Origin of the sequence: Pseudomonas sp. 91RF (assembly GCF_003576265.1) — a bacterium.
In the GTDB taxonomy this organism is placed as follows: domain Bacteria; phylum Pseudomonadota; class Gammaproteobacteria; order Pseudomonadales; family Pseudomonadaceae; genus Aquipseudomonas; species Aquipseudomonas kribbensis.
Genome location: NZ_QWFC01000020.1, coordinates 57,672 through 164,001, shown reverse-complemented (window position 1 = coordinate 164,001; position 106,330 = coordinate 57,672). Strand labels below are relative to the sequence as shown.

The following is a 106,330-nucleotide window of genomic DNA, read 5'->3' as shown; positions in this document are numbered from 1 at the left end:
GGTTGAGCTGATCGACCATCTGCTCGATCTCGCGCAGGTTGACCAGTTCGCCGGCCTTGCCGGGAAACGCCATCGACAGCTCACGCTCGGACAGCTTGCTGTTCTCGGCGCCTTTCAGGCTTTCGAGCTTGCCTTCGACCACCAGCACTTTCAGGTGCCCGGCGGACAGATCCTGTTGTGGCAGGTAGGCACGGCTGGTCACCAGCCCCTTCTCGATGTAGTGGTCGGTGATGACTTTGAGCAGTTCGTTGAGCTGCGGCACGCCCAGGCACTGGCCGATGTAAGGCTTGAGCAGACGCGCCTTGTCGCTCTCCGACAGGCTGTCGGCACCTTTGAGTTCGATGTCCTTGATCGGGAAGCAACGGGTGTCGGTCGGTGCCGCCGGTTGAACTGGCTTGGCTTCCTTGCCCGGCAGGTCCTTGAGTTCTTCCAGCCGCCGTTGTTGCTCTTCAAGCAGGCGATTCTGACGGTCGCGGATCAGGTCGGTGTCACCGGGGGTGGGTGCAGCAAATACAGCATCAAGCGGAGAAAGGCACAGCAAAGCCAGGCACAACCTCGCCACGAGGGCGGGTGAGGACATGTTCGATCCCTCGAGACGGAAAGCGATATCAGAATAATGGCACTATGTTAAAGTGCCACTATTCTGGCGTCAATTTAAGGATTTACCGAAATAGTGTTGCCGATGAACGGCATCGGTGAAATCGTCCGACTCCGACAGAGATGCAGGATGTTTCGCAGATCAACCAGGGAAAACCGGCCACAGCATCTGAGAACGTTCCGAGAAGCGAAACATCCGACAGATCCGGCTCACTTCACTTCAATGCTCAACAGCCCGTTTCGTCGCCACATCCTCCGGCGCCAGTACCCGGCCATCGGCTGACAGCAATTCCAGCTTCCTGATCGGCTTCCCCTTCTGCGCATCGACCATCACCGATCCCGACTCACCCGGCTCGAACATGAACTCCCCGCCCCACTGCGACAGCGCGACGATCACGGTTTGCAGCGCCCGGCCCTTTTCCGTCAGCACGTATTCCTTGTAGGCACTGCCATCGGACGCCGGCACCAGGCGCAGGATGTCGCGCTCCACCAGGCCTTTGAGGCGAACGCTCAAGATGTTCTTGGCGATTTCCAGACTTCTCTCGAAATCGCCGAAACGGCGGATGCCTTCCAGCGCATCGCGGACGATCAGCAACGACCACCAGTCGCCGATCAGGTCCAGCGTCCGGGCGACCGGGCAGGCATTGCCGGCAAGACTTTTGCGCTTCATTTCGTATATCTCCGGCAAACGAAAGATGGGATGCGGTTGCATCTTACAACTCATGTCGCAGAAGCGATAACACCGGCCACTACGAACTTAGCACCTGCGTACAAGTGGCCGAACTGCTTTGCCGCGATAGTGATTGCTGCCACCACGGCAACCACATAGAGCCAATCTCCAAGGAGTTTCCATGAGCACGTTCACCACCCAAGACGGAACCGAGATCTATTTCAAGGACTGGGGCAGCGGCAAGCCCGTGCTGTTCAGCCACGGTTGGCCGCTGGACGCCGACATGTGGGAATACCAGATGCAATACCTGAGCAGCCGCGGCTACCGCACCATCGCCTTCGACCGTCGCGGTTTCGGCCGCTCCGGGCAGCCATGGACCGGATACGACTACGACACCTTTGCCGACGACATCGCGCAGTTGATCGAGCACCTCGACCTGCGTGACGTGACTCTGGTCGGCTTCTCCATGGGCGGCGGCGATGTCAGCCGCTACATCGCACGCCACGGCAGCGAGCGCGTTGCCGGGCTGGTGCTGCTGGGCGCGGTGACGCCGCTGTTCGGCAAGAAGCCGGACTTTGCCGAAGGCGTCGACAAGTCGGTGTTCGACGGAATCAAGGCCGGCCTGCTGAAAGACCGCGCACAGTTCATTGCCGATTTCGCCGCGCCGTTCTACGGCACCAACCAGGGCCAGAAAGTCTCCGACGGCGTGCTGACGCAAACCCTGAATATCGCGCTGCTCGCCTCGCTCAAAGGCACCGTGGATTGCGTCACTGCATTCTCGGAAACCGACTTCCGCCCGGACATGGCGAAAATCGATGTGCCGACCCTGGTGATTCATGGCGACGGCGATCAGATCGTACCGTTCGAAACCACCGGCAAACGCGCTGCGGCGCAGATCAAGGGTGCCGAGCTGAAAGTCTATGCAGGCGCGCCGCACGGCTTTGCGGTCACCCATGCGCAGCAATTGAATGAAGACCTGTTGGCGTTTCTTGATCGCTGAGTCCGTGTGATCTGATCACGCCTTGCAAAGGGCCGCCGACAACCCTGTCGGCGGCCCTTTTTTTCGTTGTCCCGGATTCCGGTGCCATGACGAGGCCCAGTATTTACGGGGCTTTGAAGCCTCTGCATCACGTTTTTATCTTCACATGCCAGCTTAATAATATTTTACCGATAACCACCCCCTCCCTAGTCTGATCCCAAGCACAGAGAACAGGTCGACAGCGGCCTGAATCCAACGGCCTCGTGAGAAGGGATCAGAGATGACCACTGAAATAATAAAAACAGACACGCTTGTTGTCGGCGCCGGTCAAGCGGGTGTGGCCATGAGTGAACACCTGAGCAAACTCGGTGTGCCGCACCTGGTGGTGGAGCGCAGCCGCATCGCCGAACGCTGGCGCACCGGGCGCTGGGATTCGCTGGTGGCTAACGGTCCGGCGTGGCACGACCGGTTTCCGGGGATGGAATTCGACGATGTCGATCCGGACGGCTTCGCCCACAAGGAGCGCGTTGCCGATTACTTCGAAGCCTATGCGAAGAAATTCAACGCGCCGATCCGCACCGGCGTCGACGTGAAAAGCGTAGCGCGCAATGTCGGTCGTCCGGGCTTCACCGTCGAGACATCCGAAGGCGTGATCGAAGCCGCCCGGGTCGTCGCTGCGACTGGCCCGTTCCAGCGCCCGGTGATCCCGACCATTGCGCCAAAAGATGAGCGTCTGCTGCAGATTCACTCGGCCGACTACCGCAACCCGCAACAGCTGCCGGCCGGTGCGGTGCTGGTGGTCGGTGCCGGTTCATCGGGCGTGCAGATCGCCGATGAACTGCAGCGTTCGGGCAAGCAGGTTTACCTCTCGGTCGGCGCTCACGATCGCCCGCCTCGCGCTTATCGCAACCGTGATTTCTGCTGGTGGCTCGGCGTGCTCGGCGAGTGGGATCAGGCCGCAATGAAACCCGGCCGCGAGCACGTGACCATCGCCGTCAGCGGCGCCCATGGTGGCCGCACCATCGACTTCCGTGGTCTGGCCCATCGCGGCATGACCCTGGTCGGCGTCACCGAATCGTTCAGCAACGGCGTGGTGACCTTCAAACAGGACCTGCGCGACAACCTCAAGCGCGGCGACGAGAACTACCTCGCGCTGCTGGATGCGGCCGATGCCTACATCGAACGCAACGGCCTCGATCTGCCGCTGGAACCGGAAGCCCGGGAAACCTACCCGGACCCTGAATGCGTGAAAAACCCGCTGGCCGATCTCGATCTGGCCGCCGCCGGCATTACCTCGATCATCTGGGCCACCGGGTTTGCCGTGGACTATTCCTGGCTGAAAGTCGCCGCGTTCGATGACAACGGCAAGCCGCAGCACCAGCGCGGAGTGTCCAGCGAAGCGGGTGTGTATTTCCTCGGTCTGCCGTGGCAGTCGCGGCGCGGTTCGTCGTTCATCTGGGGCGTGTGGCACGACGCCAAGCACGTGGCCGATCACATCGCCACCCAGCGCAAATACCTGGCCTATCGCGATGCCGAACAACGCGAAGCCGCTCTGCACAACAAAGCCGCCGACACCGTCGACGCTTGATTTCCCACTTCAATACCGGCGCCTGTCGCGCCGGCTTCGATTTCGTCAGGAGCCTCAAATGAGTCAGCCAACCCACACCCGCATCCGCATGTTCAACACCAAGGACACTTACCCGAACCAGACCCTGGACAACGACCTGTGCCAGGCCGTACGCGCCGGCAATACCGTGTATGTCCGTGGTCAGGTCGGCACCAATTTCGATGGTGAACTGGTCGGCCTCGGCGACCCGCGCGCGCAGGCCGAACAGGCGATGCGCAACGTAAAACAACTGCTCGAAGAGGCCGGCAGCGACCTGAGCCATATCGTCAAGACCACCACGTACCTGATCGATCCGCGCTACCGCGAGCCGGTGTATCAGGAAGTCGGCAAGTGGCTGAAAGGCGTGTTCCCGATCTCCACCGGGCTGGTGGTGTCGGCGCTGGGTCAGCCGCAGTGGCTGATGGAAATTGATGTGGTTGCGGTGATTCCCGAGTAATTCGACCTTAGCGAAAGGAGGCCACACATGACATTTTCCATCGCCGCCCGCTGCCCCGAAACCGGTCAGTTCGGCATCGCCATCAGTTCCTCCAGCATCGCCGTCGGCGCCCGCTGCCCGTGGCTGCTGCCCGGTGTCGGCGCGGTGTCGAGCCAGAACATCACCCTGCCGTCGCTCGGCCCGGAAGTGCTCGCTTTGATGGAGCAAGGCCTGGCGCCCGAGGCGGCGCTGGACAAGGTGCTGACCCGCAACGGCTACAGTCAGTATCGGCAGATCACGGCGATCAACCACCTCGGCCAGACCGCGCATTTCAGCGGCGCACAAACCCTCGGCGTGCACAACGCGGTGTCGGGCGAGCAATGCGTGGCGGCGGGCAACATGCTCGCCGGGCGCTCGGTGATCGAAGCCATGGTCGGCGCGTTCGAGGATGGCGAAGGCCAATTGGCCGACCGCCTGATCAAGGCCTTGCACGCCGCCCAGGCCTTGGGCGGTGAAGCGGGTCCGGTGCATTCGGCCGCCGTGGTCGTGGTCGGCGAACTGACCTGGCCCATCGTCAACCTGCGGGTGGACTGGGCCGATGAAGACCCGATCGGCCAGTTGCAGGATCTTTGGGACGCCTATCGTCCGCAACTGCAGGACTACATCGACCGCGCCCTCGATCCGGCCAAGGCGCCGGGCTACGGGGTTGCCGGAGACGACCGATGAGCGACAGCGTCGCGTTGCTCAAGACGCTGGTGGGATTCGACACCACCAGCCGCGAGTCCAACCTGCAACTGATCGAATTCGTGCGCGACTACCTCGAACGGTTCGATGTGCCGTGCGAGCTGATCTACAACGATGAGCGCAGCAAGGCCAATCTGTTCGCCACGTTTGGCCCGGCGGATTTGCCGGGCATCGTGTTGTCGGGGCACACCGACGTGGTGCCTGCCGATGGTCAGCCATGGACCGTGCCGCCGTTCGAACTCAGCGAGCGCGACGGCAAGTTGTACGGTCGTGGCACGGCGGACATGAAGGGCTACATCGCCTGCGTGTTGGCTTTGGTGCCGTCGTTGATCGACGCACCGTTGCGCCTGCCGGTGCACATCGCCCTGTCCTACGACGAAGAGGTCGGTTGCCTCGGCGTGCGTTCGTTGCTCAAGGTGCTGGAGCAGCGTCCGGTCAAACCGCTGCTGTGCATCATCGGCGAACCGACCGAGCTCACACCGGTGCTCGGGCACAAGGGCAAACTGGCGATGCGCTGCGATGTTCAGGGTCACGCCTGTCACTCGGCCTACGCGCCGCTTGGGGTTAATGCCATCGAATGCGCCGCCGAACTGATCGGCGAATTGGGACGCATCGGCCGGCAACTCAAGGATGAACATCGCGACCCGCGTTTCGACCCGCCGTATTCCACGGTGCAAACCGGTGTGATCAGCGGCGGAAAAGCCCTGAACATCGTCCCTGCCGATTGCCGTTTCGACTTCGAAATCCGCGCCCTGCCCTCGCAGGATCCGGCTATCGTCGCGCAGCAACTCAAGGCTTACGCCGAACAGCAAATGCTGCCGCGCATGCGGGCCGTCAGCGAGCAAAGCGATATCCGATTCAGCGAGTTGTCGGCGTATCCGGGGCTGGCGACGGATGCCCGGAGTCAGGCTGCGCAATTGATCGCCACGTTCTGTGGCTCGGACGATTTCGGCACGGTGGCATTCGGCACTGAAGGCGGATTGTTCGACGCAGTGGGGATTCCCACGGTGGTGTGCGGTCCCGGCAGCATGGATCAGGGCCACAAGCCGGACGAGTTCGTCAGCCGCGATCAGCTCAAGGCCTGCGATGCGATGCTGCAACGGATGCTGGCTTCGATTCGCCTTTGAAAAAACGGTCTGGCTGCTGGATAAAAGTCCGCAGCCAAGCCGCAACAACACCGACAGACAGCTGCTCCAATGGAGGTCAGCTGCGTTGTCGCTCATGGCGCTGAAAAACCCGAAACAGAGCGCTTTCAGCTGACCGGAGAGCCTCGTTTTTTTAACGCCTGAAGCAACAAAACTACTAATTTATCTCTCCCCTTTCCTTGCCCATGATCAACCCCAACAAGAAATGCGCCGTCCGTGCCGGCGCTCACTGAAGTACGTCCACGTACTCGTCCTTGCCTTGGAGTTCGTCATGGCCACCTCTGCAACAACGTCCGCACCGCTCATTGAGAAACACACGATCGGCTATGTGCCGCCCGAAGATCGCCACGGAAAGGTTCGGGATCTGTTCACCCTCTGGTTCGGCGGCAACATCGCGCCGCTGCCCATCGTCACCGGCGCCCTCGGCGTGCAGTTGTTTCACCTGAATCTGGTGTGGGGCATCGTCGCCATTCTGGTCGGCCATCTGGTCGGCGGTGTACTGATGGCGCTGCATTCGGCGCAAGGCCCGCAGATGGGCATCCCGCAGATGATCCAGAGCCGCGCACAGTTCGGCTCCCTCGGCGCGCTGCTGGTGGTGTTTATTGCCGGCGTGATGTACATCGGTTTCTTCGCCTCCAACATCGTGCTCGCCGGCAAGTCCCTGCATGGCGTGGTCGACAGCGTTCCGGTGCCAGTCGGCATCGTCATCGGCGCGCTGGGTTCGGGGATCATCGGCATCATCGGTTACCGCTTCATCCACGTACTCAACCGCATCGGCACCTGGGTGCTGGGAATCGGGATTGTGGTCGGCTTCGGCTACATCCTGACTCACGTGCAGACGGCTGACTTCCTCACCCGTGGCGGCTTCAACCTTTCGGGCTGGCTCGCCACCGTGTCGCTGGCGGCGTTGTGGCAGATTGCGTTTGCGCCGTATGTGTCGGATTACTCGCGCTATCTGCCGGCCAATGTGCCGGTGGCCGCGACGTTCTGGACCACTTACCTTGGCTCCGCACTGGGCTCCAGCCTGTCGTTCATCTTCGGTGCGGTCGCCGTGCTGGCAACGCCGGTGGGCATGGACACCATGGACGCGGTGAAACTCGCCACCGGCTCGATCGGCCCGTTGATGCTGGTGCTGTTCCTGCTCAGCGTGATCAGCCACAACGCCCTCAACCTCTATGGCGCGGTACTGTCGCTGATCACCCTGGTGCAGACGTTCGCCTACCGCTGGATTCCGACCGCCAAGAGCCGCGCGGTGATTTCGCTGATCGTGCTGCTGGCCTGCTGCTTCGCTGCGGTGGGTGCGTCGTCGGACTTCATCGGCCACTTCGTCGACATGGTGCTGGTGCTGCTGGTGGTGTTGGTGCCGTGGACGGCGATCAACCTGATCGACTTCTACGCCATCCATAAAGGTCAGTACGACATCGCCTCGATCTTTCAGGTCGATGGCGGCATCTACGGCCGCTACAACCCGCAGGCCTTGCTGGCGTATGCGATAGGCATCGTGGTGCAGATTCCGTTCATGAATACGCCGTTGTACGTCGGCCCGGTGTCGGCGCACATCAACGGTGCGGACCTTTCCTGGCTGGTGGGGTTGCTGGTGACGTCGCCGCTGTATTTCTGGCTGGCCAGTCGTGACAGTGCTTATCGCCGGCGGCTGATGACCGGGAAACTGGCGGGCAGTCTCTGAAGTTAACGAGCTGAACAAACAAGGCCCGCGATGTGCGGGCCTTCTGCATTGCGTTGTGCTATTTCTTGACGCTCGACCTCAACCGGAGATGGAATTCCAATGCTGCGAATTCTGGGCAAAGCCTCATCGATCAATGTGCGCAAAGTGCTGTGGACCTGTGCTGAATTGAACCTTTCCTACGAGCGCGAGGACTGGGGCTCAGGTTTTCAATCGACGCTGACGCCGGAGTTCCTCGCACTCAATCCCTGCGCAATGGTGCCGGTGATTCAGGACGATGACTTCACGCTGTGGGAATCGAACTCGATCATTCGCTATCTGGCGTCGCGCTATAGCGGCGAACAGCTTTACCCGAGCGAGTCGCGCGCCCGCGCACGGGTAGATCAATGGATCGACTGGCAGGCGTCGGAGCTGAACAAGTCCTGGTCTTACGCGTTCATGTCGCTGGTGCGCCAGTCACCCGCGCATCAGGACAGCCTTGCTCTTGCGGCCGGTTGCCGGGAGTGGGCAAGGCATATGGAGATCCTCGACCGACAGTTGCAAAAGACCGGTGCCTATGTCAGCGGCGAGCAGTTTTCCCTCGCAGACATTCCTCTCGGCCTGTCGGTGAATCGCTGGTTCGAGACACCGCTGGAACATCCATATCTACCGGCGGTGAGCGCTTATTACGAACGCCTGAGCCAGCGGCCCGGCTATCGGTTGCATGGGCGCAACGGCACGCCTTGATTGGCGGCCAATAAAAATGCCCGGTTCGGCAAACCACCGAACCGGGCATTTTTATCGAGTCACGCGTTTGATCAGGCCGGCACACCCAGAATGATGTGCGAAGCCTTGATCACCGCCGTGGCGCTGACGCCAGCCGCCAGGCCCAGTTCGTTCACCGCGTCGCGGGTCACGATCGAATAGACCTTCGAACCGCCGGCCAGCTCGATCACCACTTCGGCGTTGACGGCGCCATCGGTCACGCTCAACACCTTGCCTTCAAGGCAGTTGCGAGCGGACAGGCGAATGCCTTCGGACTCGGTCATCAGCATCACCCAAGGCGCCTTGACCAGGGCGACGGCTTCCTTGCCCACCGCGATGCCCAGGCTCTTGAGGCTGGCCAAGGTCACGACCGCAACCAGCTTCTCGCCGCCCGGCAGGGTCAGGACGACTTCCGCGTTGACCGAGCCTTCCTGAACCTGGCTGACTTGGCCTTTGAATACATTGCGGGCACTGACTTTCATGATGGACGTCCTTTTGTTGACTTTGTGGTTAGGAAACGGCCTGCATAATCTGAGCAAGCGCTATGTAGTTACAACTACAGCGCTGCACTTTCGGGGTCACGCTTGCACATAGACCCAAGCATCGACTCCTGACTTTAGCAGCACGCTGACGCGCTTGTAGTCCGCCACTTCGTATTCATCTGCCGCTGCCAGCTCCTGCGCCGTGATCTCGAACACCGTGCCGGCAATCTCGTCTGCCGGGTTGCCGCTCGCCTGCACGATGGGGTGATGAGTCTTGCCACTGGTGGCGAGCACCGCCGGATCGGTGATTTCGACCATTTCCTGTCGGTAACCCGGCAGGCTGTCGGCGCGGCCGTGCAGTTCGCGACCGAAGCTGGAGAGCTGAACCGCGCGGTCCTGCAACGTGCCGTAAGAGAACAGCAGCACCGTCGGCCCTGTTGACGTCGTCATGAGGTTTCCTTGAGCAAAAAGTGTCAGATCAACAGGTCTTCATAGAAGGCGCCGTAGGGAAGCTCAGGGTGTTCGATCTGGATTTCCAGAATCCACACACCGGCATTCGGCGCCTGATCGAAGTCACCTAGATTGCCACCCCGATATATTGCATGAGGAAAATCGCTGACCCGGTGGCCCTTGATGTCCAGGTTCAACTTCCAGCCCATGGCCTCGGCCTGATCGGTGGCGTAGCGATACAGTTCGACACCGGTTACGCCCTTGCGCCAGAAGGCTTCGACCTTGTCGAAGAGTTCCTTGGAGGCTGCCGCACAGGCAATCATCTGCGGATCGGAACCGGTGACAAACGTCGCCCCGGCATCGCCTTCATGGCCTTCCCAGACCACGCCCATGTCGATGAAGAAAATGTCTTCCTCACCCAGGACCGGGTCGCCTTCGGAGCGCTCCTTGAAGGTCTTCAGCGTGTTGGCGCCAAAGCGGATCAGCAGCGGATGCCAGATCCGGTCCATGCCCAATTCGACGAGAATTTCCTTGCCACGTGCATGGGCTTCGGATTCGCGCATGCCGGGTTTGATCACCTTGGCGATCTCGTCCACGGCCTTCCAGGTCAACTGCTGGGCGTGGCGCATGGTCTCCAGCACAAAACGCTCACCTACTGCTTCTTTACCGCTCAGGGCTGTGGTCATCGCTGATTCCTTCTGGCTAATCGCTTGCGCTGTATAGTTTTTTATATTGCGAAACTGGACGCCTAAGATACAACCATGACACAAAGTGTCAATTCTCTTCTGCACGCACCACGCCTCGCTCCTCAAGCAAGCGCACAAACATGCTCAGACTGCGCGACACCGTGCCCCGGCGCCACACCAGCCAGGTCGTCAGATAGCGGAAATCCGCCGCCAGCGGCCAGACACTCACCGTCGCGCAACCCGGCATGCTCTGCAGCATGCTGCGCGGCATCAACGCCAGACCGGCGCCCGCGCTGACGCAGGCGAGCATGCCATGATAGGACTCCATTTCGAAGATCTTGCCGGGCACCGCCGCGTCGGTGCTGAACCATTTTTCGAAATGATGGCGATAGGAGCAGTTCGAGCGGAACGCATAGATGTTCTCGCCATTCACATCCGCGGCGCGCTTGATCGGCCCGTGATGGAGCGGCGAGATGATGACCATTTCCTCTTCGAACGCCGGAATGCCTTCGAGCGCCGGGTGCAAGACCGGGCCGTCGACGAACGCGGCCGCCAGGCGCCCGGAGAGCACCCCGTCGATCATCGTCCCGGAGGGCCCGGTCGACAGGTCCAGATCGACCTTGGGATGTTGCTGGTTATAGGTCGCCAGCAAACCGGGAATCCTCACCGCAGCGGTACTTTCCAGCGAGCCCAGCGGGAATGCACCTTGCGGTTCCTCGCCGGCCACTGTGGCGCGCGCCTCTTGCACCAGGTCGAGAATCCGCCGCGCGTACTCCAGAAAACTCCAGCCGGCGGGTGACAGACGCAAGCGGCTTTTCTCGCGGATGAACAGGTCGACGCCCAGATCTTCCTCCAGCTGCTTGATGCGCGTCGTCAGATTCGACGGCACGCGATGGATCTGCGCCGCCGCGGCGCTGATGCTGCCGTGCTCGGCAACGGCCTTGAAGATTTCCAGTTGCACCAGATCCACAGTCATTCTCCAATCGTGAAAGAAACGCTCTTTATTATTCAGTTTCCAGAAATCAAACGCCACCCTACTCTGAGCGCATCCACTGACCTCGCAGGACGATGCCATGAGCCCGATTTCCAGCCAGACCCACGCCATCTCGATCAACCCCGCCACCGGCGAGCAGATCGGTCACTACGCCTTCGAATCCGCCGAGGCCATCGATGCCGCGCTGACCCGCGCCGCGTTCGGTTTCGGCAAATGGAAACGCAAGCCGCTGCAGGACCGCTCCCGCGCCCTGACCGCGCTGGCCGGCGCCCTGCGTGACAGCAGCGAAGCCATGGCGACCATGATCACCCGGGAAATGGGCAAGCCGATCGCCCAGGCCCGAGGCGAAATCGAGAAATGCGCCAAGCTCTGCGAGTGGTACGCCGAACACGGCCCGGCCATGCTCAACGCCGAAGCAACGTTGGTCGAAGGCGGCAAGGCGCGCATTGAATACCGTCCGCTGGGGCCGATCCTCGCCGTGATGCCGTGGAACTTCCCGATCTGGCAGGTGCTGCGCGGTGCAGTCCCGGCGCTGATCGCCGGCAACACCTACGTGCTCAAGCATGCGCCTAACGTGATGGGCAGCGCCTACCTGCTGCGTGACGCCTTCACTCGCGCCGGTTTTGCCGATGGCGTGTTTGAAGTGATCAACGTGACCCCGGAAGGTGTGTCCAGCGCCATCACTGACCCGCGCATTGCCGCCGTGACCCTGACCGGCAGCGTCCGCGCCGGCATGGCCATCGGCGCACAGGCCGGTGCTGCACTGAAGAAATGCGTGCTGGAGCTGGGCGGTTCCGATCCTTTCATCGTACTCAACGACGCCGATATCGACGAAGCCGTGCAAGCGGCAGTGATCGGTCGTTACCAGAACTCCGGCCAGGTCTGCGCCGCCGCCAAACGTCTGATCATCGAAGAAGGCGTGGTCGAAGAGTTCACCCGCAAATTCGTCGAAGCCACCCGCCAGTTGAAGATGGGCGATCCGTTGGCTGCCGAGAACTACATCGGCCCGATGGCTCGCTTCGATCTGCGTGACGAGCTGGATCAACAAGTGCGCGACACCCTCGAAGAAGGTGCCACCCTGCTGCTCGGCGGCGGCAAGGTTGAGGGCGCAGGCAACTACTATGAGCCGACCGTGCTGGCCGACGTCACCGACCGCATGACTTCGTTCAAGCAGGAACTGTTCGGCCCGGTGGCCTCGATCATCACCGCCCGCGATTGCGCCCACGCCGTGGCCCTGGCCAACGACAGTGAGTTCGGTCTGACCGCCACGATCTACACCGCCAATGTCGCCCTGGCCCAGCAACTGACCAGCGAACTGGAAACCGGGGGCGTGTTCATCAACGGCTACTCCGCCAGCGATCCGCGTGTGACCTTCGGCGGCGTGAAGAAAAGCGGTTTTGGTCGTGAGCTGTCGCACTTCGGTGTACGCGAGTTCTGCAATGCGCAGACCGTGTGGCTGGATCGCAAATAATCCGTTCACCTCACCCAGTGGGAGCCAGCCTGCTGGCGATAGGGATGGCACATTCAAAATATGTGTCGCCCCCATCGCCAGCAGGCTGGCTCCCACATTTACGCGGCCGCTCGTTGTGATTCCGGTAGCGTCCGATCTTTGCTTAACAATCCCAAAACCACGGCCGCCGACGCCAACGTGATGATCGTCAGGATGTGCAGCAGATACTGGAACGCCGAAGCGTAACCTTGCACCAGACGTTCATTGGCCAACCCTGGAATCGTGTTGATTGCGTGCGCCATGTCGCCTGTCGTCACCCGGTGCGCAGTCTCGGCAATCAGCGCTGCATCGGCACCAGCCACTACCGTTTGCAGATCGGTGTGCAGCAGCGAGGCAAGCATCGCCGCGACACTGGCAAGCGCAATCCCCTCACCCGCCACCCGCACCGTGTTGAAGATCCCGGCCGCCATGCCGGCGCGCTCTTTCGGCACCACGCTGACCGACAGCCCGTCCATCAAGCCCCACGGCAAACCTGCGCCGATCCCGATCAACACCATCGGCATCACCAACGCGAACTTCGGCTCGCCGACGTTGTACAGGCTCAGCCAGTGCAACCCTACAGCCGCAATCAGGAAGCCTACGCCGGACAGGATGCCGGCCGAGACAAACCGAGTCATGGACGCCGCAAGCATCGGCACCACCAGCATCGGCGCCGACAGCGCCAGCAACAGCAGGCCGGCGTCAATTTCACTCAAGCCTTCGACGCCGATAAACCGCAGCGGCAGCATGACCACCAGCACGATGTAGCAAAAGCAGGTGCCAATCGGCAGCATCTGTACCCCGATGAAGCGCGGAAAGCGGAACAGCGTCAGATCGAGCATCGGACGTTTGACGCGCATTTCGATGAAGACGAACAGCGCCAGCAACAACGCCGAAGCGCCCAACAAACCGATCACCAACGGACTTCCCCAACCGCTTTCAGGGGCCTGAATCACACCGAACGTGAACAGCGCCAGCATCAAACTGAAGGTCACGGTGCCTGGCCAGTCGAGACCGGTGGCGTCGGGGTCGCGGGTTTCACGCATGCGCGGCAGGCCGAACACCATTGCGATCACTCCGATCAGCGCCGTGAAAACAAAGATCGCACGCCAGTTGAACGCCTCGATCAACGCGCCTGCCACCAACGGCCCGAACGCCAGACCAATGCCAAACGTGGTGCCAAGCATGCTGTAGGCACGAGTACGCGCATGGCCTTCGAATTCCTGCGCCAGCGCTGCCGAACCACTGGCCAGCGCCGCCGCCCCGGCCACGCCCTGAATCGCCCGAAGCACATCCAGCCAGAACACTGAAGGCGCCAGACTCTGGGCAATCGACGCCCCGGTAAACAGCAGCATGCCGCCGGTAAACAAGCGTTTACGCCCATAAACGTCAGCCAACGCCCCCGCCGCCATCAGCAAACTGCCGAACGACAACATGAATGCGTTGGTGATCCAGGTCAGCGCCACAGGGCTGCCACCCAGGTCACGGCCGATGGCCGGCGTCGCCACCGCGCCATCGGTAAAACTTAACGGAAGGACCAGTGCCGACAGGCAAATGGCTGCGAGGATCAGCAGTTTGTCGCGGGCGCCATGGTATTGGGAGACGGTTTTCATGATTTCATCCAATGAAAAATCAGGCTGCGATCAACAGAGCGCAGCCTGTGATGGCTTCAACGGGGGTTGTGTCAGTCCTTGAAATCCGTGGACAACGCAAGCTCATTCCACTGCGCCAGTTCCTGCGCCACCAGGCGGTTCTTCGCCTCGATTCGCGCAATGGTGTCGCTGCCCAGCGCCAACCGTTGCGGCGGGTTCGGCGCATTGACCAGCGCCAGCATGGCTTCGGCAAACTTCACCGGATCGCCTGGCTGCGCATGGTTGGCGGCTTCGGCGAAGGTGCGCATCTTGCCCACGGTTTCGTCGTAGTCCGGCAATACCAGTGCAGTCTTGACCAGCGATTGTTCGTCGAGGAAATCCGTGCGGAAAAAGCCCGGTTCGACCACCGTGACCTGAATGCCCAGCGGCGCCAATTCCTGATGCAGCGCTTCGCTGATGCCTTCCACCGCGAACTTGGTCGAGCCGTAGACACCCCAACCCATGTAAGCCTGATAGCCACCGATGGACGAGATGTTGATCACCCGCCCGCTGCGCCGGGCGCGCATGTGCGGCAGCACGGCGCGCGTAACATTGAGCAGTCCGAAGACGTTGGTGGCGAACAGGCGCTCGGTTTCGCTGGCGCTGGTTTCTTCCACCGCCCCCAGCACGCCGAAGCCGGCATTGTTGATCAGCACATCGATGCGGCCGAAACGCTTGACCCCCTCTGCCACCGCTTGATGGGCCTCGTCTTCACGGGTGACGTCCAGACGCAGCGCCATCAGGTTCGGGTGCTCGCCGAGACGATCCGTGATGTCCTGCGGTTTGCGCGCGGTGGCAATCACCGCATCGCCGGCACGCAGGGCGTGTTCTGCGATGAGGGTGCCAAAACCACGGGAAGCTCCGGTAATCAGCCAGGTACGCATAGCATCTCCTCCTGTCGGTGACCCTGGCGTTATTGCCGGGCCTTCTCGATGAGTTGATGCGACTTTAAAGCCGTGTTACTGATGCGATAATCCCAACAAAATTACATGGCTTTGTGAAAGGTGCTCATCAATGAAAAATCCGTCCACCGCGGATCTGTCGATCTTTCTGAGCATCGCGCAGCACCTGAATTTCAGTCGTGCAGCAGTGGATCTGGGCCTGACACCTTCGGCACTGAGTCACTCTTTGCGGGCTCTGGAAAACCGCCTCGGCGTGCGCCTGTTCAATCGCACCACCCGCAGCGTGGCCCTGACCGAGGCCGGCGAACGGCTTTACGCGCGGCTGAAACCAGCGTTTCGCGATATCGAAGATGCGCTTGAAGACCTCAACCATTTCCGCGACAAACCCTCGGGCAATCTGCGCATCACCTCCGGGCGCCAGGCGTGCGAACTGGTGCTGCTGCCGATTGCCAGCGAGTTCCTGCAGGCCTACCCGGACATTCGTCTGGAAGTGGTCGAAAGCGATGCGCTGCTGGATATCGTCGCCGCCGGATTCGATGCCGGCGTACGCTTCGGCAATCGGCTGGAGGCCGACATGGTGTCGTTACCCATCGGGCCGAACCTGCGCTCAGTGGTGGTCGGTTCGCCAGCATTTTTCCAACGCCATCCCGCGCCTCAGAAACCTGAAGACCTGCATGCCCTGCCCTGCATCCGCCATCGGTTCCCGAGCGGTTCGATGTACCGCTGGGAATTCGAACGTGGTGGCATTGAACAGGAAATCGAAGTCAACGGCCCGCTGACGCTGGGCGATGTGAGCCTGATGGTCGGCCCGGCGTTGCAAGGCCTGGGACTGGCCTATGTGTTTGAAGACATGGTCAGCGAACACCTCGCGGCCGGGCGGCTTGTGCAGGTGTTGGCGGACTGGTGCCCGTACTATCCCGGGCTGCACCTGTATTACCCGAGCCGACGCCATGTACCGGCGCCGCTCAAGGCTTTCATCGACTTTGCCCGCAATGTTCGCGACGGCAAAACCGGGTAGTTACAGGTACTTCAACCAGGTGATATCGCGACGCCGGGCTTTTAGTGCGGAGAACCATCGCACGGCCGGGAACAACGCGACCGCCAGCACCATTGCCGCCAGCCACACCGCCGCCACAGACGAGAAGCCGAAATAACTGCCCTGATTGAGCCCGACCAACGCCACGCCGATCAGATACAGCACCTTCAGTGCATACAGATGCAGCAGATAGAAAAACATCGGCGCCGAACCGAACACCGTCAGCCAGCGAATCCAGCTTCGCCCCTGCGAGCGCTCGAACACCAGCAACAGCAGCAGACCGATGCTCACCATCAGCGTGATGAACAACAGCGACGGCGGGTATTTGGTGATGTTGAAAAAACTCATCAGGGTTTGCAGGCTGCTGTCATTGATCGACCACGGTTTTTCGCCGTAGCCGTTGACCAGCCGCAGCGCCACGAAACCCAGCAGCCCGGCGATGCCACCGATCAACAAGCGGCGCTGGCGCACACCTGAATCGGCCGCGCGAGCGAACCACGGCCCCAGCGAATAACCCAGACCGATCACACCGATCCACGGCAGCAACGGGTACGAGGTGCGCAGGCGCAAGGTCTCGCCCGCCTCGATCCAGCCCCGGTCATGCAGGATTGCCCAAGGCACGTGCAGCGCCGATTCCGTTCCGAAATGCACACCATCGAGCAGATTGTGCCCGGCGATGATCGCCAGGCTCAGCATCAACAACAGCCAGCGTGGCAGCCAGACCAGCAGCGACAGCGCGATCATGCTCAGGCCGATGGCCCAGATCACTTGCAGGTAGATCACGGTCGGCGGCCACTGGAACGTCCAGGCGAAATTCACCAAGGTGAATTCGAGCGCGACCAGGAACAAGCCACGCTTGAGCAGAAAGGCACTGACATCGGCCTTGCCGTCGTACTTCTCCCCGAACAGCCACGCCGACAAACCGGTCAGCAACACGAACACCGGTGCGCACAGATGCGCCAGGGTGCGGCTGAAAAACAGCGCCGGCTCGGTGCTGGCGATGTCCATCGGATCGGACACCTGACGGTGCAGCAGAAAGGTTTCGCGCACGTGATCCAGCAACATGAACAGAATGACCAGGCCACGCAGCGCATCAATGGACAACAGCCGGCCAGTCGCCGGCGGGACGTTTCGGGGAACGGCAAGGGTCATGAAGGGTTCGCAATCGAGTGAAGAGTTCGACCGGGCCGCATGAAAACGGCCCGAACATTTGCGTTACCTTATAACACGAAAAATCGTTTCAATTGCCAACGGTTCTCAAGCAGAACGCAGCCTTTCAAGCAGCACCTGCAACGGATGACGCACCGTCCGGTCGGCCTGGCGCTTGACCTGACTGCGGCACGAATAGCCGGTCGCCAACGCTTCGCCCCGCTCTGCCGGCGCCTCGATCTGCTTCGCCCAGGACTGCTCGTAAATCACCGCCGAGGTTTCGCGATTGCGCGCTTCGTGACCGTAGGTGCCGGACATCCCGCAGCAACCGGTGGCCTGGGTCGTCAGCTTCAAACCGACACGTTCGAACACCTGCTCCCATTGCCGGGTCGCGGCGGGCGCGTTGGTTTTTTCGGTGCAGTGCGCCAGCAGACGGAAGGTTTCCTCGCGACGCTGATCGAGTTGCTCCGGCATGACCTTGAGCAGCCACTCCTGCACCAGCGCCACCTCCGGGCATTTCTCCATCCCCGGCACTTTCAGATATTCCTGGCGATAAACCAGCGTCATCGCCGGATCGAGCCCCACCAGCGGCACACCGATCTCGGCCAGTGCGCGCAGTTGCCCGGCATTGCGCAACGCCGCGCGATTGAACGCCGACAGGAAGCCCTGCACATGCAGCGGCTTGCCGTTGGCGCTGAACGGTGCCAGATAAACCTGATAGCCCAGTCGCGAAATCAGCTCGATCAGATCCGCCAGCAATGGCGCCTCGAAATACCGGGTGAACGCATCCTGCACCAGCACCACGCTGCGCTCGCGTTGTGCTTGAGTCAGCGTCGAAAGCACCTCGACCGACGCCGGCTGAACCTGCCAACGGCGCATCGCGGCGTGGAAATCGAACCGGCTGAGCAACGGCACATCGACCATGCCGCCGAGACGCTCGATCAAGCGACGGCTGAACGAGGCGCCCATCAAACCGTTGTAGAGAAACGGAATCCGCGCCATGTACGGAATCGTGTACTCCAGCGAGGCAATCAGGTAATCCCGCGCCGGCCGCAGGTAACGGGTGTGGTACAGCTCGAGAAACCGCGAACGGAAGTCCGGCACGTTGACCTTCACCGGACACTGCCCCGCACAGGACTTGCACGCCAGGCAGCCGGCCATGGCGTCGTACACCTCATGGGAGAAATCCTTTTCCTGGGTGCGGCTGTTGCGCCAGCGCTGCAACAATGTGCTGAAAAACGGCGGGCGGCGACTGGCATCGGACAACACATCGACACCTGCTTCGCCCTGTAACCGCAGCCATTCGCGAATCAGCGAGGCGCGGCCTTTTGGTGATTGCGCACGCTGGCGAGTGGCTTTCCACGACGGGCACATCGCATCGTCGGGATCGAAGCTGTAGCAGGCGCCGTTGCCGTTGCAGTGCATGGCCGCGCCGTAGTCCTGCCAGACTTTCTCGTCGATCTGCCGATCGAGTTCGCCGCGCAGGGTCACTTCGTCGATCTTCAGTAGTGCAGCGCCAGGAATATTCGGTGTGGCGATCTTGCCCGGATTGAACTGGTTGAACGGATCGAACGCCGCCTTCAAGGCTTGCAGCGCCGGGTACAGCTCACCGAAGAAGGCCGGCGCGTATTCCGAGCGCAGGCCTTTGCCGTGCTCGCCCCACAGCAGGCCACCGTAACGCTGGGTCAGCGTGGCGACGCCGTCCGAAACAGGGCGCACCAGTGCGGCTTGTTGCGGGTCTTTCATGTCGAGAATCGGCCGCACGTGCAGCACGCCGGCATCGACGTGGCCGAACATGCCGTATTGCAGATTGTGGCTGTCGAGCAGGTCGCGCAGTTCGGCGATGTATTCGGCCAGGTGTTGCGGCGGCACGGCGGTGTCTTCGACAAAGGGCTGCGGCCGCGCTTCACCGGCGACGTTGCCGAGCAAGCCCACCGCGCGTTTGCGCATGCCATAAACGCGGTTCACCGCTGCATGACCGACGGCCAGCGTATGGCCCAGTCGCTCGACCGTGGCATCGGTGCCCAGGTGTCGGACGAAAGCCTCGACCCGGCCTTGCAGCCCCTCGGGATCGTCGCCACAGAACTCCACCAGGTTGATCCCCAGCGTCGGTCGTTCGGCGCTTTCCGGGAAGTATTCAGCGACGCCATGCCAGACGATGTCCTGCATCGCCAGCAACAACACTTTGGAGTCGACGGTTTCAATCGACAGCGGCTTGAGTGCCATCAACGCCCGGGCATCGCGCAACGCGTCCATGAAACCGGCGTAACGAATGTTCACCAGCATGGTGTGCTTGGGGATTGGCAACACGTTGAGCTTGGCCTCGACCACAAACCCCAGCGAACCTTCGGCGCCGCACAGCACGCTGTTGAGGTTGAAACGGTTGTCGGCCTCGCGCAGGTGCGCCAGGTCGTAGCCGGTCAGGCAGCGGTTGAGGTCAGGGAAGGTTTCCCGGATCAACTCGCCCTGCTCATCGATGATCTGCCGCGCGCAGCGATACACCTCGCCAGCCCGGCCCTCGCGGGCGCATTCCGCCGCCAGTTCGCTTTCTTCCAGTGGGCGGCCGTGCAAGCGCTCACCACCGCGCAGGACCATGCGCAGTTCCAGCACGTGGTCGCGGGTCTTGCCGTAGGTGCAACTGCCCTGGCCGCTGGCATCGGTGTTGATCATGCCGCCGACGGTGGCGCGGTTCGACGTCGACAGCTCCGGAGCGAAAAACAGCCCGGCGGATTTCAGAGCGGCGTTCAGTTGATCCTTCACCACACCGGCCTGCACCCGCACCCAACGCTGTTCAACGTTGATTTCGAGAATGCGGTTCATGTGCCGCGACAGGTCGACGACGATGCCGTCGGTCAACGACTGACCGTTGGTGCCGGTACCACCACCGCGAGGGGTGATTACCACGTTTTGATAAGCCGGTTCGGCGATCAGGCGCGCGAGCAGCGCCACGTCATCGGCATCGCGCGGGAACACCGCCGCTTGCGGCAAGCGCTGATAGATCGAGTTGTCAGTGGCCAGCACCACGCGGCTGGCGTAGTCGGCACTGATTTCGCCGCGAAAACCGCCGGTTTCAAGGGCTTTGAGAAACTGTTGGTAGTCGGTGTTCAGCGTGGTGGAAGGCGACAGCTGGGCAATCATCGGGCGTGCAATCTCGGTCAAAAACGGGCCGTGCGGCGGTGAACAGTTGTGCGCAAGGAATGATTGCGTCACGCTCCCGCCATCTCATAGGCCTTATATTCATTACAGAGCGATGTCGGGACAACCGTAAAATCGACCTGCAATCCATGACTAAAACGAATGAATCCGCGAACTCTTACTCCCTCGATGTCGTTGCTGCTGGCGTTTGAAGCCGCCGCACGCCATGAAAGCTATACCCGCGCCGCCCACGAACTGTCGCTGACCCAGAGCGCAGTCAGTCGTCAGGTGCAGATTCTGGAAAAGATGCTCGGCATGCGCCTGTTCAGCCGCGAGGGCCGGCGGGTGATCCTCACCGATGTCGGACGCATGTACCAACGTGAACTGTCCGAAGCCCTCAGCCAGATTCGCAGCGCAACGCTGCAAGCGATGGCGTTTGGCTCGGGAATTCACAGCCTGCGCCTGGCGACCTTGCCGACCTTCGGCTCGAAATGGCTGCTGCCACGCTTGAAGGATTTCTACACCGCGCACCCCGGCATGACCGTGCACCTGCATTCACGGATCGAAGCCATCGACTTCGACACCAGTGAAATCGACGCGGCAATTTGTGTTGGCGGCGGAGACTGGCCGGGGCTGACCGCCCACCGCCTACACACCGAAGAACTGGTGGTGATCGCCAGTGCGCAGCTGTCCGATGCCGAACGTCTGGCTGCCGATAAGGACATCGCCGGGCAACTGTTGCTCAACGTCAGCAGCAATGCCCAAGCCTGGTCCGAGTGGTTCAGCCATCACGCCCTGCCCCATCGCAGCATGCGCATCGGTCCGAGCTTCGAGATGACCTCGCACCTGATCCAGGCCGTGCGCGCCAATATCGGCATCGGGCTGGTACCGAGGATTCTGGTGGAGGATGAATTGCACAGCGGTGAGCTGGTGCAACTGGGGGAACCGATCAGCAGTCGGCGCAGTTATTACCTGGTGTACCCGGCGCGCAATGAATCGTTGGCGTCATTGAAGGCGTTTCGGGATTGGTTGGTGCAGACGCTCTGAGTTGATTTACCGATGCTCGGGTGGGCGGAGGCAACCCGGGGGCGAATAATCGCCCCCTGCATTGGCTAACGCTTCAGCGGTGGCGGTGCCTTTGGGCCCTTGATCAATGGTTGATCCAGCAACTTCCCGTCAGGTCCGACGAATAGGCGTTCCAAATGTTTCGGCATTGGTTGCGGTGCTCTGGCAGTCATGATGATTCCTCTGATGCTGGGCTGAACTCAACCCACTTAACCTTTGCGGAATCTATCAGCAAAAATTCGGCACCAATAGGATCCAATTTGCCATCGTCATTGAGCCAGCGTGGAAACTTCATCAAAAACTGACCAGTGTTCGACTCCGGTGGCCACTCGACTGGCCAGCCTAGAACGCGCCTTTCATCCTCCAGATGAAGGGTGACGAATCGGTCAAATTGAGCGAAAGCGCAGAACCATTCACTGGGATAGGAAGATTGTTTCGTTACGTTTCTGCTGCGCAACCACCTATGCAATTTGCCATTGGTGGCCAGACAACAAGCGATCAACCCAAGTAGCAACGAAGCAGAAAATGCCCAGCACGCTTCAGCCTTGGCATCCCACTTTCCTACGGAAAATCCCTTCTCTCCCACCCACACACAAACCGCCCCGATCCCCAACACCATCCCGTGAATCACAAACGTAAAAATCAACGCCTGCACAATCTGCCCGAACGTATCCGGCCGCTTGAACGCCGTCAGGGTGTAGAAAATCCAGGTCGAGACAAAACCCGGGATCAGATACTGCAACAGCGGAATCACCTCTTTCACCAGATCATCCATGATCGGTCGCTCCCTGCATCAAAAAATCAGTCCTCCAGAAACAGCAATGCCGGCCCGTAATGGGCCGGCATTCAAAGCCTAGTGCTCACGGGAAAAACGCCCGAGATCAACTGTCACCGGGCATTACGCGTCCAGCAGAATCAGGTCCGCGCCCTTCTCCGCCACCATCAGCACCGCCGCATGGGTGTTGCCCGACGTCACGTTGGGGAAGATCGACGCATCGACGATCCGCAAGCCCTCAAGGCCATGCACCTTGAGGCGCTTGTCGACCACCGAAGTCTGCTCATCCGCACCCATCGCGCAGGAACCGCACAGGTGATAGATCGAGCCGCAGTTGTCACGGAAGTACTGCAGCATCTGCTCGTCGCTTTCCACTGCCGGTCCCGGCAGGACCTCATCAACCGTAATGCCCCTCAATGAAGGAGCCCCCATGATCTTGCGCATCAGGCGACTGCCCTGGATGACCTCGTCGATGTCCTTCTGCGTGCTCAGGTAGTTCGGGTCGATCAACGCGGCATCGCGAGGATTCTTCGAAGCAATCTCGATGTGCCCGCGACTGGTCGGGCGGCACGGGTTGAAGCACAGCAGGAAGCCTGAATACGGCTCGGGCTTCAGGCTGGCCTTGTTGTTTTTCGGAATCTGGTACGACAGCGGGTTGAAATACAACTGCAGGTTCGGATGACTCTGCTCCGAATTGCCCCGGAAGAATCCGCCAGCCTGGTTGACGCTCATCGCCAGCGCACCCTTGCGCGTCAGCAGGTATTTCACGCCGAGTTTGAACTGGCCGAACAGCGAGCTGAGCTCGTCGTTCAGGGTCGGAATATTGGCCTTGTAGTAGTAACTGACGCACAGGTGATCCTGCAGGTTCTGCCCCACCGCCGGCAGGTGTTTCACCAGCGGAATCTGATGTTTCGCCAGCAAGGCACGATCCGCCACGCCGGACAGTTGCAGGATCTTCGGCGTATCAACGGCGCCTGCGCACAGAATCACTTCCTTGCGTGCCGTGAAGGTCCGCACCACGCCATGCTGGGTGATGGAAATGCCGGTGGCGCGCTGTTGGCTTTCATCGAACAGGACACGGTCGACCAGCGCGTAATGCTCGACCGTCAGGTTCGGCCGGCTCAGTGCCGGGTGCAGATGGGCGAAGCTGCTGGAGCTGCGCTGGCCATTGCGGGTGTTGACGTCGTAGATGCCCGCACCTTCGAATTTCGGCCCGTTGAAATCGTCGCTGCGCGGGTAACCGAGTTCATCGCAACCCTTGAGGAACACGTCGCAGATCGGGTGGGTCTGGCCGGCCATCGGGGTGATGCTGATCGGGCCGCTGCCGCCGTGGTATTCGCTGTCGCCCAGCGGGTGGTTTTCCAGTTTGCGGAAGTACGGCAGCACATCCTTGAAGCCCCAGCCCTCGTTGCCGTTGGCCGCCCAGTCGTTGAAATCATGGGCCTGACCACGCACGTAGATCATCGCGTTGATCGAGCCCGAACCGCCCTGGACCTTGCCGCGCGGGGCGTAGATTTCGCGATTGCCCAACTGCTTCTGCGGCTGGCTGTAGTACATCCAGTTGAAGGTCGGGTTGTAATACATTTTGGCGAAGCCGACCGGGATCTTGAACCACAGGGAACTGTCCTTGCCGCCCGCTTCCAGCAGCAGCACCGTGTGTTGGCCCGAGGCCGAGAGCCGATTGGCCAGGACGCAGCCAGCGGCGCCTGCGCCAGCGATGATGTAGTCGTATGTCATGCACGGTTACCGCGTAAGTCTTTTTATCGAACCCGCCCGTTGCCGGGCGGGGAAATCCCGTCAGCCCTTGGCCGGCGATGTGTCTTTGACGTCGGCCGGAGTCGGGGCCATTTGCAGGTGCAGGCGTTCGCCGGTGTACGGCGAATGCTTGCGCACCACGTCCATGTTCAGCTCCACGCCCAGGCCCGGCTCGGTGGACGGGATGATGTAGCCGTCCTCCCACTGCAACGGCTTTTTCAGGACCTCGGCATGGAAGCCGCCCCAGGTCTCGATGCTTTCCTGGATCAGGAAGTTCGGCGTGCAGGCCGCGAGCTGGAAACTCGCCGCCGCGCCAATCGGCCCGTTGTACAGATGCGGGGCGATTTGCGCGTAATAGGCTTCGGCCATGCTGGCGATCTTCTTGCCTTCGAGCAGGCCGCCGCAGCGCGCCACGTTCATCTGCAGAATCGACGCACCGCCGGCCTGCAACAGCTTGAAGAACTCGTACTTGGTGGTCAGGCGCTCGCCGGTGGCAATCGGAATGCTGGTCTTGGCCGCGACTTGCGCCATGGCCTCTTCCTGGCCCGGCGGTACCGGCTCTTCGAACCACAGCGGGTCGTATTTCTCCAGGCGCTTGGCCAGGCGAATCGCCGAGGACGGCACCATTTGCCCGTGAGTGCCGAACAGCAGGTCGCACTTGTTGCCCACCGCTTCGCGGATCTTGCGGCAGAAGGTTTCGCAGCGTTCCAGCACTTCCAGGGAGATCTGGTGCCCGGAGTACGCGGTGTACGGCCCGGCCGGGTCGAACTTCACGGCGGTGAAGCCCTTGTTCATGTTGTCGATGGCGCATTCGGCGGCCAGATCCGGGTCGTCGTAGTCGTACTCGCCACGGCTGTTGACCGGGTACAGGTAGGTGTAGGAACGCAGGCGTTCGTGAACCTTGCCGCCGAGCAATTCGTAGACCGGCTTGTTCGCGGCCTTGCCGATGATGTCCCAGCAGGCCATTTCCAGGCCGCTGACCACGCCCATCATGGTCAGGTCGGGACGCTGGGTGAAACCGCTCGAATAGGCCTGGCGGAAGAAGCGTTCGATGTGGTGCGGATCCTGATTCAGCAGGTAGCGTTCGAACACGTCTTCGATGATCGGCAGCATGGCTTTGGGGCCGAAGGTCGCGGCGTAGATCTCGCCGACGCCTTCGATACCGCAGTCGGTCTTGAGCTTGACGAACAGCCAGTACATGCCGCCGATGTGCGGTGGCGGTACGGCGACGATATGGGTTTCAAGGGCGACGATTTTCATCTCAGACACCTGCTTTATTCAAAGATTTACGATTGATCCGGGCACGCAGGGTCACGGCAGCCAGAGTGCCGATCAGACCGATAGTGGCGATGTAGCCGAAATAGAGCTTGTAGCCGAGGGCGCCGGGGAAATGTTCAGTGAGGTAGCCGTTGATCAACGGGATAAACGCATCCGGCATGTAACCGACTACCGAGACGATGCCGATGGCCAGTCCGGTGATGCGCAGCGGAATGTTGCAGCTGTCGAGGATCGCCCAGTACAGACCGCGAATCGCGTAGGTCATCAGGCCGATGAAAATCACTGTCGCAATCAGCAGTCCCATGCTGTTGAGCGCCGGGAAAACGATCAGGCCGACGATCGCCAGACTCGCCAGCAACAGCGCAACGATCAGCACAGAGATGTTCGAAAACTTGTCCCCCAACCAGCCGCCGCCGATGCCGCCGATCGGGCGCATCCACAGTTTGATGGTGGTGATGGTGCCGGCCATGACGGCGGTCAGGCCGCTGCCTTGCAGGTAGTCCGAGAAGCTGTAGGTAGCCCAGAAGATGTGATAACCGCAGAACACAATCGCAGTGACCAGCCACAGTTCAGGGATCTTCACCAGGGTCGCCAGATCAGTGAACAGGTTGAACTTGCCCTTCTCCACTGGCGGCGTGTCCTCCATCGACTTCGGGTCCTTGATCAGCACCAGCACACAGCCGATGGCAATACAGGTGAAGGCGTAGAGGTAAACCACATGCTTAAAACCTTCGGCGGTGGACTCGCCACGGGTTTCGGTAGCAAAGGCGAACAACGCCAGCGCAACTGTCGCCAGCAGCGCTTCGACCAGCCCCCGACCGCCATCGAGAATGCCGAAGAAACGGCCCTGCTCGGTGTGATGGGCAATCATCTTCACGCGCTTGAGCACCGAGGCCCAGAACGTCAGGCCGGTGGTCAGCCCCCAGCAACCGAAGATGATCATCAACCCGGTCATCGAAGGCGCGGTCGAATACCACAGGCCCAGCGCGCCGGTTGCCACCAGCGAAAAGAAGATCAGGAAACGCGGCGCGATACGGTCGGCCAGCCAGCCGCTCGGCAAGTAGCTGAGCAGGAAAATCGTCCCAAGCATCGAGTACAGATAACCCAGCTCGCTGTGGCTGATCTGGAACACCTCGAGCATGGTGGTCTGGTAGACCTGGCGCAGGTACAGAATCGGATAGATCGCACCGGCGGCGAGTACCAGCAACATCAGTTGGAAATAGCGACTTCCCTTGTCGCTGCGGCTTTTCAAAGCCGAATCGGAACCCTGAACAGCGGCAGCAGAGGATGCATGCTTGGACATTGAAGTGACCTCGGGCGACCCGTGCTCCGGGCGCCCCTGATAATTGTTTTTATAGGTGTAGCGTGAGGCGTGATGCGGTGGATCAGTACTTCATGACCACAAGACGGGTCTGGGTGAATTCGAGCATGCCGTGCTTGCCGTCATCGCCGCCCAGGCCCGAGCGTTTCCAGCCGGCGTGGTAGCCCTGGTACGGATCGGCCGGGGTGCGATTGACGTACAACTCGCCGGCTTCGATGGCATTGGCGACTTTCTGCGCGGTGCGGTAGTTCTCGGTGTACAGCACCGACGACAGGCCGAACTGGTGGTCGTTGGCCATAGCCAGCGCTTCGTCGATGTCGAGGTACTTGAGCACCGGCAGCACCGGGCCGAAGATTTCTTCCTGGACGATTTCCATGTCCTGACGGCAGCCGCTCAACAGCGTCGGCGGGTAGAAATGCCCCGGGCCTTCCGGCAGCACACCGCCGCTTTCGAGGACGGCACCGTCAGCAATTGCGCGCTCAACCATTGCGTGAATGTTCTTCTGCGAACTGGCGTTGACCAGCGGGCCCATCAGCCTCGCGTCCGTGGCGCGGTCGCCGAACTTCACGGCGGCGATTTTCGCTTTGAGCAGCGCGAGGAAACGGTCGTAAACGCTTTCCTGCACGTAGACCCGTTCCACCGCCGTGCACAACTGGCCGCAGTGGGTGGTCTTGGAGGCGATGATTGCGCTCGCGGCCGCTTCAAGATCGGCGTCGGCCTCGATGATTGCCGGGGTCTTGCCGCCCAGTTCCAGCGACGGCTTGGCGATGTTGGCCTTGCAATAGTCGAGGACGATGCGCCCGGCATTGACGCTGCCGGTCAGGGTGATCAGGCCCACGGCTTTATGCGTGCAAACCGCTGCGGCGGTGGCGTGATCCATGGTCAGGATATTGATTACGCCGGCCGGCATGCCCGATTGCTCCACGGCTTTGGCGATTTCGAACGCCGACGTCGGGGTGTTGTTGCTCGGGCGCACCACCACGGTGTTGCCGGCAATCAGCGCCGGAGCGATTTTGCGCAGCAGGGTGTAGATCGGGTAATTGAACGGAATCAGGCACGCGACGACGCCAATCGGCTCGCGGTGCAGGAACAGGTTTTCGTCGGGGCTGTCGCTGGGAATGATCTCGCCTTCGATGCGGCGCGCCCATTCGGCGTGGTAACGGGTGATCTGCGCGGCATAACGGGCTTCGTTGCTGGCGTCGCTCAAGCTCTTGCCGGACTCGGCGGCCAGGGCGGCGCCGATGGCGTCGGCGCGATCTTCAAGGGCAGCCGCAAACGCTCGCAGGTGCTCGGCGCGTTCGATGCTGGTGAGTTTGCCCCAGGTCTTTTGCGCCTTGGCGGCGGCATCGACTGCCGCCGTGGCCTCTTCGGCAGTGGCGGCCGACACCTGGCCGATCAACGCTTCGGTGGCCGGGTTGTAGACCGCGATCAGCGCCGCGCTGGCCGGCTCGATGAAGTGGCCGTTAACAAAATTTCGCTCGACTCGCATGTGCATCGCCCATCGTTTGTTTTTATCGATGCCGCCAGTCTTGTCATCGACAGCGGGATCAACAAACGATTTATCCGGCGATCAAACATTCGAAAAATGCACGTTACTCAGAAAATCGCCTTCGAAGGCTCAAGTTGGCGCTGCGCCAGCCAGATCTCTTCCTGCAGCCACTGACCGAAGGCCTGCAATTGCGGCATCTGCGTCTGTTCCGGGCGGGTCACCAGCCAGTACGACTGGTGCCCTTCCACATGCACGTTGTGCACCTGGGTCAACTGCCCGCTGGCCAGTTCCGAGGCGACCATGTGCCAGTCGGCAATGGTGATCCCCAGACCATCGACCGCCGCCTGAATCGCCAGATCCAGCAGGTCGAATTCATAGCCGCCCTGGGTATCGACACCCGTGATGCGCGCTGCGTCGAGCCAGTGTTTCCAGGTCAGGTAGCGCTGATCCTCCCGGGCCAGCACATGCAGCAGGGTCAGGCGATTGAGGTCGATGCCCTGATCGCCGCCCTCCCGCGCATACAGGGTCGGCGCGCACACGGCGATATGCCGTTCCTGAATCAGCAGCGAACTGTCGAGCCCGTCCCACTCGCCGTCGCCAAAACGGATCGCGCAATCGAGGGTGCTGGTTTCCGCGAGACTGTCCTGCAAACGGGTGGTGATGCTCAGTTCCAGCTCCGGATGCTGCTCGCGCAGACGCCCGAGTCGCGGCATCAACCAGCGGCTGGTGAAGGTGGGCGGCGCATTGATGTGCAGGCGATTGGCATGGGTTTTCTGCTGGATGCTGCGCACGGTCAGCTCGATCTTGTCGAACGACTGATGCAGCGCCCGCAGCAGAATCTTGCCGGCACCGGTCAGTTCGAGATGGTGATGACGGCGCTCCAGCAGACTCTCGCCGAGCTGCTCTTCCAGTTGCCGCACCTGACGGCTGACCGCGCTCTGGGTGACGTTGAGCAACTCGGCGGCGCGGGTGAAGCTGCCGGTGCTGCCGGCCACTTCGAATGCTTTGAGTGCATTCAGGCCGGGCATTTTGCGTTTCATACAAGGCACTCGAAACCACTGAAAAGACGCAAAGCATCCCACGACACTGGCGAATTGTCCTACAGGATTTTCCGAGTAACATGCATTCGATGCAGGTTTCTCTGACGTTTTTATCGTTTGTTCTGCAGCGGGCGGATGGCAAAACTGCGCGGCACCTCTAATAAAAACAATCGAGAGCCGCTCCATGCCCTTCCCTGCATCTTTGCGCCTGCGCACCACCTCCATCGCTCTGTTCTGCAGCTTTGCCGCCCCGGCCATGGCGGTCCAGGTCACCGACAATCTCGACCTTGGCGGCGCCATTCGTGCCCGTTGGGATGTGGACCCCGATCGCGACATCCAGAAGTTCGGCCTCGACACGGTGTTCCTCAGCGCCAAGTACAACTCCGATTCGTGGATCGGCGAAGCACAATACCGCTTCTACGGTCGCTCCTATCCCTACCAGTACACCAAGAACTACGGCGACATCCGCTTCGCCAAGTTCGCGTGGGTCGGCTACAAGTTCAATCCCGACCAGCAAGTGCAAGTGGGCCTGAACACCGTGCCGTTCGGCTTGCAGCCGTACTTCGGCAGCACCTTCTACGAAACCCTGGGCAACGTCATCGGCCTGGAAGACGTGCAACAGATCGGCACCAAGTACATCCAGCAAAGCGGCGACTGGAACATCCAGGCCGGCTACTACCTGCGCCCGGCCTGGCAAGGCAAAGGCACCAGCAAAGGCGTGACGTATTCAAGCGTGGTGTCCGAGGCCGACAGCTACGTGGCCGACGGCAGCAACAACCAGGAACGCAACACCGTGGTACTGCGGGTCGCCAAGGCAATGGATCTGGGGCCGTGGAAATCCGAGGTCGGGATCTCCGGACTGACCTCGAGCCTCGAGAACAAAGACACCAACAACGACGGTCGGCGCAACGCCGTGGCCGTGCACTACATGGGCAAGAACGGCCCGTGGGGCGTGCAGTTGCAGGCGGCGCGGCAGCAGATGTCACCGCGCAATGCCGGCAGCGAAGAGGTGGTGACCCTCGGTGGCTACGACGGCACTTACAACGTCGCCAGTCGCGGCAATCTCTACGTGGCCGATCTGAGTTACGACGTCGGCGGCAAATACCTGTTCGATCAGATCAGCGGGATCAAGCTGTACGCCAACTACAGCGCGTTCGACAAGTCTGCCAGCGGCTTCAAGACGTCCGAACGGATGATCCTCGGCACCTCGTTCTCGGTGAGCAAGTTGTGGGTCGCGACCGAATGGCTGTTCGGCAAAAACGATCCGTACATCGGTGGCAGCAGCTACACCCAGAGCCTTGGCGCGGGTGGGCTGGATCAATGGGAGAACCAGTTGTATGTGAACGTCGGGTATTACTTCTGACGCTCGAAAAAATCGCAGCCAGGGCTGCGATTTTTTTTGCCTGCCCGTTGCGAATTCACCTTGCATCCGCTCCGTCCCGATAGTCAGATAGCCCTCACCCCAAAACAACAATAAACCGCCCGGTCCGGAGTTCTGCCTCCATGCGTCAACTGCCCTCGCTCAACACCCTGCGCGTGTTCGAAGAAGTCGCCCGCCATCGCAGTTTCAGCCAGGCCGCCATCGGGTTGAACGTCACCCAGGGCGCGGTCAGTCGCCAGATCAAACAGCTTGAAGACTACCTCGGCGTGGCACTGTTCGTGCGCACACCGCAAGGGCTGTCGCTGACCGAAGCCGGCAGCAATCTTTCCCCGCATCTGGCTGAAGCCTTCGACCACATCGAACGCTCCTTGCAAGCGGTGCGCGTGCCGAATCTGCGCCAGCGTTTGAAAGTGCTCGCACCGCCGACCTGGGCCACCCGCTGGCTGTCACCACACCTGCGCGCGTTCTGCCAGCGCTACCCGGACATCAACCTCAGCGTCACCAACCAGATCGGCCACGACAGCCTCACGGAAGTCGATTGCCACATCCGCTTCGGCCTCGCGGCAGCGCCTCACTGCGTCAGTCAGTTGCTGGTGATGGAGCGCCACATCGCGGTGGCCAGCCCGGAACTGTTCATCGGCGATCAGCCACCGGACCTGCGGCAGTTTCCGCTGCTGCACATCCTGCACGACGGCAAGCGCTTGAAGGTCTGGGAGAACTGGCTGGCGGCCATGGGCCGGGATGACATCGATGCCGGGCAAGGGCTGGAATTCAGCACCCTGGACCAGGTAATCCACACTGCGCTGGCCGGTGGCGGACTGGCGGTAATCGACCGGCAGATGATCGAAAAGGAACTGGCCAACGGCAGCCTGCTGCCGATCACCCCGATTGAGGTGATCGGCCCTTATGGCTATTGGCTGGATGTGGCTAACGACAAGCAAGGGCTGTCGAAAGTGAGGTTGTTTACCGAGTGGCTGAGTCTCGTCAGCAATCCATGAAGCACTGCAAATCCACTGTGGGAGCGAGCCTGCTCGCGATTGCAGCAGTCCAGTTGAATCAATGTCGACTGGCACGCCACTATCGCGAGCAGGCTCGCTCCCACATTGAAACCAGCGAAATCTGTCAGACCGAGGTCGCTACCTTTACCGGCATTCCTCCGACTTCCATCGGACTCTGCGCCTTGCACGCCTGACTCAACGTCAACGACTTGGTCTCCGGCGCCCAGGCCCACGACAACAACGCGCCAATCCCCAGGATCGCCGCAAGAATGCCCATGGTCGGGCTCAAGCCGATCCCCGCCACGCTCACCGGCAACAGGAACGTACTGACCGCCGAACCCAGACGGCTGACCGCCGTCGCCAGGCCAATCCCGCTGGCCCGTACTTCCGTCGGGAAACTCTCCGCCGGGAACACGCCCACCAGATTGCTCACCGCCGACAGCACCAGGGTAAACACACCGAACACCAGCACCATCAGCCACGCCGCACTGCCCGGCAACACCGCCAGCAGAAACAGCGCCACCGCCAGAATGATGAACGAGTTGATCAGGAACCCGCGCCGGGTGAATTTGATCGTGCACCAGATGCCGATCAACGCGCCGAGGATCAGCAGCATGTTGAGCATCAACTCGGTGCCGAAGCCTTCGGCCAGGCCCATCTTCTGCAGGATCGATGGCAGGAAGGTGTAGATGGCGAAGTACGGCATGACGATGCACACGAAGAACAGGCAGTTGAACGCCGTGCGCTTGCGGTATTCGCGACTGAACAGCACCGCGTAGCCCGAACGGGTTTCGCTGGAACGGGTTTCATCCAGCTCGACGTTGTCGCCCAGATGCTTTTTGACGATGGCGCGGGCTTCGGCCACCCGGCCCTGATTGACCAGCCAGCGTGGCGATTCCGGCGTGCCGATTCGCGCGATCAGAATCAACGCGGCGGGGATCGCCGACGACGCCAACATCCAGCGCCAGGCATCGTCACCGAGGCTGAGCATGACGGTGCCGACGAAGGTCGCTGCGACGTAGCCGAAGGTCCAGATCACGCTGAACGAACCCAGCAACACGCCACGATGTTTCTTCGGTGCGAATTCGGCGAGCATCGCGTGACCGACACTGAAATCCCCGCCCAGACCGATGCCGATCAGCACCCGACAGAGGAACAGGCTCATGGCGGTTTCGACGTAGAACTGCATCACCGAAGCGATCGTGATCAGCACGAAACTGACCAGGAAGATTTTCTGCCGGCCGACCTTGTCCGAGATCCAGCCGAAAAACAGACTGCCGAGAAACAGTCCGATCAACGCTGACGCGCCGATCAGGCCCTGCCAGAACGCATCAAGCTGCATCTGCGGGCTGAGCAAAGTGAATGCGATGCCGATCAGGCCAAGGATGTAGCCGTCGGTGAAGTGCGCGCCGAAGGTCAGGCCGGCGATCTTGATATGGAAGCGCCCGATGGGCAGGTCATCGATCTTTACGGGTTGAGCGGACATGTTCGTCTCCAATTGTTGTTATTGACGGAGAAACGGAAAGCTCTGGGAGAAACCTGCGGGAGCGAACTCCCACAGGTTTCGGGGAGGCCTAGAGACCGCCCATCAACAGGTATTTGATCTCCAGATAGTCATCCAGACCGTACTTCGAACCTTCACGCCCAAGGCCCGATTCCTTGATGCCACCGAACGGTGCCACCTCCGTGGAGATGATCCCTTCGTTGATGCCGACCATCCCGGCCTCCAGCCCTTCGGCCATGCGCCAGACCCGGCCAATGTCGCGGCTGTAGAAGTACGCCGACAGACCGAACGGCGTGTCGTTGGCCCGCGCCAGCACCTCGGCTTCGTCCTTGAAGCGGAAGCACGCGGCCACCGGGCCGAAGGTTTCATCCTGGGCAATCAGCATGTCGCCGCTGGCTTCGGTGAGGATGGTCGGTTCGTAAAACGTGCCGCCCAGCGCATGGCGACGACCGCCGCACAACAGCGTGGCGCCCTTCTCCAGCGCGTCGCTGACGTGGGCTTCGACCTTGGCCAGTGCGGCGGCGTTGATCAGCGGACCTTGCTCGGTCTCACCGTCCAGCGCACTGCCCACGCGCATCGCCGCCACGGCTTCGGCGAGTTTGCCGGTGAAGGCTTCGTAGACGCCGTCTTGAATGAAGAAGCGGTTGACGCACACGCAGGTCTGTCCGGTGTTGCGGAATTTCGAGGCCATTGCGCCCTTCACGGCCGCATCGATGTCGGCATCGTCGAAGACAATGAACGGCGCGTTGCCGCCCAGTTCCAGCGAGACCTTTTTCAGGGTGTCGGCAGCCTGGCGCATCAGCGATTTGCCGGTGCGGGTCGAGCCGGTGAACGACAGCTTGCGCACCACGCTGGATGCTTGAAACGCACCGCCGATGGCCACCGCGTCGCCGGAAACGATGTTGAACACACCCGCCGGAATCCCGGCCTGCTCGGCCAGCACCGCCAGGGCGAATGCCGACAGCGGGGTTTCTTCCGACGGTTTGAGAATCATCGTACAACCCGCCGCCAGCGTCGGGCCGACCTTGCGGGTGACCATCGCCAGCGGGAAGTTCCACGGGGTGATCGCCGCAACCACGCCAATGGCTTCCTTGGTCACGATGATTCGCGCATCGGCCTTGTGACTCGGGATCACATCGCCGTAGGCACGCTTGGCTTCTTCACCGAACCACTCGAGAAAGCTCGCGGCGTAGGCTACTTCGCCCTTGGCTTCGGCCAGCGGCTTGCCCTGTTCGCGGCTGAGCAAGGTCGCCAGTTCCTGCTGGTTGGCGAGCATCAGATCGCTCCAGCGTTTCAGCCGTTGGCTACGCTCCTTGGCGGTGAGCTTGCGCCAGGCCGGCAAGGCACGATTGGCGGCTTCGATAGCGAGGTTGGTTTCCTCTGCGCCAGCCTTTTGCACGTCGGTGATCAACTCGCCATTGGCCGGGTTGCGCACCGGATAAGTCGCGCCGCCGCTGCCCCACTGACCGTCGATGAAGTTGCCGTGACGAATCAACCCGCTCATGCCACCGCTCCCTGCAGCGTGAAGCGTTCCTGCCCCGGACGGGCCGTGCGCAGGATGCGTTTGCCGGCGGTGTAATCGTTGATCACGTCACACGGGGTGTAGTTGCGCTCCAGCTCGTGCAGCTCTTCGGCATCGAGCCTGGTTTCCAATGCCGCCAGTGCGCTGTCGAACTGCGCGGTGGTATCGGCGCCGACTAGCATGCAGTCCACGCCCGGATGGTTGGCGACCCAAGCCTGAGCGATTTGCGCGTTGGACACGCCACGGGCACGGGCCACACGCTGCACCGAATGAGCGATCTCGAACGAGGCTTCGTCGCTGTACATCTGCTGGGTGAAGAAGTCGGTCTGGTTGCGGGTCGATTGCACGTCGCCGGTCAACAGGCCCCGGGCCAGCGGGCTGAACACCGACACGCCGATGCCCTGATCGCGGCAGAACGGAATCATCTCGCGCTCTTCTTCGCGGTAGGCGCAGTTCAGTTGCAGCTGCATGTTGATCGGCTTGACCCAACCGTTGCGCTCGCAGGCCATGAGGATTTTCGCCAGTTGGCCGGTGAGCATGGTCGAGACGCCGATGTAACGCGCCTTGCCGGAACGCACGATGTCGTTCAATGCGCCCATGGTTTCTTCGACCGGGGTGTTCACGTCGAAGTAATGCAGCATGAACACGTCGACGTAATCCATGTCCAGACGCTTCAGCGAGGCATCGATGCTGTCCATGATGTGCTTGCGCGAATGGCCGCTGGCGTTGATCGCGTTGCGGGTGCCATAGCCGACCTTGGTGGTGATCACCAGGTCTTCGCGACGGGCCAGGCGCTTGACGATGCGCCCTACCACTTCTTCGCCGACACCGGCTGAATAGAAGTCCGCCAGGTCGATGAAGTTCACGCCGTTGTTCAGCGCGTGAGCGACGATCGGCTCGCTTTGTTTTTCATTGAAGATCCACGGCTTCCAGTCCGGGGTGCCCATGTTCATGGTGCCCAGACACAGGCGGGAGACTTGCAGGCCGGAGTTGCCCAAACGGATGTATTGCATGGCGCGGACCTCAGGCTTTTGGCGTGTAGAAAGGGTTACTTATGTGGTTGACCACATCCTTGAGCTGCGCGGTTTCCGGCTTGCCGGTCAGGGCGGCGCGGATCGCGGTGCGGCAGGCGTTGTAGTTGTTCAGGTAGACCGCATCGAGGTCATCGCAGGCCGGGTTGACCCAGTTGGCGGTGACGATCGCCCACTCGTCTTCGGCTTCCGGCGGCAGCGTGCCGTCGAGCAGCGCTTCGAGCACAGCCTTGGCGATACCGGCCTGGGAAGCGCCCCAGGTCGCGTTGCCATGCAGGTCGCTGCTGATCGCAGCCTTGTTGACGTAAAGGGTCATCGGCTTGACCGGAATGTTTGGCTGGGCGATCACCATGAACGGGCAATGGCCCTGGCTCGGCGACGCCAGACTGTTGGCAAACGCCTGCCCCGCCGGACCGTTGCGCGGGCCGATCAGGATATTGATGTGCGCGGCGTTCACGCCCGGGCCTTCGAAACCTTCACCGATGTACAGGTCGAGTTCTTTCATCAGTCATTACTCTTTGCGATGCAGAGGGATTTTTTGGGGTGATCGACAGCTCACGCGGGCCGAATGGCCAACGGGGTCAATAACGGACGTGGGGAGACGCGAAGGGAGAATCGGGACATGGCTGCAAACGCTCTCTGGTTGTTATTGATGAGCTGTGTTTGCGATTTTTTAACACCGGGTATCAGGGCACCCGTAACCATTAAAAATCATGGGGCAATGACTTTTAGTCATAGCCTTGATGCAGATAAAAAAGTGCGGGCGAAAAAATCCCGCTCGGGAGCGGGATTTTTCGGACTGCGCTGATTACGCGACGACGGGGATCATCGGATCAGCAGCCGCCAGCGCAATGGCACGGTCGGCGGCTGGCGGGTAGATCCACTGGGTGTTGATCTGGGTCTTGAGCGACTTGCCCTCCTCCTTGACCAGTTTCACCTGACGATCCCAGCCCTCGGTGTACACCGCGCCCCAGGCGCCGAGGTCGAGGCAGGTCACGTACTTCGGCTGGCTGTACGGCGTCGGATCGACACCGAGAATCTGCGCCGCGACGTTGTTGCCGGCATGCCGGCCGAGGGAAATCGCGTGCTGGCAGGTCATCAAGGCGAAGTTGCCGATATCGTCGGTGGCCGCATAAGCCACGTCACCGGTGGCGAAGATATCGTCCTGGCCAATGACTTTCAGGTGCGCATCCACATGCAGACGACCCTGACGATCACGCTCGGCAGGAATCTGCTCGGTCAGGGAGCTGGCACGTACACCGGTGGTCCAGACCACGGTTTTTGCCTCGATGCGCTGGCCGTCCGACAGGGTCACGCCGTTTTCATCGACCGACAGCACCGACACACCCAGTCGCCATTCGACGCCCAGTGCTTCGCTTGCTTCGGCAATCGACACGCTGATGGCTTCGCCCATGGCCGCACCGACTTTCTGCCCACGGTCGACGATGATCACTTGAACGTCCACCTGATCACCCAGCACTTCGCGCAAACGCGCCGGCATTTCGGTGGCGGTTTCGATGCCGGTGAAGCCGCCGCCGGCCACCACCACGGTGTTGCGCGCCTGGCTCGCAGGCTGATCGGCCAGGGATTTCAGGTGGTTTTCCAGGCGAATCGCGGCTTCGATCTGGTCAACGTCAAAGGCGTGTTCTGCGACGCCCGGGGTATCCGGCAGCGCCAGGCCACTGCCGGAAGCCAGTACCAGTTTGTCGTAGTGGAAAACCTGAGCGGCGCCGTTGGCGTCGGTGTAGCCCACGGTTTTGGCGTTCACGTCGATGGTGTTCGCGGCGCCCTTGATGAAGTCGACGCCTACCGCGTCGAACAGGTCGCCCAGCGGCGCAGCCAGCGTGTGTGCATTCGGCTCGTAGAAGCGCGGACGCACACGCAGTTCAGCCTGCGGCGCCAGCACGGTGACATCGATGTTGTCGCGGTTGTGAATGTCGACCAGACGGGTCGCACTCAGCGCCGTCCACATGCCACCGAAACCTGCGCCGATTACCAGAATGTGCTGTTTCATTGTTGTCTCCAGGCCCGAAGCCAAGTCGTAGAAAGAGGTTCAAGAATTCACGTTTATCGGGAGTCGGCACGCTTGGGTGTCTGAAAGCGCTGAACATTGCTCACCGGATAACGGCGACTGTATTGGTCGCCGTTATATCCAACAAGTCAGATTATCCGATCATTCAAATCGAAATATTCGATAGCTGACACGGCCCCGCCTGAGGATGCTCATACCCTATAAATCGCTTAAAACCGAGAAAAAGTGGGCTTCAAGGCAAAAATTCAGACGCTTATCAGATTTGTCCGCTATGAATTACCCTGCTAACATCTGCGACAACTACAGTCGGAGATAGCTATGTCGCTTTACAGTGCGGGCGTCGAGTACGGCATCCATTGCCTGGCGTTTCTGGTGGGCAGCGGCGGTGACAGTCGCGAAGCGAGCGTGCGCGACCTGGCGGACCTGCAGGGGGTGCCGCTGGATTACCTGGCGAAGATCTTCACCAAACTGGCCAAGGGCAAACTGGTGGTGGCAACCGGCGGTGTACGTGGCGGTTTTACGTTGGCGCGCCCGGCGGACGAGATCACCCTGCTCGATATCGTCAATGCCATTGATGGCCCGAAGAATATTTTCGAATGCCGCGATATCCGCGGACGCTGCGCGCTGTTCGACGGCTCGCCGCCGGATTGGGCCGTGGACGGAACCTGTTCGATCCACGGGGCGATGATGGTTGCGCAGAAGCGCATGGAAGAAGCCCTCGCCCAGCAGACCATTCTCGACATCGCCAGAAAGGTCGGTCGCAAGGCGCCGGCGGAATTCAACAGCCAGGTGGAAAACTGGATTCAGGACCGTCGCGACAAGAAGACCGCCGGCTCGGGCATCCCGCTCACCGACATCACCGACTGACAGGCAAAAAAAAGCAGAAACCGGTCATACGGTTTCTGCTTTTTCATTTCGGCCGTTCCGCCTCAGAGGCAATCGCGTACCGATTTGCGCAGCGAGCCGGACTTGGCCCACGGCGGCCCCTGGTACAGCGACACGCGACTGCCATCCTTGTATTTCACGATATCGAGAATCTCGTCGGCCGTGACAATGCTTGGCGCCGTGATCCGGTAACCGTTGGAAATCGCGACCTGCGAAGTCTTCGGAATATCCTGCTGCCACAACGGCAACACGCATGCGGCGTAGTCCTTGGGAGCCTTGCCACTTACCTTGCTGAGATTCGGCTCGCCCGGGACCAGCGATGCCGGCAGTGAACAACCGGCCAACGCGGCCATCAGCAGGCCCCCGATCAACATCCGCATATTGAATCCTTCATCTGAAAAAGCGCGAATTTACCCTGTTACTGGTTGAACATCCATCGTGGCGCAATGCTGTGCCCCCGAAAACCGGGCTCTCCGGCACCACGGCAAACAATTACTCCGACCAACGGCAGTTTGTTCACGGCCGTTCAGCTCATTGACCAGAACCACTTGCCCCGCGCCCGGAAAATGCGGCTACTATTTTCTACCGAGAATGTTCCGGAGGTGATCATGCGGCTCAATGAATACGAACACGAACTTCAACGTGACCTGCAAAGCGTGGCATCGGACCTGAGATGGTCGGCGGTCGACCTCAAGCGTATTGCCGAGCAGTTGCGCAAGTCCGGCAACGAGGCGGATGCGCAAAGCGTGCTCAGGTCCTGCGAGGTGCTGCAAAGCGATGAAGAACGTCTGCAACTTTATGCCAGGGAAGTGAAAGCCCGCGCCATCAGCCGAACCAAAATCCACTGACACCTTCCCCCAAACAAAAAGCCCCGGACAATCCGGGGCTTTTTCATTGCAGGCCTTCAGCCTGTCTTGCGGCCATGGGGCCGGCTTTTGTAACCCGGAAGTGCAGCGGCATACGCCAGTGCTTCCTCCCGGCTGGCGAAAGACGCCAGTCGATCTCCCTGCGTGCAGACCCGCCACGGGCCGTTGTTCACGCTGAGTACGTCGTAGCCATTCATGTGCATTTTGTTCAGCATCGCCATGCTCATAGGCACCTCCTGTCGACTATCGATCAACTGCACTTTTGCACCTTACACCGGGTTCGCCAGCGCGTGCCGACCAGACGTCGCTCATATCGGCGTCAAGTGTCTGGCACTTTTGCGCTTTTCGGCCACTCTGACATCACAAGGGCGTCTAAACCAAGGCACGGCTTGAATATTGCATTTTCATGACAGATTCATGACATTCGGCAATCGGGTAACAAATGAAAGTACGTGCAACCATCATCTGCGAACAGGACCGACACATTCTCCTGGTGCGCAAACCTCGATGCCGCTGGAACTTGCCGGGGGGCAAGGTCGAGCCCGGTGAGACCAGGGCCGACGCCGCGACGCGTGAACTTGAGGAAGAAACCGGGCTGCTCGCCGATGGCATGCTGTATCTGATGGAGCTGGAGGCTGGCGGCACGCGCCACCATGTCTACGAGGCGTCGGTACTGAATATTGATGAAGTACGGCCACAGAACGAGATCATCGATTGCATCTGGCATCCGCTGAATGCGGTGCAGAACCTGAGTGTCAGCGAAGCAACCCTGCAAATCGTCCGCGCCTTTCAGCGCCGACTGTGAGTCAACCGGCGAACGCCCGGCGCCCGGCACTCATTTCAGTGCGCAACTCACCAATGAAGTTGGAGATGTCACGAATGGTGACCAGATGCTCCGGTGACACGCCGTTGAGCAGCAGATCGACCCGCCCGCTGTCAGGTTCGTAAACCTTGATCTGCAACAGCCCCTGCCCCGTTTCTGTGCAGTCACAGTAAAGGGGCGAAAAGCCGGATTCGACGATGCGGCAAATGTCGGCAATGGCAAGCATGGGCGGACGCCTCGCGGGCGAAGGATCGGTCGATCGATTGAGCATAGATGAGCTTTTTCGACCTTGCGCGAGCGCTCGATCGCAGAAAATGCCAACCGCTTCACATCCTTGCGCAACACCGATCAGTTGGCGTCGCGCCCCCAGATCCAGTTCCAGATCCCCGGCAATTGCACCGGATCCGAGCTCTTCTGCACCGTACGCGCCAGTGCCGCTTTTTCCAGCAGTGCGTGATCGTCGTAGAACGGTTTATCGGCCAGGCGCACGCCTGTGGCAGCAGCGCTGTCGAGCAGAATCTGCAGATACTCGCGGGCATGTCGTGCGGTATAGCGGTTGAGATCATGGAACGTCACCACCACCGGAATCACCCCGTCCACCGTCGGCAATTCACCGAGGGCGATTCGCTCACGCACCTCCGAGAGCTGACGCAGCATGTTCGCGCGGCGTCTGGGGCTGCCGTTGAAGCCCCAGATCTTGCCGTCGTTGGCGCTCAGGTCCGTGAGCAATACATGCAGACCGTGTCGCTGATAGGCCGCGAACGTACGTTTGTCGTAGTTCCAGAAAGGTGGGCGCAGCAAAATCGGTGGAGCGCCGGTGATCGCTGCGATGTCCGCCGTGCCGTTGGTCAGTGAGGTTTCAAGCTCCTGCGGATCGAGCGAACGGTGGTTGGTGTGCCAATGCGTGGCGGTGTGAAATCCGAGAATGTGCCCTTCATCGTGCTCGCGATGCATGATCCGCCGGCCGATTTCGCTGTTGCCGGCCCTCGGAGCACGGGTCTGGACGAAAAACACCGCTTTGATATTCGGCTGCAAAGGGTTGTCTTTCAGGCTGTCGAGCACGGTTTCGGTGGGGTTGTAGAAACTCGAAGCGCTGGGGCCGTCATCGAAGGTCAGCAGAAACCTGACCGGCGCCTGCGCATCCAGCCGCGAGCGGGTTTGCGCGGTCAGTTCGATGGGAGCGGCAATGCAACCGGCCAGCCCGGTGATGATGGACGCAGCGCAGAAAAGCTTGAACCAGAGTTTCATGTTTTGCCTTGAGCCCGACCGTTGCAGTCACGTTGTCGATTGGCAAAACTCCCTCGCCGCTGCTGCCTCCCTGCGACCCACCGAAATGGGCCGAGGTTGGATAAAGATAACAGGGTTTTGTTCCGGTGCTCACTCAGTGCGCCAATGCCTGCCGGAACGAGGTATCGATAATCCCCGCAGTGGTCAGCGGAGCCGGCAACGCCTTGACCTTGAACAGGAAGTCCGCAGTGCCTTGCAGGTCGGCAGCGGCTTGTTGATCCACCGGGCCGACCGACATGTGCGCCTGGCGCAACCAGTGCCGCGAGACCTCTTGATCGAGATTGGCTTTCTTCGCCCACAAGTCCGCGTATTCGTCGGTGTGGCTGTCGACCCAGGCCCGGGCCTGCTTCAGGCGCCCGAGAAAGTCGGCAATCGCCTCACGCTTGCTGTCGATGGACGGCGCGGAAGCGGCGATGGCGCTCAACCCCGGCATCAGGTTTTTTGCGGTCAGAATAGGTCGCGCACCGGAGAACACGATCTGCTGGGAAATGTACGGCTCCCACACCGGGAAGGCATCAATGCCGCCCTGAGGTAATGCCGCTGCCGCGTCAATCGGCATCAGTTTGACGAAGTCGACGTAATTCTCCGGCAACCCATTCTGCTCCAGTGCGCGCAAGGTCAACTGCTGGCTCCAGGCACCCGGCCAGTAGGCGACTTTCTTGCCTTTCAGATCCTCGATGGTTTTCACCGGCGAATCCTTGGGCACCAACAAAGCGATGGTGTCCGGGTTTTGCCGCGACACGCCGATCAGTTTCACCGGTGCCTGTTTCGCGGCGAGGAACAGAAAACCCGAATCACCGAGAAAGCCCAGATCCAGCGAACCGGTCTGTAACGCTTCGGCCAACGGCGCGGCGGCCTGGAAATGTTTCCAGTCGACCGTGTATGGCGCGTCCTTCAATACCCCGGAAGCTTCTACCGAGGCGCGGATGTTGTAGTAATTCTGGTCACCGACGTGCAGGACCACAGGTTCGGCTGCGTAAGTCAGTGGCGATGCAATCAAGGCGCTGGTCAAAGCAGCGCGTAGGAAACGGGAGAGCTTCATGGCGAGTCCTGCAAAGGGGATTTTTTATAGACCATAACGCTCTTGTAAATTGCATTTGAAATTCGATTAGAGAATAAGCTCAGTACCACCGACAACCGCTGTTGGCCTGGCAACAGTGGCACGGCACAGTGTTTTCCCGGCAACAGTTCAAAGTGCGTAAATCGCATCAAAACCCCGTAAACACGGCACTCGGGGAATATGGCACAGAGCCTGCAATATTCCATTCATGCAGGAAGCATTCGATAAAAATATCTTTCTGGACATAAGAAATTGTTGCCTTGCCGGAGCGTGCCCATGAAATCCCGCTTACCGTTTTCCCGCATCAAAACGCTGCTCGCGGCCTGCGCTGTGGCCCTGAGCCTGCAACCTCTCGCCCACTCAGCGGAAACGCCGCCCGCCGAAGTGCATCTGGACTATGCCTATTACTCCCCCGTCAGCCTGGCGCTGAAACATTTGGGCTATCTGGAAAAGGCCCTGCCCCAGAGCAAGATCAGCTGGGTACTGAGCCAGGGCAGCAACCGTTCGCTGGAGTACCTCAACAGCGGCGGCGTGGATTTCGCCTCGTCGGCCAGCCTCGCGGCAGTGCTGAGCCGTGCCAACGGCAGCCCGATCAAATCGGTGTACGTTTACAGTCGCGCCGAGTGGACCGCACTGGTGGTGCGCAAGGACTCGACGCTTCAGACCGTCGCCGACCTCAAGGGCAAGAAAATCGCCGCCACCAAAGGCACCGACCCGTACCTGTTCACCCTGCGCAGCCTGCAACAGGCCGGCCTGAAAAAGGACGACGTGGAGCTGGTGCACCTGCAACACCCGGACGGCCGCACCGCGCTGGAGAAAGGTGACGTCGACGCCTGGGCCGGCCTCGATCCGCACATGGCCGCCAGCCAGGTACAGGCCGGTTCGCGCCTGCTGTATCGCAATCGCGACTTCAATAGCTACGGTGTGGTCAGCGTCACCGAGCAATACGCCAAGGAACATCCGCAAACCATCGACACCGTGATCAAAGCCTATGAACAGGCTCGCGAATGGTCGGTGAAAAATCCCGATGAATTGGCCAAATTGCTCGCCAGCGAATCCGGCCTGCCACTGGACGTGGCCAGACTGCAACTGTCGCGCACCGACCTGAGCAGCCCGCAACTCACCGCCAAGGACGTACTGGCCTCGAAAGCCGCCGCGCCGATTCTGGTCTCCGAAGAGCTGGTGCGTCGTGGGGTGAATGTCGATCAGGTCATCGATCAATTGATCGACACCGGTTTCCAGCAAGTCGCCGCCGCCCAGTAACCGATCAGGCTCACGACAAATCCGCGCCCGTCGCGGATTTGTCGTGAGCGGAGAACCGCCCATGAGCAATGACCTGCCCGCCCGCCTCACCGTGCCGCTGCCCCGCCGACAAAACCGGCCGCTGAATCCGCTCTGGCGGCGGCGCCTTAAAGGGCTGGCCCTGCCGCTGCTGATCGTGATCGCGCTGGAGATCATCGTGCGCGTCGGCTGGCTGCCGTCCTATCAGATGCCTGCGCCGAGCGAGGTCGCCCTGACCCTTACCGATCTGGCCGAAGGCGCACTGTGGAAACACATCGGTGCCAGCCTGATTCGCGTGCTGATCGGGTTTGCCATCGGCGCGAGCCTGGCCTTGGTGTTTGCCGCGTGGGTCGGCCTGAGCCGCGAGGCCGAGTCATACCTGGAGCCGACGTTCGCCGCGCTGCGCTCGATTCCCAGCCTGGCCTGGGTGCCGCTGTTGCTGCTGTGGCTGGGCATCGACGAGACCTCGAAAATCGTCCTGATCGCCATCGGCGCGTTCTTCCCGGTGTACGTCAACGTGGTCGCGGCGATTCGCAACATCGACCGCAAACTGGTGGAAGTCGGTCACATCTATGGTTTCAGTCGTCTGCAACTGGTACGGCGGATTCTGCTGCCCGCCGCCCTGCCCGGCCTGTTCACCGGGCTGCGCAGCGGCATGAGTCTGGCGTGGATGTTTCTGGTGGCGGCCGAACTGATCGCGGCGACCAAAGGCCTGGGTTATCTGCTGAGTGACGGGCGCGAAACCTCGCGTCCGGACATCGTGCTGGCGGCGATCATCGTTCTGGCGCTGCTGGGCAAACTCAGCGACGGCCTGCTCGCCACACTTGAACACCGCTGGCTGGCCTGGCGCGACACCTTTACCGGCCAGGGCAGCAAGGACTGACTCGCACAACTAAGCTGAACCTTCAGGCAGTGTTCGCCGGAGGTTCGGCCGATGTGCGGAAGACTCTCGCAGTACCGGGGCATCCACGATTTCGTCGCGGTGCTGAGCATTCCCGATGCGCTGATCAATCACGTCGGTGATGCACCGCTGGCGCGCTACAACGCGGCGCCCACCACCGCGCTGGCCATTCTTCATCAACACGAACAACGCTTGTACGCCGACAACCTGCGCTGGGGCTGGCGCCCGCACTGGGCCAGGGATCGCGCGGCACCGATCAATGCGCGGGTCGAAAAAGTCGTCCACGGTTCGTTCTTCCGGGCGATCTGGCGTCATCGCCTGATCGTGCCTGTCGACAACTGGTTCGAGTGGGTCGACGGACCGGACACGAACCGCCAACCCTGGCTGATCCATCGACTCGATCATCAGCCGGTTTTCTGCGCCGCCATCGGCCAGTTTCCGACACCCGGATCAGAACCTCGGGAAGACGACGGCTTTGTGATCATCACCGCCGACAGCGCAGGTGGCTTGCTCGATCTGCATGATCGCCGACCCATCGTGTTGTCTGCCGAGGGCGCGCGGGAATGGCTCGACCCCGCCACGCCCGTGGAGCGTGCCGAGCAAATGCTCCTGTTCGAAGGCTTGGGCAGCGAAGCGTTCGAATGGCACAAAGTCGGCAAAGCTGTCGGCAACTCACGCAATCAGGGTGCGGAGTTGATTGAAGTAGTGGCTTAAATATTTTGTGGGCCGGCACGTCTCTCGAATAGTCGGAAGACGTGAGTCAAATTGATATCACGCAGCAAGTGAGAACCGTTCGTTACAGTCAGTGTTTCAAACTCGAAACAATCATTGAATCGGTCGTTTGATTAAAACCAACCGCCTGTCTGACATTTCAATCGTCATACATACATTTAGTAACACTACAGATAGCATGCGCGCCGCATTTCCTATTGGCATACCAGTTGACCAAAGAGTCAACAAACCGGGAATACCCTACAAACTTACAAGCCTTGCAGAGAACTAAGTTGCGCGACGATTTTGCAATCAAACAGGCCAACGGCCTGGAGTGTATTTATCTGTCCATGACAGAACGCTTTCAACTCGACTGTTTTATCGCCCACTACATAAAGACTCGAAACCTGCGTGACGTACCCGAGATCGACCGCCTCCTGCGCACCACTCTCCAAAACTATCCCTGCCACCCGCCGGTGATGGTCAACGAGCTGAATGCCTGGATCGACAAGACCTTGGGTTATCGGGCCTCACACCCCGATTTCACACAACTGGACGATCTTTGATGAAACGAAAAAGCCCCGCCATCGCGGGGCTTTTTCGTTGTGGCGTTCAGGGTTTCAGCGGGCGTTCCTGGTCGCGATCGGACAACTCGCGGCTGTCGTCATGTTTCCAGGTCTGCTCCTTGTGTTTCTCCCGCTCGATCTCTTCTTCGCTCGGTTCTTCATCTTCTTCGGGACGTTGCTGCTCCGTTGCCATGTTCACCTCGCTGTCATAAGTCATCAGTCATCCTTACAGCGTAGAACAGATTCAGACAGGCAACTTACAACCACCAGCGCAACAGAAAGAAGAACGCCATGCTCAACAGCATGCTAAGCAACGTATTACGCGTGTAGATCACGAGTCCGATGGCGACTAACGAACTCAGCAAATAGGGATTGTCCCACTGCAAATTCAGCTGTTTGTCCGGCATGAACACAATCGGCCCGCAAATCGCGGTCAACATGCCCGGTACGGCGAAACCCAGAAACTGCCGCGCATTGCTGCTCAAACGCACCGGCAGGCGCGGCTCAAGAAACACATAGCGGTTGAGGAACACCAGAATTCCCATGCCGAAAATCACTGCCCAGATCATCATGTGCGCTCCCGATACAGCTTGTTGCAGATAAACCCGGCCATCATTCCCGCCAACCCCGACAGCACCAGCGCCGAACCCCACTGCCAGTAACTGAACAGCACCGAGCAGAACAGTGACACCGCCACGCAGACCACGGTCGGCACATTGCGCACCACCGGCGTGATCAGCGCGATAAAGGTCGCGGCAATCGAGAAATCCAGCCCCAGGTGCTCAAGCCCCGGAATGCTGCTGCCAAGCACGATGCCGGCCAGGGTGAAGAGATTCCAGGCGATGTAGAACGTCAGGCCGACGCCTAGGGCATACCAGCGATTGAATTGCTGACGGTCGTGCTGGCTGGTCAGGGCGAACAGTTCGTCGGTGAGCAAAAAACCCAGGCCGATGCGCCAGCGACCCGGCAACGGCGAAATCACGTGGCGCATGCTCATGCCGTAGAGCAAATGCTGCGACGTCAGCAGCAGCGTGGTCAGCAGAATCGAGAAAATCCCGGCACCGCCCTTGAGCATGCCGATCGCCACCAGTTGCGCAGCACCGGCAAACACGATGGTGGACAAGCCCTGCCCTTGCAGTGGCGTGAGGTTGGCTTCGATCGCCATGGAGCCGGCCAGCAGCCCCCACGGCGCGGTCGCCAGAGATAACGGCATGATCGCCGCGGCTCCGCGAAGAAAGGCACTGCGCGGCATTAATGAGTCAGACATAACGCTCTTCAACCGTGAGACAAGACCCCGGACTCTGCCAGCAAATGCCTTTTCATGGCTTGAACAATCTTGCGCAGTTGCCAGAATTCTTCCAGCTGCAAACCGATTAGCGGCGTACCATGACAGCCATTCACATCTGCGTCAGGGAGACGACATGCTGTATCGAATTGCCGCCGACGGGCTGGTGCTGTTTCACCTTTCCTTCATTCTGTTCGTGCTGTTCGGCGGGCTGCTGGTGCTCAAGTGGCACCGGGTGGCCTGGCTGCATCTGCCGGCCGCCACCTGGGGTGTGATGGTCGAGGTGTTGCACCTGAGCTGTCCGCTGACCTACTGGGAAAACCTGATGCGTCACGCCGCCGGGCAGACCGAATACGCCGGCGGCTTCATCGAGCATTACGTCTGGCCGATCATCTACCCCGCAGGGCTGACCCCGCAGATTCAGCTGGCACTGGGCAGCGTGGTGCTGGCGATCAACCTGCTGGTGTACGGGCGCCTGATCCGCCAGTGGCAACAGCGCCGCGCTGCACGCGTCCCGTTTTAACGCGACTTCAAGGTTTCCAGCCAGGCCGGATCGAGGCGCGTCTGATCGGTGTCCAGACCGAGCGCTTCCATCCGCGCCTTGTGTGCTTCGACTTCCCGGTGCAATTGCCCTTGATCGCTGGAGTTGCCGTCCAGTTCATGCATCTGCGTCAGTCCGATGTGATAAAAACGCAGCACCTTCATCGCCGTCGGATCGCCCTTCTCGACCGCCGCCGTCAGCTGATGCATGACATTGGTGACGCTCATCAGGCTACGCTTGAGCCGCCAGCCGTACACCGCCGGGGCCATCCAGCTCTGGGTCCAGAATCGCCCGCGCAACAACGCCGCCGTCAGCAGAAATGCGCCGAACCCCCCGCCGACATTGAACCGCAGGTTATCCCCGCCCGGCTCGCCGAACAGCGCCACCGCCACGGTCGAAAACGCCATCGCCAGCACCAGGAACAGCACCGCGATAATCAGCGTGCTGCGCCGGGTCTGCTGGCGATAGGTTATGGCATCGATCGGTTGAATCTCGAACATCGTGACAGGCTTCCATGGCTTGAAATAAAAAGAGGCCGGCGCATTATCGCCTCTGAGGCGGATTTAGCTATGCTGGAGCTCCTTTTCATCTTTTCATCGTCCAGCGGGGGACATGGCGATACCACGCAGATCGTGCCATCTTCATTCTTGGATACACTCTATTCGGATGCCATTGGCCAGGCCGGCAATGACATCGTTTTAAGGATCACTGCATGACCCAACGACACGTAATCAATGCCTCGGTCAGCCCAAAAGGCAGCCTGGAAACCCTTTCCCAACGTGAAGTTCAGCAACTGAGCCAGGCCGGAACCGGCAGCACCTACACCCTCTTTCGCCAGTGCGCCCTGGCAATCCTCAATACCGGCGCCCATGTCGACAACGCAAAAACCATTCTGGAAGCCTACAAGGACTTCGAAATCCGCATCCACCAGCAGGATCGCGGCGTGCGCCTGGAACTGCTGAACGCCCCGGCCGACGCCTTCGTCGACGGCGAAATGATCGCCAGCACCCGGGAAATGCTGTTCAGCGCCCTGCGTGACATCGTCTACACCGAAAACGAGCTCGACGCCCTGAGCATCGACCTCAGCACCTCCCAGGGCATCAGCGACTACGTCTTCCACCTGCTGCGCAACGCACGCACTCTGCGCCCGGGCGTCGAGCCGAAAATCGTCGTGTGCTGGGGCGGCCACTCGATCAACACCGAAGAATACAAATACACCAAGAAAGTCGGCCACGAACTGGGCCTGCGCAGCCTCGACATCTGCACCGGCTGCGGCCCCGGCGTGATGAAAGGCCCGATGAAAGGCGCGACCATCGCCCATGCCAAGCAACGCATTCACGGCGGCCGCTACCTGGGCCTGACCGAGCCGGGCATCATCGCCGCCGAAGCGCCGAACCCGATCGTCAATGAGCTGGTGATCCTGCCGGACATCGAAAAGCGCCTGGAAGCCTTCGTCCGCGTCGGCCACGGCATCATCATCTTCCCGGGCGGCGCCGGTACTGCCGAAGAATTCCTGTATCTGCTGGGCATCCTGATGCACCCGGACAACGCCGGCCTGCCGTTCCCGGTGATCCTGACCGGGCCGAAACATGCCGCGCCGTATCTGGAACAACTGGACGCGTTCGTCACCGCCACCCTCGGCGAAGCGGCGAAAAAGCACTACGAAATCATCATCGACGACCCGGCCGAAGTGGCGCGGCAGATGACTGCCGGCCTCAAAGCGGTGAAACAGTTCCGCCGCGAGCGCAACGATGCGTTCCACTTCAACTGGCTGCTGAAGATCGACGAAGGCTTCCAGCGTCCGTTCGACCCGACCCACGAAAACATGGCCAACCTGAAGCTGCACCGCGATCAGCCGGCCCATGAACTGGCAGCCAACCTGCGCCGCGCCTTCTCCGGGATCGTTGCCGGCAACGTCAAGGACAAGGGCATTCGCCTGATCGAAGAACACGGCCCGTACCAGATCCGTGGCGACGCCGCGATCATGCAGCCGCTCGATCTGCTGCTCAAAGCCTTCGTCGCCCAGCACCGGATGAAACTGCCGGGCGGCGCGGCTTATGTGCCGTGCTATCGCGTGGTGTCCTGACCCTTCGTGATGGATGCAGCCTTGCGGGAGCACACGCGCTCCCACAAGGCGCATCGCCACTACCAAACTGCCCTGTTCTCTGACACAAAAGCCCCGCTGATTCCCCACGACAGCCACCGCGCGCGCGTACTAAGCTGGGCGATTGAATTTTCAGGGACGATCCATGAAACGTTTTGCCGCCTGCCTGTTGTCTCTTCTGGCCCTGACAGCCAATGCGGCAGATCTGCAACTGCTCACCGACAACCATCCTCCGCTGCATTTCCTTCAGGGCGATCAACTGGTGGGCTTCGGCGTGGATGTGGTGCAGGCCCTGGCAGCGCAGACCGGCGATCGAGTTCATCTGCAACAAGTGCCACTGCTGCGTGCCCTGCGCATGGCCAGCGAGACGCCGGACACCGGTGTATTTACCGTGCTGCGCACCGACGCACGGGATGACCGCTACCAATGGGTCGGGCCGCTGATCGAAATGGAAACCGCGCTATATGCCCACGACAACTTCCAGCCACCGGTCCGCAGCCTGCGCGAGGCCGATCACCTGGGGCGGATCACCGTGCCGCGCAAATGGCTGGTCTACAGCTATCTGCAGGAACAGGACCTGAGCAACCTCTACGGCGTGGAAACCCCGGAGCAGATGATGCGCCTGTTCAGTCTCGGACGAACGGACTTCGTGGTGTCCGACACGCTGTCCAGCGCGTCCCTCGCCCGCGAACAGGGCATGGAGCCGGGCCGCCTGCAATATCAGATACCGCTGATGAAGCGCGACACCTATATCGCGTTCTCCCGCCAGACCGATCCAAAGCAGGTCGCACGTTGGCAGCAAGCGCTGGACACGCTGCGCGCCGACGGTCGTCTGGAGAAAATGCGCCAGCGCTGGCTGAGCAATACCCTGCCGCGCTGATCACGCATCAACGTCTTTGATAACAACTATCTGAAAAGGTGTTTTTTCTTCTGGCGCCGGTGGCCCTAAAGTGGCAGTCATCTTCCTCCCACTTTCTGGTACAGACCCATGAAAGACTTCATTGCCCTTGGGTTTATCGTCGCCCTGATCGGTGCCACTTCCGCCGCAATCGCCAGTGCACACGGCCACGGACCCGCTGTCGCCATGACCGGCACCTTGAATGTCGACACCGTTGGCATTGACCGTGAGGCCAGGGGCAGTGTGGAGCAGAATCTTTACGTCGCGCAAAACGACTCCGGATTCGCCTACGACTATTGAGCCACCAGCCGTGCGGCCAACGCCTTGGCCTGCGACGCAACATCGGTCACCGCCGTACTTTCCCACCACATCCCTCTCAGTGGCGGGCCCATCGCGAACAGTCGTAGTGACACCCCTTCCTGCGCATCCAGCACCGCCCCGTCCACTGCCGCCGCGATGCCCAACGCCAACGGCCCCGGTTGTACCAGCCCACGGGCCAGCAACTGCTGCGGCAAGGGCCGGTCAACCCGGCGCCAGTCGTATTCGATACCACTGGAATTGATCAGCGCCGCGCCTTGCACCACATGTGTTTCACTATCACCCCGACGACGGATGCGAATGCCGACGCTACCGCCCGACACTAGCTCAAGGCCTTTATAGGACGCAGCGTGAATCCGCAGACGCCCTTCACGATGCAAACGTTCGACCAGTTCTGCACTCAGCGGCGGCGAACGATGGTGATGGCTTTCCCACCACGGCCGCACATGCCGCACGAACTGCCGGCGCTGCACGTCGCTCGCCTGGCTCCACAACCGGCCGATGTGCGCGCGCACCGTATCCAGCGGCGCCTGCCAGTCGATACCTTGCTCGATTGCTTCCCGACAATGCCGGCGCAACTCACGCACTAACTGACGTGGCGTGCGGATGCTGTGATCCTCGGCGAGGAAGTCCGCCCACGCCGGCGGCTGACGACGGACATGGGGCAGCAGCCCATGCCGGGAAAACACCTCGATCGGCCCGCGATGCCCGGCCTGTTCCAGCGAAACCACGGCATCGACCATGGTCAGGCCGGAGCCGATGATCAGTACCGTCGATTGCGGATCGAGCTGGCGCATGGCGCTCACATCCCACGGATCGAGCGCCGCCGCGTTGAGGCCGCTGGACTCCTTTTGCGGTGTACGGGCAGCCGGGAACATACCCGTCGCCAGTACTGCGAAAGCGCCCTGCAATGGCTGGCCGTCACTCAAAGTGAGCTGCACGGAATCGCTGAAAACCTGAACATCGACCACTTCGGCGCGCACATGCTCGACCGTCGAACCATGCTGCGCGCCCACCTGCTGCGCTTCAGCTAGTCGCTGCTGCACGTAGACACCGAACAGCCCCCGTGGTGGAAACAGTTCACTGACCGGCACATGTTGCTGATCCGACTCCGGCCAGCCGCCAGCGGCAATGTGAGCGGTCAGCCATTGAGTCAGGTCGTCGGCGTTGTCCGGATCGACGCTCATCCGCGCCGCGTTACCGTTGAGCGTGTGGCCCAGTTCCACCGCACTGTACGCTTCACCCCGGCCCAGTTCGGCCCGGGGCTCGATCACCAGAATCTGCCGCCGGCCCGGCAGGCGCAGCAGTTGAACCGCCAGCATTGCGCCACTGAGGCCGCCGCCGACAATCAGGATGTCGGCGTGACGGATCGCGGTCGTATCGGATTGAGTCATGCCGTTCTCGCTGCCAAGGGTTTGCTCAAGTCAGTGTCGTGCAGACGCTGCGAGCGAGTCTAGACAGTCGCGACCTTTTTCTCGCGCCGATGCAGCTCACCCAGATTTCGATACCCGCTGCCCGGATGAATCTCCGGCAACCTGTCCCCCTGACCAAACAGCTTCTCGCGCAACGTCCCCGGCGCGTAATCGGTCTTGTAGACGCCGCGCTTCTGCAATTCAGGCACCAGCAATTCCACGGCGTCGATAAAGGTTTCATGGGTCAATGCATAGGCCAGATTGAAGCCATCGACGTCGGTTTCCTCGACCCATTCCTGTAGCAGGTCCGCCACCGTTTCCGGGCTGCCGACGAACAGCGGGCCGAAACCGCCGATGCCGACCCAGTCGGCCAGTTCGTTGGGGGTCCAGACCTTGTTCGGATCCGCCGTGGAAAATGCCTCGACTGCTGATTGAATCGCGTTGGTGTGAACGTGCTTGAGCGGTTCATCCGCTTTGAAGCGGCTGAAGTCGATGCCGGTCCAGCCGGAAATCAGCGCCATCGCGCCTTCGTAGCTGACCCAGGACTTGTACTCTTCGAACTTGGCTTTGGCCTTGGCGTCGGTCTCGCCGAGGATCACGGTTTGCAGGTTGAAGATCAGGATCGTCGACGGATCGCGCCCGGCCTCGGCGGCGCGGCGACGGATGTCGGCTACGGTCTTCTTCAGCAGCACCTTGGACGGTGCCGCGACAAACACGCATTCGGCATGCTTGGCGGCAAACTGCTTGCCCCGGCTGGAGGCGCCGGCCTGATACAGAACTGGCGTGCGCTGCGGCGACGGTTCGCAGAGGTGAATGCCCGGCACCTGGAAGTGTTTACCGTGGTGGCGGATCTCGTGGATTTTGCTCGGGTCACTGAAAATCCGCCGTTCGCGATCCCGCAGAATCGCGCCCTCTTCCCAACTGCCTTCCCAGAGCTTGTAGCAGACCTCCAGGTATTCCTCGGCGAAGTCGTAACGCGCATCGTGCTCGGTCTGAGCTTGCTGCCCGATGTTCTTCGCGCCGCTTTCCAGGTAAGAGGTGACGATGTTCCAGCCGGCACGGCCCTTGGTCAGGTGGTCGAGGGTCGACAGGCGTCGGGCGAACGGATACGGATGCTCGAATGACAACGAAGCGGTCAGGCCGAACCCCAGGTGCTCGGTGACTAGCGCCATTGGCGGGATCAGTTGCAACGGATCGTTGACCGGCACCTGAGCCGCCTGCCGGATGGCGGCTTCGCCATTGCCGTTGTACACGTCGTAGATGCCCAGCACGTCGGCGATGAACAAGCCGTCGAACTTGCCGCGCTCGAGGATTTTCGCCAGATCGGTCCAGTACTCCAGATCCTTGTACTGCCAGGAACGGTCACGCGGATGCGCCCACAGGCCCGGCGACTGGTGGCCGACGCAGTTCATGTCGAAGGCGTTGAGGCGGATTTCGCGGGGCATCAGAAGGTACTCCCGATTTTCGGGAGGCGTTTAGAGGTTTGATTTGAAGCGGTCATGTGAGGCGACTCCGTGGTTCCGGATAAGGATCCAGAACCCATAGCAGGAGTCATGCCTGAATATATTTTCTTTATTTATCAATATATTGAGATAACAACCTAAAGCAATATGCACGCAAGATAGAGCAAACTGTTTATCCGCTGTCGGCCCGGCAACAGTCAGATCACCACATTGCGCACGAAACGCGCCGCGACTTCTCCGTCATTGCGATAGGTGTGCGGCTGGTTACTGGCGAACATGAAAAACTCACCGGCAGCGATGTGCTGCGGCTCGTCGCCGAGCATCAGAGTCAGGCAGCCCTCGAACACGAAAATCTGCTCGCTCCAGCCTTCGGCATCCGCTTGCGAGGGATAGACCTCCCCCGGTTGCAGGCACCACTCCCACTGTTCCACTTCACGGGTCGCGGCAGCCTTCGACAACAACACCGCTTTGCTGCCGGGAATGCTGCCGGCCCAGGCCAGTTCGTTGATCCGGCTCGGGTCACGATTGTCCGGGGCCTGGATCAGATCGCTGAAGGCTACTTCGAGGGCTTCGGCGACGCGGTCGAGGGTGGTCAGGCTGACGTTTTTCTCGCCGGCCTCTATCGCCACCAACATGCGCCGACTGACCCCGGACTTTTCCGCGAGGGCCGTCTGGCTCATGTCGGCGGCGTGACGCAGGCGCCGGACGTTCTGGCTGACGTGTTGCAGGACCGAAGCCCGCTGAACAGAATCTTTGTGCACTATATTGCTCACTGGCTGGGGTTGGGCAGTATACTGCGCAACATTTGGCGCATTGTGCGTCCCCTCCTTAAAAGTGCGCAAGATCATGACGTCAGCCAACCCCACTCAAACTCCCCTGCGGTTTTCCCGGTTCAGCAAAGCCGAGTGTGTGCTGGTGCTGATCACCATGCTGTGGGGCGGCACCTTTCTGCTGGTGCAGCACGCGATGACCGTCAGCGGCCCGATGTTTTTCGTCGGCCTGCGCTTTGCCGCCGCGGCGAGCATCGTGGCGCTGTTTTCGTGGAAGCACCTGCGTGAGCTGACCCTGTTCGAACTCAAGGCCGGCGCCTTCATCGGCGTGGCAATCCTGCTCGGTTATGGTTTGCAGACCGTTGGCTTGCAGAGCATCCCGAGCAGTCAATCAGCGTTCATCACTGCGCTGTACGTGCCGTTTGTGCCATTGCTGCAATGGCTGGTGCTGGGCCGGCGTCCGGGCTTGATGCCGAGCATCGGCATCATGCTGGCGTTTACCGGATTGATGCTGCTGTCGGGGCCGTCCGGGGCTTCGTTGAATTTCAGTCCCGGTGAAATCGCCACGCTGATCAGCGCCATCGCCATAGCGGCGGAGATCATCCTGATCAGCACCTATGCGGGCCAGGTCGATGTGCGCCGGGTGACGGTGGTGCAATTGGCGACGACTTCGGCATTGTCGTTTCTGATGGTGGTGCCGACCGGTGAGGCGATTCCCGACTTTTCCTGGCTGCTGCTGAGCACAGCCCTGGGATTGGGCGCGATGAGTGCAGCCATTCAGGTGGCCATGAACTGGGCGCAGAAAAGTGTTTCGCCAACCCGCGCGACCTTGATCTACGCCGGTGAGCCGGTGTGGGCCGGGATCGCCGGGCGGATTGCCGGCGAGCGTCTGCCTGCAATTGCATTGGTGGGTGCGGGACTGATTGTGGCAGCGGTGATTGTCAGTGAGTTGAAGACCAAGGGCAAAGCGACACAAGCGGTCACAGAAGAGTTCGAGCGCAAGACAGAAGGCTAAGCGAGGTTTTTACGACTACCTTGTAGGATTCAGAGACATCCTCGCGTTTGGCGATCCGGGAGCTGGCACGTATGATGCTTCACAAACTTCCGCAGATTAGAAGCCTATGTCCCTGATAGTTCTACTGCTTCTGCCTTTTGTGGGCAGCTGTCTGGCAGCCGTGCTGCCGCACAACGCACGTAACGCCGAATCCCTGCTGGCAGGCCTGGTCGCTTTGATCGGTACTGTCTCGGTCGCCATGCTGTACCCGCAAATCGCCCACGGCGGCGTGATCCGCGAAGAGTTCACGTGGCTGCCCAGCCTGGGGCTGAACTTTGTCCTGCGCATGGACGGCTTTGCCTGGCTGTTCTCGATGCTGGTGCTGGGCATCGGCACCCTCGTTTCCTTATATGCCCGTTATTACATGTCGCCGGATGACCCGGTGCCGCGTTTCTTCGCATTCTTCCTGGCGTTCATGGGCGCCATGCTCGGGCTGGTGATCTCCGGAAACCTGATCCAGATCGTGTTCTTCTGGGAACTGACCAGCCTCTTCTCGTTCCTGTTGATCGGCTACTGGCACCACCGTCACGACGCCCGGCGCGGCGCCTACATGGCGTTGATGGTCACCGGCGCGGGAGGATTGTGCCTGCTGGCGGGGGTCATGATCCTCGGCCATGTGGTCGGCAGCTATGACCTGGACAAGGTCCTGGCCGCCGGCGATCTGATTCGTGCACATGCCCTCTACCCCATCCTGCTTCCCCTCATTCTCATCGGCGCCCTCAGCAAAAGCGCCCAGTTCCCCTTCCACTTCTGGCTGCCCCACGCGATGGCGGCGCCGACACCGGTTTCGGCCTATCTGCACTCGGCGACCATGGTCAAGGCCGGGGTCTTCCTGCTCGCGCGGTTGTGGCCGTCGCTGTCCGGCAGCGAAGAATGGTTCTACATCGTCAGCGGCGCTGGCGCCGCCACTCTGTTGCTCGGCGCGTACTGCGCGATGTTCCAGAACGACCTCAAGGGCCTGCTGGCCTACTCGACCATCAGCCACCTCGGCCTGATCACGTTGCTGCTGGGCCTGAACAGTCCGCTGGCCGCCGTCGCGGCGGTGTTCCACATTCTCAACCACGCGACCTTCAAGGCTTCGCTGTTCATGGCCGCCGGGATCATCGACCACGAAAGTGGCACCCGCGACATCCGCAAGCTCAACGGCCTGTTCAAACTGATTCCGTTCACCGCCACGCTGGCAATGGTGGCGAGTGCGTCCATGGCCGGCGTACCGTTGCTCAACGGCTTCCTGTCGAAAGAAATGTTCTTCGCCGAAACCGTGTTCATCAACGCCACCGCGTGGGTTGAAGCGACACTGCCAATCGTCGCGACCATCGCCGGCACGTTCAGCGTTGCCTATTCGCTGCGCTTCACCGTCGACGTGTTCTTCGGCCCCACCGCCACCGACCTGCCCCACACCCCGCACGAACCGCCACGCTGGATGCGCGCTCCGGTTGAACTGCTGGTATTCACCTGCCTGCTGGTAGGGATTTTCCCGGCCCAGATCGTCGGCCCGTTGCTGGCCGCCGCTGCACTGCCGGTAGTCGGTGGCGTGCTCCCGGAATACAGCCTGGCGATCTGGCATGGTCTCAACGCACCGATGATCATGAGCCTGATCGCCATGTCCGGCGGCATCGTGGTCTATCTGCTATTGCGCAATCAGCTCAAGCGCGGCCGCTTCAGGTTCCCGCCGCTGGTGGGCCGCTTCAACGGCAAGCGCCTGTTCGAGCGCAGCCTGGTGGCGATGATGCGTCTGGCTCGGCGACTGGAGCGGCGGATCGGCACCAAACGCCTGCAAACCCAACTGTTCCTGATGGTGCTGGCGGCGGTGCTCGCCGGGTTGATCCCGATGCTGCACAGCAGCCTGAGCTGGGGCGACCGGCCGAAGATTCCCGGTTCCATCGTGTTCGTGACCCTGTGGCTGCTGGCAATCGCCTGCGCCCTCGGCGCCGCGTGGCAAGCCAAGTATCACCGTCTCGCCGCCCTGACCATGGTCAGCGTCTGCGGCCTGATGACCTGTGTGACCTTCGTCTGGTTCTCGGCGCCGGACCTGGCCCTGACGCAACTGGTGGTCGAAGTGGTAACCACAGTGCTGATCCTGCTCGGCCTGCGCTGGCTGCCACGGCGGATCGAAGAGGTTTCGCCGTTGCCGAGCAGCCTGCGCAAGGCCCGGGTCCGGCGTTTGCGCGACTTGCTGCTGTCGATTGCCGTCGGCGGTGGCATGGCGCTGCTGTCCTACGCGATGCTGACCCGGCAGACCCCGAACGACATTTCCTCGTTCTATCTGAGCCGCGCCTTGCCTGAAGGCGGCGGCAGCAACGTGGTCAACGTGATGCTGGTGGACTTCCGTGGTTTCGACACCCTCGGCGAAATCACCGTACTGGTGGCCGTGGCGCTGACCGTATTCGCCCTGCTGCGCCGCTTCCGCCCGCCGAAAGAAAGCCTGCAACTGCCAGCCCAGCAACGCCTGCTGGCGCCGGACGTGGTCACCGATCTGGTCAACCCGCGTTCGGCCAGCGACACCGCACTCGGTTTCATGATGGTGCCGGCGGTGCTGGTGCGCCTGCTGCTGCCGATTGCACTGGTGGTGTCTTTCTATCTGTTCATGCGTGGACATAACCAGCCAGGTGGCGGTTTCGTTGCCGGCCTGGTGATGTCGGTGGCGTTCATCCTGCAATACATGGTCGCAGGCACCCAATGGGTCGAGGCGCAAATGAGTCTGCGGCCGCTGCGCTGGATGGGCACCGGGCTGCTGTTCGCGACGGTCACCGGTCTCGGCGCGATGCTGGTGGGTTATCCGTTCCTCACCACGCACACCTGGCACTTCAGTCTGCCGGTACTGGGCGATATCCATATCGCCAGCGCGCTGTTCTTCGATATCGGCGTCTACGCCGTGGTGGTCGGCTCGACCTTGCTGATCCTCACCGCCCTCGCCCACCAATCGGTCCGGGGTCACAAAACCGCTGCCATCAAAGGAGCCGTCTGATGGAAGAAGTCATCGCAATCGCCATCGGCGTGCTCGCCGCGTCCGGGGTCTGGCTGATCTTGCGTCCGCGAACATTCCAGGTGGTCATGGGCCTGTGCCTGCTGTCCTACGGCGTCAACCTGTTCATCTTCAGCATGGGCAGCCTGTTCATCGGCAAGGAGCCGATCATCAAGGATGGAGTGCCTCAGGACCTGCTCAATTACACCGACCCGTTGCCCCAGGCACTGGTACTGACGGCCATTGTCATCAGCTTCGCCATGACCGCGCTGTTCCTCGTGGTGCTGCTCGCATCACGGGGCCTGACCGGCACCGACCACGTTGACGGAAGGGAGCCCAAGGAATGACGGCGATGACTCACCTGATCGCCGCACCGATCCTGCTACCGCTGCTGACGGCTGCCATCATGCTGATGCTTGGCGAAAAGCACCGGCCGCTGAAGGCGAAGATCAACCTGTTCTCCACCATGCTGGGCCTTGTGGTTTCCCTGCTGTTGCTGCAATGGACCCAGACCACCGGCGTGCCCGGCTCCATCGGCGTCTACCTGCCGGGTAACTGGCAGGTGCCATTCGGCATCGTGCTGGTGGTCGATCGGCTGTCGGCGTTGATGCTGGTGCTGACCGGGATCATCGGTGTCAGCGCCTTGCTGTTCGCCATGGCCCGCTGGGATGGCGCCGGGTCGAGCTTCCACGCGCTGTTCCAGATTCAGTTGATGGGCCTGTACGGCGCGTTCCTGACGGCGGACCTGTTCAACCTGTTCGTGTTCTTCGAAGTGTTGCTCGCGGCGTCCTACGGCTTGCTGCTCCACGGCTCGGGCCGGGCGCGGGTGTCGTCGGGGCTGCATTACATTTCGATCAATCTGCTGGCCTCTTCGCTGTTTCTGATTGGCGCAGCGCTGATCTATGGCGTCACCGGCACGTTGAACATGGCTGACCTTGCGATGAAGATTCCGCTGGTGCCGGAAGCCGACCGTGGTTTGCTGCATGCCGGCGCGGCGATCCTGGCGGTGGCGTTCCTGGCCAAGGCCGGAATGTGGCCGCTGAACTTCTGGCTGGTGCCGGCCTACTCCTCGGCCAGCGCGCCGGTGGCGGCGATGTTCGCGATCATGACCAAGGTCGGCGTCTATACCTTGCTGCGCCTGTGGACGCTGCTGTTCTCCGGGCAGGCCGGCGCTTCGGCCTACTTCGGCGGTGACTGGCTGATCTGCGGCGGCATGGCGACCATGCTCTGCGCTGGCGTGGCGATCATCGCCGCACAACGCCTGGAGCGCATGGCCAGCCTGAGCATCCTGGTGTCAGCGGGGATTCTGCTGTCGGCCGTGGGTTTCGCCCAGCCGAACCTGATCGGCGCGGCGCTGTTCTATCTGGTCAGCTCGACTCTGGCTCTGAGCGCACTGTTCCTGCTGGCGGAACTGATCGAACGTTCACGCACCGCCGTCGAAGTGCCGCTGGAAGACGAAAACGAACTGCTGCCGCGTCCGCAGCAATGGCAGCCGCCGGTCAAGGGCATCAACCTCGACGATGACCAGAAAGCTGTGGTCGGCCAGGTGATTCCGTGGACCATGGCCTTCCTCGGCCTGAGCTTCATTGCCTGTGCGCTGCTGATCATCGGCATGCCGCCGCTGTCGGGGTTCATTGGCAAACTGAGCCTGATCGGCGCCCTGCTCAATCCGCTGGGGCTCGGCGCTGGCGAGCCGATCTCGACGGCTTCCTGGGCGTTGCTGGCACTGTTGATCCTCACCGGGCTTGGCTCGTTGATGGCGTTCTCGCGACTGGGCATCCAGCGCTTCTGGTCGCCGGAGGAGCGCCCGTCGCCCGTGTTGCGCAAACTGGAATGCACGCCGATATTCCTGCTGCTCGGCCTGAGCATCGCCCTGACCTTCAAGGCTGAACCGCTGCTGCGTTACACCCAGGCCGCCGCAGACGCGTTGAACAACCCGCAGCAATACGTGATGGCGGTGCTCGGCACCCGCGCCGTACCTAGCCCGGAAGCCAAGGCTGCGCTGCTGGAGGTGCAACCATGAAGCGCCTGTTTCCTGCTCCGTGGCTGTCGCTGGCATTGTGGTTGCTGTGGCTGGTGCTGAACCTGTCGATCAGCCCTGGCAACCTGCTGCTGGGGGCGGCACTGGGTTTCTGCGCGCCGCTGATGATGCGCAAACTGCGCCCGCAGCAGATCCGTATCCGTCGCCCCGGGGTGATTTTGCGCCTGATCCTGATGGTCGGGCGTGACGTGGTGGTTTCCAATCTGGCAGTGGCCTGGGGCGTTCTCAACGCGGGTCGTCGCCAGCCTCGATCACGCTTCATCAAGGTGCCGCTGGACCTGCGCGACGCCCACGGACTGGCAGCGCTGTCGATGATCTGCACGGTGGTGCCCGGTACGGTGTGGTCGGAACTGGCGCTGGATCGCAGCATTCTGCTGATGCACGTCTGGGATCTGGATGACGAGGCGCAATTCATCGAGCACTTCAAGGTCACTTACGAGCAGCCATTGATGGAGATTTTCGAATGAGCCCGCTGCTGTCGAATGCGATTCTGCTGACGCTGTTCCTGTTCTCGCTGGCGATGGTGCTGACGCTGATCCGCCTGTTCAAAGGTCCATCGGCACAGGACCGGGTACTGGCGCTGGACTACCTGTACATCGTCGCCATGCTGATGATGCTGACCCTGGGGATTCGCTACTCCAGCGACACCTATTTCGAAGCGGCGCTGCTGATCGCGCTGTTCGGTTTCGTCGGCTCGTTTGCCCTGGCGAAGTTCCTGCTGCGTGGCGAGGTGATCGAATGAACGCTGAAATGTCTCTGTGGGTGGAAATCCCGGTGGCGATCCTGCTGGTACTCAGCGGCGTGTTTGCCCTGATCGGCGCGACCGGCCTGCTGCGGATGAAGGACTATTTCCAGCGCATGCACCCGCCGGCACTGGCTTCGACCCTCGGCGCGTGGTGCGTGGCGCTGGCGTCGATCATCTGTTTTTCCGCGCTCAAGTCCGGGCCGGTGCTGCACGCGTGGCTGATCCCGATTCTGCTGGCGATCACCGTGCCGGTAACCACCCTGCTGCTGGCGCGGGCTGCGTTGTTCCGCAAGCGCATGGCCGGCGACGATGTGCCGGCTGAAGTGAGCAGCCGACGCACCGAGAGCGGCAGCTAGATCCAGGCAACGGCCAACAGCCCGGCTCCCAATATCAGACACAGCGGCGAGTAGACCCACGTGTCGAGCCGGGCAAACCGCGATCCTTTCACCTCCTTGAAGAAACCTACCAGTTCCGAATCGCCGATCGCCCGCGCAAACATCAGCAGCGCAATCGCGCTGATCACCCACTGCAACGCCCAGTGATGCACCGGCAAAAACCACCAGCCCACCCTCATGCACACCAGTGCGGCAATCAGTAGCAGGGCCGCCGCCACCACCAGCGTGATCCAGCCTGACGGTTTGAACGCCGGCCTGAGGGTCAGCCCACCGTTATCCGCCGGAACCTGCGGAATCACCGCTACGGCCGCCCACTGCCCACCCATCGCCCAATACACATGCATCAGGCTGATCGCCGCAAATATCGTCACCAGCCATTGAGCCAACACAAAGGTCATGGTCGAGAATCCTTTCAAGAGGCTTGAACAAAACATCCTAGCCGGCATTTTTCCATGTGCACGACCGGTCGGCGGTGCGGTAAAGTGCCGCCCCATGAAATTCACCCGTTCCGATCGCTCACTGCTGGCCTGGATGCTCTATTGCTGCGTCCTGTTCAACGTGTTCGCCTGCAGTATCGGTCACGGGCAAATGGTCGGGATGCAGCTCAACGGAATCGGTGGCCAGTTCTGCGCCGTCGACCCGAGCACCCAGGCGCCGCTCGCGTCCAATCCCGCGGAAGAAAAACTGCCAACCCTGGCCAAGGCTTTCGGCTGCCCGCTGTGCTCCACCGGCGGCATGGGCCCGGCGTTCAACTCCAGCCTGACCCTGGCGATCCTGCCGGAACAACACAGCCCGCCGCTGCCGGTCATCGTCAGCGCCGACCTCCCTGCCCGCTTCACTTGGCCTTCGGCCAATCCCCGCGCCCCGCCGCTCGCTTGAGTGTCTTTGCCTTTTTGATTTGTCAGCCCACTGCGCCAAAGCGCGGCGTTCGCCTGTGCGCTGACTCCTAGACAAGCATTCAGGATTCAATCGATGAAACAACTTACCTTGCTGGCGAGCCTGTGCGGCTGCCTGTCCGTCAACGCCTGGGCCCAATCCACCGTGGATCTGGCGCCGATCACCATTGACGGCGAGTCCGCCGCCGAACCGGGCCTGAGCCTCGACCAGTCCAGCGGCATGGCTTCACGCCTCGGCTTGAGCGTGCGCGACACCCCGGCTTCGGTGGCCATCGCCAATCGCAACGACATCGAGCGTCATGGGTCGCAAAACTTCCAGGACGCGGCCAACACCTTGCCGGGTGTGAACGCCAGTGCACCGCCGGGCTTTGGCGGATTCGTCTCCTATCGCGGTTTTACCAGCAGCCAGATCACCCAGATGTTCAACGGCGTAAACGTTTCCGGCGGACTCGCGCGCCCCGTGGATTCGTGGATTTATGACCGGGTGGAACTGGTCGGCGGCCCGTCGTCACTGATCAACGGCGCAGGCTCGGTCGGCGGCTCGCTGAACTACGTGACCAAACTGGCCACTCGCGACGAGCAAACCGCCGAAGGCCGGGTCAGCTACGGCACCTACGACACCACCGAAACCGCGTTCGGCCTCAATCACGCCCTGAGCCAGCCCGGCGCCGACGTGCAGCATTACGCGCGCCTCGACGTCAGCCACAACACCAGCAATGGCTACATCGACCGTCAGGAGCGCGATGCCTGGAGCATGGCGTTCTCGCTGCTCAGCGACCTGACGCCAAACCTGTCGCACACCCTGGCCCTGGAATATCAGGACGAACACGAAGACAGCCCGTACTGGGGCACCCCGGTGCTCAACCCCAAGGCTGGCGAGTTGAAAATCGACCGGCACAACCGCTTCAACAACTACAACGTCGAGGACGGTCGCTACGAGCAGCGGACGATCTGGGTGCGCTCGATCATCGACTATCGGATCAACGACAGCACGACCCTGCGCAACACGCTCTATCACCTCGACAGCCAGCGCGACTACCGCAACCTGGAAACCTACCAGTACAACGCCGACAACAGCGCGGTGAACCGCTCCACGGCCTATCAGGTCCGGCATCAGGGTGAGCAGGACGGCAACCAGTTCGAACTGCGCCATGACAACACCCTGTTCGGCCTCGCCACCACCTGGTCCGGCGGTTTCGAGTACAAGGTCAACCAGACCACCAACTCGCCGCTGAACGTGAAAGGCGCCAGCACCGTGGACCCGAACAATTATCGTCCGGGGCACTTCTATGACATTCCAGGCACGAAGCCGGGTTTTGTCAGCGACAAGACCAACGAGGTCACCACCAAGGCCCTGTTCGCCGAGAACCGCCTGGCGCTGACCGACAAGCTTTTGTTGCTCACCGGCCTGCGCTACGACGACATCGACCTGGACGTTACCAACCATCGCACGGTGACGGCGAGCAATCCGCGCCACCTCAAGCGCAGCTGGGAACCAGTCACCGGGCGCGTCGGCCTGACGTATCAGTTCATTCCGTCAGCCAATGTCTACGTGCAATACAGCACCGCCGCCGAGCAACCCGGTGGTACTCAGGACTTCGATGTTTCAACGGGCAAGCAATGGGAAATCGGCAGCAAATTCGACTACCTGAACGGACGTGGGTCGGCGACAGTGGCCGCCTACACCATCGAGCGCAAAAACTTCGCGGTGACGGACCCACTGGACCCGACCAACAGCATTCCGGTTGGCCAGCAGACGTCAAAAGGCATCGAGATTGCCAGCTCCCTGCGGATCACCGACAAGCTGCTGGCCGAGGGCAACTTCGCCTGGGTCGATGCGCAGTACGATGAGTTCAACGAGAAGAACGCCGCCGGCGTGGTGATTTCCCGCAAGGGCAACACGCCGACCAATGTGCCGGACCGGGTCGGCAATCTGTGGCTGACCTATGACTTCTCCGCACAGTGGCAAGGTGGAGTTGATGCGCGGTATGTGGCCTCGGTGTATGCGGACAATGCCAACACCATGACCGTGCCGTCGTACACGTTGTTCGGGAGTTTCCTCAGCTACAAGGTCGATTCGCACACCACCGTCACCGGGCGGGTGCGCAACCTGACCAACGAGGTGTATGCCGAATTCGCCCATGTGTCGCCGGCGTATTACCTGGGCACGCCGCGCACCTTTGAACTGGCCGTGCAGACCCGATTCTGAATCACAGCGGCGAGGGAGAAACTCCCTCGCCGCGCTGCTATAAACCTGCCTGAACCTTGTCCGCCACATCCTTCGGTAGCCATGCCTGCCACACATCCGGATGGGCCTTCATGAACGCCTCTGCCGCTTCCCGTGGCGGAGTGTGTTTCTCGCTCATATCGGCCAGTGCCTTGTTCAAATCATCGATCGGAAAATCGACCTTGCTGAAGAACGCCGCGATCTGTGGGTATTGCTTCTGGAATGGCGCAGACACCCCGATCGACAGCTTCGAGGCCAGCGAACGGGTCGGTTTCGGATTGGGGTTATCGGCGTCGGTCAGGGTCTTCCAGGCCTCGGCGTCGAACGGCGGCTCTTCCAGCTGCACCAGTTTGAACTTGCCGAGCAGCGGTGTCGGCGACCAGTAATAGAACAGCAACGGTTTGCCCCGGCGGATCGACGAACTGATTTCGGCATCCAGCGCCGCACCGGAGCCGCTACGGAAATTGGTGAAGTCATCCTGCAGCCCGTACGCCGTGAGCTTCTGCTTGTTCACCACTTCCGAGGTCCAGCCGATCGGGCTATTGAGGAACCGACCCTTGCTCGGGGTTTCCGGGTCTTTGAACACGTCCTTGTACTTCTTCAGGTCACTGACACTGCGCAGGTCTGGCGCCAGCGGCTTGATGCCTTTGGCGGCATCGCCCTTGATCACGTATTCCGGCACCCACCAGCCTTCGGTGGCACCCTTGACCGTATCGCCCAGGCTGGCAACCTTGCCTTCAGCCTCGGCCTTGACCCACACCGGACTGCGCCCGGCCCACTCCTCGCCGATCACCTGAATGTCATTGTTGGCGAGCGCGGTTTCCAGGGTGATGGTGGTGCCCGGCAACGTATCCGTCGGCAGGCCATAGCCCTTCTCGACGATGATCCGCAGGACATCGGTGATCAGGCTGCCGCTTTCCCAGTTCAGGTCGGCGAAGTGGATAGGGGTCTGTGCCGCATTGGCCGCCGGCACCGCAGCCATCAAGCCCATTGTGGCCAGCCCAGCGGCCAGCAACCGTCGAAATCCGTTCATGCTTTGCACCTCGTGCTGTTCACAGCAATAGCAGGATGGCCTGACAGAAGACCACAAGCCTCTGAATACTCAGTCAACTGACTGTAGACGAGGTTCCTGCTTTTTCAGGGGCATGAAACGGACGAGGCTACTTTTCAGACATTTCCTGCAAGCGTTGAAGCTCGCGTCTGACCATGCTGGCGTATTCCGCAGGCTGCAAAGCGTAGATCTGAGAGGCGACCCAACCAAGCCAGGCGCCCTTCAATTCGGCTTTCGCATCGAACAGGCGCCTGGCTTCATCGCGAGCGCTGTCGAGGTTTTGCAAATGGAAATCGGCGCGACTCACCACTGTCACTCGCTGGCCTTGAAGGTCACCAGCTCGCCCTTGCGCCATTTGGCGGCTTTGGCGGTGACGGCTTTCAGGGTCTTGGTCAGGCCTTCCTGCAATTGCTCATTGGCGGCGAACACAGTGACTGCGCTGTGGCCTTCCTTGAACACGATGGCGTGACCGTCGGCCGTGCTGACGAAGGCATAGTCGCCCAGTCCGTACACGGTCATCTTGATCTCGCGAAAACGGATGTCCATCTTGCCGCCTTCACGGCTGGGCAGTACCGAAGCGCTGAAGTGATCGCCGACCTTGAGCTTGAGGCCGGGCTTGTCATCGACCACCAATGCGCTTTCGGTGTCGATTTCGGCAACGTAAATGCCTTCAGCGTTTTGCTCGGTGATGTAAACAAAACGCGATTGAAACTGTTTGACCAGCTTTGCCCGCAAATCACCCAGCACGAACAAAGCATGCATATCGAGGTTACTGACTGCCAAAGAAACATCCCCACACTTGAAAGAGTGCCACGCGCGAAAAACGCGCACGACGTTGAAAACGGCCAGGCCGACGGTGTTGCGCAATGACTCGAATAAAAGCCTGAACGGGCAAAGTGCTTGTTCAGCGCGAGGTTCACAAGACTACTGGAATGGCGCTCGCGAAACCTGCAAAGACGTTCTCCAAATGTTGAAGGAAAAAGCTTCACGGTTTGCCAGAGAAAACTGACTACAAACTTTAGGGAAAATACTCACCAAGAAAAGCACTTTTCCGACATATCGCACGCAAAAAATTGCTTTAGATAACGCCATGCCGTCAACAGGTGTTGGCGATTCTAGAGCAGCGACGATGCTCGCGACTACCCGCAACCGTCTGTAAATGCGGGTCAATCCATGAAAAGGACTTCATATGTGCACTTTGACGCATTTTGCCGTGGCTTACGAACAACCCTTTGTCTTGAATGCCCCAGGCCTTGGCACTGACGCCGCAGCAGAGCCATGTGGCCGGGAACCACGGTTTCAAGTGATTCCGGCCGGTAATGCCTTTTTTCATATCAGGGAAAAGTCGACCGGCCGCGTAAGAGGTTTCCGTGAAAATCACAATGCCGCCTGCGCACTTGCGCGTTCGCTGGAATCACGAATCGAACTCCTGAGCAACGTCCCCCTCAGATAAAGAGAGTGATCGACCACCCCACCAGCCAAGGAGCACACCATGGAACTGCCTGCCTACAATCTGACAACCCTGTTCGATCAATTAGGGCTGCCTTCGGAGGAAATGGCGATAGACGATTTCATCGAAGCCCATCCGCTGGATGCCGACACCAAACTGATCGACGCCGATTTCTGGAGCCCGCAGCAGGCCCAATTGCTCAAGGAGTGGTTGCGTGCCGATGGCGAGGAAGCCGTGATGGTTGACGAGCTCAACGTACGCCTGCACAGAGGCAAATAAATTCGATCAATGCACGCTGTCTCCGGGCTCGTCGCCCAGTTGCGCGAGCCAGGCGGCCTTGCACTCTTCCGCTTCGTCGCGACTGGCGAACGCCGTGCCCCGCCGCTCACCGTTGAGCAACACCACCCAGCAGACGCTTTGCCCCATCGCACGCAGCCCGGCCGGAACACCGCTGCCGATCATCACCGCGACATCGACTCTGCATTGCATGCTGACCTCCCAACTTCATTAGCTACCTAACTATGCAGGCATGTTAATGATTTGGATCAAGGGAAAACAGCAATGCGCGTGCACAGCTTCTTTGCAATTCCGGCAACAATGCCTCAGCGCGGGTTCTCGGGTTTGTACCCCAGGCGCAGCCCGCCCCAGTGCCGCCCCTTGACCATGATCGGCACCGACAGGTCGTGCATCAGCTCGCCGGTATCGCGGGTGTAGGTCTGCAACAGCACCGGTTGCTGATGGCTGCCACAGCGAATGCCGGTGCGGTCGGCGAACTTGCGCTTGGTGCGGTTGTGCACGGTATCGGCCTGCACATCGCCGGTCAGCGCCTGGCTGAACGCCTGATTGTGGGTCGGCACATAACCCTGCTGCGTACAGGCGATGGCGAACACCAGACCTTCGTGGCGCGGCAGCAAGGGTTCCTGAATCGCTGGCAGCACCTGATCGGTGTAGCGGTCGAAACGGGTCTGGAACTTGGCAGGCTGAGTGTTCGGGATCGGCTGATAATGGCGGTCGAACAAGTCTTCGAGGCTGATACGGCCCTGCTCGACATCAGCCTCGAAACGCGCAGCAATCTGACTCGCACCTTCGCGAGCCAGGTCGTAGATGCGCTGGTGATAGTCATCCAGTCCGACCTCGGCCAGGCGCTCGCTGATGGTTTCCGCCTGCCCTTCCATCTGCACCGCTGCTTCGGCCAGGCGCCGGGTCTGTTGGTCGCTGATCGCCAGATCGCTGCGCATTTGCTCGATGGCGGTGAACAGACTGTCGAGCTGTTCGCGATTGGTTTCGGCGCCCCGGGCGATTTCGCCGACCTGGTTTTCAACTCCGGCCGCCAGCCGCGCGATGTTTTCCAGGTGCTGACCGGTATGTTCGACCTGCTCGACACCGGTGTGCAAATCATCGGAGAGCTGGCGAATCTGCTCCACTACCTGCGCCGTACGCTGCTGAATGTCGGCGACCATTTCGCCCACTTCACCGGTGGCCGTCGCCGTCCGAGCGGCGAGACCGCGCACCTCATCTGCCACCACCGCAAAACCGCGACCGTGCTCCCCGGCCCGGGCCGCTTCAATCGCTGCGTTCAACGCGAGAAGATTGGTCTGGCTGGCGATGGACTGAATCACCAGGGTCACGCGCTGAATGTCGTCGCTGCGCTCGCTCAAGGCTTCGATCAGTTCACGACTGGCATTGGCGCGTTGACTGAGTTGATGCATGCGCGAAATGGAATCGACCAGTTCGGTTCGTCCCGCTGCACTGCTGTGATGAGCTTCGCTCGCAGCGCCCAACGCTTCGCGGCTGAGTTGGGAAGTGGCTTGTTCCGTGGCGATCATCACTTCGGCGTTGTTGACGATCTGCGCGGCAGCATCGAGTTGCGACTGCAACTTGCCGGCCAGTTCCTTGACGGAAAACGCCACGCCGGCGGCTGACAGCGCGTTATGACTGGTTGTGTAGGAAAGGTCGCGAGTCAGCTCGGACATCGCGTTGCTGCTATCGACCGGCTGCGCATCGGGGACAGCACGGGAGCGCAGGCGCGGCAGCCAGACAATCAGCACCGCCAGCGGCATGCCCACGAATAACGGCCATTCGCCGAACGTCATCCCGGCCAGCAACAGCATCAGGGCGATGCTTTGCAGGGTCGGCGACAGCCAGCGATTCTTCGGCAAAACAACTGGTGCAGGCAGAGCCGCAACCAGAGATCCATCTCTCGTCATTTTGTTACCCCACGCTTGTTCTCATTGTTGTGACTGCATTAAACGCCACTACAAGGCCATTATCCATGGTCCGTTAGTCGTGGGTCTGTGGCAGGTCAATGGAACGGTGCGGGGATTTGCGGCAGACGAGAAAAAGCAAAGATCGCAGCCTTCTGCCGCTTTAAACAAAAGCTGCAGAAGGCTGCGATCTTTTCGCGACGACCCGCATTGAAGGGGTCGCCTCAGGAATCAGGCCTGACGCTGGTGCTTGTCGATCTGCTCATGACGCTCTTGAGCTTCGATGCAGTACTTGGTGGTCGGGCTGATCAGCAGGCGTTTCAGGCCGATAGGCTCGCCGCTGTCGTCGCACCAGCCGAAGCTGTCTTCCTTGATACGCTCAAGGGCTTGTTCCAGCTGAGGCAGCATGCGCTGGTCGCGATCGATCGCGTTTACCAGCCAGGTGCGCTCTTCTTCCACCGAGGCGGCGTCCGCCGGGTCAGCCGGGGTGTCCAGGCTCTCGATGGCAATACGGTTTTGCTCAATGCGCTCGTGGGTTTCGACTTTCATGTTCTGCAACAGCTCGCTGAAGAAAGCGTGTTGCTCGGCATTCATGTAGTCATCTGCCGGCATGGCCAGCAACTTGTCCTTTGTCATTGATATCTCTATAAAAAAACGTGCATTAAGGCGAATTAGGGAGCGTTCCGGCGAACCGCCTGCGGTCATCGGAAAGGCATCGTTTATTGCAAACGCCACCCGGCACTCAATTTACGAAGGGGCGGCAGTCTAAGGCCCGTTTGAGGCCTCAGCAACTGTAAATACAGGGAATTTGTCCGACAAAGCCCGGAAAGTGCTCTGACACAGGCCCCACGGCGCTCATCGGAGTGCGTTTATAGCAAGAAATTCAGTCGAGCGGCTGTATATAGAAGACAAACGGCGGACGAGCGGCGCTTTGTCGCATTTCTTTACAATCACCGACGGCAAAACCAGCCCGCTCTCGGGACTGACAATCTCCCCAACCTCAGCTACGTTATGCCCTCTCCCCGGTTTGACTTGAAGGAACGCGTCATGAAACTGATCGGCATGCTGGACTCCCCTTACGTGCGCCGCGTGGCGATCTCCGCCAGGTGCCTCGGGATCGAACTGGAACACGACCCGGTGTCGGTGTTTCGCCATTTCGAGCGTTTCCAGCAGATCAACCCGGTGGTCAAGGCGCCGACCCTGGTCCTCGATGACGGTGAAGTGCTGATCGACTCGACATTGATCCTCGACTACCTCGAAGCCCTGTCCGGCAAGACCCTGCTGCCCACCGACCTGTCGCAACGGGTAAAAGCCCTGCGTCTGATCGGCCTCGGCCTCGCCGCCTGCGAAAAAGCCGTGCAGCTCTATTACGAACGCAACCTTCGCCCGGCCGACATTCAATATCAGCCATGGGTCGAACGCGTCGAAGGCCAACTCGCTGCCGCCTTCACCGCCCTCGAACACGAACTGCAAAAACATCCATTGCCCACCGACGGCATCCTCCAGCAGGACGGCATCACCCTCGCCATCGCCTGGAGCTTCACCGACCTCGTCGTTCCCGATCAGATCGACGCCGAACGCTTCTCGCACATCGCCCGATACACCGCCTACGCCGAAGGCCTCCAGGCGTTCATCAGCACCCCGATGAACTGACCATGAGCACAACCGAAACCGCCGCCCCGGCCCTGAAAGAAATCTTCAACGCTGAACGCCTGCAACACATCGCCACAGAAATGAGCGCCGTGTACCCGGCGTTCAAGGCCAAGGCCTTTCTCAAGCACGCCAAGGACGGCCTCGCCGACCTTTCGGTGATGCAACGCATGGCCCGCGTCAGCGAAAGCCTGCACGCCGTGCTGCCTCTGGACTACGCCGATTCCCTCGCCGTACTGCGCGAACTTGCTCCACGCCTGAACAGCGGCTTCGTCAGCATGAGCCTGCCGCACTACGTCGCGAGCTACGGCGCGCACGCATTCGACACTTCGATGGAAGCCCTGAAGTACTTCACCACCTTCGGCTCCTCCGAATTCGCCATCCGCCACTTCCTGCGCAGCGACCTGGAACGCTCGCTGGAACGGATGCACGACTGGACCCGAGACGAAAACCACCACGTCCGCCGCCTCGCCAGCGAAGGCAGCCGCCCTCGCCTGCCATGGTCGTTTCGCCTGGAACCAGTGCAGGCAAATCCGCAATTGGCCGCCGGGATTCTTGACCGGTTGAAGGCGGATGAGAGTTTGTACGTGCGCAAGTCCGTGGCGAATCATTTGAATGACGTAACCAAGGAACACCCGGAATGGGTGCTGGATACGATTGAGGGATGGGCACTGGAGAACAAACACACCGCGTGGATTGCGAAGCATGCGTTGCGGAACTTGATCAAACAGGGGGATGTGCGGGCGCTCACTGTTATTGGTGCGGGGGCCAAGGCTGAGGTTGAGTTGCTCGATGTGAAGGTCGAACCGGCGGTTGTGCGGCTTGGGGACACGATCACTTTGTCATTCACCGTGCGGTCGTTTGCGCCGGTGGAACAGCGGTTGGTGATTGATTATGCGATTGACTATGTGAAGGCGAATGGCGGGACTTCGGCCAAGGTTTTCAAGTTGAAGACATTGGAGTTGGCGGGGTTGGGGAGCGAGGTGGTGGCCCGCAGGCAAGTAATCAAGGATTTCACCACGCGCAAGCACTATGCGGGGGAGCATGCGGTGCATGTGATGGTTAATGGGGAGCGGTTGGGAAGTACTGCGGTTGACATCAATTGCTGACGGACTGAAAGATTCTCTCTGACGCTGCTCTCGGAAAAATAACAAGAGGACCTGGCCATAAAGCTAAAACAAATAATCGATTGCTTTTTTAAATATGCGATTGAACAGAGAAACCCGTACAACAGCTTCCCCCTGACCACTGAAGTCGATGAGTTTGGCGGGCCATATATTGAAATTTCCGACTCAGGAAAGCTGGCTATCGTTGCACGAGATCGCGGTTATGAAGTATTGAGAAAAGAGACAACATCACCAGAAGAGCTGGCTAAATGGGTGTATGACATGTTCAACAAAAACACATAATGGGACAGATTTATTTTCGAGAAGCAGATCTGCTTTCTTCCTACTACGAGGCCGGCTTCAGGAGGAATAAAATGTCAAACCATCAAGATCAATCTCGGCGTATCCTCCAGCATCCTCCTTGTAAAGCAAGACCCTGCACACTCCCAGTTCGGATCGTAAGAACTCGACAAGCTTTCCAAGGTTTTCGTTTTTAGACATTGAAGTCGGACGCACTACCGTTGCCTGTCCGGGCTCGTCATCGTAAACCCTAACCAGAAACACATCATCTCCGCTCTGCATGTCGTAGTTATAACCACGGTATTCATATCCGAGTTCATGGTCGACATCATCAAAGCGAGTAGATTTCACTATTTTCAAAACAGCATTCCGCATTCGGACTCCATAGAGGAGTCGCATCATAAAGCGATTTATTCAAAGAACGGGGACAGTTTTCTTTAAGCACCCACACTCTTTACTCGCCTCATCCCTTCCCAACTTCGAAGAATTACCAACTGCCATATGGAATACCAAATTCCTCAATATAGCGTTTAGCTTTTTCATTGACTGGATAGGCGTAACGCCCTTGATTCTTGCCTTGACTTGGCCCCAACGGCTCAACCTCAGCTTGGGCCCTAGCCACTTTGACCGGGTGATGACAAGAGTCTCTAACCCACACTTGCACAACTCCGCCCGGCGCCAACCCCAGATAAACCGAAGATATATAGGTAGCCGTTTGCTCCGGCGTTTTCGCGCATCTCTGGTTGACCGACGTCAGCATCAGTTGCCTGGCTTCCTCGGGTATATCCACCCAAACACGATAGGTTTGTGGCTCTACGATAGATTGCCAGCGAACGAAGATTCGTTTGGGAAGATCCGCGCCTACCACTGCTTTCGCAGAACTACCTACGCCGTGCCAACCTTTGGCGGACTCTGTGCCATCCTCTGGTTGCCCGCCCGACGCCGATCCAGCGCCTGTGTGCAGGAACGTTCTTCCTTTGATGTCTTCCACCGAAGTGTCTTCCACCCAAACCTTCATGTAGCGAGGTTCAGTGAAACCCAACTCCCACCAAGGAGATTTTGGATCGTTCTTCGCTGAAAGCGGGTCTGCAGAACAACCGGCAGCGAGCAAAGTGCACAGCAGGGTTACAAGTAGCTTCATTACCAAAGCGTCCAATCAGGTACGTGCGGGTGTTTTACGCGAATTGCATCTGACGTGGGAGCGTTGATGTAAACCGCTTTTACGCCACTTCCATCCCTTCGGCCGAGCGGGTGGTTCCAGTTGGCCGAAGTATGAATGTACTTGAACTTGAGGATTTGCTCCTCTTGCGGGGTCGTGCTGTAGTCGCCAGAGACAAAACGATCAGACAACGCTTGAAGCTCTGCGGGAATGGAAAAGTCGGGTGTCTCAGGAATGTCGTTGAAGCGAACACCTTTGGCTTTCGCCTGCTGATGCATCACGCGCAGGCACACTCTCGATAGCATTCCACTCACTGTGCGTTTGAGCTGAACGGCGGCGTAGACACGCTTGGCGCGAGGGCTCAATCGGTCCAGCGGGCTATTGGGCATCACAAGTGCAGGTGGCGTTACGATTTCCAGCATTTCAGAAGGCCAGCCATTAGCAAGCCACTGATTTTTGACCGTTACCGCATCCTGATAAATCGAAGTGCTGACGACATCAGTATTAAGCGACACCTCAAGCATTTGCATGGGGCTGACAAGTACACATTCTTCAGCTTCCTCAAGGTATCCCCCACCAATATCAGAATGCACGCCGGGCAACACAATCTCCTGGTGATCTGGTGTTACTCGACTGAGGGCAAAGTTCCCCCTGCATTCATCACGCGCAACCAACTGGACGACATCGGTGAAATAGCGTCGATCCAGGTAGAGCTTGATACCTGTCGCAATCGGGCTTTTGATGTCGCCCAGATTGGACCAGCCAGCAATCGAAGGAACGGTATCGAACAGCCCTATGAAGCCCATATTGATATCGCTTTTATATTGATCGCTGAAAGTCGAACTGAAGGCATCAGCATTGCTGCGAAGGATTTCTCCCAATGGACCTTGTTTGCCCCGGACGACCTCATTTGCAAAGTGCCGAGCGGCTGCCGCACCGCGACTGAAGCCGAAAGTGTCGAACGTCAGGGAGACAATTTCACTACCCGGATTCTCGTCCAGCGCTTCCTTGATACGCTGCTTGATCAATACAAACGAAGATTGAACCCGCCCCGCAACACCTGTTTCGCCGCGCCCGGTTCCTGCTCCCAAAGTGCTGTCTTCTTGACCTGAACGGGTACCGATACCTTCAACATACACCATGCGAAAAGCACGTTTTCGCGCCCCCTCGCCTTCAGCTGCCTCAGGAGTGTCATATAGATCACTGAGCTTCTTGATGTTGCTGACATCATTGCCATAACTACTATCCGGATCACTCATATACGGCTTGCAACTGGCATCGATATCTTTAGCCGCAATCGGATGATGAGCGCCGCACAGAAGTCCGGCCGCAGCGTTGTTGGCATTGTTCCCCGTACCATCGAAGAACACTCCGATCCGCAGGGCTATGCCGATTTTTTCAGGCGCACGCGCAGGCTCTTTCCCATGTTTCTCATACTCAGCCCAACGCTGGGCATGGATATCGACGGGTTTGGTGCCTGTGTTGCGATAGTTTTTAGGCGGGTTGGGAATGTAGCCACTCAATCCTTGATTCCTTGTTCTGATCCTTTGAGAACGGGCTGGAGGGTGACAGTCGAAGCGAGGTGACGCAAGGCGTGGCCCTGTGCCAGCGCTTGGCTTCCTGCAATGGTGGCGCCACGCCCCGAATGATAAGGTTCAGCCTCAAAATCACGGACGACACCTCGTGCACAAACGATCTCTTGCTGCAGCAGCGATAACCTTCACCATCAGTCTTTCCGCTCTTGCCTCTCCTGTGCCGCAGGAAGAGCTCGAAGAGTGCCAGCGAATAGAAAACTCGGCCAAACAGGTCATGAAAAGCAGGCAGCAAGGCGCGCCCATGGATTCGGTGTGGGAACTGGCCGAAGCGGCAGGCAAGCAGAGCGAGTATGTGGGTGAGTTGTTCAAGGCGCTGATTCGCGAGGCGTACGCGATTCCGCAGTACTCAAGCGAGAGCTTGCAGCAGAAAGCGATCAGCGATTTCCATACCAATTTCTACAAGGCTTGCATCGTGACGGCGGAAAAGCGAGCCGGCGCAAACGGCTGAGCTCATCGAACAAAAAAAGGGAGCAGATTCAGGTAATGGATCTGCTCCCTTTTACTTGAGGGCGGCCTCTACGCTTTCAGTTCTACCTTATCCAGCGCCTCATTCACGGCCAACCCCGCGACCATGACCACTTGCGCGATGCCCAGAGCAGTCCTGCGATGTGCAGGCTCAAGGATGGCGGCGAAGTTGCTGAGCATTTCGCTGGCGGAATCGAGGGATTCGCTGGCGTTGGCCAACAGCGATTCGCTGTTGTAGGCGGGGTTGGCCAGAAACATGGGGTCGTGTGTAGTGTGACTGCCCATGATGCGTTGTTGCGGGGTCAGGTAATGGTCGAGGGCGCGTTCGGCGGCTTCGTTCAAGGTTCTGGAATCGGGGAATTTGTAGGGTGAGACAGGATCGGTTTCTGGTGGATTCGGTGTTGGTTTGATCATGGTGAAACTCCTGATTTTGATTAGGAGCTACCAGCATCACTTGCAGATGATGGGTGGCAGCCAAGTGCGGGTCTGCAAGACCGGGAAACCAGGCACCCGGCAGACCCGAGGGTCTCCCGCACAAAGCCGCCATTGAGCGGACACAAACGAGCGTCCTTTTGGCAGGGCTGAGCGACTGGTTTTTCCGGCGGGCTTGCAGACCCGATCACTGATGAGCAGTGACGGGAATCAAGTTACGGATGGAGCCCCAGACGCACAAGCCGGCGGATTCTGTCTTAGGTGTAGGGCGTGGCGCAAGGCGTTGTGGGCATCGGGATGTGACGAGGCGCACCTCATAAACAGACCACGTGTTTCGTGTTTAATGTCTGACAAAAGAGACTGTTTCGCAGTCCGACGGGAATACGTCAATCAGCTCGTCCGCTTTCATCCAGACACTGCCAGTCCCCTGTGTCTAAAAAATCGGCCACCCTGCATAATCCGCGCAAATTCCTCCATCAACCCAAGTCCGACCGTCATGCCTGAAGAGTTCGAAGTCCCCAGTCCTCACGAGCAACACGTTGAACACACCACCCATCATGCTCACGCAAAAGGCGATCGCTTTGCCAGCAAGATTGCAGTCATGACGGCGATCATGGCGACGGTCGGCGCCCTGATGAGCTATCAGGCCGGTTCGACGGAAAGTGAGGCGGCCATGGACAAAAACAACGCCGCCATCCAGAAGACCGAAGCCGCCAACGAGTGGAGTTATTATCAGGCCAAGTCCAGTCGGCAGAACCTGTCGGAGCTGGCCAGCCATCTTCCGGGGCTGGATTCCGCTCATTACGTTGCCGAGGCGCGGCGCTATGCGGAGCAGAAAGACGAAGCCCGCAAAAAGGCGGAAACACTTGAGCTGCAGGCGCGAGAGTGGGACGAGAAGTCAGAGCAGCTCCTGCACCAGCATCACCGCTGGGCCCAGGCCATGACCGCGATTCAAATCGCCATTTCACTGGCGGCCATCACCCTGTTGACGCGTAAGGAATGGCTCAGACGCGTCTCGTTTGGGGCGGCGGGTTTGGGGGTCATGCTGGGTTCGCTGGCCTGGTTGCATATCTGAGTGGGTGGTCCGACGTTTATCGGTTGAAGGGCGTTGCACCACAAGAAGCCCTGTCTTGAAAATCCGGTCTCCCGATACCTCAGGCATCGGCAGACCGGACCCCACCCTTCAACAACCTCAGAATGGATTACACCGCTGCGCCACCGCCGTCGCCTGATCCACATACGGCCGCGCAGGCTCAAGGTTCCACTCCGGCTTGTTCCTCACAGGCTTGCCATCAAACGTCGCCGCCAGGTGACAAACCATCTGCCGGCGCAATGACCCGCCGTTGACGCTGTACATCCGCCATTGCTCGTCGTCCTTATGTTTGTTGTACAGCTCGGCAAACATCCGGTCGGTCTGGTCATCCTTGATCGCGCGCCCGCAAGCGGTCGGCACGACTTGCAGTGACCAGGTTTTCGGTCCGAGTTTCGGGTCGTCGCGCTGGGCCCAGGTGCTGGACTCGATGTACTTGTCGCAGAACTGCTGGGCCGGTGGCGCTGCGGTCTGGATGCAGGAGAACGTGGCTTTGCCGTTGGGGGTTTTCGGGAAGTCGATCTTGACGACGTTGCGGTCCTTGCCGGTCTTGGCTTTGTAGTCGCGCTGATTGGCCAGGGCGTCGTTCAGGCCCCGTGAGTCGCTGTAGAAAAAGGCCAGGATCGGCAGCTCATCGGTCTTCGGATTGCCCAGACGCAGTTCGGTCTGGGTCTGGAATTCACGGGTGTTGATGACGCGCCGGGCGCCCATGAAGTTCTGGAAGGCGTTGACCCGATCCTGGCTGCTCATCGGGTTGCGCATGTTGAAACCGCATTGCAACTGGTCTTGCTGGCGGTTGTTGTTGAACTTGGTGAAGTGCGCGACCCAGGCATTGACGTTGGTGATCGGCGGGGCCATGGACTGGCAGACCGCTTCGGTCTGGCTGGTGTTCCTGTTGTTGCCGCAACCACGGTCGTCGCGAAAGTCGGTCCAGGCATCGTTGGGAAACGCGCAATAGACGTGCACCGGAGTTTCCGGGTCGCGCACCATGTCGACCGGGGTGATGATGTAACCGTTCTGGGTGCTCATGCCGGGGTCTTCATAGCTGATGCCATCGGCCCGCATGTAGGACGCGGCGAACGTGCCCAGTTCTACCGCTTTGGGGCTGGGGTTCCAGACATCCCACTTCTGCCCTTTGGCCGGATCAGCGCGATGAGTGCCACGAATCAGCAAACCCGAACAGTCCGATGCCGGGTCTTTGCCGCAACTGGCGGTGGTGTTGTTGTATAAGGTTTCAACGCGTTTGAGCGTGTCTGCGCACGATTCGGCACTGGCCGAAGTCGCCTGCAGTAACAACGGCAACGCAAGCAGCGGGACGATCCTGTTCCAGCGTTCTTTCATGACGTGTTTCTCCCTGATTGTTCTGCTCGACTTCTTTGTTTGAAACTGAGTTAACGCGCCACCGGATTGCACCCCGCCGCCCGGGTCTCGGCGTCCGAAAGCGCAGGCCGGAAGGGTTCAAGATTCCACGGCGTCTTGGCGCGGTAATTCACCAGCACGCAGTTCAATTGCTGGCGCATGCTGCCGGCGGATTTCTCGTTGCTGCGCCAGTTGTCATCAGCACCTCTGAGGGCGAACAACTGCTGGTACAAGGCATCGATCTGCTCGTTGGGCAAGGCGCGCCCGGCGGCGGTCGGCACGACGCTCAAGGTCCACTCGTCCTGACGGGTGCCCGGGTCGTAGCGTTTGACCCAGTCGGCGGATGCAATGTACTGCGGCGTCTTGGCCGGTAGCGGGTTGCATCCGGCCTTGGCGGCTTCCTGAGCAGTGACCACTGGGCGGAACGGTTCCAGGTTCCACTCGGTTTTGCCCGGGTAGTTCTGCACCAGACAACTGAGTTGCTGACGCATGCTGCCGGGGGATTTTTCGTTGTCGCGCCACTGGCTGTCGGCACCGCGCAGGGAAAACAGTTCCTTGTACAACGCTTCCTGATCGCTGGCCTGAATCGCCTTGCCCTGAGCGGTGGGCGTGACGTTGAGCGTCCATTCGTTTTTGCCGGTACCGGGATCGTGGCGTTCGACCCAATTGGCCGACGCAATGTAGCGAGAGGTCATAGGAGCGGGCTGGCCATTGCCGGCAACCGACAGATCGATCGCCTGATCCGCCGCGACATAGCTGAAACGCTGCTCCGGCGGCTTGGTGAAATCCAGCCGCAGGATCGGCACGCTGTAACCCTGAGCCTGGAGTTTCTTCTGGAAATTGCGTGCACTGTTCAGGCCGTTTTCCGGTTTGGGTGGCGCCTGATCGCCGCGCGTGGCGAAGTTCTGCGTGCTGTTGACGTTGTAGATGAAGGCATCGATGTACTTCATGTTTTCGCTGCCGTCGTTGGTGGCCGACGCGTTCTTCAACATGAATTCGTTGACCTGCGCACTGAAGGCGAAGGGGTCTTTGTTGGTGGTGTTCACCCGCGATTCGTGGACGCGGATCATCGCGTTCCAGTCGCTGGGTTTTTCCGCATTCCAGGAACACTGGCTGTACTGGATCGGCCCTTTCATCAGCCCGGTGTATTTGCTTGTCCACTGCTCGGCGGTGCTCACGCCCGCTTCTGCGCAGGTTCCGTAGGCCAGTGCGGCGTTCCTGTTGTTCATCGGTGGTTGGGCGGCGCGCGGCGGTTCGCGGCTGTCGAAAAAGCCGCAGCCATACCACTTGCGTTCCGGCCCGGTGCCGCCATCGAAAGCGTAGATGCAAGTGAAGCCTTGTTCCTTGACCGGCAGCTTCAACGCCGCCGCATCGGTAGGTGTGCGCAGGATCAACCCGGCCGGGTGAATGAGGATCCGCGTGCTCAGATCCTTGCGAATCCACGAGTAGGACGTCGCGCCGATCTTGATCGCGTAAGGGCTGTAGTCCCACGGGTTGAACGGCCCGTCGTTGACCATGCGCAGGGTCACGCCGCTGCAGTAGTAATGCCCGCGAGCGGCGCCGGTGTCGGGCTCCTGGCAGGAGTCTTTGAGGGTGTTGTAGTTGCGGTTGATGCGGTTCAGGGTTTCCAGCGGATCAAGCGGTGGCTGGGCCGCCACGGCGCTGAATGCCAGAGGCAGAAACAGGCTCAGGATAAAAGGCGAACGAACGGCTGCACGCATAACCGACACTCCTTGTCGTGCGAGATGACACTTCCATGAACAGCAGCGTAGTAAGCCCAACCCTGACGGTCAAACCGATCGGGCTATCAGGCCCACCGCAGCCAGCGGAATACCCGTTTTCAAGTAATCACCGGAACAATACGGCTGCTTCACCCCCACCTCTTCTCGTATCATCACCGCCCTCGCATCCGGAACGAACTGTGTGAAATCGCCAACTGAAAAGGCTCTGACTCCCCCTGACGGGAAAAAGTGGGACGCAGGCGAGGCTGCCAGCCAGCTCTCGTGGGACGACTTGCGCATCATCAAGACGCTCAGTGATTGCGGCAATCGTTCGGCTACGGCCAAAAAGCTTGGCATCAATGTATCCACCGTTTCGCGCCGGATTACTCAAGTTGAGCGCACGCTCGGTGTCGCGCTGTTCGATCACCGCAAATCCGGTTATCTGCTCACCGCCGAAGGTGCTGAACTGCGCGCACTCGCCGAGCGTGTGGAGCTGGACATCGTCAGTGTCACGCGGCGTGTTTCACGTTCAGGTCAGGGCCCCCTCGGAAAGCTTCGAATTACCACCAGCGACTCGCTGCTGCTGTACTTCTTCACTCCCATCATCGCGGACTTCAAGGCTCTGAATGAAGGAATCACCATCGAGGTGCTGGTGGGCAATGAAACCCTCAGCCTCGCCCGGGATGAATCGGATATCGCCATTCGAGCGACGAGAAAACCCGCGGAAAGCCTGGTGGGCCGCAAACTGGCAAACATTGCCTGGGCACCTTACTGCTCTGCCAGGCAGATGACTGACTCGCCCCTTTTCGAAGAGGGCCAGGCATGGGTGTCCTACTCCGCAGCGCTCTGCGGGCTGAGGGCAACCCGTTATGTCGAAAGCAGAGTCGCTGCCGAGCGCATCGCGTACCGCACCGATTCCGTTGCAGCGGCAAGCGTGGCCATCGCGGCGGGCCTGGGATATGGATTCCTTCCCTGCATGCTGGGCGACATCACTCCAGGCCTGGTACGTGCCGGGCCAGTGGTGCCAGAGCTTCAGGATGAATTGTGGCTGCTGACTCACCAGGACATTCGAAAATCGTGGCGGGTCAAGGCATTCATGACCTTCTGCGCGGCTGCCGTGGCCAGTCAGAAACCCTTGGTCGAAGGGCAGTCGATACTCCCGGTCATCTAAATAGAAACCGGGAGTGCAGCTCAGATGTTTCGCGCGCCAATCACCGCCTTGCATGCGATCTCGATCAGTTGCGGACGCTGGGCAAGTCTCGACACGCCAATGATATTGCTCGCGCACTGAGGCCGCTCAGTGCCATAGGCAGCCTTGCGCACTTTGCCGACGACCGCGAACGCAGCATCCATATCCAGCACGTAAAGCGTTTCCTCGACAACGTCTTGCAGCGTTGCGCCATACAAGGCGAGCAGCTTCGAAATGTTGTCGTAAGAGACCCGCATCTGTTCTCCCATCGAAGAGAAATCACTGGGTTTTCCGTCGGCATTCAGCGGCGCCGGGGCGACCAGATTACCTTCTTCATCGTGGTTGAATTGGCCTGATACGTAGATCTCGTTTCCTGAGCGCCGCGCCTGCGGATAGCCATAGGCCTCTTCCCAGGGAACGCCCCAGTAGGCGGTCTGCTTGTTGAACGGTTGTGTAGCTGCCATTGCATTCTCCAGCTCATGAGGGATCGGTCTGATCCGTATGTGTGGGCGAATGCTAGCAGCGCTAGCACGCATTCGATGGCGCAAAAATGAGCCCTCAGGAGCGCAAACGTGCGCCACCATTAAACATTTTGTTTCGTTATCTTTTGCTCGCCCTCAGCAATGACGCTGAGGAATGTACTTGTGCGACTGAACAACATAGAGCCGAAAGGAAACAAGAATGAACAATCCTAAAACTGAAGTCCTGACTCCACTGAACAGCCAACTGATCTTCATCGACCACCAGCCACAGATGGCCTTCGGCGTGCAGAGCATCGACCGGCAAACGCTCAAGAACAACACCGTTGCCCTGGCCAAGGCAGCGAAGATTTTCAATGTCCCCACCACCCTCACCACGGTTGAGACAGAAAGCTTCTCGGGTCACACCTATCCCGAACTACTCGCCGTGTTTCCGGACGCCCCGCTGCTGGAGCGCACCTCCATGAACTCCTGGGACGATCAGAAGGTACGCGACGCACTCAAGAAAAATGGTCGCAACAAGATCATCGTCTCCGGTCTGTGGACCGAGGTGTGCAATGCCACCTTCGCCCTGTCGGCAATGAACGATGCCGGCTATGAAATCTATATGGTCGCAGACGCCTCCGGCGGCACCACCAAAGAGGCCCACGATTACGCCATGCAGCGCATGATCCAGGCCGGTGTCGTACCGGTGACCTGGCAGCAGGTGCTGCTGGAATGGCAACGGGACTGGAAGAACCGCGCCACCTACGACGCCGTGATGGAACTGGTCAGGGAACATTCCGGTGCCTACGGCATGGGCGTCGACTACGCCTACACCATGGTGCACAAGGCGCCTGAGCGCGTTCAGCATGGCCCCTCCCTGGCGCCTGTCGCCGCGTCTGTCTGAGCCATCGCCGGCCCTTGCCCAGGGGCTGTCCAGACTTGCAAAGGGTGCGCTGTCGACTGAGTCGAGTCAGCCGCGCGCATCCTGTTACCTGAACTTCCGGATGTGTATGAACATGGATAAATCTACCGTGCTGGCGACGCTCACCCTGACTTCGACGGGACAGCTCAAACCCTGGCAGATAAGGACTGCCCAAAAACTGATGCTCGACAGGCTGGATACCGGCATTACCGTGACTGAACTGGCCGAAGCCTGCGCATTGTCGCGCAGTCACTTCTCCCGTCTGTTCAAGGAAAGCACCCGGATGTCCCCGCAGCAATGGCTGCGTGAGCAGCGAGTCATGAAAAGCAGAGAACTGATGAAAGGCTCCACGATGCTGCTCACAGAGATCGCACTGGAATGCGGCTTCTGCGATCAAGCTCACTTCAGCCGTACATTCGCCAAAGCTGAAGGCATGTCACCGAAAGCCTGGAAGCAACAAGCGATCAACCCGATTCCGGTCGCGGCTTGAACAGTCAAGCCATCACCAGCGCGCGGGATCGGGACAGGCCAGATCCCGGGCGGTTTTGGCCTGGATATCGATCTTCAATTTGCCGGAGCTCAAGCAAGTCGATACACAAGCGTTGCAGGAGGCGGCTCACCCAGTGTGCACGTACTCCAACGCACCCCGCGACACCGTCTCCGGTACCGCCATCCAAAGCAGCACCAGCGCCGCCATCGCTACCCCTGCCAAGGTCAGGAACGCAGCGCTGTAGCCTGCCTCCTGAACCACAATCCCCGCCAGGCTGTTGCTCAACGCGGCGCCCAGACCGAACACCGTCGAAATCGCCCCGAGGCTGACATTGAAGTGCCCGGTCCCCAGCGTCAGGTCTTTCACCACCACCGGAAACAGCGCGCCGAAAATCCCCGCGCCGATGCCATCGAGCAGTTGCACCGACACCAGCCACCACGGATCGTTGGACAGCACATACAACACACCACGCAGCGGCAGGATCAGGAACCCCGCCAGCAGCAACGGCTTGCGCCCCCACACATCGGCCTTCGCGCCCACCAGTAACGCGACCGGCACCATCACCATTTGCGCCGCGACGATGCAGGCGGAGGTCAGTGGCGTAGCCATCTGCAGATTGGCTTGCGCCAGTTTCTGACTCACCAGCGGCAGCATCGCCGCGTTTGCCAGATGGAACAGTGCGCAGCAAATCGCGAACATCAGCAGCGGCCGGTTGGTGAGCAACACGGAAAGCCCCGAAGGCTGCTTGCCCTGCCCCGCTTCGCTGGGTGAAAGACCTCGGGCGAGATCATGGTCAATGGCTTTGGCCGATACGAACGAGACGGCAATCACACTGGCCAGCGCCATGACCGCCATCAAATAAAACACCGCGACCGGGCCGAACAGATATGCGAACAAACCGGCCAACAGTGCCGCACAGGCGTTGCCGGCGTGGTTAAAGGTTTCGTTGCGCCCGGTTCTGCGCGTAAACGCGCGAGGACCGGTAATGCCGAGGGTGATCGCGCAGATGGCCGGGGCGAAGATCGAAGCGGCAGCGGCACTGATGGCTTGAGTCAGGGCCACGAGGCTGAATGAGGTCACGAACGGCAGCAGCAGACAACTTCCTGTGACCACCAGTGCGGCAATCGCAATCAGCGCCCGTTTGAAGCGTGTGCTGTCGACCAGCGCACCTGCCGGAGTCTGTGTGATGAGCGCGGCGATCCCGGCAATCGTCATGACCAGCCCGATACTTGCCGGCTCCCAGTGGTGAACCGCCAACAGATAAATCGCGAGATAAGGACCGAGCCCGTCACGCACGTCGGCGAGGAAGAAATTCAGGCTGTCGAGGGACAGGTTGTTGCGGCGATCGAGGTGAGTGGCCACGGGAAGCGTCTTCGTTGTCGAGGTTCTGCGTGATGACTCAACCTCTGCAAATCGAATGACCTTTTGCGGGGGATTTTAGTTGCATGGACCGGAGGGTTGAATTTTCCGCCCAAGGCTGCGGAGTTCAGGCGAAATTGACGAACGTCGAGCGACACTATCGCCAAGTGCTCTAAAGGACTGTCAGTTCTGTCAGGTTACTCGCCGTTTGGCCGGGCTTACGCTGGCCTCAACGACAGTCAATCGAGGCGTTCAACATGTTCCGGATTCGTCATCCAGTGCCAAAGGGTGTTCTTTTGTTGGCGATGCTGAGTTTGATCGGCAATGCACAAAGCACCGTCACGTTTACTTATTTTCTTCCGGTGGACTTTCAGTGCAATAACGGTGTGACAACGCCAGGATATAGCGTCTATGTGGTGGGAGCCCGCCCCGAGTTGGGGGCGTGGGATGTGACCAAGGCAGTGAAACTGGCACCGTCTGCTTATCCGGCCTGGACCGGTTCAATAAAATTCACCGGAGCCAATCCCGGTGATGTCGTGGAATGGAAGTGCATCATCCGCAATGAGACCAACCCCAACGACGTGCAGAAGTGGCAGGCCGGGGCCAATAATCAGGTGACACTGGCGTTCAAACCGACGCCCACCAGCGTCGGCACACTTTGAGGCTGCGCAACTGGGACCTCAGAGGTTGAGCAACAACCCCTGCTCCGCCTCACACAACCCCACCACATAATCCCAAACCACTCGCAACCGCACCGACTTGTGCAACTCCCGCCGCGTACTGATCCAGTAACTGCGCTCGATACTCTCGTCCGGCAGCAGTGCCACCAGATCCGGATCGGCCGCCGCCATATAGCAAGGCAGCACCGCGATCCCCAGCCCCGTACGCGCCGCCTGCTGCTGGGCGATCACGCTGGTGCTGTGAAATACCACGCGCGGATTGCGGCAGAAGCTGTTGAGAAACATCAGCTCCTGACTGAACAGCAGATCATCCACATAGCCGATCCACGCATGCCGGCCAAGATCCTCGCGGGTATGCAGCGGCGGCGCATTGTCGAGGTAAGCGCGGCTGGCATAGAGGGCGAGCCGGTAATCGGTGAGTTTGCGGGTGACCAGCATGTCCGCCGCCGGCCGTTCCAGGTGAATGCTGATTTCCGCCTCGCGGTTGAGGATGCTGACGAAGCGCGGCACCGCCACCAGTTCCACTTCCAGCCCCGGATAGCGTTCGAACAATCCGATCATGCGGCTGGCGAGGAACATGATGCCCAGCCCTTCGGTCACGCCGACGCGGATCTTGCCAAGCGGCGCGGTGGACTGGGTGATTTCTTCCTGGGCCAGCAGCGCGACGTTTTCCATGGCTTCGGCGTGTTTGAGCAGCGCCTCCCCCGCCGGGGTCATTTCATAGCCCTGGGCCTGCTGGACGAACAGCGCGGTGCCGAGGCTTTTTTCGATGGCCTCGATATGTCGGGCGACGGTGGCATGAGTGGTGTTCAGGCGGCGTGCGGCGGTAAGCAGTCGGCCGCTGCGCTGCAATTCGAGAAAGAACCGCAGGTCGTTCCAGTCGAACATGGCTTGTCCTTGTCGGCTATCGTCAGGGAGTGCTGTTTGAAAACGCACAGCGGCTGCGCAAAAACTAACATTCTTTTGACGAAAGCTAACAACTAGGATGACTGACAACAAAAACAATAAGCGAGGTCAGGGAATGCAGACTTCCCTCGATGAATTCGATTACATCGTGGTCGGCGCCGGGCCGGCCGGGTGTTTGCTGGCCAATCGGCTGTCGGCGGATCCGCAGCGGCGCGTGCTGTTGCTGGAGGCTGGCGGGCGCGACAACTATCCGTGGATTCACATCCCCGTGGGTTACCTGTTCTGCATCGGCAATCCGCGCACCGACTGGTGCTTCAAGACCGAAGAACAAGCGGGCCTTAACGGCCGCGCGTTGAGTTACCCGCGTGGCAAGGTGCTGGGCGGCTGTTCGTCGATCAACGGCATGATCTACATGCGTGGCCAGGCCAACGACTACGACCGCTGGGCCGCCGAGGGCAATCCGGGCTGGGCGTGGAACGACGTGCTGCCGCTGTTCAAACAGAGCGAAAACCACTTTGCCGGCGCGGCGGATTTCCATGGCGACAAGGGTGAATGGCGGGTCGAACGCCAGCGCCTGTCGTGGCCGATTCTCGATGCATTCCGCAGCGCCACCGAACAGAGCGGCATCGCCAGCATCGATGACTTCAACCAGGGCGACAACGAGGGTTGCGGCTACTTTCAGGTCAATCAGAAGGCCGGGGTGCGCTGGAATGCGGCGAAGGCGTTTCTGAAGCCGATTCGCGATCGGGCCAATCTCACGGTGCTGACTGAAGTTGAGGTGGACCGCGTGTTGTTCGAAGACGGCCGCGCCTCGAAGGTCAGCGCTCGTTGGCAGGGTCAACAAAAGAGCTTCAAGGCGCGCAAGGAGATCGTGTTGTGCGCCGGCTCCGTGGGCTCACCGAGCATTCTGCAACGCTCCGGGATCGGCCCGCGTCCGCTGCTGGAAAAGCTCGGTATCGGCGTGGTGCATGAGCTGCCGGGTGTCGGCGGCAACCTGCAGGATCACCTGCAACTGCGGCTGATTTACAAACTGGAAAACGCCCGCACCCTCAACCAGATTGCCGGCAGCGTGTGGGGCAAGATGGGCATGGGTTTGCGTTATCTGTATGACCGCAGCGGGCCGTTGTCGATGGCGCCAAGTCAGCTCGGCGCGTTTGCCCGTTCGGGGCCGGAACAGACTTCGGCCAATCTCGAATACCACGTGCAGCCGTTGTCGCTGGAACGTTTTGGCGAACCGCTGCACAGCTTCCCCGCGTTTACCGCGTCGGTCTGTGATTTACGGCCACAGAGCCGAGGCCGCATCGAAATTCGCTCCGCCGATCCGCAAGCAGCGCCGCTGATTCAGCCCAATTACCTGAGCCATCCCGAAGACCTGCGCGTGGCCGCCGACGCGATCCGCCTGACCCGGCGCATCGTCAGCGCACCGGCCCTGCAAGCCTTCAACCCGGTGGAATACCTGCCCGGCGCCAGCCTGCAAACCGAAGAACAACTGCACGAAGCAGCGGCGAAGATCGGCACGACGATTTTCCACCCGGTCGGCACCTGCCGCATGGGCAATGACGCGGACGCCGTGGTCGATGCGCAGTTGCGGGTGCATGGCGTGCCCGGCCTGCGGATTGCCGATGCGTCGATCATGCCACGCATTACCTCCGGCAACACGTGTTCGCCTACGCTGATGATTGCTGAAAAAGCGGCACAGCTGATGCTCAACCCTACACCTGTAAACACAACCCCTGTGGGAGCGAGCCTGCTCGCGAATGCGGTCGCACATTCAACATAGATGTTGACTGAAAGGACGCCTTCGCGAGCAGGCTCGCTCCCACAGTTTTGCACCAGGCAAAAAAGGCATCGCGCATCACCCGGACACGCAACACCAGTGGAAACAACAAAAACAATCACTGTGAGGGATACCGATATGTCAGAACACGCTCAGCCGCTGGACGCCGTGCGCAGCACGGACGCCGGCTCCGATACCCGAAAGGTCATCTTCGCCTCGTCCCTCGGGACGGTGTTCGAGTGGTATGACTTCTTTCTCTACGGCGCCCTGGCTGCGGTGATCAGCAAGCAGTTCTTCGCCGGAGTCAACGACACCACGGCGTTCATCTTCGCGCTGATGGCGTTTGCCGCAGGCTTCATTGTGCGGCCGTTCGGGGCGCTGGTGTTCGGTCGGTTGGGGGACATGATCGGGCGCAAATACACGTTCCTTGCGACCATTATCCTGATGGGCGTAGCGACGTTCGCCGTGGGCCTGCTGCCGACCTACGCCAGCATCGGCATTGCTGCGCCGATCATTCTGGTGGTGCTGCGCATGCTTCAGGGCCTGGCCCTCGGCGGCGAGTACGGCGGAGCCGCGACTTACGTGGCGGAGCACGCGCCGATCGGCAAACGGGGTTTCCATACGAGCTGGATTCAATCCACCGCGACCCTCGGCCTGCTGCTGTCGCTGCTGGTGGTGCTCGGTTGCCGTTACTTCACCGGTGACCAGTTCGAAGTCTGGGGCTGGCGCATTCCGTTCCTGCTGTCGATCGTGCTGCTGGGCATTTCCACCTGGATTCGCCTGAGCCTGCACGAGTCCCCGGCCTATCTGAAGATGAAAGAGGAAGGCAAGGCCAGCAAGGCGCCGATCCGCGAATCCTTCGGCAAATGGGAAAACCTCAAAGTCGTGCTGATCGCCCTGTTCAGCATCAACGCCGGGCAAGCGGTGACCTTCTACGCCGCGCAGTTCTACGTGCTGTTCTTCCTCACCCAGTTCCTGAAAATGGACCCGGCGGTGGCCAACAGTCTGCTGATCATCAGCGTGGTGATCGGCGCGCCGTTCTTCATCATTTTCGGCTGGCTGTCGGACAAGGTCGGGCGCAAACCGGTGCTGATGCTCGGCCTGCTGCTGGCCACGGCGCTGTACTTCCCGATCTTCAAATCCCTGGCCCACTACGCCAACCCGGCCATCGACCATGCCAGCCAACAGGCGCCGATCACCGTGGTGGCCGACCCGGCCACCTGCACCTTCCAGTTCGACCCGGTGGGCAAGGCCAAATTCGACAGCCCGTGCGACAAGGTCAAGACCTTCCTGGTCAAGCAGGGCCTGCCCTACTCCAGCGTCGCAGCGCCCGCCGGCAGCGCGGTGCAGGTGAGCGTCGGTGATGTGAAACTCGACGGTTTCGACGAAGCTGCCCTGCGCGGCGCAATCACCCTCGCCGGCTACCCGCAACAGGCTGACATGCAGCAGATCAACAAGCCGATGATCGTGGCCCTGATCGTCGCCCTGATCATCATCTCCGCCATGTGCTACGGCCCGCTCGCGGCGCTGATGGTCGAGCTGTTCCCGACCCGCATCCGCTACACCTCGATGTCCTTGCCGTACCACATCGGCAACGGCTGGTTCGGCGGTTTCCTGCCGACCGTGTCGTTTGCGCTGGTGGTGTACACCGGGGATATTTTCTACGGGCTGTGGTACCCGGTGCTGATTACCGGGGTGAGCCTGGTGGTGGGGATGATCTGCCTGCGTGAGACGAAGAATATCGATCTGGACAAGAACTGATCCTGAAGCCTGTGGCGGGGGTTTCACACCCTCGCCACAACCTGTCTGTCAGAGCTCCGTCCCCAGCAATTCAAACTTCACCTGATCGGGATAGAACGCAACGTAATCCTTGATCTGGCTGACCGAAATCTTCGGATGTTCATACGTCCACACAGCGTTCGCCCCTTCATGACCGGGCACCTGCAGACTGAAATAGTTGGCGTCGCCCTTGTACGGGCAATAACTCGTATGGTCGGTGCGGGCGAAGTATTTTTCGTCGATGTCTTCGCGGGGGATGTAGTAGACCGGCGGGTAATTGGCTTCGAGTAACACCAGTGCGCGGGCCGAGGCGGCGACCTGGATGCCATGGAACTTCACCAACACACAACCTGGCTGCTCGGCGATGGTGATGACGGGGCTGGGACCGGAGGTTTTCATCGGTTTCTCCTGACTGCGACGAAGGGAGCGCTTCAGGTATAACCCATGCGGCGCGATCACGTCGGGTTCGCAGCCGAACGGCTTTTTTCGCCCATAAAAAAACCGCAGCCGGTAAAGGCTGCGGTTTTCCCGTTTCAGATCAGGCGACGATATCGGTCGACACGGCCTGCCCCACCACGCCCACCGCGAAGTCCACTGAGCCCTGGCCGGTCAGGTCGATCATCAGGCTGGTCTGGTTGGTCTCTGCGAAGTAAGTCAGGATCGCGTCACCCGCGTGGCCGGTGAAGCCGCTGACGAAGTTCAGCGTGGCCGCGCCGGTGGCAAACCCGGCGATGCCCGACAGGTCGATCTTGTCCAGGCCGCTGGTGAAATCCATGATCCAGTCCGGCGCGGTCATGGTCGAGTCGCTGGCGGCGCCGAACACGAAGGTGTCCGCACCTTCACCGCCCCACAGCGTGTCAGCGCCGCCACCGCCGTAGATGATGTCGTTGCCGGCACCGCCAATCAGTTCGTTGGCTGCACTGTTGCCGATCAACAGGTCATTGCCCGAACCGCCGATGGCGTTTTCCACGGTCACGCCATAAGCGATGGACACGTTGCCCACCAGACCGCCGACGTCGGAGAACGAACCTTCGTTGAGGTTGATCTTCTGGTTCTGGCTGAAGCCGGAGAAGTCCAGGGTGTCGTTGCCGCCGCCGTCCCACACCGAGAACACCACTTTGGAGGTGTTCGAAGTAGCGCTGTAGTAGTCGCGGCCGGCGTTGGAGTTGAAGCCGTACACGGTGTCATCGGCACGGGTTTCGAGGTTGGCCCCGTAGAGTTTCTGCACGGCGACGATGTCGTCCAGCAATGGAGCCGAAGCGTAGGCGCCGCTGCCGTCCTTGCTGAAGTTCTGGTCGGTGTTGGCTTCGCTCCAGTAGCTCATCAGGCTGTAGCCACGGGTGTCTTCGGCGTACTTGGCGTCGTTGTAGGTCGGGTTGCCGTTGCCGGCGTTGTAGGCACCCGGGTGCGACAGGCCGAGGGTATGGCCGATTTCGTGGGTCAGGGTCTGACGCCCGTAGTTGTTGGTGTCCGGGGTTTTGTTGACCTGGTATTGATCGTTGATCAGGTACCACGACTGGCCGTCATAGCTGCTGCCCTGTGGCAGGTAGGCAAACGCCGCGCCGCCGGTGCTGACGTCGTAGTTGCCGAAGGTCATGTGGCCGTCGCCGCCCTTGCCTTCGGTGAAGGTGACTTTGGCCACGTCCGACCACGATTGCATCGACAGCACGGCCTGGGCTTTCTGCTGGGCGCTGAACTCGCTGAAGTTGCCGAGTTTCGGGTTGTAGTTCGACGGTTTGTCGGTCAGGAAGGTGTAAGTCAGATCAATCTTGCCGTCGGCATTCTTGTCCTGCCACGACATGCCCTTGCGCAGGATTTCGTCGGCGGCCTGGTCGGCGGTGAACGACGGTTTGCCGTTGACGGTCCCGGTGCCACGGTCATACAGGTGGCTGAAGGTGTCGACCGCGGTGAAGGCACTGCTGGCCTGGGAGGAAGGTTGAGACATGGTGTACGTCCTTGTTGCTGAAGAGTCAGTGTCAGACAGTAAAACGGCGATCTTCTGGCGAGATCGTCCTGTCACTCGCCCTGTTGAGGCGATCCGAACCTGACACAGTGCCGGGCGCGAGCGCCATTCAATTTCTCGATAGCGTCCCCGATTGCCCCGACGCAAGCTGTCATGACCGGCAATCCTTTTATCTGTATATCCATACAGATAAAAGTTGCCCCGACGCCCGACTCAGGCCATTCTGTGCGCCTCTTCGGGCAATGATCGACGACGGTGGTTATGCGGCTGTACCTCTGTGAAAAACCTTCCCAGGCCAAGGATATTGCGGCCGTACTCGGTGCCAGGCGCCGGGGCGATGGCTGCTGGCTGGGAACGGATGTCACGGTGACCTGGTGCATCGGCCACCTGCTGGAAACCGCTCCGCCGGACGCCTACGACGCCCGCTACAAGCGCTGGGTGCTGGCGGACCTGCCGATCATCCCGGACAAATGGAAAATGACCGTCAAGCCGCGCACTGCCAGTCAGTACAAAGCGGTCAAGCGCCTGCTCGGCGAGGCCAGCGAGCTGATCATCGCCACCGACGCCGACCGCGAAGGCGAAATGATCGCCCGGGAATTGGTGGAACATTGCCGCTATCGCGGGCCGATCCGCCGCTTGTGGCTGTCGGCGCTGGACGAAGCATCGATCCGCAAGGCATTGGCGGCGTTGAAGCCCGGCGCCGAAACCTTCAGCCTGTATCACTCGGCATTGGGGCGTTCCCGGGCGGACTGGCTGATCGGGATGAACATGAGTCGCCTGTTCACCCTGCTCGGCCGGCAATCGGGCTATCAAGGCGTGTTGCCGGTGGGCCGGGTGCAGACGCCGACCCTGCGATTGGTGGTGGATCGCGACCGCAGCATTGCCGATTTCATACCCGTCGCTTACTGGGCCATCGATGTGCAACTGCTGCATGACGGCACGGCGTTTACGGCGCAATGGCGTGCACCGAACGATGCCTGTGACGATCAGGATCGCTGCCTCAATCAGGCCCTCGCGCAGCAGGCGGCTGCGGCGATCAGCAGCGCCACCAGCGCCCGGGTGGTCAAGCTGCGCACCGAGCGCATACGCGAAGTGGCGCCCCTGCCCTTCGATCTCGGCACCTTGCAGGAAGTCTGCTCGAAGAAACTCGGCCTCGGCGCCCAGGAAACCCTCGACATCGCCCAGGCCCTTTACGAAACCTACAAAGTCATCACCTACCCGCGCAGCGATTGCGGTTACCTGCCCCTGAGCCAGCACAGCGAGGCGCCGGGGATTCTCGCGGCGTTGCGTCAGGCCGATCCTGGCCTCGACGCCTTGCGCGATCATCTGGAGCCGCAGCGCCGCTCCCGTGCCTGGAACGACGCCAAGGTCAGCGCCCACCACGGCATCATCCCCACCGCCGCCGCGAAGAATCTCGAACGCCTGACCGGCAAGCACCGCGCGGTCTACACGCTGATTCGTGCACGATATCTGGCGCAATTCCTGGCCAACCACGAATACGATCGCACCCAGGCCGATTTCGATTGCGCCGGTGAGGCCTTGCGCGCCGTCGGCAAACAGATCATCGAACCGGGCTGGAAACGCGCGCTGCCGGAAGCATTGGCCTCGGCCAAGGGCCGTGAAGCCCCAGCGCCGCAAACCTTGCCGACGCTGAGCCAGGGCGCCGAATGTGCTATCGCTGACGTGAAGCTCAAGGATCTGTGGACGCAGCCGCCCAAGCCCTACACCGAAGGCGATTTGATCAAGGCGATGAAGAACGTCGCCAAACTGGTGGAAGACCCGCTGCTCAAGCAGAAACTCAAGGACACCACCGGGATCGGTACCGAAGCGACCCGCGCCTCTATCATCCAGGGCCTGCTGGATCGCGGTTATCTGGTGAAGAACGGCAAGGCATTGTCCGCCACGCCCGCCGCGTTCAGCCTGATCGATGCGGTGCCCCGGGCGATTGCCGATCCCGGCACCACCGCGATCTGGGAACAGGCGCTGGACATGGTGCAGAGCGGCGAAATGAGTCTGGAAGAGTTTGTCACCAAGCAGGCCGCGTGGATGAGCAAGCAAGTGACCCGATGTGCCGGCCTGAGCCTGACCATCAGCGGCCCGCCGCCTGCCGGCAAAGCCGCTGCACCGTGGAAGAACAAGCGCAAGACCACCCGGCGCAAAACCACCAGTACCGGCAAACGTACGGTAAAACCGGCAGCCAAATAGCCCGTTGCGCGCTACTGTTTCTGCAGTGATTGTCAGGAGGCAGCGGCATGTCTGTCATCGAACTGCGCGTCGCCCGGCGCGACGAACTGGACACCATCGAAAACCTGATGCAGTTCTACACCTACGACTTCAGCGAGTGGCTACCGCTGAAGCTGGGCGGGCATGGTTTCTTCCCGATCCAGTTGAAAGACGATTACTGGCGCCAACCGGCAACCCGGCCGTTCCTGATCCACGTCGACGGCGAACTGGCGGGGTTCGTGACCGTCGATGACCACATCCTCATTGAAGGCGCCGACTACAACATCGGCTATTTCTTCGTCAGCCGACGCTGGCGTGGCCAAGGCGTCGCGCAGTTTGTCGCCTCTGCCCTCTTGAGCCATTTGCCCGGTCAATGGCAGATTTTCCATGTCGACGCCAACCTGCCCGCACAGCGGTTCTGGGCCGGGGTCATCCCTGAGGTGAGCGGCGGCGACTTCACTCGCCAGCAGAAAACCGTGGACGGTTACCCCTGCACCTTCTACGGCCTGCGCAGCCCTTCTCACGCTGCCTGATCGGCCCTTTTCTCATTCCAGAATGACTTTGTCCGACAATATGTAGTGAGCAAAAATAATCACTACAAAACCGTTGACGGCGTCGTTTGGCTTTTGCATGATGCAGACGTCTCCCCGATCGGGAGCACTGGCAACACGCTTGAGCAAGCTCGTCTGACCGCCGAGCTGTTTTTTCCGGATACACGCTGCCCACAAGGCAGATTGAAGAAGCTGACCTGGCCTGAACGTCCAGTACAAGGACGAGAAGCGCTGGCGAAAATTCTCAAGACGCTTGTGGTCGACCCTGAAAACGTCGTCAAGGAGCCTCCCGGTTTTCGCTGCTTCTCCTCGTTGTGACGCTATTGCGTAGCAGTTATTCAACACGACTACATGCAACAGACGCATGACCCCGTACTTCACACGGGCGACCGCTGACGTCCTGGTTTCGGTGCCAGGGATCAACTAACCGATGGGCTACCTGTATTAGCGAATCAACTTTGAAAGATCACCAGACTGGTCAAGGGGCAATATCATGAATCTGAACAATCAACCTACTATCGAAGAACTGGCTCGTATGTTCGCTGCGCAAAAAGACAGCCACGACAGCCATATTCTGTGGATCAGCAAGTCGGGTCAGGTCCATATCGACTGCCTGTCGCCCCATGCTGGTGAAGAAGAGTTCGACCGGAACAACCAGAACCTGCTGGCCCGCCTGAAGATGTACCGCCGCGGCCACGGCTATGTCGGCAAGAAAGCCGCAGCCGACAAGGACTTCATCGGTAATGTTCTGCAAACGCTGAAACAGGCGTGGGACTCGATGCAGAACAAGAACGAAGTCCGGGTGATTGATCGGTTCTGCTAAGTTGCAACTTCAAAAACAAAAGGGCCTGCTTCCGATAAGGAGCAGGCCCTTTTTATTGAACGCAAACCCTGTTCATGAACGTTTTTCCAACACCATTTCCATGAACGCCTCCGCCGCCGCACTGTGATAATTATTCTTGCGCCGCAACAACGCCGCCCCCCGCTGCGGCGCCTCACTCTCCACACGTAACCGGCGCAACGCCCGATCCTCGGTGGCTATCGCCTCCGGCAATATGGTCGCCATCGGCGCATGCCGGATCACTTCGAGCAAGGTACTCACCGAATTCACCTCGATCTGCACCTTGGGCGTGATGCCATGCTGGCGAAAATACTCATCGACGGACACCCGGGTGATGTAACCCGGCGCCAACAGTGCGAAATCAAGTTGCGCGATGTCATTGGGGCTCAGAACCAATGAGCTGTCATACAACGGATGCTCCCGCCCGACCATCACCCCCAGCGTCTCGACAAACGCCGGAATGCATTCAATGTCCGGGCTGCGCACCGGGGTGAAGGCAATCGCGATATCCAGCGAGTCATCCGCCAGCCCCGCCTCGATGTCATCCATCGACAGCTCGAAAATTTCCAGGTGAATCCCCGGATACCGCGCCACGTAGTCACGCACCAACGGCCCCACCAGATACGCCATGAACGTCGGGGTCATGGCCAGGCGCAGCGAGCCTCGGGACAGATCCTTCACGTCATGCAACGCTCGCTTGCCCGCCTCCAGTTCCACCAGCACCCGCCGCGCACATTCGATGTAAGCCTGCCCGGCATCAGTGGGTTTGACCGAGCGCGAGGTGCGATCGAACAGATCCACACCCAGGCTTTCCTCCAGTTGGCGGATCTGTTGCGACAGGGTCGGCTGCGACACGTGCAGCGCCTCGGCCGCCCGGGTGAATCCGCCGTGATCGGCCACGGCCAGCAGGTAACGCAAATGTCGCAGCAGCATGGGGCTCTCCATCTATAGGCAGTGCTTATGCCTTGCATTGTATATCGGTCTTGGACGCTATGGATCAATCGGCAGAAGATGAATCCCACACAGCAAGCCAACCCCGAAAGGAGAAGCACCATGCAATCCCAAGCCTACAACGACAGCCGCATCGCCCTGACCACTCGCGCCCTGGATGCCAAGGCCCAGAAAAACCTGTCGTGGCAGGACCTGGCCGACGGCACCGGCCTGAGCCTGGCCTACGTCACCGCCGCCCTCCTCGGCCAGCACCCGCTGCCAAAAGCCGCTGCCGAAGTGGTCGGTGACAAGCTGGAACTGAGCGCCGAAGACGTCGCCGCCCTGCAAATCATCCCGCTGCGCGGCAGCCTGGACGGTGTGCCGACCGACCCGACCATCTACCGCTTCCACGAGATGATCCAGATCTACGGCACCACCCTGAAGGCACTGGTTCACGAGCAGTTCGGCGACGGCATCATCAGCGCGATCAACTTCAAGCTCGACATCAAGAAAGTCGAAGACCCTGAAGGCGGTTCCCGCGCCGTGGTCACCCTCGACGGCAAGTTCCTCCCGCTGCGTCCGTTCTGACCCCTCCGGGCCCGCACCCCGCGTGCGGGCCCATCCCAACCTGAATTGCCAAGTCGTCACCACATCTGTCTGGAGGCTGCCCCATGCAAAAAATCCTGCTGTCCCTGGTCCTGCTCGCCGGCCTCGCCGCCCAGGCCCAGGCTGATGAAGAGGCCGTCGCCTATCGCTACGGCATGCAACTGGACATCGCGCAAGTCGTGAGCATCACCCCGGTGGCCGACATCTGCGGCGTAGTGCCGGTCGAGATGACCTACCTCGACAGCCACGGCGCAAAACACATTCTTCAATACAGCGAATTCGGTACTGGCTGTTCGAACTGAGAGGACAACACCATGAAAAACCTGATCGAAGGCTTCCTGAAGTTCCAGAGCGAAGCGTTTCCGCAACGCACCGAGCTGTTCAAATACCTGGCGACTACCCAGACCCCGGGCACCTTGTTCATCACCTGCTCCGACAGCCGTGTCGTGCCCGAGCTGCTGACCCAACAGGAACCCGGCGAACTGTTCGTGATCCGCAACGCCGGCAATATCGTGCCGTCCTACAGCCCGCATCCGGGCGGGGTTTCAGCGACGGTGGAATACGCAGTCGCCGTGCTCGGCGTCACCGACATCGTGATCTGCGGCCACTCGGATTGCGGCGCCATGACCGCCATCGCCCAGTGCAAATGCATGGATCACCTGCCCGCCGTCAGCGGCTGGCTGCAACATGCCGAGTCGGCGAAAGTGGTCAACGAATCACGGCCACACGCCAATGACGCCGCCAAGCTGAGTTCGATGGTGCGCGAGAACGTGATCGCCCAACTGGCGAACATTCAGACTCATCCGAGCGTGCGTCTGGCCCAGGAAAAAGGCCTGCTGAATCTGCACGGCTGGGTCTACGACATCGAGACCGGCTCCATCGATGCCCTCACCGCCGACCGCCGCACCTTCGTCTCGCTGGCCGAGCAACCGTCGACCTGCGCAGTGCATGGCCAAACGGTCAATGCCGCCTGAACCGAACGCCCCGCACCAGCCGGGGCGTTTGCTTTGTATCAGCTTGTAGCCAGCGCCCTGCCAGACACAGTTCCATGCACCCGCGCCGGGAGGCGGACACATCCCCGATACAGCCGACGCCTTGAATTAGCCCGAACGCTGCATCCCTCCTCCCGACACAAGGAAAACCCGATGAACAAGTTGTTTGCAGGTTTGGCCCTCGCCGCCGCCATAGCCGGCGCCACTTCGGCGATGGCCGCCGAGAAACCCACCGTGGTGCTGGTGCACGGTGCCTTTGCCGATTCCAGCAGCTGGAACGGTGTGGTGAAAATTCTGGAAAAGGACGGTTATCCGGTGATCGCGGCGGCCAACCCGCTGCGCACGCTCAAGGGTGATGCGCAATCGGTCGCCGATGTGTTGGCCGGGATCAAGTCGCCGGTGGTGCTGGTCGGTCATTCCTACGGCGGGCCGGTGATCAGTGAAGCCGCTTATGGCAATACCAACGTCAAGGCACTGGTGTATGTCGCGGCACTGGCACCTGAAGCCGGAGAAACCGTGGCCGGGCTGGCCGGCAAATTCCCCGGCAGCACCCTCGGCCCGACCCTTGCGCCGCCCGTTGCCCTGAAGGACGGCGGCAAGGATCTGTATATCCAGCAGGACAAGTTCCACGACCAGTTCGCCGCCGACGTACCGAACGCCGATGCAAAACTGATGGCCGCGACTCAGCGCCCGGTCACCGAAGCGGCGCTGAACGAGGCGGCCAGCGAGCCGGCGTGGAAATCGATTCCGTCGTGGTTCGTGTACGGCGACAAGGACAAGAACATCCCGCCGCAAGCCATGGCGTTCATGGCCGAACGGGCGCACGCGAAAAAGACCGTGGTGGTCAAGGGCGCGTCCCATGTGGTGATGGTGTCGAATCCGAAAGCCGTGGCCAGCCTGATCGAATCCGCCGCCACCGCCAAGTGATACGAAAACGCCGCACCTGTCATTGCGACAGGCGCGGCGTTTTGGTTTTAGCGTTTTACGCCCAGATCGACCTGGGTCATGCGGCTGCGCACAGTGAACACACCGTCACCCGAAAGAATCGCGCTGCGGGCGAACAGGCGACCGCTCTCCCAGTTCGAAAGCCCCAGCTCCGGCTTGTTCAGCGCGTACTGTCCATCGACCCAACGGGTTATGCCGTTACCCACGAACGGCGCATTGACCGCGCTGTAGAAACGCTCCTGAACGGCAGCGTCCTCGCTGATCAGCGACACAGTGAACTGCGGGCTGTAGCGGTTGAACAGTGCGATGGCCTGATCCAGATCGTCGACGATCATCAGGCTGGTTTCCGGGGTTTCTTCCCACTCCCACTCGCGGCCCAGCTGGGCTTCGGGCAGCGGCTCGGCCAGGGCCTCGGTCTGATAACCCTCGGCGCGATAGACTTCGACCGTCGCGTTCTGCCACTCGCTCGGCAGGTAGCTTTCGCTGCCTTCGACGATGTGCAACTTGCAGCCCTGACCGCGTGCGGTGCCGGCCTGCTGCAAGGCATCGAGGAACAACGGCACCAGTTCGGCGGCGCGGTCGCGCTGGATCAGGCAGACGTTGAGGGTGTTGCAGACCTTGCGATCCAGCGAGTTACGCACCACGGCGGCAAAGCGTTTGGCGTCGGCATCACGATCGGCGATCAGCCACGCGCCACCGGTGCCGTGGAGGCTGACGGCGGTGCCGGCCTGCTGGGCGATGCTGCCCAACTGGCTGACTGCACGGCCCGAACCACGGGCCACCGCCAGCGACAGACGCCGGTCGGCGAACATCGCCCAACCGGCGGCGTGGTTGACGCTCTCGACCAGCGACACTGCACCGGCCGGCAGACCGGCATCAGCCAGCGCCGGGGTCAGGGCGTGGGTGACGATGGCTTGCGCGGTGCCCAATGCATCGCTGCCTATGCGCAGCACGGCGGTGTTGCCGGTGCGCAATACGCCAGCGGCGTCGGCGAAGACGTTAGGCCGGCCTTCGAACACGAAGGCGACGATGCCCAGCGGCGACACCACCTGCTCGACCTTCCAGCCGTCGTGCTCGACGCTGCTGATGACTTTACCGCGAGTGGCCGGCGCATCACGCCATGCGCGCAGGCCGGCGATCATGTCGCGGCGCATGCGCTCGTCAGCGAGCAAACGGGTGGTCGAACGACCGCGCGCCTTGGCCCGTTCGATGTCGGCGAGGTTGGCGGTTTCGATCAGTGCCCAGGCGTCAGGGCTTTCCAGCCGTTGAGCGAACAGATCGAAGAAACGGCTGATCGCTTCATCCGACACCGCGGACAACGCAGTAAACGCCGCTGCTGCAAGCTCGATCGCCACCGACGCGGCCTGCTGATCCACCACCGGAATCAGCAACAGCTCACCGCTCACCTGCTCCACCAACAGGTGGTCGCCGGGTCGGAAACGCTCGGCCAGTTCGGGGCTGACCACGGTGACGCGGTTACCGGCGAAAGGGATGGGCGTGCCAGCGACGAGACGTTCGAGCGCGAGAGACATGGAGCGGATTCACCATATTGAGGGCGGCCGGAAAATGTATAGCTTGCCCACCCTCAAAGCAACACAGGCTCAGAACACCGACCAGCCGATCCGCGAGCTGAGCATTTCCAGCGCCGCCATCCCCGCCAGCGAGTTGCCCGCCGCGTTGAGTTCCGGCGACCACACGCACACCGTGAATTGCCCCGGCACTACGGCAACGATGCCGCCACCGACACCGCTCTTGCCCGGCAGGCCGACGCGGTAGGCAAAGTTGCCGGCCTCGTCGTACAGCCCGCTGGTGGCCATGATCGAGTTGACTTGCTGGGTCTGGCGGCGGGTCAGGATCTGTTCGCCGCTGTGCTTGCAATAGCCATCGTTGGCCAGGAAGCAGAACGCCCGGGCCAGGTCGATGCAGCTCATGCGCAGTGCGCAGTGGCTGAAATAGCTGCGCAGAACCGCTTCGACGTCGTTATGGAAATTGCCGAAGGATTGCATCAGGTAGGCCATCGCCGCGTTACGTGCGCGGTGCTGGTATTCGGAATCGGCGACCTTGCCGTCGACCATCACCTGCGGATTGCCCGACAGCCGTCGCACGAAATCACGCATCGACAAGGCCGGCGCCGCGAAGCGCGACTGGTTGATGTCGCAGATCACCAGCGCCCCGGCGTTGATGAACGGATTGCGCGGACGGCCGCGTTCGAATTCCAGCTGCACCAGCGAGTTGAACGGCTGGCCGGACGGCTCGTGGCCCAGGCGTTCCCAAATTGCTTCGCCGGAGTGTTCGATGGCCTGCACCAGGCTGAACACCTTGGAAATACTCTGCACCGAGAACAGCGTCTCGGCATCGCCGGCGCAATACATTTCGCCGTCGTTGCCGTACACGGCGATGCCCAGTTGATCGGGCGGCACGGTGCCGAGGGCGGGAATGTAGTCAGCCACCTTGCCCTGCCCGATCAGGGGCCGGACAGCGTCAAGGATCTCGTTCAACAGCGCTTGCATGCCGGGTCTCGAAGTCTCGCCCCATGGGATTGCGGGGACACGGTGGCTAGACGCTGCGTGGCTGAGGCAAATCACACATTCGGAATAATTGGAGATCCATTGTGGGAACGAGCCTGCTCGCGATGAGGCCGGCACGGCAGGCATCCTCGGCGTCTGACCCGCCGCTATCGCGAGCAGGCTCGCTCCCACAGTTTTTAAGCAGTCTGTGTATCGCAGTGTGTACGGCCCGACGCCCGACACATCCCGCGCATAAATCCGAGCCTTCGCGACACATCCCCGATACAGCCCGACGTTCAAATGAACCTGTCGATCGGCAGCCCCGATCAAGCCTTTGAACTCACATTGTCTATTGGAGATTCACCATGACCAAGCTCTCGAAAAACGCTTTGACCCTCGGCCTGCTGCTGGCCGGCGGTATTGCCCTGTCCAACACGGCTTCGGCCTCCGAAGCGTTCAGCGTCAAGCAACTGGATCACGGTTACAGCCAGACTCAGGCCCAGGCCGATACCCCGGAAAAAACCTCGGAAGGCAAATGCGGTGAAGGCAAGTGCGGCGCCGGCGAATAACCCTCTTCACGGGGCATCCCGGTGCCCCTTTTCCCTTGCTTGAATGGAGTTCTCCCATGACAACCGCCCTCTCGACCGCCGTCAAAGGCCTGCACCTGAATCTCGACCGCGCCGGCCAGTGGCTGGCACCGCTGACCCTGCGCCTGTTCATCGCCTGGGAGTTCTTCGAATCGGGCCTGGAGAAATTCAACGGCCAGAACTGGTTCGAAGACATTCAGGAGCGTTTCCCGTTTCCCTTCGATCACTTGCCGGCGACGCTGAACTGGGAGCTGTCGATGTGGGCCGAGCTGATTTGCGCGCTGGCCATCCTGATCGGACTCGGCACGCGGATCTCGGCGATTTCGTTGATCGTGGTGACAGTAGTGGCGACCGCCGCCGTGCACTGGCCGGCAGACTGGTCGTCCTTGAGCGAACTGGCCCAGGGCTACGCGATCACCAACAAGGGCTTCGGCAACTTCAAGCTGCCCGCGATCTACCTGGCCGCGCTGGTGCCGCTGGTGTTCGCCGGGGCCGGCAAGTTGAGCGTGGATGCGTGGCTGGCGCGGTTTTTCTGGAAACGCGCCAGCCGTTGAGGATCAATGCGCCCGATCAAGTCCCGCGAGCAACGCGCTGTCACGACTGTAGATATCCGGTGCGTAGAGCACGCGGCCCTGCCCGTCGACCTGCGCCGTCCAGTACGTCATGAGGATCGGCACCGGGTTGCTCAGGCGGAACTCATGGGTGGTGCCGGTGGCGAGCAAGGTGTCGGTGCGCGCTCGTTCCGCCGGGCTGAGCAGGAAGTCGCGCAGTTTCATCGGGTGTTCGACCCGCACACAGCCGGAACTGAACGCCCGTGGCCCCTTGTCGAACAGCGCCTTGCTCGGCGTGTCATGCAGGTACACCGAGAACGGATTGGGGAAGCGGATGACCATCTGCCCCAGAGGATTGCGCGGCCCTGCGTCCTGACGCAGAAGGATGTTGCCGGGGTTGTCCCAGTCGATGTCGGCAGCGGCCAGCGGCTGGCCGTTGGCGTCGAGTACTTGCAGGTTCTGACGGCTGAGGAAGGTCTGGTCCTTGCGGATTTCCGGCAGCTTGTCTTCTTTCCAGATGGTCGGCGGCACGGTCCAGGTCGGGTTCAGCGTCAGGCGCGTGACCCGGGATTTGAGCAGCGGAGTCTGGCGTTCGGCGCGACCGACCTGGGTGCGGGTCTGCCACACCGGCAGGCCGCCCTGGTACAGGGTCAGTTCGGCAGCAGCGACGTTGACCAGCAAACCATCGGGCTCCATGTCCTGGGCCAGCCAGCGGAAACGCTCAAGGTTGACCCGCAACTGTTCGCGACGGGTCAGCGGGCTGATGTTCATCTCGGCAATCGTCCCCGGCCCGACTACGCCATCGGCCTGCAACGAATGGTTGGCCTGGAAGCTTTTCACGGCTTCGACCAAAACACCGTGATAAGCGTTGTCCGGCGTGCCGACCACACTGCTCAGATAACCTTCGCTGTACAGTCGCCGCGCCAGCTCCGGCACGCGTTTGTCTTCCATGTCCGGGCGCAACAGCGGCCCGTTGCCCACCGATTGCCAGTGCGGCAAGGCCTGCAGGCGTTGCGCGGCGTAGAGATGGCGCAGGTTCTGGTATTGCGCCAGGCGCGGGCGGGCCAGATCGAAGGCGGCGGCAACGTCACGCATGCCCGGCACGGCGATGGCGAGCAGCTCCGCCTGACGATCGCGGGGCGTATCGTCGGCATGCCACAACGGTTCGAAATGCGATTGCAGCAGACGACCGTAATGCAGGTCCTGCAAGGCCTGCAGGTAATTGCGGCTGATGTCGATGTCGGCGCACAGTTCGCCATCCTGCGGAGCCGTGTCGGCAACCGGGTAGCGCTTGGGATTTAGGCCATCGTCGGCCAGCAGCTGCAATTGCGCATGCAAGGCCGGCAATTGCCCGGCCGCTGCCCACACCGGCATCCAGTCCTGCTGCCGATAGAAAGCCTGCAACTGTTCCAGAGCCGGGCCACTGAGACGGGCGGCAATCGCCGGGCAAGCCTGCGGCAGACCGATCAGCACGGCCTGCAACGGACTTTGCGGCTCCACGGGCACCTCCGCCGGCAGTGTCGGGAGCGCCGGCAACGGCTCTTCGGCCCAAACGACAAACGGCGCAGCGAGCAGACAAATGCTCAAGTAGCATGCGTACTTTTTGAACAACTGCTTTACTCCAATCCATGGCCGTCTTGATTGACGGTCAACCTTACATCAGGTGCGGTGATACAGTCAGGTCCGATTCGCGGGCCTGCCGGGGACGACTGGACGTCAGGAGCCAAAGTGCCAAACATGTAGCCAGTGAGGATTCACTTTAAATGTTGACGTTTTTGCGCCGACTTCTGCTGACTGCCACTGCCCTGGGGCTGGGGACCAGTCATGTTTTTGCCGCCGGCACCGCTTCGCCGGTTCTCTACAACAGCCTCGCCCACGCCGCTCCGGAACTCAATCCCCAGGCGCTGAAAGGTGCCCTGAACGCCATGCAATGCGCGATCAATAACGGCGCGAAGCAATCCCGTCACCTGGCGATCATCGATTATTCGCAACCGTCCACCGAGCGACGCCTGTGGATCTTCGACCTGACGCAGAAAAAACTCATCCTGCGCGACCTGGTCGCCCACGGCTCGAAGTCCGGGGACAACTTCGCCACCCGGTTCTCCAACCGTGAGGGCAGCTTCCAGTCCAGCCTCGGACTGTTCCGCACCCAGGAAAGTTACGAAGGCACCCACGGTTATTCGCTGCGCATGGACGGCCTGGAGCCGGGCGTCAACGACATGGCCCGGGATCGCGCCATCGTGATCCACGCCGCCGACTACGTGAATCTGTTCTGGAGCAAACGTACCGGCCGGCTGGGCCGCAGTCAGGGTTGCCCGGCGGTGCGTCCGCAAGTCGCCAGACGGGTGATCGACAGCCTGAAGGACGGCCAGTACATGTTTTCCTGGTACCCGGACCAGCACTGGCTGAAGTCCTCGCCGTACCTCAACTGCCAGCCGCAGCAGATTGCGAGCATTCTCAGTACCCATGGCAGTTGAAAACAGCTGCGGTCAAAACAATCCCCTGTTCTCACAGGGGATTTGTGTTTTCAGGGTTTCATTACAACTTTGTCATTGAGTTGTCGGTTTGCCGAGCGGATCGCCCGGTAGCCTGAAGTTGTTCCGGCACACCTGCCGATCCACTTCACCGACACGAGTGACTCATCATGAAAACCCTGATCCTGGCCTTCACCGCCCTCCTCGCCACCGGTTCCGTGTTCGCCGCCGAAATGCCGGACAACACGGTCATTCACGACACCAACGGTTTCTACGTGCACCTGGATGTCGACAAAGTCCTCTCCAGCACCGATATTTCCCAGGCTTGCGGCGTCATTCCAGCACGACTCAACTACCTCGACCACCAGGGCCGCGAACATGTGCTGGACTACCAAGTGCAAGGCAGCGGTTGCACCAACTGACCAGTGAGGCGCAGTGCCCATGAATATCCTTGTCGTCGAAGACGAACCCAAGGCCGGCAACTACCTGCTCAACGGCTTGCAGGAACTGGGTTACAACGTGAGCCTGGCCCGGGACGGCGCCGACGGTCTGCACCTGGCGCTGGAACACGGCTTCGACGTGATCGTGCTGGACGTGATGATGCCGAAAATGGATGGCTGGGAAGTCCTGCGCCGGCTGCGCAAGGAAGCCGACACGCCGGTGCTGTTCCTCACCGCCCGGGACGACATCGCCGACCGGGTCAAGGGCCTGGAACTGGGCGCCGACGACTACCTGATCAAACCGTTTTCCTTCGCCGAACTGGTGGCG

113 protein-coding genes (1 of these 113 running past the window's edge) are annotated in these 106,330 nt (G+C 60.5%); 57 read left to right on the top strand and 56 right to left on the bottom strand.

The features are described from left to right. Both DXT77_RS09095 and DXT77_RS09090 read right to left on the bottom strand, forming a co-directional pair. Positions 1-580: POTRA domain-containing protein (locus DXT77_RS09095; protein ID WP_147406989.1), on the bottom strand; the 580-nt coding region annotated here is incomplete at its 3' end. A gap of 237 nt (positions 581-817) precedes the next feature. Then, on the bottom strand, positions 818-1,267 hold the full coding sequence (locus DXT77_RS09090) for a helix-turn-helix domain-containing protein (protein ID WP_085711606.1): 450 nt from the start codon (positions 1,265-1,267) through the stop codon (positions 818-820). A 181-nt stretch (positions 1,268-1,448) separates the two neighbouring features. Between DXT77_RS09090 and DXT77_RS09085 the strand changes: the two genes are divergently transcribed. From DXT77_RS09085 to DXT77_RS09055, 7 genes are all read left to right on the top strand, one after another. Next, positions 1,449-2,267: an alpha/beta fold hydrolase gene (locus DXT77_RS09085; protein WP_119427397.1), complete on the top strand. Its 819-nt coding sequence runs from the start codon at positions 1,449-1,451 to the stop codon at positions 2,265-2,267. Between the two features lie 259 nt (positions 2,268-2,526). After that, positions 2,527-3,834, top strand: coding sequence for an NAD(P)/FAD-dependent oxidoreductase (locus DXT77_RS09080; protein WP_119427396.1), 1,308 nt, complete (start codon positions 2,527-2,529; stop codon positions 3,832-3,834). A gap of 58 nt (positions 3,835-3,892) precedes the next feature. Beyond that, positions 3,893-4,309, top strand: coding sequence for a RidA family protein (locus DXT77_RS09075; protein WP_085711367.1), 417 nt, complete (start codon positions 3,893-3,895; stop codon positions 4,307-4,309). Positions 4,310-4,336: 27 nt separating this feature from the next. Beyond that, on the top strand, positions 4,337-5,014 hold the full coding sequence (locus DXT77_RS09070; protein ID WP_119427395.1) for a DUF1028 domain-containing protein: 678 nt from the start codon (positions 4,337-4,339) through the stop codon (positions 5,012-5,014). Continuing rightward, positions 5,011-6,159 carry an acetylornithine deacetylase gene (gene argE / locus DXT77_RS09065; protein WP_119427394.1) on the top strand — a complete coding sequence of 383 codons (1,149 nt, stop codon included), beginning with the start codon at positions 5,011-5,013 and terminating at the stop codon, positions 6,157-6,159. The genes DXT77_RS09070 and argE overlap by 4 nt, the downstream gene beginning before the upstream one ends. 289 nt (positions 6,160-6,448) lie before the next feature. Beyond that, positions 6,449-7,864 carry a cytosine permease gene (locus DXT77_RS09060; RefSeq protein WP_119427393.1) on the top strand — a complete coding sequence of 472 codons (1,416 nt, stop codon included), beginning with the start codon at positions 6,449-6,451 and terminating at the stop codon, positions 7,862-7,864. Positions 7,865-7,963: 99 nt separating this feature from the next. Beyond that, complete coding sequence (locus tag DXT77_RS09055; RefSeq protein ID WP_119427392.1) at positions 7,964-8,587, top strand: glutathione S-transferase family protein; 624 nt, start codon at positions 7,964-7,966, stop codon at positions 8,585-8,587. A 71-nt stretch (positions 8,588-8,658) separates the two neighbouring features. Here DXT77_RS09055 and DXT77_RS09050 read toward each other — a convergent pair whose 3' ends face one another. The 4 genes from DXT77_RS09050 to DXT77_RS09035 all read right to left on the bottom strand — a co-directional run bounded on the left by DXT77_RS09050 (position 8,659) and on the right by DXT77_RS09035 (position 11,193). After that, the gene (locus DXT77_RS09050) at positions 8,659-9,087 is read right to left on the bottom strand and encodes a molybdopterin-binding protein (protein WP_119427391.1); all 429 of its coding nucleotides are present in this window, start codon (positions 9,085-9,087) and stop codon (positions 8,659-8,661) included. 96 nt (positions 9,088-9,183) lie between these two features. After that, positions 9,184-9,537, bottom strand: coding sequence for a gamma-glutamylcyclotransferase family protein (locus DXT77_RS09045; RefSeq protein ID WP_119427390.1), 354 nt, complete (start codon positions 9,535-9,537; stop codon positions 9,184-9,186). A 23-nt stretch (positions 9,538-9,560) separates the two neighbouring features. Then, positions 9,561-10,223, bottom strand: a complete 663-nt coding sequence (locus DXT77_RS09040; RefSeq protein WP_119427389.1) for a M24 family metallopeptidase — start codon at positions 10,221-10,223, stop codon at positions 9,561-9,563. Positions 10,224-10,311: 88 nt separating this feature from the next. Beyond that, complete coding sequence (locus tag DXT77_RS09035) at positions 10,312-11,193, bottom strand: LysR family transcriptional regulator (RefSeq protein ID WP_085711607.1); 882 nt, start codon at positions 11,191-11,193, stop codon at positions 10,312-10,314. Between the two features lie 103 nt (positions 11,194-11,296). Here DXT77_RS09035 and DXT77_RS09030 point away from each other — a divergent pair, with 103 nt between their 5' ends. Next, positions 11,297-12,688 (top strand): aldehyde dehydrogenase family protein, encoded by a 1,392-nt coding sequence (locus DXT77_RS09030; RefSeq protein ID WP_119427388.1) that lies wholly within the window; start codon positions 11,297-11,299, stop codon positions 12,686-12,688. A 98-nt stretch (positions 12,689-12,786) separates the two neighbouring features. Here DXT77_RS09030 and DXT77_RS09025 read toward each other — a convergent pair whose 3' ends face one another. Next, positions 12,787-14,319 (bottom strand): MFS transporter, encoded by a 1,533-nt coding sequence (locus DXT77_RS09025; RefSeq protein WP_119427387.1) that lies wholly within the window; start codon positions 14,317-14,319, stop codon positions 12,787-12,789. Positions 14,320-14,390: 71 nt separating this feature from the next. Beyond that, on the bottom strand, positions 14,391-15,221 hold the full coding sequence (locus tag DXT77_RS09020; RefSeq protein WP_119427386.1) for an oxidoreductase: 831 nt from the start codon (positions 15,219-15,221) through the stop codon (positions 14,391-14,393). A gap of 130 nt (positions 15,222-15,351) precedes the next feature. On the opposite strand from DXT77_RS09020, the gene DXT77_RS09015 reads away from it, so the two are divergent. Continuing rightward, positions 15,352-16,257 carry a LysR family transcriptional regulator gene (locus DXT77_RS09015; protein WP_085711376.1) on the top strand — a complete coding sequence of 302 codons (906 nt, stop codon included), beginning with the start codon at positions 15,352-15,354 and terminating at the stop codon, positions 16,255-16,257. Here the strand turns inward: DXT77_RS09015 and DXT77_RS09010 are convergent, their stop codons facing one another. Further along, positions 16,258-17,427: a DUF1624 domain-containing protein gene (locus tag DXT77_RS09010; protein ID WP_119427385.1), complete on the bottom strand. Its 1,170-nt coding sequence runs from the start codon at positions 17,425-17,427 to the stop codon at positions 16,258-16,260. A 105-nt stretch (positions 17,428-17,532) separates the two neighbouring features. After that, positions 17,533-20,562: an FAD-binding and (Fe-S)-binding domain-containing protein gene (locus tag DXT77_RS09005; protein ID WP_119427384.1), complete on the bottom strand. Its 3,030-nt coding sequence runs from the start codon at positions 20,560-20,562 to the stop codon at positions 17,533-17,535. 159 nt (positions 20,563-20,721) lie between these two features. Between DXT77_RS09005 and DXT77_RS09000 the strand changes: the two genes are divergently transcribed. Continuing rightward, a complete protein-coding gene (locus DXT77_RS09000) occupies positions 20,722-21,606 on the top strand; it encodes a LysR substrate-binding domain-containing protein (protein WP_119427383.1) in 885 nt (294 codons plus the stop codon). Between the two features lie 187 nt (positions 21,607-21,793). Here DXT77_RS09000 and DXT77_RS08995 read toward each other — a convergent pair whose 3' ends face one another. From DXT77_RS08995 to DXT77_RS08970, 6 genes are all read right to left on the bottom strand, one after another. Continuing rightward, positions 21,794-22,399, bottom strand: coding sequence for a DUF6338 family protein (locus tag DXT77_RS08995; RefSeq protein WP_119427382.1), 606 nt, complete (start codon positions 22,397-22,399; stop codon positions 21,794-21,796). A 123-nt stretch (positions 22,400-22,522) separates the two neighbouring features. Beyond that, on the bottom strand, positions 22,523-24,136 hold the full coding sequence (locus DXT77_RS08990) for a GMC family oxidoreductase (protein WP_119427381.1): 1,614 nt from the start codon (positions 24,134-24,136) through the stop codon (positions 22,523-22,525). Between the two features lie 60 nt (positions 24,137-24,196). Beyond that, entirely contained in the window at positions 24,197-25,414 is a 1,218-nt protein-coding gene (locus DXT77_RS08985; RefSeq protein ID WP_085731929.1) for a mandelate racemase/muconate lactonizing enzyme family protein, read from the bottom strand. 1 nt (position 25,415) lies between these two features. Further along, positions 25,416-26,735: a nitrate/nitrite transporter gene (locus DXT77_RS08980; protein ID WP_119427380.1), complete on the bottom strand. Its 1,320-nt coding sequence runs from the start codon at positions 26,733-26,735 to the stop codon at positions 25,416-25,418. Positions 26,736-26,817: 82 nt separating this feature from the next. Then, positions 26,818-28,242 carry an aldehyde dehydrogenase gene (aldA, locus tag DXT77_RS08975; RefSeq protein ID WP_119427405.1) on the bottom strand — a complete coding sequence of 475 codons (1,425 nt, stop codon included), beginning with the start codon at positions 28,240-28,242 and terminating at the stop codon, positions 26,818-26,820. A gap of 107 nt (positions 28,243-28,349) precedes the next feature. Further along, entirely contained in the window at positions 28,350-29,282 is a 933-nt protein-coding gene (locus DXT77_RS08970; protein ID WP_119427379.1) for a LysR substrate-binding domain-containing protein, read from the bottom strand. 184 nt (positions 29,283-29,466) lie between these two features. Here DXT77_RS08970 and DXT77_RS08965 point away from each other — a divergent pair, with 184 nt between their 5' ends. Further along, positions 29,467-30,645: a hypothetical protein gene (locus DXT77_RS08965; protein ID WP_119427378.1), complete on the top strand. Its 1,179-nt coding sequence runs from the start codon at positions 29,467-29,469 to the stop codon at positions 30,643-30,645. 140 nt (positions 30,646-30,785) lie between these two features. Next, positions 30,786-31,661 carry a LysR substrate-binding domain-containing protein gene (locus DXT77_RS08960; protein ID WP_119427377.1) on the top strand — a complete coding sequence of 292 codons (876 nt, stop codon included), beginning with the start codon at positions 30,786-30,788 and terminating at the stop codon, positions 31,659-31,661. A gap of 124 nt (positions 31,662-31,785) precedes the next feature. On the opposite strand, the gene DXT77_RS08955 is transcribed toward DXT77_RS08960, so the two are convergent. The 4 genes from DXT77_RS08955 to fae all read right to left on the bottom strand — a co-directional run bounded on the left by DXT77_RS08955 (position 31,786) and on the right by fae (position 36,223). Continuing rightward, complete coding sequence (locus tag DXT77_RS08955) at positions 31,786-33,147, bottom strand: MFS transporter (RefSeq protein WP_119427376.1); 1,362 nt, start codon at positions 33,145-33,147, stop codon at positions 31,786-31,788. A gap of 88 nt (positions 33,148-33,235) precedes the next feature. Continuing rightward, positions 33,236-34,669: an NAD-dependent succinate-semialdehyde dehydrogenase gene (locus tag DXT77_RS08950; RefSeq protein WP_119427375.1), complete on the bottom strand. Its 1,434-nt coding sequence runs from the start codon at positions 34,667-34,669 to the stop codon at positions 33,236-33,238. Further along, positions 34,666-35,700 (bottom strand): aldo/keto reductase, encoded by a 1,035-nt coding sequence (locus tag DXT77_RS08945; protein WP_119427374.1) that lies wholly within the window; start codon positions 35,698-35,700, stop codon positions 34,666-34,668. The genes DXT77_RS08950 and DXT77_RS08945 overlap by 4 nt, the downstream gene beginning before the upstream one ends. A 10-nt stretch (positions 35,701-35,710) precedes the next feature. After that, a complete protein-coding gene (fae, locus tag DXT77_RS08940) occupies positions 35,711-36,223 on the bottom strand; it encodes a formaldehyde-activating enzyme (protein WP_007950493.1) in 513 nt (170 codons plus the stop codon). A 117-nt stretch (positions 36,224-36,340) separates the two neighbouring features. Between fae and DXT77_RS29705 the strand changes: the two genes are divergently transcribed. Next, positions 36,341-36,526, top strand: a complete 186-nt coding sequence (locus DXT77_RS29705; protein ID WP_147406988.1) for a hypothetical protein — start codon at positions 36,341-36,343, stop codon at positions 36,524-36,526. Here the strand turns inward: DXT77_RS29705 and DXT77_RS08935 are convergent, their stop codons facing one another. Beyond that, positions 36,527-37,732 (bottom strand): NAD(P)/FAD-dependent oxidoreductase, encoded by a 1,206-nt coding sequence (locus DXT77_RS08935; RefSeq protein WP_119427373.1) that lies wholly within the window; start codon positions 37,730-37,732, stop codon positions 36,527-36,529. 336 nt (positions 37,733-38,068) lie between these two features. Here DXT77_RS08935 and DXT77_RS08930 point away from each other — a divergent pair, with 336 nt between their 5' ends. Further along, positions 38,069-38,617, top strand: coding sequence for an Rrf2 family transcriptional regulator (locus DXT77_RS08930; protein ID WP_114883691.1), 549 nt, complete (start codon positions 38,069-38,071; stop codon positions 38,615-38,617). Positions 38,618-38,679: 62 nt separating this feature from the next. Here the strand turns inward: DXT77_RS08930 and DXT77_RS08925 are convergent, their stop codons facing one another. Continuing rightward, positions 38,680-39,015: a hypothetical protein gene (locus DXT77_RS08925; protein WP_065259781.1), complete on the bottom strand. Its 336-nt coding sequence runs from the start codon at positions 39,013-39,015 to the stop codon at positions 38,680-38,682. 228 nt (positions 39,016-39,243) lie between these two features. Here DXT77_RS08925 and DXT77_RS08920 point away from each other — a divergent pair, with 228 nt between their 5' ends. Further along, positions 39,244-39,483, top strand: a complete 240-nt coding sequence (locus tag DXT77_RS08920; protein WP_085711391.1) for a hypothetical protein — start codon at positions 39,244-39,246, stop codon at positions 39,481-39,483. A 56-nt stretch (positions 39,484-39,539) separates the two neighbouring features. Here the strand turns inward: DXT77_RS08920 and DXT77_RS08915 are convergent, their stop codons facing one another. Next, the gene (locus tag DXT77_RS08915) at positions 39,540-39,728 is read right to left on the bottom strand and encodes a DUF2188 domain-containing protein (RefSeq protein ID WP_085711392.1); all 189 of its coding nucleotides are present in this window, start codon (positions 39,726-39,728) and stop codon (positions 39,540-39,542) included. A gap of 215 nt (positions 39,729-39,943) precedes the next feature. On the opposite strand from DXT77_RS08915, the gene DXT77_RS08910 reads away from it, so the two are divergent. Further along, entirely contained in the window at positions 39,944-40,306 is a 363-nt protein-coding gene (locus DXT77_RS08910) for an NUDIX hydrolase (protein WP_085711393.1), read from the top strand. Position 40,307: 1 nt separating this feature from the next. Here DXT77_RS08910 and DXT77_RS08905 read toward each other — a convergent pair whose 3' ends face one another. The 3 genes from DXT77_RS08905 to DXT77_RS08895 form a co-directional block, all read right to left on the bottom strand. Beyond that, positions 40,308-40,550: a DUF1652 domain-containing protein gene (locus tag DXT77_RS08905; protein ID WP_096820123.1), complete on the bottom strand. Its 243-nt coding sequence runs from the start codon at positions 40,548-40,550 to the stop codon at positions 40,308-40,310. 122 nt (positions 40,551-40,672) lie between these two features. Further along, positions 40,673-41,572, bottom strand: coding sequence for a polysaccharide deacetylase family protein (locus DXT77_RS08900; RefSeq protein ID WP_119427372.1), 900 nt, complete (start codon positions 41,570-41,572; stop codon positions 40,673-40,675). 133 nt (positions 41,573-41,705) lie between these two features. Then, positions 41,706-42,653, bottom strand: coding sequence for an ABC transporter substrate-binding protein (locus DXT77_RS08895; RefSeq protein WP_119427371.1), 948 nt, complete (start codon positions 42,651-42,653; stop codon positions 41,706-41,708). A gap of 294 nt (positions 42,654-42,947) precedes the next feature. Here DXT77_RS08895 and DXT77_RS08890 point away from each other — a divergent pair, with 294 nt between their 5' ends. From DXT77_RS08890 to DXT77_RS08875, 4 genes are all read left to right on the top strand, one after another. Further along, on the top strand, positions 42,948-43,934 hold the full coding sequence (locus DXT77_RS08890; RefSeq protein WP_119427370.1) for an aliphatic sulfonate ABC transporter substrate-binding protein: 987 nt from the start codon (positions 42,948-42,950) through the stop codon (positions 43,932-43,934). A gap of 61 nt (positions 43,935-43,995) precedes the next feature. Then, complete coding sequence (locus DXT77_RS08885) at positions 43,996-44,835, top strand: ABC transporter permease (protein ID WP_119427369.1); 840 nt, start codon at positions 43,996-43,998, stop codon at positions 44,833-44,835. A 51-nt stretch (positions 44,836-44,886) separates the two neighbouring features. After that, complete coding sequence (locus DXT77_RS08880; RefSeq protein ID WP_119427368.1) at positions 44,887-45,567, top strand: SOS response-associated peptidase family protein; 681 nt, start codon at positions 44,887-44,889, stop codon at positions 45,565-45,567. Positions 45,568-45,857: 290 nt separating this feature from the next. Further along, entirely contained in the window at positions 45,858-46,130 is a 273-nt protein-coding gene (locus tag DXT77_RS08875) for a hypothetical protein (RefSeq protein ID WP_085711400.1), read from the top strand. 46 nt (positions 46,131-46,176) lie between these two features. Here the strand turns inward: DXT77_RS08875 and DXT77_RS29805 are convergent, their stop codons facing one another. From DXT77_RS29805 to DXT77_RS08865, 3 genes are read right to left on the bottom strand one after another with little or no spacing between them, the layout of a single operon-like run. Further along, positions 46,177-46,347, bottom strand: coding sequence for a hypothetical protein (locus tag DXT77_RS29805; protein WP_158593090.1), 171 nt, complete (start codon positions 46,345-46,347; stop codon positions 46,177-46,179). Positions 46,348-46,387: 40 nt separating this feature from the next. Next, on the bottom strand, positions 46,388-46,699 hold the full coding sequence (locus tag DXT77_RS08870; protein WP_167443797.1) for an AzlD domain-containing protein: 312 nt from the start codon (positions 46,697-46,699) through the stop codon (positions 46,388-46,390). Further along, a complete protein-coding gene (locus DXT77_RS08865; protein ID WP_085711402.1) occupies positions 46,699-47,397 on the bottom strand; it encodes an AzlC family ABC transporter permease in 699 nt (232 codons plus the stop codon). The genes DXT77_RS08870 and DXT77_RS08865 overlap by 1 nt, the downstream gene beginning before the upstream one ends. Before the next feature lie 154 nt (positions 47,398-47,551). On the opposite strand from DXT77_RS08865, the gene DXT77_RS08860 reads away from it, so the two are divergent. Further along, positions 47,552-47,938: a DUF2784 domain-containing protein gene (locus tag DXT77_RS08860; protein ID WP_119427367.1), complete on the top strand. Its 387-nt coding sequence runs from the start codon at positions 47,552-47,554 to the stop codon at positions 47,936-47,938. Here DXT77_RS08860 and DXT77_RS08855 read toward each other — a convergent pair. Further along, complete coding sequence (locus DXT77_RS08855) at positions 47,935-48,456, bottom strand: DUF3087 domain-containing protein (RefSeq protein WP_119427366.1); 522 nt, start codon at positions 48,454-48,456, stop codon at positions 47,935-47,937. The two genes, DXT77_RS08860 and DXT77_RS08855, sit on opposite strands and share 4 nt — an antisense overlap. Positions 48,457-48,668: 212 nt before the next feature. Here DXT77_RS08855 and ppnN point away from each other — a divergent pair, with 212 nt between their 5' ends. The 3 genes from ppnN to DXT77_RS08840 all read left to right on the top strand — a co-directional run bounded on the left by ppnN (position 48,669) and on the right by DXT77_RS08840 (position 51,258). Continuing rightward, on the top strand, positions 48,669-50,042 hold the full coding sequence (gene ppnN, locus DXT77_RS08850; RefSeq protein WP_119427365.1) for a nucleotide 5'-monophosphate nucleosidase PpnN: 1,374 nt from the start codon (positions 48,669-48,671) through the stop codon (positions 50,040-50,042). Between the two features lie 163 nt (positions 50,043-50,205). Further along, a complete protein-coding gene (locus DXT77_RS08845) occupies positions 50,206-50,940 on the top strand; it encodes an ABC transporter substrate-binding protein (protein WP_119427364.1) in 735 nt (244 codons plus the stop codon). A gap of 108 nt (positions 50,941-51,048) precedes the next feature. After that, positions 51,049-51,258: a hypothetical protein gene (locus DXT77_RS08840; protein WP_114883715.1), complete on the top strand. Its 210-nt coding sequence runs from the start codon at positions 51,049-51,051 to the stop codon at positions 51,256-51,258. On the opposite strand, the gene DXT77_RS08835 is transcribed toward DXT77_RS08840, so the two are convergent. The 3 genes from DXT77_RS08835 to DXT77_RS08825 all read right to left on the bottom strand — a co-directional run bounded on the left by DXT77_RS08835 (position 51,252) and on the right by DXT77_RS08825 (position 54,912). Next, positions 51,252-52,670 (bottom strand): FAD/NAD(P)-binding protein, encoded by a 1,419-nt coding sequence (locus tag DXT77_RS08835; RefSeq protein ID WP_119427363.1) that lies wholly within the window; start codon positions 52,668-52,670, stop codon positions 51,252-51,254. The two genes, DXT77_RS08840 and DXT77_RS08835, sit on opposite strands and share 7 nt — an antisense overlap. Positions 52,671-52,729: 59 nt before the next feature. Further along, positions 52,730-54,133, bottom strand: a complete 1,404-nt coding sequence (locus tag DXT77_RS08830) for an LLM class flavin-dependent oxidoreductase (RefSeq protein WP_119427362.1) — start codon at positions 54,131-54,133, stop codon at positions 52,730-52,732. Positions 54,134-54,348: 215 nt separating this feature from the next. After that, positions 54,349-54,912, bottom strand: a complete 564-nt coding sequence (locus DXT77_RS08825) for a helix-turn-helix domain-containing protein (protein ID WP_119427361.1) — start codon at positions 54,910-54,912, stop codon at positions 54,349-54,351. Positions 54,913-54,997: 85 nt separating this feature from the next. Between DXT77_RS08825 and DXT77_RS08820 the strand changes: the two genes are divergently transcribed. The 7 genes from DXT77_RS08820 (at position 54,998) to DXT77_RS08790 (ending at position 62,082) form a co-directional block, all read left to right on the top strand. After that, complete coding sequence (locus DXT77_RS08820; RefSeq protein ID WP_119427360.1) at positions 54,998-55,936, top strand: DMT family transporter; 939 nt, start codon at positions 54,998-55,000, stop codon at positions 55,934-55,936. Between the two features lie 106 nt (positions 55,937-56,042). After that, positions 56,043-58,943 (top strand): monovalent cation/H+ antiporter subunit A, encoded by a 2,901-nt coding sequence (locus DXT77_RS08815; protein ID WP_119427359.1) that lies wholly within the window; start codon positions 56,043-56,045, stop codon positions 58,941-58,943. Then, positions 58,943-59,287 (top strand): Na+/H+ antiporter subunit C, encoded by a 345-nt coding sequence (locus DXT77_RS08810; RefSeq protein WP_003192163.1) that lies wholly within the window; start codon positions 58,943-58,945, stop codon positions 59,285-59,287. Before DXT77_RS08815 ends, DXT77_RS08810 begins: the two co-directional genes overlap by 1 nt. Beyond that, positions 59,284-60,963: a monovalent cation/H+ antiporter subunit D gene (locus DXT77_RS08805; RefSeq protein ID WP_119427358.1), complete on the top strand. Its 1,680-nt coding sequence runs from the start codon at positions 59,284-59,286 to the stop codon at positions 60,961-60,963. The genes DXT77_RS08810 and DXT77_RS08805 overlap by 4 nt, the downstream gene beginning before the upstream one ends. Then, a complete protein-coding gene (locus DXT77_RS08800) occupies positions 60,960-61,448 on the top strand; it encodes a Na+/H+ antiporter subunit E (RefSeq protein WP_119427357.1) in 489 nt (162 codons plus the stop codon). Before DXT77_RS08805 ends, DXT77_RS08800 begins: the two co-directional genes overlap by 4 nt. Next, positions 61,445-61,723 carry a K+/H+ antiporter subunit F gene (locus tag DXT77_RS08795; protein WP_003225959.1) on the top strand — a complete coding sequence of 93 codons (279 nt, stop codon included), beginning with the start codon at positions 61,445-61,447 and terminating at the stop codon, positions 61,721-61,723. Before DXT77_RS08800 ends, DXT77_RS08795 begins: the two co-directional genes overlap by 4 nt. After that, the gene (locus DXT77_RS08790; RefSeq protein ID WP_119427356.1) at positions 61,720-62,082 is read left to right on the top strand and encodes a Na+/H+ antiporter subunit G; all 363 of its coding nucleotides are present in this window, start codon (positions 61,720-61,722) and stop codon (positions 62,080-62,082) included. Before DXT77_RS08795 ends, DXT77_RS08790 begins: the two co-directional genes overlap by 4 nt. Here DXT77_RS08790 and DXT77_RS08785 read toward each other — a convergent pair. Further along, a complete protein-coding gene (locus tag DXT77_RS08785) occupies positions 62,079-62,519 on the bottom strand; it encodes a DUF3995 domain-containing protein (RefSeq protein WP_119427355.1) in 441 nt (146 codons plus the stop codon). The genes DXT77_RS08790 and DXT77_RS08785 overlap by 4 nt on opposite strands. A 94-nt stretch (positions 62,520-62,613) precedes the next feature. Between DXT77_RS08785 and DXT77_RS08780 the strand changes: the two genes are divergently transcribed. Next, the gene (locus DXT77_RS08780) at positions 62,614-63,000 is read left to right on the top strand and encodes a DUF2946 domain-containing protein (RefSeq protein WP_119427354.1); all 387 of its coding nucleotides are present in this window, start codon (positions 62,614-62,616) and stop codon (positions 62,998-63,000) included. A gap of 93 nt (positions 63,001-63,093) precedes the next feature. Beyond that, complete coding sequence (locus DXT77_RS08775; protein ID WP_119427353.1) at positions 63,094-65,226, top strand: TonB-dependent siderophore receptor; 2,133 nt, start codon at positions 63,094-63,096, stop codon at positions 65,224-65,226. Between the two features lie 37 nt (positions 65,227-65,263). On the opposite strand, the gene DXT77_RS08770 is transcribed toward DXT77_RS08775, so the two are convergent. From DXT77_RS08770 to DXT77_RS08760, 3 genes are all read right to left on the bottom strand, one after another. Beyond that, positions 65,264-66,277, bottom strand: a complete 1,014-nt coding sequence (locus DXT77_RS08770; RefSeq protein WP_119427352.1) for an ABC transporter substrate-binding protein — start codon at positions 66,275-66,277, stop codon at positions 65,264-65,266. Between the two features lie 127 nt (positions 66,278-66,404). After that, a complete protein-coding gene (locus tag DXT77_RS08765) occupies positions 66,405-66,602 on the bottom strand; it encodes a hypothetical protein (RefSeq protein WP_119427404.1) in 198 nt (65 codons plus the stop codon). Between the two features lie 5 nt (positions 66,603-66,607). Then, complete coding sequence (locus DXT77_RS08760; RefSeq protein ID WP_085711422.1) at positions 66,608-67,078, bottom strand: hypothetical protein; 471 nt, start codon at positions 67,076-67,078, stop codon at positions 66,608-66,610. Positions 67,079-67,484: 406 nt separating this feature from the next. Here DXT77_RS08760 and DXT77_RS30075 point away from each other — a divergent pair, with 406 nt between their 5' ends. Both DXT77_RS30075 and DXT77_RS08750 read left to right on the top strand, forming a co-directional pair. After that, entirely contained in the window at positions 67,485-67,748 is a 264-nt protein-coding gene (locus DXT77_RS30075) for a hypothetical protein (RefSeq protein ID WP_119427351.1), read from the top strand. Between the two features lie 39 nt (positions 67,749-67,787). Beyond that, the gene (locus DXT77_RS08750; protein WP_119427350.1) at positions 67,788-68,024 is read left to right on the top strand and encodes a DUF2789 family protein; all 237 of its coding nucleotides are present in this window, start codon (positions 67,788-67,790) and stop codon (positions 68,022-68,024) included. Positions 68,025-68,030: 6 nt separating this feature from the next. Here DXT77_RS08750 and DXT77_RS08745 read toward each other — a convergent pair whose 3' ends face one another. The 3 genes from DXT77_RS08745 to DXT77_RS08735 form a co-directional block, all read right to left on the bottom strand. Beyond that, positions 68,031-68,234 (bottom strand): hypothetical protein, encoded by a 204-nt coding sequence (locus DXT77_RS08745; protein ID WP_119427349.1) that lies wholly within the window; start codon positions 68,232-68,234, stop codon positions 68,031-68,033. 113 nt (positions 68,235-68,347) lie between these two features. Then, a complete protein-coding gene (locus DXT77_RS08740) occupies positions 68,348-69,571 on the bottom strand; it encodes a methyl-accepting chemotaxis protein (protein WP_372238668.1) in 1,224 nt (407 codons plus the stop codon). A 609-nt stretch (positions 69,572-70,180) separates the two neighbouring features. Further along, entirely contained in the window at positions 70,181-70,585 is a 405-nt protein-coding gene (locus DXT77_RS08735; RefSeq protein WP_007935965.1) for a TraR/DksA C4-type zinc finger protein, read from the bottom strand. 411 nt (positions 70,586-70,996) lie between these two features. On the opposite strand from DXT77_RS08735, the gene DXT77_RS08730 reads away from it, so the two are divergent. Together DXT77_RS08730 and DXT77_RS08725 are read left to right on the top strand one after the other, a co-directional pair. Beyond that, on the top strand, positions 70,997-71,602 hold the full coding sequence (locus tag DXT77_RS08730; protein ID WP_119427347.1) for a glutathione S-transferase: 606 nt from the start codon (positions 70,997-70,999) through the stop codon (positions 71,600-71,602). Positions 71,603-71,604: 2 nt separating this feature from the next. Then, positions 71,605-72,708, top strand: a complete 1,104-nt coding sequence (locus tag DXT77_RS08725; RefSeq protein ID WP_119427346.1) for a DNA alkylation repair protein — start codon at positions 71,605-71,607, stop codon at positions 72,706-72,708. 357 nt (positions 72,709-73,065) lie between these two features. Here DXT77_RS08725 and DXT77_RS08715 read toward each other — a convergent pair whose 3' ends face one another. The 3 genes from DXT77_RS08715 to DXT77_RS08705 form a co-directional block, all read right to left on the bottom strand. Next, positions 73,066-73,380: a hypothetical protein gene (locus DXT77_RS08715; RefSeq protein WP_256662928.1), complete on the bottom strand. Its 315-nt coding sequence runs from the start codon at positions 73,378-73,380 to the stop codon at positions 73,066-73,068. A gap of 112 nt (positions 73,381-73,492) precedes the next feature. After that, positions 73,493-74,146 (bottom strand): DUF2931 family protein, encoded by a 654-nt coding sequence (locus DXT77_RS08710; protein WP_119427345.1) that lies wholly within the window; start codon positions 74,144-74,146, stop codon positions 73,493-73,495. Continuing rightward, positions 74,146-75,687, bottom strand: coding sequence for a DUF2235 domain-containing protein (locus DXT77_RS08705; protein ID WP_119427344.1), 1,542 nt, complete (start codon positions 75,685-75,687; stop codon positions 74,146-74,148). Before DXT77_RS08705 ends, DXT77_RS08710 begins: the two co-directional genes overlap by 1 nt. Positions 75,688-75,847: 160 nt before the next feature. Here DXT77_RS08705 and DXT77_RS08700 point away from each other — a divergent pair, with 160 nt between their 5' ends. Further along, positions 75,848-76,207 carry a hypothetical protein gene (locus DXT77_RS08700; protein ID WP_119427401.1) on the top strand — a complete coding sequence of 120 codons (360 nt, stop codon included), beginning with the start codon at positions 75,848-75,850 and terminating at the stop codon, positions 76,205-76,207. Between the two features lie 68 nt (positions 76,208-76,275). On the opposite strand, the gene DXT77_RS08695 is transcribed toward DXT77_RS08700, so the two are convergent. Beyond that, complete coding sequence (locus tag DXT77_RS08695) at positions 76,276-76,638, bottom strand: DUF6124 family protein (protein ID WP_119427343.1); 363 nt, start codon at positions 76,636-76,638, stop codon at positions 76,276-76,278. Between the two features lie 514 nt (positions 76,639-77,152). Here DXT77_RS08695 and DXT77_RS08690 point away from each other — a divergent pair. Beyond that, positions 77,153-77,731 (top strand): DUF4337 domain-containing protein, encoded by a 579-nt coding sequence (locus DXT77_RS08690; RefSeq protein ID WP_119427342.1) that lies wholly within the window; start codon positions 77,153-77,155, stop codon positions 77,729-77,731. A gap of 117 nt (positions 77,732-77,848) precedes the next feature. Here the strand turns inward: DXT77_RS08690 and DXT77_RS08685 are convergent, their stop codons facing one another. Both DXT77_RS08685 and DXT77_RS08680 read right to left on the bottom strand, forming a co-directional pair. Beyond that, entirely contained in the window at positions 77,849-79,087 is a 1,239-nt protein-coding gene (locus DXT77_RS08685; protein WP_119427341.1) for a DUF2599 domain-containing protein, read from the bottom strand. 50 nt (positions 79,088-79,137) lie between these two features. Then, a complete protein-coding gene (locus DXT77_RS08680; RefSeq protein WP_119427340.1) occupies positions 79,138-80,826 on the bottom strand; it encodes a DUF2599 domain-containing protein in 1,689 nt (562 codons plus the stop codon). A 202-nt stretch (positions 80,827-81,028) separates the two neighbouring features. Here DXT77_RS08680 and DXT77_RS08675 point away from each other — a divergent pair, with 202 nt between their 5' ends. Next, positions 81,029-81,997 carry a LysR family transcriptional regulator gene (locus DXT77_RS08675; RefSeq protein ID WP_170931641.1) on the top strand — a complete coding sequence of 323 codons (969 nt, stop codon included), beginning with the start codon at positions 81,029-81,031 and terminating at the stop codon, positions 81,995-81,997. A 20-nt stretch (positions 81,998-82,017) separates the two neighbouring features. Here DXT77_RS08675 and DXT77_RS08670 read toward each other — a convergent pair whose 3' ends face one another. Then, entirely contained in the window at positions 82,018-82,479 is a 462-nt protein-coding gene (locus tag DXT77_RS08670) for a RidA family protein (protein WP_114883753.1), read from the bottom strand. Positions 82,480-82,696: 217 nt separating this feature from the next. On the opposite strand from DXT77_RS08670, the gene DXT77_RS08665 reads away from it, so the two are divergent. Together DXT77_RS08665 and DXT77_RS08660 are read left to right on the top strand one after the other, a co-directional pair. Beyond that, positions 82,697-83,383, top strand: coding sequence for a hydrolase (locus DXT77_RS08665; protein WP_085711437.1), 687 nt, complete (start codon positions 82,697-82,699; stop codon positions 83,381-83,383). A 106-nt stretch (positions 83,384-83,489) separates the two neighbouring features. Beyond that, positions 83,490-83,891 (top strand): helix-turn-helix domain-containing protein, encoded by a 402-nt coding sequence (locus DXT77_RS08660; protein ID WP_119427339.1) that lies wholly within the window; start codon positions 83,490-83,492, stop codon positions 83,889-83,891. A gap of 126 nt (positions 83,892-84,017) precedes the next feature. On the opposite strand, the gene DXT77_RS08650 is transcribed toward DXT77_RS08660, so the two are convergent. Next, the gene (locus tag DXT77_RS08650; RefSeq protein WP_119427338.1) at positions 84,018-85,253 is read right to left on the bottom strand and encodes an MFS transporter; all 1,236 of its coding nucleotides are present in this window, start codon (positions 85,251-85,253) and stop codon (positions 84,018-84,020) included. A gap of 254 nt (positions 85,254-85,507) precedes the next feature. Here DXT77_RS08650 and DXT77_RS08645 point away from each other — a divergent pair, with 254 nt between their 5' ends. Continuing rightward, positions 85,508-85,912 carry a carbohydrate-binding module family 20 domain-containing protein gene (locus DXT77_RS08645; protein ID WP_119427337.1) on the top strand — a complete coding sequence of 135 codons (405 nt, stop codon included), beginning with the start codon at positions 85,508-85,510 and terminating at the stop codon, positions 85,910-85,912. Between the two features lie 18 nt (positions 85,913-85,930). Here DXT77_RS08645 and DXT77_RS08640 read toward each other — a convergent pair whose 3' ends face one another. Beyond that, on the bottom strand, positions 85,931-86,818 hold the full coding sequence (locus DXT77_RS08640) for a LysR family transcriptional regulator (protein ID WP_119427336.1): 888 nt from the start codon (positions 86,816-86,818) through the stop codon (positions 85,931-85,933). 133 nt (positions 86,819-86,951) lie between these two features. Between DXT77_RS08640 and DXT77_RS08635 the strand changes: the two genes are divergently transcribed. Further along, the gene (locus tag DXT77_RS08635) at positions 86,952-88,616 is read left to right on the top strand and encodes a GMC family oxidoreductase (RefSeq protein WP_119427335.1); all 1,665 of its coding nucleotides are present in this window, start codon (positions 86,952-86,954) and stop codon (positions 88,614-88,616) included. Positions 88,617-88,751: 135 nt separating this feature from the next. Continuing rightward, complete coding sequence (locus DXT77_RS08630) at positions 88,752-90,374, top strand: MFS transporter (RefSeq protein WP_085711441.1); 1,623 nt, start codon at positions 88,752-88,754, stop codon at positions 90,372-90,374. A 48-nt stretch (positions 90,375-90,422) separates the two neighbouring features. On the opposite strand, the gene DXT77_RS08625 is transcribed toward DXT77_RS08630, so the two are convergent. Beyond that, positions 90,423-90,791 carry a DUF427 domain-containing protein gene (locus tag DXT77_RS08625; protein WP_119427334.1) on the bottom strand — a complete coding sequence of 123 codons (369 nt, stop codon included), beginning with the start codon at positions 90,789-90,791 and terminating at the stop codon, positions 90,423-90,425. 139 nt (positions 90,792-90,930) lie between these two features. Further along, complete coding sequence (locus tag DXT77_RS08620) at positions 90,931-92,337, bottom strand: serralysin family metalloprotease (RefSeq protein ID WP_119427333.1); 1,407 nt, start codon at positions 92,335-92,337, stop codon at positions 90,931-90,933. A 279-nt stretch (positions 92,338-92,616) separates the two neighbouring features. Here DXT77_RS08620 and DXT77_RS08615 point away from each other — a divergent pair, with 279 nt between their 5' ends. Further along, positions 92,617-94,560: a DNA topoisomerase III gene (locus DXT77_RS08615; protein ID WP_119427332.1), complete on the top strand. Its 1,944-nt coding sequence runs from the start codon at positions 92,617-92,619 to the stop codon at positions 94,558-94,560. Between the two features lie 47 nt (positions 94,561-94,607). After that, a complete protein-coding gene (locus DXT77_RS08610) occupies positions 94,608-95,111 on the top strand; it encodes a GNAT family N-acetyltransferase (RefSeq protein WP_119427331.1) in 504 nt (167 codons plus the stop codon). Positions 95,112-95,123: 12 nt separating this feature from the next. Here DXT77_RS08610 and DXT77_RS08605 read toward each other — a convergent pair whose 3' ends face one another. Continuing rightward, complete coding sequence (locus DXT77_RS08605; RefSeq protein ID WP_085654241.1) at positions 95,124-95,495, bottom strand: hypothetical protein; 372 nt, start codon at positions 95,493-95,495, stop codon at positions 95,124-95,126. A gap of 127 nt (positions 95,496-95,622) precedes the next feature. Here DXT77_RS08605 and DXT77_RS08600 point away from each other — a divergent pair, with 127 nt between their 5' ends. Then, positions 95,623-95,952 carry a hypothetical protein gene (locus DXT77_RS08600; protein WP_047293552.1) on the top strand — a complete coding sequence of 110 codons (330 nt, stop codon included), beginning with the start codon at positions 95,623-95,625 and terminating at the stop codon, positions 95,950-95,952. A gap of 72 nt (positions 95,953-96,024) precedes the next feature. Here the strand turns inward: DXT77_RS08600 and cynR are convergent, their stop codons facing one another. Continuing rightward, positions 96,025-96,903 carry a transcriptional regulator CynR gene (gene cynR / locus DXT77_RS08595; RefSeq protein WP_119427330.1) on the bottom strand — a complete coding sequence of 293 codons (879 nt, stop codon included), beginning with the start codon at positions 96,901-96,903 and terminating at the stop codon, positions 96,025-96,027. Positions 96,904-97,023: 120 nt separating this feature from the next. On the opposite strand from cynR, the gene cynS reads away from it, so the two are divergent. From cynS to DXT77_RS08575, 4 genes are all read left to right on the top strand, one after another. After that, complete coding sequence (gene cynS, locus DXT77_RS08590; RefSeq protein ID WP_011334741.1) at positions 97,024-97,488, top strand: cyanase; 465 nt, start codon at positions 97,024-97,026, stop codon at positions 97,486-97,488. An 83-nt stretch (positions 97,489-97,571) separates the two neighbouring features. Next, positions 97,572-97,808, top strand: coding sequence for a DUF2790 domain-containing protein (locus DXT77_RS08585; RefSeq protein WP_119427329.1), 237 nt, complete (start codon positions 97,572-97,574; stop codon positions 97,806-97,808). Positions 97,809-97,820: 12 nt separating this feature from the next. After that, positions 97,821-98,480 carry a carbonic anhydrase gene (locus DXT77_RS08580; RefSeq protein ID WP_119427328.1) on the top strand — a complete coding sequence of 220 codons (660 nt, stop codon included), beginning with the start codon at positions 97,821-97,823 and terminating at the stop codon, positions 98,478-98,480. 171 nt (positions 98,481-98,651) lie between these two features. Next, positions 98,652-99,425, top strand: a complete 774-nt coding sequence (locus DXT77_RS08575) for an alpha/beta fold hydrolase (RefSeq protein WP_119427327.1) — start codon at positions 98,652-98,654, stop codon at positions 99,423-99,425. Positions 99,426-99,472: 47 nt separating this feature from the next. Here the strand turns inward: DXT77_RS08575 and DXT77_RS08570 are convergent, their stop codons facing one another. Both DXT77_RS08570 and glsB read right to left on the bottom strand, forming a co-directional pair. Then, entirely contained in the window at positions 99,473-100,975 is a 1,503-nt protein-coding gene (locus tag DXT77_RS08570) for an aldehyde dehydrogenase family protein (RefSeq protein WP_119427326.1), read from the bottom strand. A 69-nt stretch (positions 100,976-101,044) separates the two neighbouring features. Beyond that, a complete protein-coding gene (gene glsB, locus DXT77_RS08565) occupies positions 101,045-101,953 on the bottom strand; it encodes a glutaminase B (RefSeq protein WP_085711458.1) in 909 nt (302 codons plus the stop codon). A 362-nt stretch (positions 101,954-102,315) separates the two neighbouring features. Here glsB and DXT77_RS08555 point away from each other — a divergent pair, with 362 nt between their 5' ends. Then, a complete protein-coding gene (locus DXT77_RS08555) occupies positions 102,316-102,519 on the top strand; it encodes a hypothetical protein (RefSeq protein WP_119427325.1) in 204 nt (67 codons plus the stop codon). Positions 102,520-102,575: 56 nt separating this feature from the next. Beyond that, entirely contained in the window at positions 102,576-103,091 is a 516-nt protein-coding gene (locus tag DXT77_RS08550) for a DoxX family protein (RefSeq protein ID WP_119427324.1), read from the top strand. Between the two features lie 3 nt (positions 103,092-103,094). Here DXT77_RS08550 and DXT77_RS08545 read toward each other — a convergent pair whose 3' ends face one another. Next, positions 103,095-104,699, bottom strand: coding sequence for a murein L,D-transpeptidase (locus DXT77_RS08545; protein ID WP_119427323.1), 1,605 nt, complete (start codon positions 104,697-104,699; stop codon positions 103,095-103,097). Between the two features lie 152 nt (positions 104,700-104,851). Between DXT77_RS08545 and DXT77_RS08540 the strand changes: the two genes are divergently transcribed. The 3 genes from DXT77_RS08540 to DXT77_RS08530 all read left to right on the top strand — a co-directional run. Continuing rightward, the gene (locus DXT77_RS08540) at positions 104,852-105,565 is read left to right on the top strand and encodes a murein L,D-transpeptidase catalytic domain family protein (protein WP_119427322.1); all 714 of its coding nucleotides are present in this window, start codon (positions 104,852-104,854) and stop codon (positions 105,563-105,565) included. Between the two features lie 167 nt (positions 105,566-105,732). After that, positions 105,733-105,984 carry a DUF2790 domain-containing protein gene (locus DXT77_RS08535; protein WP_114883787.1) on the top strand — a complete coding sequence of 84 codons (252 nt, stop codon included), beginning with the start codon at positions 105,733-105,735 and terminating at the stop codon, positions 105,982-105,984. Positions 105,985-106,003: 19 nt separating this feature from the next. Then, positions 106,004-106,330, top strand: the beginning of a protein-coding gene (locus tag DXT77_RS08530) for a heavy metal response regulator transcription factor (RefSeq protein WP_119427321.1). The gene runs 345 nt beyond the window's last position; only the first 327 of its 672 coding nucleotides appear in the window; it begins with the start codon at positions 106,004-106,006; the stop codon falls past the right edge of the window.

Excerpts from the sequence above, each read along its gene's own strand:
- DXT77_RS08730 (WP_119427347.1), top strand. The coding sequence starts at position 70,997 with ATGAAACTGATCGGCATGCTGGACTCCCCTTACGTGCGCCGCGTGGCG.
- DXT77_RS09015 (WP_085711376.1), top strand. The coding sequence starts at position 15,352 with ATGAAAAATCCGTCCACCGCGGATCTGTCGATCTTTCTGAGCATCGCG.
- DXT77_RS08715 (WP_256662928.1), bottom strand. The coding sequence starts at position 73,380 with ATGCGGAATGCTGTTTTGAAAATAGTGAAATCTACTCGCTTTGATGAT.
- DXT77_RS08725 (WP_119427346.1), top strand. The coding sequence starts at position 71,605 with ATGAGCACAACCGAAACCGCCGCCCCGGCCCTGAAAGAAATCTTCAAC.
- DXT77_RS08980 (WP_119427380.1), bottom strand. The coding sequence starts at position 26,735 with ATGTCCAAGCATGCATCCTCTGCTGCCGCTGTTCAGGGTTCCGATTCG.
- DXT77_RS08800 (WP_119427357.1), top strand. The coding sequence starts at position 60,960 with ATGAAGCGCCTGTTTCCTGCTCCGTGGCTGTCGCTGGCATTGTGGTTG.
- DXT77_RS08930 (WP_114883691.1), top strand. The coding sequence starts at position 38,069 with ATGTCGCTTTACAGTGCGGGCGTCGAGTACGGCATCCATTGCCTGGCG.
- DXT77_RS08575 (WP_119427327.1), top strand. The coding sequence starts at position 98,652 with ATGAACAAGTTGTTTGCAGGTTTGGCCCTCGCCGCCGCCATAGCCGGC.
- DXT77_RS08795 (WP_003225959.1), top strand. The coding sequence starts at position 61,445 with ATGAGCCCGCTGCTGTCGAATGCGATTCTGCTGACGCTGTTCCTGTTC.
- cynR (WP_119427330.1), bottom strand. The coding sequence starts at position 96,903 with ATGCTGCTGCGACATTTGCGTTACCTGCTGGCCGTGGCCGATCACGGC.
- DXT77_RS08935 (WP_119427373.1), bottom strand. The coding sequence starts at position 37,732 with ATGAAACAGCACATTCTGGTAATCGGCGCAGGTTTCGGTGGCATGTGG.
- DXT77_RS08880 (WP_119427368.1), top strand. The coding sequence starts at position 44,887 with ATGTGCGGAAGACTCTCGCAGTACCGGGGCATCCACGATTTCGTCGCG.
- DXT77_RS08740 (WP_372238668.1), bottom strand. The coding sequence starts at position 69,571 with ATGATCGCCACGGAACAAGCCACTTCCCAACTCAGCCGCGAAGCGTTG.
- DXT77_RS08895 (WP_119427371.1), bottom strand. The coding sequence starts at position 42,653 with ATGAAGCTCTCCCGTTTCCTACGCGCTGCTTTGACCAGCGCCTTGATT.
- DXT77_RS08860 (WP_119427367.1), top strand. The coding sequence starts at position 47,552 with ATGCTGTATCGAATTGCCGCCGACGGGCTGGTGCTGTTTCACCTTTCC.
- DXT77_RS08780 (WP_119427354.1), top strand. The coding sequence starts at position 62,614 with ATGAAATTCACCCGTTCCGATCGCTCACTGCTGGCCTGGATGCTCTAT.
- DXT77_RS09075 (WP_085711367.1), top strand. The coding sequence starts at position 3,893 with ATGAGTCAGCCAACCCACACCCGCATCCGCATGTTCAACACCAAGGAC.
- DXT77_RS08775 (WP_119427353.1), top strand. The coding sequence starts at position 63,094 with ATGAAACAACTTACCTTGCTGGCGAGCCTGTGCGGCTGCCTGTCCGTC.
- argE (WP_119427394.1), top strand. The coding sequence starts at position 5,011 with ATGAGCGACAGCGTCGCGTTGCTCAAGACGCTGGTGGGATTCGACACC.
- DXT77_RS09055 (WP_119427392.1), top strand. The coding sequence starts at position 7,964 with ATGCTGCGAATTCTGGGCAAAGCCTCATCGATCAATGTGCGCAAAGTG.
- DXT77_RS08695 (WP_119427343.1), bottom strand. The coding sequence starts at position 76,638 with ATGATCAAACCAACACCGAATCCACCAGAAACCGATCCTGTCTCACCC.
- DXT77_RS08680 (WP_119427340.1), bottom strand. The coding sequence starts at position 80,826 with ATGCGTGCAGCCGTTCGTTCGCCTTTTATCCTGAGCCTGTTTCTGCCT.
- DXT77_RS08645 (WP_119427337.1), top strand. The coding sequence starts at position 85,508 with ATGTTCCGGATTCGTCATCCAGTGCCAAAGGGTGTTCTTTTGTTGGCG.
- DXT77_RS08535 (WP_114883787.1), top strand. The coding sequence starts at position 105,733 with ATGAAAACCCTGATCCTGGCCTTCACCGCCCTCCTCGCCACCGGTTCC.
- DXT77_RS08985 (WP_085731929.1), bottom strand. The coding sequence starts at position 25,414 with ATGAAAATCGTCGCCCTTGAAACCCATATCGTCGCCGTACCGCCACCG.
- DXT77_RS08815 (WP_119427359.1), top strand. The coding sequence starts at position 56,043 with ATGTCCCTGATAGTTCTACTGCTTCTGCCTTTTGTGGGCAGCTGTCTG.
- DXT77_RS09080 (WP_119427396.1), top strand. The coding sequence starts at position 2,527 with ATGACCACTGAAATAATAAAAACAGACACGCTTGTTGTCGGCGCCGGT.
- DXT77_RS08635 (WP_119427335.1), top strand. The coding sequence starts at position 86,952 with ATGCAGACTTCCCTCGATGAATTCGATTACATCGTGGTCGGCGCCGGG.
- DXT77_RS08870 (WP_167443797.1), bottom strand. The coding sequence starts at position 46,699 with ATGATCTGGGCAGTGATTTTCGGCATGGGAATTCTGGTGTTCCTCAAC.
- DXT77_RS29805 (WP_158593090.1), bottom strand. The coding sequence starts at position 46,347 with ATGACTTATGACAGCGAGGTGAACATGGCAACGGAGCAGCAACGTCCC.
- DXT77_RS08855 (WP_119427366.1), bottom strand. The coding sequence starts at position 48,456 with ATGTTCGAGATTCAACCGATCGATGCCATAACCTATCGCCAGCAGACC.
- DXT77_RS08820 (WP_119427360.1), top strand. The coding sequence starts at position 54,998 with ATGACGTCAGCCAACCCCACTCAAACTCCCCTGCGGTTTTCCCGGTTC.
- DXT77_RS08905 (WP_096820123.1), bottom strand. The coding sequence starts at position 40,550 with ATGCTTGCCATTGCCGACATTTGCCGCATCGTCGAATCCGGCTTTTCG.
- DXT77_RS08670 (WP_114883753.1), bottom strand. The coding sequence starts at position 82,479 with ATGGCAGCTACACAACCGTTCAACAAGCAGACCGCCTACTGGGGCGTT.
- DXT77_RS08770 (WP_119427352.1), bottom strand. The coding sequence starts at position 66,277 with ATGAACGGATTTCGACGGTTGCTGGCCGCTGGGCTGGCCACAATGGGC.
- DXT77_RS08610 (WP_119427331.1), top strand. The coding sequence starts at position 94,608 with ATGTCTGTCATCGAACTGCGCGTCGCCCGGCGCGACGAACTGGACACC.
- DXT77_RS09025 (WP_119427387.1), bottom strand. The coding sequence starts at position 14,319 with ATGAAAACCGTCTCCCAATACCATGGCGCCCGCGACAAACTGCTGATC.
- DXT77_RS08970 (WP_119427379.1), bottom strand. The coding sequence starts at position 29,282 with ATGAAACGCAAAATGCCCGGCCTGAATGCACTCAAAGCATTCGAAGTG.
- DXT77_RS08685 (WP_119427341.1), bottom strand. The coding sequence starts at position 79,087 with ATGAAAGAACGCTGGAACAGGATCGTCCCGCTGCTTGCGTTGCCGTTG.
- DXT77_RS08640 (WP_119427336.1), bottom strand. The coding sequence starts at position 86,818 with ATGTTCGACTGGAACGACCTGCGGTTCTTTCTCGAATTGCAGCGCAGC.
- DXT77_RS08950 (WP_119427375.1), bottom strand. The coding sequence starts at position 34,669 with ATGAGCGGGTTGATTCGTCACGGCAACTTCATCGACGGTCAGTGGGGC.
- DXT77_RS08540 (WP_119427322.1), top strand. The coding sequence starts at position 104,852 with ATGTTGACGTTTTTGCGCCGACTTCTGCTGACTGCCACTGCCCTGGGG.
- DXT77_RS08920 (WP_085711391.1), top strand. The coding sequence starts at position 39,244 with ATGCGGCTCAATGAATACGAACACGAACTTCAACGTGACCTGCAAAGC.
- DXT77_RS08805 (WP_119427358.1), top strand. The coding sequence starts at position 59,284 with ATGACGGCGATGACTCACCTGATCGCCGCACCGATCCTGCTACCGCTG.
- DXT77_RS08785 (WP_119427355.1), bottom strand. The coding sequence starts at position 62,519 with ATGACCTTTGTGTTGGCTCAATGGCTGGTGACGATATTTGCGGCGATC.
- DXT77_RS08790 (WP_119427356.1), top strand. The coding sequence starts at position 61,720 with ATGAACGCTGAAATGTCTCTGTGGGTGGAAATCCCGGTGGCGATCCTG.
- aldA (WP_119427405.1), bottom strand. The coding sequence starts at position 28,242 with ATGCGAGTCGAGCGAAATTTTGTTAACGGCCACTTCATCGAGCCGGCC.
- DXT77_RS08620 (WP_119427333.1), bottom strand. The coding sequence starts at position 92,337 with ATGTCTCAACCTTCCTCCCAGGCCAGCAGTGCCTTCACCGCGGTCGAC.
- DXT77_RS09010 (WP_119427385.1), bottom strand. The coding sequence starts at position 17,427 with ATGACCCTTGCCGTTCCCCGAAACGTCCCGCCGGCGACTGGCCGGCTG.
- DXT77_RS08890 (WP_119427370.1), top strand. The coding sequence starts at position 42,948 with ATGAAATCCCGCTTACCGTTTTCCCGCATCAAAACGCTGCTCGCGGCC.
- DXT77_RS08910 (WP_085711393.1), top strand. The coding sequence starts at position 39,944 with ATGAAAGTACGTGCAACCATCATCTGCGAACAGGACCGACACATTCTC.
- DXT77_RS08965 (WP_119427378.1), top strand. The coding sequence starts at position 29,467 with ATGCCCTTCCCTGCATCTTTGCGCCTGCGCACCACCTCCATCGCTCTG.
- DXT77_RS09030 (WP_119427388.1), top strand. The coding sequence starts at position 11,297 with ATGAGCCCGATTTCCAGCCAGACCCACGCCATCTCGATCAACCCCGCC.
- DXT77_RS08990 (WP_119427381.1), bottom strand. The coding sequence starts at position 24,136 with ATGACATACGACTACATCATCGCTGGCGCAGGCGCCGCTGGCTGCGTC.
- DXT77_RS08900 (WP_119427372.1), bottom strand. The coding sequence starts at position 41,572 with ATGAAACTCTGGTTCAAGCTTTTCTGCGCTGCGTCCATCATCACCGGG.
- DXT77_RS08995 (WP_119427382.1), bottom strand. The coding sequence starts at position 22,399 with ATGGATGATCTGGTGAAAGAGGTGATTCCGCTGTTGCAGTATCTGATC.
- cynS (WP_011334741.1), top strand. The coding sequence starts at position 97,024 with ATGCAATCCCAAGCCTACAACGACAGCCGCATCGCCCTGACCACTCGC.
- DXT77_RS08840 (WP_114883715.1), top strand. The coding sequence starts at position 51,049 with ATGAAAGACTTCATTGCCCTTGGGTTTATCGTCGCCCTGATCGGTGCC.
- DXT77_RS08745 (WP_119427349.1), bottom strand. The coding sequence starts at position 68,234 with ATGCAATGCAGAGTCGATGTCGCGGTGATGATCGGCAGCGGTGTTCCG.
- DXT77_RS08555 (WP_119427325.1), top strand. The coding sequence starts at position 102,316 with ATGACCAAGCTCTCGAAAAACGCTTTGACCCTCGGCCTGCTGCTGGCC.
- DXT77_RS08605 (WP_085654241.1), bottom strand. The coding sequence starts at position 95,495 with ATGCGTCTGTTGCATGTAGTCGTGTTGAATAACTGCTACGCAATAGCG.
- DXT77_RS08580 (WP_119427328.1), top strand. The coding sequence starts at position 97,821 with ATGAAAAACCTGATCGAAGGCTTCCTGAAGTTCCAGAGCGAAGCGTTT.
- DXT77_RS08830 (WP_119427362.1), bottom strand. The coding sequence starts at position 54,133 with ATGCCCCGCGAAATCCGCCTCAACGCCTTCGACATGAACTGCGTCGGC.
- DXT77_RS09045 (WP_119427390.1), bottom strand. The coding sequence starts at position 9,537 with ATGACGACGTCAACAGGGCCGACGGTGCTGCTGTTCTCTTACGGCACG.
- DXT77_RS09070 (WP_119427395.1), top strand. The coding sequence starts at position 4,337 with ATGACATTTTCCATCGCCGCCCGCTGCCCCGAAACCGGTCAGTTCGGC.
- DXT77_RS08865 (WP_085711402.1), bottom strand. The coding sequence starts at position 47,397 with ATGTCTGACTCATTAATGCCGCGCAGTGCCTTTCTTCGCGGAGCCGCG.
- DXT77_RS08750 (WP_119427350.1), top strand. The coding sequence starts at position 67,788 with ATGGAACTGCCTGCCTACAATCTGACAACCCTGTTCGATCAATTAGGG.
- DXT77_RS09020 (WP_119427386.1), bottom strand. The coding sequence starts at position 15,221 with ATGCGTACCTGGCTGATTACCGGAGCTTCCCGTGGTTTTGGCACCCTC.
- glsB (WP_085711458.1), bottom strand. The coding sequence starts at position 101,953 with ATGCAAGCGCTGTTGAACGAGATCCTTGACGCTGTCCGGCCCCTGATC.
- DXT77_RS30075 (WP_119427351.1), top strand. The coding sequence starts at position 67,485 with ATGTGCACTTTGACGCATTTTGCCGTGGCTTACGAACAACCCTTTGTC.
- DXT77_RS08835 (WP_119427363.1), bottom strand. The coding sequence starts at position 52,670 with ATGACTCAATCCGATACGACCGCGATCCGTCACGCCGACATCCTGATT.
- DXT77_RS08570 (WP_119427326.1), bottom strand. The coding sequence starts at position 100,975 with ATGTCTCTCGCGCTCGAACGTCTCGTCGCTGGCACGCCCATCCCTTTC.
- DXT77_RS09050 (WP_119427391.1), bottom strand. The coding sequence starts at position 9,087 with ATGAAAGTCAGTGCCCGCAATGTATTCAAAGGCCAAGTCAGCCAGGTT.
- ppnN (WP_119427365.1), top strand. The coding sequence starts at position 48,669 with ATGACCCAACGACACGTAATCAATGCCTCGGTCAGCCCAAAAGGCAGC.
- DXT77_RS08955 (WP_119427376.1), bottom strand. The coding sequence starts at position 33,147 with ATGTCCGCTCAACCCGTAAAGATCGATGACCTGCCCATCGGGCGCTTC.
- DXT77_RS08550 (WP_119427324.1), top strand. The coding sequence starts at position 102,576 with ATGACAACCGCCCTCTCGACCGCCGTCAAAGGCCTGCACCTGAATCTC.
- DXT77_RS08735 (WP_007935965.1), bottom strand. The coding sequence starts at position 70,585 with ATGACAAAGGACAAGTTGCTGGCCATGCCGGCAGATGACTACATGAAT.
- DXT77_RS08615 (WP_119427332.1), top strand. The coding sequence starts at position 92,617 with ATGCGGCTGTACCTCTGTGAAAAACCTTCCCAGGCCAAGGATATTGCG.
- DXT77_RS08665 (WP_085711437.1), top strand. The coding sequence starts at position 82,697 with ATGAACAATCCTAAAACTGAAGTCCTGACTCCACTGAACAGCCAACTG.
- DXT77_RS08810 (WP_003192163.1), top strand. The coding sequence starts at position 58,943 with ATGGAAGAAGTCATCGCAATCGCCATCGGCGTGCTCGCCGCGTCCGGG.
- DXT77_RS09060 (WP_119427393.1), top strand. The coding sequence starts at position 6,449 with ATGGCCACCTCTGCAACAACGTCCGCACCGCTCATTGAGAAACACACG.
- DXT77_RS29705 (WP_147406988.1), top strand. The coding sequence starts at position 36,341 with ATGGCTGCAAACGCTCTCTGGTTGTTATTGATGAGCTGTGTTTGCGAT.
- DXT77_RS08885 (WP_119427369.1), top strand. The coding sequence starts at position 43,996 with ATGAGCAATGACCTGCCCGCCCGCCTCACCGTGCCGCTGCCCCGCCGA.
- DXT77_RS08625 (WP_119427334.1), bottom strand. The coding sequence starts at position 90,791 with ATGAAAACCTCCGGTCCCAGCCCCGTCATCACCATCGCCGAGCAGCCA.
- DXT77_RS09000 (WP_119427383.1), top strand. The coding sequence starts at position 20,722 with ATGAATCCGCGAACTCTTACTCCCTCGATGTCGTTGCTGCTGGCGTTT.
- DXT77_RS08945 (WP_119427374.1), bottom strand. The coding sequence starts at position 35,700 with ATGCAATACATCCGTTTGGGCAACTCCGGCCTGCAAGTCTCCCGCCTG.
- fae (WP_007950493.1), bottom strand. The coding sequence starts at position 36,223 with ATGAAAGAACTCGACCTGTACATCGGTGAAGGTTTCGAAGGCCCGGGC.
- DXT77_RS08960 (WP_119427377.1), top strand. The coding sequence starts at position 30,786 with ATGCGTCAACTGCCCTCGCTCAACACCCTGCGCGTGTTCGAAGAAGTC.
- DXT77_RS09085 (WP_119427397.1), top strand. The coding sequence starts at position 1,449 with ATGAGCACGTTCACCACCCAAGACGGAACCGAGATCTATTTCAAGGAC.
- DXT77_RS08660 (WP_119427339.1), top strand. The coding sequence starts at position 83,490 with ATGAACATGGATAAATCTACCGTGCTGGCGACGCTCACCCTGACTTCG.
- DXT77_RS08600 (WP_047293552.1), top strand. The coding sequence starts at position 95,623 with ATGAATCTGAACAATCAACCTACTATCGAAGAACTGGCTCGTATGTTC.
- DXT77_RS08585 (WP_119427329.1), top strand. The coding sequence starts at position 97,572 with ATGCAAAAAATCCTGCTGTCCCTGGTCCTGCTCGCCGGCCTCGCCGCC.
- DXT77_RS09040 (WP_119427389.1), bottom strand. The coding sequence starts at position 10,223 with ATGACCACAGCCCTGAGCGGTAAAGAAGCAGTAGGTGAGCGTTTTGTG.
- DXT77_RS08630 (WP_085711441.1), top strand. The coding sequence starts at position 88,752 with ATGTCAGAACACGCTCAGCCGCTGGACGCCGTGCGCAGCACGGACGCC.
- DXT77_RS09005 (WP_119427384.1), bottom strand. The coding sequence starts at position 20,562 with ATGATTGCCCAGCTGTCGCCTTCCACCACGCTGAACACCGACTACCAA.
- DXT77_RS09090 (WP_085711606.1), bottom strand. The coding sequence starts at position 1,267 with ATGAAGCGCAAAAGTCTTGCCGGCAATGCCTGCCCGGTCGCCCGGACG.
- DXT77_RS08845 (WP_119427364.1), top strand. The coding sequence starts at position 50,206 with ATGAAACGTTTTGCCGCCTGCCTGTTGTCTCTTCTGGCCCTGACAGCC.
- DXT77_RS08690 (WP_119427342.1), top strand. The coding sequence starts at position 77,153 with ATGCCTGAAGAGTTCGAAGTCCCCAGTCCTCACGAGCAACACGTTGAA.
- DXT77_RS08915 (WP_085711392.1), bottom strand. The coding sequence starts at position 39,728 with ATGAGCATGGCGATGCTGAACAAAATGCACATGAATGGCTACGACGTA.
- DXT77_RS08925 (WP_065259781.1), bottom strand. The coding sequence starts at position 39,015 with ATGCGGATGTTGATCGGGGGCCTGCTGATGGCCGCGTTGGCCGGTTGT.
- DXT77_RS08710 (WP_119427345.1), bottom strand. The coding sequence starts at position 74,146 with ATGAAGCTACTTGTAACCCTGCTGTGCACTTTGCTCGCTGCCGGTTGT.